Here is a 114,852-nt window from a genome sequence, read left to right on the forward strand (position 1 = left end):
CGAAGAGCCCGCTCAGGAGGTCGAGGAAGAACGGGTAGGCGGGTATCTCGTCGGGGATGTGCGGGGTCATCACCCGCACGGTCATCACTACGGACGCGGCGAAGGCGACCAGCGATCCTGCCAGCATCCAGGGCGTGCGCGTGAGCCTGCGGTATGCCCGGTCGTGGGCCTTGAGGACGGTGTGGGTGGCATCGGTCTGCGTCGGCCGCGGTGTGATGGGCCAGTTGCTGGTCGCGCGTGCCTTTTCGAAGGCACTGAGCTGCTCTGCCGGCCAGGTGACTGTTCCGGCGCCGTCCGGCAGAGTGAACCGCACGTCACCGTCCAGAGTCTTCGTACCGGTCAGCCGTGCCCGCCTGCGGCGGTATCCGAGCGGCTCGGCGGCGAACCACCACCCCCGGACCTCGCCTCCGCTCTCCGCCGCGAGGAGTGCATCCCGGTACACGCTCAACGTTCCCCGCGAGCCGGGCACCAGCACGTGCATGGCCCCGGTGAAGTGGCATTCCACGGACGGCTGTTTGCTCGGCCCCCGGGCGGGCGCGAACAGGGGGCACGTGTCCAGGGAGGCTTCACGCGGAGATTGCCCGGCCGCCTTGACCGTCCGCTCGACCGGCACCGGCCGCCGCGCCAGCGGTACGTCGCCGGTCTCCCCGTCTGTCTTCCAGCACGGCCGCTGCCCGCTGCCGCGCAACTGGTCCTCCACGTAACGCCAGACCTGGCGGGCTGTGACATAACCGTCGCGCCCCACCGCTCCACGCCGCAGCGCCGTGACGAGGTGACCGGTGAACAGACTGGGCTCGCCGTCCCCGACAGCGTCCTTGGCGGTGCCGCGTCGTTCGCAGCTGCTCATGACGAACCGTCCGCGGCCTTCGAAGGGGGCTGCCATGTCGAGCCCCTTCGCGTCGGCCGCCCTGCCGCTGTAGCAGCAGTCCAGGACGACGATGATCGCGCGTGCGGGGCAGCGGTCCATCCGAGCAGTGATGGAGGAGAGGTGCACCGCACGCAGCCCCCTCCTCGTGAGCGTCGTGTCCCGTGTGCACAGGAAGAGCCGATTGTCCATGTCGAGCTGGCCGTGGCCGCTGTAGTAGAGGAGTAACTGTTCCTCTCGCGTCGCCCCTTCGAAGAAGTCGTATATCGCCTCTTCGACCTCCTGGCTGGTGCGGTCTCGTACCTCCGTCACCTGCCAGGGCAGCCCCACCTCGGAATCGGCCAGGGCGGCGCCCAGCTCTGTGAGGTCGTTCGCTGGGCCTCGCAGCGGGTCCAGTTCAGGTTCGTCCGGGAAGTCGGCGTTGCCGATCAGCAGGGCCCGGTACGGCGGTGGTGCCTCATCCAACAGAATCGCCGTCCGCCGACGGGTCGCCCTGCGTCGGCGCAGGTTCTTCCTCCCCTTCGCCACCACGGATTCTGGAGCGCAACCAGTGCTCTACGGATGTCTGCACGGTGGCGTTGTCGCTCTTCTTGGCGGTGACCACTAACTTGCCCGTCTCGCCCCCTTCTTCCCATTGGAGAAGCACGCTGCGGTCGCGGCTGTACTTGAGCCAGTCCCTGATGACCGCCACGACCCCGCCGACGGCCGCCGAGACGATCACTAGGACCACATCCGGCAGTCCGCCGCTCTTCGCGCCCCGCTCACCGGCCGTGTGCCGCGTCTCCAAGGGGACTTCCCTGCCCAGCTCGTCCAGGAGAAGACGCACCTGGGAGAGCCACCTGTCGTCATCGGCATCGAAGCGGTCACTGGTCGCCGTGATAGATACCCGCAGCTTCTGCACTGTGCACCACCCCCGACGGAGAGGGTACTGACGGCAGCGCGACCGCGGGGCCGTTTCCCGGTGTTGGCACCACCGTGCGAGTGTCCCACCGGGCAAGTCTGCGAAGCGGGGTATTCCGAACCCAGCGGGCCCGGTGGACAGCCGAGCGCGGCGCTCACGAGGCCGGCGTGCGGGGCGGTCGGGCAGGTGCCGAGCCCAGCGACAGCCAGGAGGGAACGGGACACACTGGCCCAGCAAACATGTGGGGGACAGCAGCGATGGCCGTGGAATGAGCGCCTTTCCCCTGGTAGCGCTGTGCGAGGCCAGACAACGACCAGGCGGGGTGGTCGGACGGAGGCGTGGGGCCCGGGGCGGGGCCTCCCGCAGGTGAATCAGTGGTGGCGGCTGGTCCGGGCCAGGGCCCGGACGAAGCGGGTCGCGTCGACGGTGCCGACGCCGGTCGCCATGTCGTAGCCGTTGACCGTGGTGTAGCCGGTGACGCCCTTGTAGCTGTGGTTGGTGTGGTCGTCGACGTCGACCAGGCCGCTGACGTTTTGGGGCACCGCCGAGCTGACAGAACGCCACGAACGGGCGTCACGCGACCACGCCGAAGCCCGCGAAGGCCAGGCCGTAGATGGCGGCTTCGGGGCCGTACTCCACTGTTCGGCCGTGCGAGACAGCGCGTGAGACGTCGGTGGGCACGTCGGTGGCCAGGAAGGTGGGCATGGCGAACTCCGCGCTGTCGGTAACCGTGCTGTAGTCGTGCATGCCGCCCGTGGGGACCGGGCCGGTGAAGATGCTGTAGTACGGCGCGCTCACCGAGCCCGGGTCCTGCTCGGAGCGCCAGTCGAACGCCTGGGCGTAGAAGGCCCGCGTCGCTGTGGCGTCGGTGGTGCCGATCTCGAAGCTGGCGAACGCGCCCGGCTGAGGCCGGCTCCCGCCCTGCTCCGTCTCCGGTGCACTGGTGCGCGAGACGAGCGTGAGGACGTTGCCCCGGTGGTCGGCCAGGCGGGCGCGGACGGCCTGGCCGCGGTCCGGGGCGGCCACGGTAGCGTCCAGCCTCTCCAGCCGTGCTGGATCGGCGGCCGCGGCACGGCAGAAGACGCGCAGGATAGGATGGTGGCTTCCTCGCCGCCGGCGGCATGCTGCCGGATGAGGCCCATCGGGGCACCGGCACCGGCACCGGGGACGGTGATCCGCATCCCGGTGGAGCCGTCGACCCCGGAGCCGGGTTCGGTGGCGTAGGTCCAGCCCACAGCGGGCCGTAGAAATCCTTCACGCCCTGGACGTCAGCGGTGTCGATCTCGAACCCGGGGATCATGTCGAGGCAGGACAGTTCCATGGCGTTCTCCTTTCAGGGGACCGGGAGAACAGGGGTTTCTTCCGACCCGACCACCGTAGGAGCCCTTTACTGGCCCTAACAAAGCCTCTGGAGGTGGCGGTGGGTGATCAGGCAGACAGCGAGGCCGAGGAAGGCCTCGTGGATTGCGTCGCGTCGTTCCCACTGGATCCGCAGGCGGCGGAATTCATGCGACCAGGAGATCGTCCGCTCGACGACCCAGCGGAACGTGCCCAGGCCGGTGCCGTGCGGCTGGCCCTGCTCGGCGATCACCGGCCGGATCCCGCGCTGCCGCAGAATCCGGCGGTACGTGTCGTGGCCGTAGCCGAGGTCCGCGAAGAGCATGTCGGGGCGCTTGCGCGGCCTGCCGACGACTCCCGCAACTGATGGGATCCTGTCCAACTGCGGCAGCATCTGGGGGACGTCGTTGCGGTTGCCGCCGGTCAGCGACACCGCGAGCGGGATGCCCCGGCCGTCGGTGAGGATGTGGTGCTTGCTGCCCGGGCGTGCACGGTCGACCGGGCTGGGGCCGCTTTTGGGCCCCTGCGTGCGGCCCCCGGACGTGGGAGGAGTCGATCCAGGTCACTTGGGCGGCAGCTCGGCCGCCGCTTCCAGGGCCATCTGCAGCCACTGCTCCAGCGCGTCGTCGTCCAGGGCCTCCCCGGCCACGTACACCCAGCCCTTGGACACCCTTCCCTTGAACTCATACGGCCGCGCCCCGGGCCGGGCGAGCGCGTCGGCCATGTCCTCCTGCGCCACCCGCAGGAACAGGTCGTCGCCCTCCACACCGCCCAGCGTGTTGCCCCGCAGCAGGAAGGTGACCGCACCGAACACCTTCTTCTCGGACACCGCGCCGCCTGTCTCCAGCCGCTCCCGGACCCGCTCCACCAGCACCTCGTCGTAAGCCATGGCCTCACGCTACCTACCCACCACGGCACCAGCCCGTGACACCCGCCGACCAACCCTGCGGCCTTCCCGGTACGGGTGGGCGACATGGTGTACGTGTTCTGGTCCGCCACGACGTGCAAGACCCCCACGTGGCCCGGGACGAACTCGCATTCCACATGGACATCGCGTTCCGTGACGCCGAGGCGGCGGAGCAGCGGCTCGTGGAAATGGGCGCCACCAGGCCCGCCCACCAGCCGGGCGGGGGCCTCTGGTCCGTCCTGCTCTGCCGCTTCGGTCAGCCCTTTTGCATCAGCGGTGCCCGCTGAGACAGTCGCTCCAGGGGGCTGCTCTCACCGGGACGGTGGCCCCCGGAGTGCAGAACCGCCTGGACTGCAGGAGAAAGGAGCAGCGGGGTGCACACGTGTGCCGGCCCGTGCTCGCCCGCCTGTTGAAAAGCCGGACCTGTCCATGGAGGACCCATGCCTTTCGCACCCTGTCTGAGTGTCAAGGACACCGCTGCCAGCATCGCGTTCTACAAGAAGCTCGGCTTCGATGTCGATTCCAGCACCGCCAGTCCCGGGGACGACATTCACATGCTGACCTACCAGGGCGGATTCTGCGGGATGCTCTACGGCAACGCCGACTTGAAGAAGTGGCTGCCCGTCCTGGCGGACGTCCCCATCGGGTTCGCCGGCATGTTCTACCTTGCCGTGGACAACTTCGACGCTGCCCACGACCACATCGCCGAGCACGCCGAGATCGTCAAGGACACTGGCACCGACCACACCGGTCAGCGCATGTTCTACTTCCGCGACCCGGACGGTTACGTCGTCGGCATCAACGACAACGCTGCCCTCCAGGCCAGCGACCTCGGCAAATACACCTGACCAGGAATAGGCTCCGGCGGACAGGCGAGATGGTGCCGGTGCAAGCCGTGCAGCCGGTCGCCCTGGTGTTGGGCCGCCCCACCTCGGGATCCCAGCCGGGTGCTTGTAGGCGAAAGCCAGCACATATCTCGTGCTCGGTCAGCCAGCCCCGCAGGACGGGGTTGTGGCCGTAGGCCTCGTCACCGGTCACCCACCGGAACGGCCCCCCGGCGGCCACTGCCCGGGCCAACATCGCCCGGGCGAGCGCGGGCTTGGTGGCGAACGCGGTCTCCTCGCCGATCCGGGCGTCGGCCCGACGCGCCGGATCCTCCGTTCTGTTCTCGTTGCCCTGCGGCGACTGGATTGGTTGGCAAACGATCAGGTGAGGTGGGTTGGGTTCGTAAGGTCACATAGGGAGCGAGAACAGCCGTACTGGCCCTGAGGGCCAGCGGGCATCGTCGCGCAGGGGCGTCACCATAGTCCGCAGCGGCATGGTCACCAGGCGGCCTTCGGGTTGTTCGACGAGTACGTCGTTGTCGAGCGGGTGCCATCCGAGGCGCTTGTAGAGCGACACGAGGGGAGTCCGGCAGAACAGTAGTGCGTGCTGAGGACCCATCGTGCGGGCGTGCTCCAGGGCAGCTGTGACGACGAGCCGAGCCAGGCCATGGCCTTGCATGCGGGGTGCGACGGCCACCCCGCCGACGCCCACCACCTCTGTGGCGGCGTCACTGATCGCGACAGGCAGTCGCAGCAGGCCGGCGTGCGCCACGAGCCGGTCTTCGTGTCTGATGCCGAAGTGTTCTTTTTTCGGCAGCCAGGTCAGACCGGTCGAGGCGACACCGAAGGGATCATCGCTGTTGCCAAGGATCTCTTCCTGGTCCGCCTTGGTGTACTGGGGGAGCCGCATCACGGTCGGTGTCACAGAGGATCGGTTCTCAGACATTGCCACATGATGATCTCTCCGCCGAGTGCTGGCCAAGCGATTCTCCGCCGACATCGCAGGGTTCACGTTGGTCCGGTGCGATGCCCTGGCCTGGGGCGACCGGGTCGGATGCCAAACGATCAGTCCTGGTCTGCCGCCTCCGCGAGGTGGTACCAGTCCTGGGTGATCGCTCAGGACTGGTAGTTCCGGAAGTTCCGGCGAGACCGTTCGGCTGCTCTCGTGCGGTGGAGAACTCCCCGATGAGCCGGTAGAGCGTAGTCACCGAGGCAACGTCGGTCTGCGCGGAGAGCGTGTGGTTCCAGCCTCCAGGGGTGAGGTGGCGGAAGAGAATGGGCCAGGTCAGGTCGTGTCCCTTGCCGAGTCGGACGACGAGCCATTCCTGGAATCCGGTGAGCATGCTCCACGAGCACCCGGCGTCGAGGCCGAGGATGAAAGCCGTCGTCGTGGTGTAGGAGCCGTCGAGTCCATGCCGTTTCGGGTCTCGGCGGACTGCGGTCAGTAGCGCCCGATAGTGCTTGATCACGTTGCTCTGGAAGGGAAGTTGGGCCGCTGCAAGGAAGTCACCTGAGGGCGTGTTGGCTTGCCGGACCAGGGTGTCCGAGCTCCGGTGCGGATGCTTGGTCAGGTAGCGGTGGACAGTTGGTGTAAGCGGCCGTGACATGGTGTTCGTTCAGTAGCTTCTCCCAGATCACGCCCGCTCCCGGGCCGCGTCCACGTCGGCAAGGACAGTGCCGCCCACCCGGCTCATCAGGTGCCGCTGATGACCGACGTCGAAGCCGCCGACTGGCTCACCGCCACGGCGGCGGGGGAGATCTACCTGCACCCGGAAACGCCACGGGCCCCAGGGAGTGAAGGCATGCCCCGGGGCCCGGTATGCCGGTCTGCAGGAAGCCGCTGGTCAGCTCGAAGGCCACGAGCGGCCCGACGGCGGCCGCCGCGTAGGCGGGCACGCCCATATGGGGCCCCGTGGCGGGTGTCCGGCGGCGGTGCGGGTCATGTGGCGCTTCCTGTGAGGTGCTCTCGGACGGGCGTGGCGGCCACTGGTCCCGGTTCGGCGTACCGCTCCATCGCCCCGGTGGCCAGCCGGGCGAGCAGGGCGGCCTGAGCGGGCAGGACTGCGTCGTCGAACACGGCTTGGGCCGAGTGGTTGACCGGGGCGGTGGCCGGGTCGCTGCCGGGCGGGCAGGCGCCGACGGCGACGAAGGCGCCTGGCACGTGTTCGAGCACGAACGAGAAGTCCTCAGATCCGGACAGGGGTGTCGGCACTTCGACGACGGCGTGCGGGCCGAACAGCTCACGTGCGGTTTCCAGAGCGAAAGCCGCCTCCTCGACCGGATTCACTGTGGGTGGGTACTGCCGTCGGTAGGTGAGGTCGACCTCCACCCCGAGAGCCAGTGCGATGCCGTTCAGCGTGCGCTCCACCAGAGCCTGCACCGCGATGCGTCCGGCTTCGCTGTAGGTGCGGACCGTTGCCTGGAACTCGGCGTGGCCGGGCACAACGTTGCGGGCTTCGCCGGCGTGCAGCGAGCCGACCGTGACCACGGCCGGGTCGTTGACGTCGATCTCTCGGGCGATCCGTGTCTGGAGCGCCGTGACCATCTCGCAGGCCGCGACGAGCGGGTCGCGTGTCAGGTGCGGCGTGGAGCCGTGACCCCCGCGGCCGGTGACCACGACGTCGAACGCGTCGCTGGCGGCCAGGAACGTGCCGGCCCGTGTCGCCGCCATTCCGCTCGGCAGCTGTGTGGAGAAGACATGCAACGCGTAAGCCGCCGACACGCGCCGGCCCGCGGCGTCGAGCACACCTTCCTCGATCATGATTCCGGCACCGCCGTCGACCTCCTCGCCGGGCTGGAACATCAGCACCACGTCCCCGGCCAGCGCCTCTCGGCGGGCGGCCAGCAGTCGCGCGGCCCCGACGAGGCCGGCTGTGTGCAGGTCGTGACCGCAGGCGTGCATGACACCGGGCACCGCAGAGGCGTATGGCAGGCCGGTGTCCTCGGTGATGGGCAGCGCGTCCATGTCGGCGCGGAGCAGGATGGCGGGGCCAGGCCGGCCGCCGCGCAGGACGGCGGTAACGGAGCTGATCCGCTCGCCGGTGGCGATCTCCAGCGGGAGGCCGGCCAGAGCGTCGAGCACCTTGTGCTGGGTTCGGGGGAGGTGCAGGCCGAGTTCGGGTTCGCGGTGCAGGTCGCGGCGCAGCTCGGTCAGGTCGTCAGCGAGAGGGAGGGCATCGGCGTGCGTGAACATGGCCGGTATGGTGGATCGGAGAACAGTAAACCCCCACTAGTGCGCCGGAATATGGCACATCAGGGTGTCTGGATGCAGGAATCCGCTACCTCGATGCTCGTGATTGCGCGAAACGTGAGGAAGACGCCATGGCCGACCCGGTGCTCGACGAGGTCGATTACCTGCTCATCACCGCGTTGCAGCACGCACCGCGTGCTGCCTGGCAAAAGATCGGTTCCCTCATCGGGCTGGACGCGACCACGGCCGCACGGCGCTGGGACCGGCTGGCCGGTGAAGGTCTCGCGTGGCTGTCCTGCCATCCCTCGACGGCCGTCATGGGCGATGCCGTGGTCGCCTACATCGAGATCGACTGCGTACGGGGTCGGCTGCACGAGGTCTGCGAGCAGCTGGTGGAGGACGCGCCACTGTTCAGCCTTGAGTACGTCACCGGCTCTCGGGACCTGCTGCTGACAGTGGTACTACGTAGCCATGCCGACCTCGCCCGGTACGTCGGATTCCGGCTCGGCGGCCTCGAAGGCGTGGCCGCCACCCGCACACAGCTCGTCACCACGCTGCACGTCGAAGGGAGCCGATGGCGGCTGGACCGGCTGCACGGCGTCGTGCAAGGCCCGGCACACATGCCGGAACGAGCGCCTGCGGCACTCGGCGACGCGGATCAGGCATTGGTTCTGCTGCTCGCCCGCGATGTGCGCCAGAGCGTGGAACGGCTGGCCCGTGACAGCGGGCTGAGCCCGACGACCGTTCGGCGCCGACTGGCCCGGCTCGAGGCGGCTCGGGCCATCTCCTACCGGTGCGAGGCCGCCCGAGCGGTGTCCGGCTGGCCGGTGAGCGCAACCCTGTGGGCCGCTGTCCCCGCGGCAGACCTCAACAAGGCCGTCGCGCAGCTGTCCGGGATGAGGGAAACCCGGCTGTGCGCGTCGCTCTCCGGGCCGTGCAACCTGATGATGACGGTGTGGCTGCGGTCCATCGACGACATCCAGCCCTTCGAAGCCTCGCTTGTACAGCGCATTCCCGGACTGGAGGTGAGGGACCGCTCGGTGACGCTGTGGCAGCTCAAGCACGCGGGCCAGGTGCTGGACCCCCAGGGGCGGCTACTGCGGTCGGTGCCGCTCTCCTACCAGTGGGACGACAGCGACGCGGGAGCTGCCGAGGCGGCATTGCTGGAGCGAATGCGCACAGGAGAAAAGACCCCGCCCGTGCACCCGTAGCCGAAATCATCTCGCAGACGAGAATGAGGCGTCCCCCGGAGTGACTCTGCAGGTCTCTTCACGGTGAGCCTTGCGTGATCTTCGTGAGGATGGGACGGCGAGGACGGGTAGGCGTTCAGGGGGGGCCGGCCTCCGGCACCGGGTGAGACATCCGGCGCCGGAGTCGCCGCGGTGGGCGGCCGCCGCCGTACCGCTCATCGAGCACGGCCCGCTGCCCGGCGGCGAAGTGGTCCAGTGTACGGACCACGCCGAGGCGTTGCTCCTGCCCCCGGCGGAGGAGTTCCTCGGCGACCTCGACCGGCTTCGGCTGGCCTCCTTGCTCACCTGCGGCCCCGCCCAGCGCCGCCACCTCGCCGGGACACTGCTCGCCTGGCTCGCAACCAGGGGCGGCTCTCCCGGAATCGCGGCCCGGCTCGGGGTGCATCCGCAGACCGTTCGCTGCCGGCTGCGCCAGATCAGGCAGTTGTGGGGTGACGAGGTAGCCGACCCCGACCGCCGCTTCGAGCTGGAGCTGGGGTTCAGGGCCCGACGGCTGCGCGGCGAGATGGGGTCGCGTCCGCTCCCGTCCCATGGAGGCTCAGCCTGAGCGCTCGTGGGGAGGGACAGCCCGAGTCAAAGGGGCAGAGCCGGGACGGAGCTTCACCCGTAGTGGATGAGCCGCCTGCGCGCAGAGGGTGGTTCGGTGTCGGGATGACCCGGATCATCGTGTGTCCCCGCCTCCTTGCGGGCCGCCTGGCGCGGTGCGCACGGGGGGCCGGAGCCCAGGTCGCCGACCGGCTGATCCGAGTCATGACGTCCGCCGTCGTCGACCGGCTCGACCTGGACGCCCTCGTGGCCCGGGTCGACGTCAACCGCGTCGCCGACCGCGTGGACGTCGATCGCGTCGTGCTCCGTGTCGACGTCGACGCCGTGATCGCCCGCGTCGACCTGGTCGTGCTCACCCGGGACGTGCTCCAGGCGATCGATCTGGGCCAGATGGTGCGCGACACGAGCGGCGGGGCGGCCGAGGGGACAGTCGCGGCGCTGCGGGTGCGGAGCGTACGCGCCGACCGGGTGGTGAACCACTTCGCCGACCGGCTGCTGCACAGACCAGGCGCCGATCCGCAAGGGACCGACGGCCCCGGGCCGACGCCGTGACGCGACACGACCGGCAGGAGGACCCGCCCGGGCAAACGGCGGGGGTCGTGTCGCGGTGTCTGGCGTCCCTCGTCGACGTGGTCGTGGTGGCCGGGATCGTTCTCGTCCTGCATCTTGGGTTGGGCGGTCTCCTGCTGCTCATGGCCGGGCCGCCGTACCGCTTCCCCCGCTTTCCGTCCTGGTCGGCGGCACTGGCGGGGTGGATCGTCTCCCTCCTCTATCTGGCCGGCAGCTGGACCCTGACGGGTGGCACCGCCGGGGGCCGCCTCCTGGGCCTGCGCGTCACGGGCCTCGCCGGGCGGCTGCTCGGCGTGCCGCGCGCGTTGCTGCGCGCCGCGCTGTGCATGGTCTTCCCGGTAGGCCTGTTCTGGGTCCCCTTCAGCAGGCGCCGGGCGTCGGTCCAGGACCTCGCCGTCGTCAGCGTCGTCCGCTACCACCGCTTCTGACAGGCCGGTTCATTCCTCCGTCCGGCCGGCAGCAGCGTCGCGGCGCCGAGGCCGCCGAGCCCGATGACGGCGAGCACGACCAGGGCAACGGCGTACGCGCCGAAAGCCGGGTCGGCGACGAGGATGGTACCGGCGATCGCCGTACCGAGCGACGAGCCGAGGTTCGACACGCTGCGGGACAGGCCCGAGATCTCTCCTTGCCGCTCCTCGCCGAAGCTCGACTGCACCACGTTCACCGACGGGGTCAGCATCGCGCCGGTCCCCAGACCGATGAGCAGGAGTCCGGGCGTGAAGGCCCAGCCGCTCGACGAGCCACCGGCCATGCCGATGAGCAGCGCGATGCCGCAGACCGTCACCGTGAACCCCGCCATCACCAGGGTGCGTTGTGCCCACCGTTTCGCCAGCCGCTCGGCGGCCAGCGACGAGGCGAGCAGCCCGAGGGTGGCCGCTGTGAAGATCACTCCCGTGTGCACGGCGTCGAAGCCGCGTACGACCTGGAGGTAGGCGGCCACCACGAACGACACGCCCATCAGGATCAGCCACTGGATGTGCTGGGTGACGAGGGCGAGGTTGGAGGCGCGGTTGCGGAACAGGGTCGGCGACAGCAGTGGCTCCCGGCCGGACCGCTCGTTGGCGCGCGCCCGCCGGAAGAACCCTGCCAGGACGAGCGCACCGAGCAGCAGCATGCCGACCGTCAGCCAGCCGTAGTCGTCGGCTGCCAGGATTCCCATGACCACCAGGACGAGACCGGTGGCCGACAGGAGCGCCCCGCCCGTGTCGAAGGAGAGTCTGGGGTCCGGGGGCAGCGGGTCCACGACCTCGCGGCTCAACACGATGATCAGCACGACCACCAGCACCTGGAAGACGAAGGCCGCCCGCCAGCTGAGCGCCGAGGTGATGAGGCCGCCGATCAGCGGCCCGGCCGCCGCCCCTAGGCCGCCGAGCGCCATGACGGCGCCGAACGCACGGGCCCGGGAGGTGACGTCAGTGAACAGCAGCGTGGTGAGGATGTAGACCGGCGGGATGAGCAGAGCCGTGCCGACGCCCTCCAGGAGTGAGTTGCCGAGGATGAAAACGCCGAGTCCCGGGGCGAACGCGCTGAGCAGGGCGCCGGTTCCGTACACGAGGAGACCGGCCACCAGGCAGCGCTTGCGGCCATAGCGGTCGGTCAGCTTGCCGCCGGGGATCATCAGCGCCGCCATGACGAGCAGGAACACCGTGATGGCGATCTGCACGCCCTGCGCGGTGGTGTGCAGGTCCTCACTGATGTCGGTGATCATCACGTTCAGGTTGGAGCCGGCGAAGCTGCAGATGAACTGCGCGAGGGCGAGCGGGGCGAGGATCCGGTGGGTGGCGGCCCGGGGCGGGCCCGGACTGTCCGTCGAGGCGGGGAGGGGCGGCACGGGCATGTCGGCTCCCTGGGCTCCGGTTGCGGCACGGCCGCGGAGCCGTTCGGTTCCGCGGCGTTCGGGGCCTCTTCGGCGCCCGAGTCCGGCCATCGTCCGTGGTCGCTGATCATGCGTCATCACCCTTCCCAGGTGACGCCGGGCGCGGCTGCGGGGGAGTAGGAGTCGTGGGCGAAGGGTCGCGACGAGCGGCCCTCCCGAAGACGGAGGCCCTCCCATGGTGACCACCACAACGAAACACCAGCATTCGGCAGAGGCCCGGGCGGCGGCCGGCGGACTGACGGCCTTCGCCTGCGTGCTGCTCGCCATCTCCGGCATTCTCGACATCACCCGCGGCGTCATGGCGATCGCGGAGGACGAGATCTATCTCCACACCCCCGATTACGTCTTCAAGTTCGACCTGACCAGCTGGGGCTGGATCCACCTGAGCCTGGGCGCGGTCGCCCTCGCGGTGAGTATCGGCCTGGCCACGCTCGCGAAGTGGGCACGGTTGCTCGGCGTGGCCATCGCGTCCCTGCTGATCATCGCCAATTTCCTCTCCATCCCCTACTACCCGTTCTGGTCGATCACCCTGATCGCGATGTACGGCTTCATCATCTGGGGCCTGTGCATGGTGGAGCCGGACTCGCAGGGCTGACCCCTGACGGGGGCGCCGGGTACCGCAGGGGACCTGCCCAAGTCGGTCGAGGAGGGCGGGGACGGCCCCCGTCGCCGCAACCGTGTCCGGGGGTGCGGGGGGGAACATGCTTCCCCCGCACCTTCGGACGCGGTTGGTCGGATGCGGCAGTCGCCGGAGCTGCATCGGCTGGGCCGCGGGCCCCTTGTCACCCCTTGGCGCGGAAGTCGCCGGGGGCGAAGCTCTTGGAGAGGGTCATCAAGGTGGCGACCAGGCCGGTCCAACCTGTCTGATGGGCCGCTCCGAGCCCGGCGCCGTTGTCTGCGTGGAAGTACTCGTGGAAGGAGATCAAGTCTCGCCAGTGCGGGTCCTCCTGGAACTTGCGCTGCCCCCCGTACACGGGCCGGTGCCCGTCCTCGTCGCGCAGGAAGATCCGGGTGAGCCGGTCGCAGATCTCCCCGGCGACCTCGAAGAGGTTCATCCGGTGGCCCGACCCGGTGGGGCACTCGACGGTCAACTCGTCGCCGTAGAACCCGTACAGGTTGAGCAGTGCCCGGACGACCAGGGCGTTGAGGGGGAACCACACAGGTCCCCGCCAGTTGGAATTGCCCCCGAACATCCCGCTGTCGGACTCGGCGGGAACATAGCCGACCCGGTACTCCTCGCCGTGCACCCAGAAGCTGTAAGGGTGTTCGGCATGGCGGCGGGAGAGGGACCTGATGCCGTACGGGCTGAGGAACTCGTCCTCGGACAGAAGGCGCCCGAGCACCCGGAGCAGCTTCTTCTCGTCGACGACCGACAGGAGCCGCGGGCCGCCCTTGGCACCTGCTCGGACCGAGGCCAGCGTGACGGACAGCGAGGGGTGGCGGATCGCGAAGCGGCGCAGCCGCTCGCCCAGTCCGGCGATCTTCGCCAGTTGGCCGGGCGTGAAGACGGTGGCGGCGCACAGCGGCAGCAGCCCGACCATCGAGCGCACCTTCAGCCGCATCGCCTGCCCGTCGGGCAGGCGCAGCACGTCGTAGAAGAACCCGTCCTCCTCGTCCCAGAGTTCGTCGCCGAGTTCGCCGACGCGGTCCAGGGAAGCGGCGATCCACAGGTAGTGCTCGACGAACTTGAGCACCAGTTCCTCGTAGGCCGGGTTGTGCTCGACGAGTTCGACGGCGATCTGCAGCATGGACTGGCAGTACAGAGCCATCCAGGCGGTGCCGTCGGCCTGTTCGAGGGTGCCGCCTGTGGGCAGTGGGGCACTGCGGTCGAAGACGCCGATGTTGTCGAGGCCGAGGAAGCCGCCCTGGAAGATGTTGCGGCCACTGGGGTCCTTGCGGTTGACCCACCAGGTGAAGTTCGTCAGCAGCTTCTGAAAAGCGCGCTCCAGGAACGCGCGGTCGGCCCGGCCCGTGAGGCGTTCCTCCATCGTGTAGACGAAATATGCGGCCCAGGCGTGCACCGGCGGGTTGACGTCCGTGAAGTTCCACTCGTACGCCGGTATCTGCCCGTTGGGATGCAGATAGGAGCCCTGGAGGAGCAGTTCGAGCTGTTCCTTGGCGAAACACACGTCCACGGTCGACAGGGCGGCGGCCTGGAACGCCAGGTCCCAGGCGGCGAACCAGGGGTATTCCCACTTGTCCGGCATGGAGATGATGTCGTCACCGACCATGTGGAACCATTCGCGGTTGCGTACCCCCACGCGGGACGTGGTCCAGGGGTCCAGACCGTGTTCGCCCAGCCAGGCCTCCAGGTCGAAGAAGTAGTACTGCTTGCTCCAGAGCATCCCGGCGTGCGCCTGCCGCAGCACCCGGGCCTCGTCCTCGCTCGCGCCTTCGGGAGTCAGCCGCGCACAGTGCGCGTCGGCTTCGGCGATGCGGTCCTGGAACACGCTGTCGAAGTCGTGCAGCAGGGACAGCTGGGCGCCGACCGGGGCGATCCGCAGACGCACGGTCCGTGAGGCACCGGCCGGGATGGTGAGGACATGGTGCACGGCGGCCTTGGTGCCCTCCCGTGCCGGGTTGACGGCGCCGCTCTCCTGGTCCACGATGTGGCGGCCGATGCCGTCCTTGACGTAGCGGGAGGCGTTGGGAACGCCGAAGAGCCGCTCACTGTTCGTCTCGTTCTCCGTGAACAGCAGCGGCGCCTGGGTGTCGAACCGGCAGTCGTAGACACCGAGTCCGGGGCATTCGGCGCGGATCGTCTGCGTGCCGAGCGGGCCGTCGACCGCGCTCAGGCGCGGCTTGTCGCCGTCCTCGCCCCAGGACCAGGTGTTGCGGAACCAGAGCGTGGGCAGCACATGCACGGTCGCCTCGTCGGGGCCGCGGTTGACGACGGTGAAGCGGGCCAGTATGTCGTCGAACGATGCCTTGGCGTACTCCACCGTCACGTCGAAGTAGCGGTCGTCGTCGAAGACGCCGGTGTCGAGCAGCTCGTACTCGAACTCGCCCCTGGTGCGCGACCGGTTGACGGCCACGAGGTCGTGGTAGGGGAACTCGGCCTGCGGGTACTTGTACAGGTATTTGAGATAGGAGTGGCTGGGGGTGCTGTCGAGGTAGAAGTAGTACTCCTTGGCGTCCTCACCGTGGTTGCCCTCGCTGTTGGTCAGGCCGAAGGCGCGCTCCTTGAGGATCGGGTCCCGCCCGTTCCACAGGGCCATGGCCAGGCACAGACGTTGCTTCTCGTCGCAGATGCCGCCGAGGCCGTCCTCGCCCCAGCGGTAGGCGCGCGATCGCGCGTGGTCGTGCGGGAAGTACGACCAGGCGTCGCCGCTGTCGCTGTAGTCCTCTCGGACCGTGCCCCACTGACGCTCGCTCAGATATGGCCCCCACAACCGCCATCGCCCGTCCGCGTCGCCGGTCGGGCCGATCGACCTGCCGCTCATCCTCGCGTTCATCACCCCTCGCTCCCTGCCGAAGGCCTACCGGGCCGCGCCAGTGTGTCCACCGCCCTTGGCGCTCGCCTCACCTGCCGGGGGTGAGGTCCGACGCGGTCCGCCAGGGGGGAGCGGGCCTCGTACGCTGCCAGCATCAGCGCGAGCACGAGCATGCCTGTCCACAAGGACGGCAGAAGGACCAGAACGCGGCGGTCACCGCTGCGGCGACCCGCAGGACATCGGCGTGCCGCCTGATCCACGCCCGTGCCCCTCCTCGGTCAGGCGCTGCCCGGCGCTGGCGACGATTCGGCCGCAAGCACGGGCGCCGCGCACGACGGGGCGGCGCGGGGCCATGGGCAGCCCGTCCCGAGCCGATGAGGTATGGCCCCCAAGGCCAGGGCCGTGCCGCACCACAGGAGTCCCCCGCCCCGGCCGCGCGGGATGGCGGGCCACCCCCGCCCCGGCCGCGCCTGCGGCCTTCACCTGTGACGGGTGAGGCGAAGCGGAGCACGGCGCGGCTGGATGGAGTGCCACCACGTCGAAGGGAGTGGCCATGGCCGGGATCGGGCCGGTTCAACTGCTGACGGTCGCGTTCGGGCCGGAGGCGAAGTTCGAGGGATGGATCGTCGACGAGCTCGCGGAGCTGGAGCGCACCGGGCAGATCCGTGTGCTGGACCTGCTGTTCGTGCAGAAGGAGAGTGACAACACCCTGGTCATCGCGGAGCACCAGGCGCAGGACATGGGCCAGACCGTGGCCGCGCTGCTCGGTATCTCGCGGGACACGCTGCGTGCGGCCGAGGAGACGTTCCCCTCCCTGTCCGAAGGCAATGCCTTCGGCCTGACCCTGCACGAGATCCGGGACCTGGCCCGCGCACTCGACCCGGGCACCGCGGCCGGCTTCGTGTTGCTCGAACACACCTGGGCCAAGGAGTTGCGGCGGGCGGTCCGCGAAGCCGGTGGCGTCCCCGTCGCGGAGGGCTTCCTCACCCAGGAGGTTCTGGAGTCGGTGGTCGCGGAGATCGCCGCCAGCGTGCGGCGCCTTGAGGAGGGCGCCGTGCGAGACAGCCGGGAGGAACGGAAACCCGGCCGGAAATCCGGGAGGTTCTGATGACCGATCTCGTCGTGCTCGGCTTCACCGACAAGGACAAAGCCGAGGCCGTGCTGCGCCTGTCCCGGGAGCTGTCCAAGCAAGAGCTGTTGGACTTGGAGGACGCTGCACTCGCCTGGCGCACCCAGGACGGGAAGATCCATGTACGGCAGTCCTTCAGCCTCACCGCCAGTGGTGCGGCCGGAGGCGCCCTGTGGGGCACGTTGTTCGGTCTGTTGTTCCTGATGCCCGCGTTCGGCGCCGCCGTCGGCGCGGCCACCGGAGCGGTGGCGGGAAAGCTCACGGACGTCGGGATCAACGACGCGTTCATCAAGGAGATCGCGGGAACGCTGGAGCCGGGCCGCGCAGCGGTCTTCGCGCTCGTCCGGCGCTCCACCCCGGACCGGGTTCGCGAGGCACTGCGTCCGTTCGCGCCCACCGTCCTGCGCACGTCCCTGACCAAGCAGCGCGAGGAGGAGCTCGTCACGGCCCTTCAGGGATGAACCGCTGAATACCGGAGCAAGTTCACCCGGGTGATACCGGCCCGTACCCGGTGCTCCGGCCTCGGGCGTGGGCCAGACTCGTCTGACATGCACCAGGCACCTCTCAGAGCGAGGTGACAGCGATGGATGAGCGGACGAGGCAACGGCAGCCGCCGGAGACACGCGCCACCACCCGGGCGGCTGCCCTGCCGCCCCGGGTGGGGGTGCCGGTTGTGCCGACATGGCTTGTGCCGCGGCCCCGGCTGACGGCGCGTCTCTCGCGGGGCGTGCTCGGACCGCTGACCGTGGTTGTCGCCCCCGTCGGCGCCGGGAAGTCCGCCCTGGCCATGGAGTGGGCCGCCACGCGCCGTGCCCCGGGTCCGGTCGCCTGGGTTGCCTGCGACGGCTCGGAGGAACAGGCCGATGTCTTCTGGTCCCGGGTTCTGACAGCCCTGGGCGAAGCGGGTGTCGACCTGCCGGCGCCCGCGAATGTGCTGCGACCCGAGCCGCCCGCGCCGACGGGTTCCGCGGGCTCGGGTCCTCTCGCCACGGCGGCCGAGCGGCCCCTCCTGGTCGCTGCACTCGCCGCCGGCCTGGCCGCACGCAAGGACCCCGTCGTCCTCGTACTGGACGACTTCCAGCCGGACACGGGGTCACCGGTCGCGCGAGGCATGGCGAGTCTGCTGCGGCACGCAGCTCCCGCCCTGCGACTGGTCGTCGTCTCGCGCCGTGATCCACCGCTGCACCTGCACCGCTACCGGCTGGCGGGCGAACTCGCCGAACTGCGCACCGCCGACCTCGCCTTCGATGACCGGGAGACGGCCTCCCTGCTCGCACAGCACGGCGTCGCGGTCGCGAGGCCCGTGGTCAGCGCGCTGCGCACGCGGGCCGACGGATGGGCGGCTGGGCTGCGGCTGGCGGCCATGTCCATGCAAGGCCACCCCCATCCGGAAAAGTTCGTCGCGCAGTTCACCGGCCACGATGAAGCGGTCGTCAGCTATCTCGTCGAGGAGGTCCTGGACGGCCGGCCCCCGGCCCTGCGCCGGCTGCTCCTGACGACCAGCGTCCTGGAGCACCTGAACGCCGAACTGGCCACCGCGCTCGCGGGCAAGGAGGCCGCAGCGCACTTCGCGGCGCTGGTCGGGCAGAACTCCTTCCTCCAGTCCGCCGGGCACGGCTGGTACCGGTGCCATCAGATGTTCGCCGACGTCCTGCGGGTGCGGCTGCGGCACGAGACGCCCGGCCTGGTGGCGGAACTGCACGCTCGCGCGGCCGCTTGGCTGGGCGAGCACGGACTCCTCGCGGAGGCGGTGCGGCACGCGTTGGCGGCGGGCGACTGCGGCTACGCCAACCGGCTCGTCGTGCAGCAGCTGGCGATCGGGCAGGTGCTCGCCCTCACTGACGCGCGACTGCCGGGTGACCTGGTCCGGCGCACGCCCGCCGGCGAGCTGGGGATGCCCCGGCAGTTTCTCGATCCCGAGTCCGCCCTCGTCGCCGCGGCGGCCGCTCTGCACCGCGGCGAGCGGCCGGTGTGCGCGCAAGCGCTGCGGCTGGCGGACGAGCTGACCGGGGAGCTGCCCCGGGACGAGGCCGACCGGATGATCCGGTGCCGACTGATGCATGCCGTGGTCCGCATGGCGAAGGAGCGTTGCTGGGACCCGCAGGCGGCGCGGATCGCGGCGGCCGATGCCGAGGCTTTGTTCGCCCAGGTGCCGAGCGGTCTGCTGGCGGACCGTCCCGAGCTGAAGGCACTGGCACTGCTCATCCGCGGCCACGCCGAGCTGCGGGAGGGCAGCCTCAAAGCGGCGCAGGCCCTGCTGGGCGCAGGGCTGAAGGCGTCCGGGGCCGTCCGCAACGGTGCCCTGCGCCGCGACTGCCTCATCGAGCTCGCACTGCTGGAAGTGCTGCGCGGGAAGTTCCAGACCGCGGACGAACTCGCGGGGCACGCCGGGCGTCCACCGCTGCCGCCCTGCACGCCCGAGGATCCGACGCCGGCCGCCCTGCACCTGGTCCGAGCCTGGGTCGCCATGACGCGATGCGCATCGGTGCGGGCCCGTGGTGAACTGGCCCGGACCCAGGCCGCGTTACGGAACGCGCCCGACCCCTTCCTCGCCGGGGTCGGCTCGCTCGTGGCCCGGCTCGTTACGATGGCGGAGAGCGGGACACCTGTGTCCGCGGCGCCGCCGGACTGGCTCGGGGACTGCCCTGACTGGCTCGCCGAGGGACTGCGCCAGCCGGTGCGCCAAGCCTGCGCCCTCTCGCTCGCCGCGGCGCGGGCCCATACGCTCCGAGGGCAGTGCGCGCCCGGTCAACCGGGCGGGCCGGACCAGGGGCCGGGCAGCCGCCGCCCGCCGGCCGAGTCGCTCAGCGCGCGGGAACACGACGTACTGCGCCGGCTGGCCCAGACGATGACGACGCAGGAGATCGCCGCCGAGCTATATCTGTCGGTCAACACCGTCAAGACGCACCTCAAGAGTGTCTACCGCAAACTCGCCGTGACCCGGCGGTCGGCCGCGGTACGGCGAGCCCGCGAACTCGAACTGCTGTGAGGGTTCTCCTGCGTTCCTCGGGGCCGTCACAGGAGCCGTAGCTGCCTGGCCCGATCGACGGCCGCGGTGCGCGAGGACACCCCGAGCTTTCGGTAGACGGCACGTGTATGACTCTTCACCGTGTTGTGCGAGATGAACAGGTCCGCCCCCACCTGTCGCAGGGGCACGTCGTCTTGGAGTCTCAGGAGCACCATGTGCTCACGCTCCGTCAAGGGCTCGGTCCACGCCAAGGCGTCCGGGCAGCCCCGACCGTCCTGAGGCACAGTGGCCAGCACTGTCGATGCCTGGTCCACCAGAGCACCCGCGCTGCGAGGATCGCCCAACGCGACCGCGATCTCCACGAGCGTGTCGGCGACCCACCCCAGACAGGCCGCCACCACCAGGTCCGCCTCGGACGCGTCACGCCCCAGTGCGGCACGCAGCCGCCCGTGCAGCACGGACACCCGTCGGGCGCCCGGACCACGACAGATGGCCTTGCCACGTTTGTGCTCGGCGCGCACCACCATGGGCACACCACTCACCTCCTCGGTGACAGGCGGCTCACACCGACAGTGCGGGCTGAATCCCGGTACCGGAAGGCATCCATCGGCCTTTTGCCCCCCGGCCCGAAGAACACCTTTCTCCGTCTTTCCCGGTTGGGAGCGGTCGCTGTCACTGGGCCTCCCGGCCCCCCGGCTGGCGTACATCACATGCGTGTGACAACACCGGCGAAGGCGCCGACAGACCCCACTTCTGACTCAGGACGCCGAGATAGCAGCGGGCACGCAGTGAGCTCTTTTCATCCTGATGTTGAGGCGTGGTGAAGGACGATGACGGCCTTGACGATGTCGGTGATCCTGCTCGTGCTGCAGCGGAGTTTCCGTAGCAGGCGCCAGCCCTTGAGGACGGCTATGGCCTGCTCGCCGAGGCAGCGGATCTTGGCGTGGGTGCTGTTGTGCCGGCGTTGCCCTCGCTTGAGTCGACGGCCGCGACAGGGCACCCTGACCTGGCGGCCGGCACCCTGGTAGGCCTTGTCGGCCCAGCACTTGATGTCGGCGTCGGCGAGTGCGTCGGTGATCCCGTGGTGTCGGGCGGCGGTCAGGTCGTGAGTCGAGCCGGGCAGCGCGGGCGAGGCCCACAGCAGCCGCCCGAACGGGTCGGTGATGACCTGGACGTTCATCCCGTGACGCTTATGCTTCCCGGAGTAGTACGGGGTGTCGGCGGCTATCCGGTCGATCGGCAGCAGCGTGCCATCGAGGATCACGAACGCCTTCGTCCGTGGTCTTCATCGCCTCGCTCAGGGGCAGCGCGAGAGCGGCCAGGACGTCGACGGCCTCTCGTATGCAGCGGTAGACCGTCGCGACGCCGATGCGGAACCCGGCGGCGAGCCGTGCGTAGGTGTCGCCGCATCTCAAGTGAGCCAGGGAGAGGAGGGATTGACGCGCGGCGGGCAGGCGCCGCCATCGCGTCCCGATCTCGCGTTGCCGGGTGCGGAGCCGCTCTGTCAGGAACCTCAGGGTGCGGCTGGACAGATCGATCGACGACGGGTGGACAAGCACGCGAAGCTCCTGGCAGACACGGGTGATCTTGGTCGAGAACCCGTCTACCAGGAGCTTCATCACGTCGTACAGCAGGTCAACTCGTTGGTCTCACCAACAGGTTGGAAAGAGCTCAAGGTCAAGACGGCCAAGCAGCAGGCGCGAACCAAGCACTGATGCCGTGTGAGGCTCCTACCGGCCGAGCGGGTGGCGGGGCGCTCCGCTCCGGTGAGGATGCGGGCGGTCCTGCGGCCGGGCGGTAGCCGGGGCAGTCGATGTAAGTGGTTTCTGAGGCATATCGAGACTTCGTGGGAATCCGGCCACGGGGCGGTACGCGAGGCATTACGGTGAGTGCTCGCCCCTGCCTCTTGGGGATGGCGGGGGGAGTCGACGGGCGGGGGACGCTGATGTCAGCGAGGCCGGTTGTGCGTATGCCTCTGGATTGCGGTGGATCGATCCTCGTGCAGGCGGATCCCGTCGAGGTGTCGGCCGGGCCGGTCATGGCCGGACGGGTCTCGGAGGCGATACGTGATCTGCCGCAGAGTCTGGAGAGCGTCATCGGCCCCGTCGCGGGTATGGCGCGGGCGGTGCTGGATGAGTTCCGGCGGGTGCGGCCCGACGGCGTCGAGGTGGAGTTCGGCGTCGACCTGGCAGCGCAGGCGGGGGCCGTGATCGCGAAGAGCGAGGCGGCCTGTCATCTGAAGGTGACCGTGACCTGGAACGCTGCCGCTAGCGCCGTCGCTGACAGTGGTGAGAGCGCGAACTGACATGGAGTCCCTGGTCACGTCATCGGCGGATGGGGATCCCGTCGCGGCGAAGCCCTCGGAGCTCGGCGGTCCGGCCGCCGCGGTGGCACAGATCCTCACCGGCGCGGGCGTGGCGGCCGGGGCGGGTTTCCTCGTGCCGGGCGGGGTGGTGGTCACCTGTGCCCATGTCGTGCGTGACGCGGGCCGTGGCCCTGGTGACGAGGTGGAGGTGCGTTTTCCTCAGGCGACGGGGGCTCCGAAGGCCCGGGGAAGAGTGCTCACCGGGCCGTGGCGCCGGCCGGAGGCTGAGGACACGGCTGTCATCCAGCTCGACCAGGCCCCGCCCTTCGTGCCCGAACTACTGGTAGGGCTCGCTCATGGAGCGAAGGGTCGGCCCGCGTGGTCGTTCGGGTTTCCCAGCTCGACGTTCGACGGCGGTCACGAGGGCACGGCGACGGCGGGCGGACCGCTGCGTGTCCTGGACCACTGGGTGCTGCAACTGCACGACGCGAACACCGTGGCGCGCGGATTCAGCGGTGCACCGGTCGTGGACACCCAGACCGGCCTGGTGATCGGGATGGTGACGTCCCTGCCGGGTGCCGATCCGCACCAACGGGGCCTGAACACCGCCTACGCGACGCCCGGCGAGATCCTGCGCGAGGTCTGGCCCGGGCTGAAGCCACTGGATGTCTGCCCGTACCAGGACTTCCGAGCTTTCACGTACGAGAGAGCGAGATGGTTTCACGGGCGTGACCGGGCGAAGGAACAACTGCTGCGTCACCTGGTGGGCAGGCGGCACGGGGTGTTGCTGCAGGGCCCTTCCGGGTCCGGCAAGTCCTCCCTGGTCCAGGCAGGTGTGCTGCCCGAACTGCCCTCTGGCTGGCGGTCGGTGGTCGCGCGTCCCGCACGCGGCCTCGGGGCCGATCTGGAGCGCGCGGGCCTGCCGGGAGCCGCCGGTGGAGGGATCCTGGCGTCGGCCCAGAGGTTTCTCGCGGAGTCCAGCGGCACCGAACATCTGCTGCTCGTGATCGACCAGTTCGAGGAGTTGCTCACCTCCCCGGGCCCAGGTCACGGCTCAGCAGTGCCGGACGAAGACCTCCTCGTGCTGCGCCAGCTCACCGAGGTCGTCGAGTCCTGTGCCGCCGTCACCGTACTGCTCGTCATGCGGAACGACTTCTACCCGAGTCTGGCCGATCGGGCACCGAAACTGCTGCAGGCCGTGCACCCCGTCGTCGATCTGCCGCCGACGCTGACGTCCGGAGAGTTGCACGACATCATCACCAAGCCCGCAGCGGACGCCGCTCTGCGCTTCGAGGAGGGGCTGCCGCAGACGATTCTCACGGAGGTCCTGGCCAGCGGCCGGTACGACACGGACCCCGACGAGGTCCGCGCCACCGTACTTCCGTTGCTGGAGAAGACCTTGACCCTGGTGTGGGAGAACCGCGCCGACAACCTTCTGACGTGTGACGCCTATGCGAAGGTCGGCAGGTTCGGCGGCAGCCTGGCCCAGTGGCAGGACGCCGTCCTGGGCCAGTTGGACGAGCGGCACAGATCGGTGGCCCGGCGCGTCCTCGCTCTCTTGGTGCGCCATGACCAGAGCGGAAAGAGTCTGGATACGCGCAGACAGCGCAGTGTGGCAGCGCTTCGCACGCTGGCCTGCGGCCCCGCTGTCGACAGGGCGGCGGTGGACCGGGTGCTGACGGTCCTGGCCGACGAGCGGATCATCACCGTCCGCTCGTCGGACGAATCCGGTGGGACGGGTCCTCCCACGGCCGAGCTCGTTCATGACCTCCTCATCGACAAATGGCCCGAGCTGCGTCAGTGGGCAGCCGCCTACGCCGAGTTCGACACGTGGCTGGATCACGCGCTGGAGCGGGCCGGGCGGTGGGAGGGCTCCGGGAAAGGGGGTGACCTCTTGCAGGGAACCGATCTGGAGCTCGGACGGCGTTGGCGCGCTGAGTTCGGACTGCCCGCGCCGGCGGAGGATTTCCTGAGCCGCAGCGAACGCCGTCGGCGCTGGCGCCGCATTGAGGTCGCGGCTGTGGGGATGTCTGCCGTGTGCGTTGCCGCTCTCGCGGCCACGGGAGTGATCAACGTGGGTGCCGGAGGTGGCACGGGGCGGTCGGGGAGCCCCGCAGCGTCGGCGAGCGCCTATCCCGGGACCGACGGTGGTGCCAGGACTCTGCTGACAAAGGCCGGTACGGGGGCCGACGCGGGTCTGGTGGAGGCACTGCGACCCAGGCACGAGGACTACGGGGCCGTCTTCCGGCCGGGCTTGGCCGAACGGGCCGAGCGGTACTACCAGGCCTCTACGCCCTGGCCGACCGGGCCCTGGGCCAAACCCCAGCAAACGGTTCTGCAGATGTGGAAGGCCACCAGCGAGGAAATTCAGGCCGGGACGGCGCCGGCCCTGAAGTACTTTCCGGGCGGCTATGCGAGGCTCAAGGACGGCTTCAGGCCAGGGCTGGTCATCTACCGCTGGAAGTACACGGAGCCCGGTGAGCCCTACGGTATGGCCTTCGACGGTCTGGTCTTCGTCAACGGCCACTGGGCGCTGTTCCCCAAGCCGTGGCTTGCGCTGGGTCCGTGAGAGGCGGGGCCCGGTTGCGGTGGTCCTGTCGTTCGATCAGTTTGCACCTTGATGGGCGTCACCGTGCTCGGCTACAAGGACCAGCTCGTCGAGATCGAGGCCGTAGCCGCGGTGCTCGACTCTTGAGGTCCAGACGCAGCACGGCGCCTGAGCAGTGGACATGTCTTGTTGTCACCTTCGCCGGATTTTGTGCGGTGGACGGGCCTCAGCCCGTGACGGCTTTCGCGATCTGCAGGGCGGCCTCTATGGGCGTGAGATGTGTGGTGTCGACGCCCTCGGCCTCGGAGTGCAGCCACGTGCGGGCCGCCTCGGCGCAGGGCTCCAGGTAGGGGAGACGAAACGGGGAGGGGCCGAGATGAGTGTCGCCCTCGATGCGCCTGCGAAGGGTGTCCTGGTCAGCGTGGAGGACGAAGTGCCTCACAGTGATGGCGCGTTGGGCAAAGCCGTTACTGATCTCGCGCCAGTACTCCTCGACCAGGACCGTCATGGGTATCACCAGGACGCCACCGGCGTAGTCGAGTACGCGGCGGGCGGTCTCGACCACGAGCGGCCGCCACGGCGGCCAGTGCTGGAAGTTGCCCGTCCAGGGCAGACCCGGCTTGACGTCATCGCCGTCTCACAGACCTTCTCGGGTCGAACAGCCGCGAATCCGGGAGGAGGGGCTGGACGAGGGCGCGTGCCGACACGTCCCGGACGGTGAAGCGGTCGGGCGGGGCAGCGACCTGTTTCTCGCCCGCCGCGTCGCGCAGCTCGAACTGGATGGAACGGCCGCTCGCGGAAGGACGCGCGCTGATCAGGTTCGCTTCGTCGGGGCTGAAGACCGCCGCGAGAACATCGTCGCCCCGGGTGACATCAACGGCGACCGGCCGCACCGACCTCCTCGCCTCCAACTCCCTTGGTGAGCGGTTCAGTTACGCTACATTTCGGCGAAGTCAACATCGTGAACGAGGTGGGCTGGTATCGGCCTGACGCATCGGATGGAACCTTCGGCGTGGGCGGCGGGCGAGCGGCGCGGGTTCACGCTGACGTTGCTGCACGTCTGGCGGCCCTGGCAGTCGGCCTTCGGGTATGCGCCGCTGGGCACCCCAGCCGTGCTGCCGGACGGGCGGGGCGGCGACGAACACCGGGGCCCAGCGCATGCTGGACGAGGCGTATGACCAGCTGCCCGACCGCGACCTCGGCGCGGACATCACCGCGGAGTGGATTCCCGGCTCGCCGGTCGAGGTCCTGCTGACGGCCGCCGACGACGCTGCGGTGCTGGTCCTGGGGTCACGGGCGCCGAACGAGCTGATGGGTTTTCCGACGGGCTCCGTGCCGATGGCCGTCCTCGTCTGGGCACGGTGCCCGGTCGTCCTCGTCCGGCCGCAGCGGTCGGCCGATGCGGGGGAACGGGCCGGATCGGGGGACGGGGGGCGACGTGGTGCTCGGGCTCGACTTCTCCCGTCCCCGCGACGCGTTGATCGACTACGCCGTCGAAGCCGCCCGGGCGCACGGTGGGGCGCTGCGGGTGGTCCACACCTGGAGTCCGCCGCCTCGCCGCACTGGCGCGGAGGCGGCCGAAGAAGCTCCGTTACCGCCCCCGCCTGCTCCACGGATCTATCGCCGAAACCGGGCCTGTTCCGACCGCGACCTTGAGCGTCACCCCGAAGCGAAAGGTCAGTAGCGCAGGGTGCGGCCGCATCGACGCGACGCGTGTGCGCCCGGAGTCGCGATGGAGTAGGCGAGACAGCGGATGCTCAAGAGCGCGCACACGAGGCATCGATGCGGTGCCAATACGGGCAGTTGTGGACTTCCCGGGATCGAGCCACACACGATCCGTAGGGTCCTGGTCACCGCTTGGGCGGTCAGCGCCCCGGCACTCGACGACAAGGAGCGGAAACCGGTATGGCAAACGTGGAGGTCTCCCTGAAGGAGACGATGACATCGATCGAGGGCGCTCTGGGGGCTGCCATTGTGGACTACACCAGCGGGATGGCCCTGGGCACGCTGGGCGGCGGCAAGGGCCTGGATCTCGCGGTCGCCGCAGCGGGCAACACCGACGTGATCCGCGCAAAGGTCCGCACCATGGAGCTTCTGGGCCTCAAGGACGGGATCGAGGACGTACTGATCACGCTCGGCGCCCAGTATCACCTCATCCGGCTGCTGAAGGGCCGCCAGAGCAGCGGGCTCTTCCTCTACGTCGTCCTGGACAAGGCCAAATCGAACCTGGCCATGGCTCGCCACCAGATGAAGCGCATCGAAGCCGAGTTGGAAATCTAGACATCGTCCGTTCTCCCGGGCTTGGCATGTCCAGGAGTTGAAGACATCTTCAATTCACTACATCCCGATCTGGTGATTTTCCTGGGCGGGCGGGGCCGGGAGGCGGAAGATCGGTGTTGTACGACACCGTGTGCAGCGGCTGGAGCAGAGTCGCCCATGCGGCTCTGCTCGGTCGTCAAGCGCGCAGGAGCGATTCACCATGCAGGTACCCCTCTACCAGGCCAAGGCCGAGTTCTTCCGCATGCTCGGACACCCGGTACGCATCCGCGTGCTGGAACTCCTGCAGAACGGCCCCCTCCCCGTACGCGACCTCCTGACCGAGATCGACATCGAACCCTCCAATCTCTCCCAGCAGCTCGCCGTCCTGCGCCGGTCCGGCATCGTGGTGTCGGTCCGGGACGGAGCCACCGTCAACTACTCCCTCGCCGGAGGCGACGTCGCCGACCTCCTGCGTGCCGCACGCCGCATCCTCACCGAACTCCTAGTCGGCCAGAGCCAGCTCCTGGCCGAACTCCGCGAGACCGAAACGAGTTCGGCCTTGCCTGAGCACGGTGCACGCCAGCCGTCCTGAGCCAGCGATTCAGGAGTGCGGGCCGTCCGCAACGGTGACCTGCGCCCGCGACTGCCTCATTGAGCTCGCACTGCTGGAAGTGGTGCGCGGGCGGTTCCGGACCGCGGACGAACTCGCCAGGCTTGCCGTGCGTCGGGCGCTGCCGCCCTGCACACCCGAGGATCCGTCGCCTGCCGCCCGCCGTAGCCCGGAACAGTCGAAGAACTCCACGGGGCTCTTGCGGTAGTGGGGGTGCCGGAGCGTGGAGGGGGGGCTCGGGCGGGGGACGGGGCTGCTGGTTGCCTCTGGCTGGTCACTCCTGGGTCGGCTGCTCTATACAGCCGGGCCGAAGGCGAGTCATCAAGTGCAGGGGAACGGGCAGGCAGCAGGTGCCGTGCGCCGTTCATGGCATTTCCGTGAGGTGTGCAGCTCATGGGCTCGGGCTGGTGTGGTGGCTTGGTCCGCTTCGTGAGGGTGCGCGGGTCGTGGTGTGGCGGGAGCGGCGCGGGGAGTGACAGACGGGCTTCGCCGGAGCACGCTGGCCGCCTGGCATCGGGGGGCGGATACGTCGATGGGATGCGGTCCTGCCGTGCGCAACCTCCCTCGCGCAGTGGAGGGGGGAGTCGTGCAGTTGTCGACTGGCGCGAGGCAGGAGCAGCGCGCCCCGAAGTGCAGCAGCGTGGCTTCCTGGCGCTGTGACCCGCTGGCGTACCTGGGTGCGGAGTTCGACGGAACGCGGGATGTCTGGCGGTCCGCGACGGGGCGTGTGTGTCGTCGGCCGGCACTCGGCGCTCGCAGTGTGCGCAGGAGCCTTCGTACTTGTTCGTGGCCATCACGGTCATGGTGCCGGGGTCCGGGCTCGCCCGGCGGTCCGGCCTCGAAGGCGGCCGGTGCCCATCGGTTGTCGCGGAATCTGTTCCTTGGTGCTGACGCCGCCCTGGAAGGTGTTGGTCAGGCCCCGCAGGACCAGGTAGTGCTTGAACTGGAGCCAGGTAGTGCTTGAACTGGAGCAAGGTGAGATCGCGGGGGTTGTCCGGGCCGCTCGTCATCAACGCCTGAGCGGCCTCGGTGTGCAGCCGGGGGAGATGCTGAGCCGCCGACCGGGCTGGGCCGGTCGGCGGCGGGGGCGAAGCGGGGCAGGGGTCAGGGTGTGGTGGTGAGTGCGGGCCACAGGGTGGTGGCGGTGAGAGGGCGAGCCAGGCGGTGTGCCCAGTAGGTTTCGTCGCCGTCTTCGTCGCGCCAGGACCACAGCCGGGTGGTGGCGAGGTGGAGGGGGTGGAGCCGGGTGATGCCGAGGGCGCCGTGGAGTTGGTGGGCGATACGAGCGATCTCGGCGGCCGAGGCGGATGCCTGGGTCTTGGCGGCGGCGACGGCGAAGTGGGCGGCCGCGCCGCCGGTGTCCAGCGGCGTGGCGGCGGCCTGGACGGCGGCGCGGACCAGGGCGGCCTCCTCGATCAGCCGTGCCTCTTCCTGCTTGACGGCCTGGAAGCGGCTGAGCGGACGGCCGAACTGGGTGCGGGCGGTGGTGTGGGCGACCGTCAGGTCGACGCAGCGTTCGGCGGCTCCGGCGATCAGGGCGGAGCGGGCCAGGGCCGCGCGGAGCCGGGCCTCGTCGAGCAGTTCGGGGGAGATCCGGCGGATCTGTGCGGCGGGGATCTCCAGGGCGGCGAGGTGGAGGTCGTCGCGGGGTTCCTCGGCGAGGTTGGTGGCGGGGGTGAGGACGGCCTGGTCGGGGGTGAGGGTGAACAGGACTGGGCCGGAGGGGGCGGCGGCCAGGACGACGACGGCGAGGGCGGTGCGCGCCCAGGGGACGCGGCGCAGGGTGCCGGTGACCAGCAGGGTGTCGTCGTCGCCCAGGCAGCCGGCCGAGCCGACGGGGGAGGCGGCTGGGTGGGCGTAACGGACGGTGAGCTCGGGGGCGATGGCGTAGCTGAGCGGGCCGTCGGGAACGGGGAGCCCGGCGCGGCGCAGCAGCGGACGGGCGACCAGGGCGGTCTCGGAGAGGGGGGCGGGGACGGCGCGGTGCCCCGCCTCCTGGACGGCGGCCAGGAGTTCGGCGGTGGAGGCGTCCGGGGACGGGAGGGCCACGGCGTCGGGGGTGGTGGTGTTGGTGACGGTGGCGATGGCGTCGGTATCGGCGTAGAAGGCGGTGGTGTCGTAGGCGTCGGCGGGGATGACCGGGGTGCTGGTGTCGATCGTGTGGGTGTTCATCAGTGCTGCTCCAGACCGCGAGTGATGATGCCGCGAAGGATTTCGTTGGTGCCGCCGCGCAGTGTGTAGCCGGGGCTGTGCAGCAGAGCGAAGGCGAGCAGTTCGGGGTGGGTGCCGGGGGTGGCGTGCGGGTCGGCCGGGGTCGGCAGGATGCTGCGGACGGTGTCGGTCAGCGTGCCCTCCAGGCGGGTGCCGAGGTCCTTGACCAGGGCGGCCTGGATGTCGGGCGAGGCTCCGGCGTCCAGGGCGGCGGTCACGCCGAGGGACAGGCGGCGGATGCTGTGCAGACGAGCCGTCAGGATGCCGACCTGGGTGAGTTGTTCGGCCGTGCCCGGGCGCTGTTCCAGTTCGCGGAGCAGGGAGACGAGCAGAGGGAAGGTGGAGAGGTAACGTTCCGGGCCGCTGCGTTCGAAGGCGAGCTCGCCGGTGACCTGCTTCCAGCCGTCGCCTCGCTGTCCGAGCAGCATGCCGTCGGGGACGTCGACGCCTTCGAGGTGGACGGCGTTGAAGCGGTGCTCGCCGCTCATCAGATGGATCGGCTCGACTCGTACGCCCGGAGCGCGCAGGTCGACGATGAACTGGCTGAGGCCCGCGTGCCTGTCCTCGGCCTCGTTGGTGCGGGCCAGCACGATGGCGTAGTCGTTGACGTGGGCGCCGCCGGTCCACATCTTGGTTCCGGTCAACCGCCAGCCGTCGGCGGTGCGTTCGGCGCGGGTGGCGACCGAGGCGAGATCTGAGCCGCTGCTCTTCTCACTCATCCCGATGGAGAAGAAGCACTGCCCGGCGGCGATCCTGGGCAGGAAGAAGCGGCGCTGCTCCTCGGTGCCGTGCTGGAGGATGGACGGGCCGGCCTGCCGGTCGGAGACCCAGTGGGCGCTGACGGGGGCACCAGCGGCGAGGAGTTCCTCGATCACCACGTAGCGTTCCAGGAAGCCGCGGCCGGCACCGCCGTACTCGGTGGGCAGGGCCATGCCGACCCAGCCGTGCTCGGCGAGGCGGCGGCTGAAGCCGTCGTCCCAGCCGGCCAGCCAGGAGTCGGGACGGCCCAGCACGGTGCCGTGGGTGCGCTCTTCGTCGAGAAAGGCGCGGACCTCGGTGCGGAGCCGGCGGGCCGATTCGGGCAGGACGACGTCGGGGAAGGCGATCGGGGAAAGCGTCGAAGGAGACATGGTTGATCTGCTCCTGGGGTCGGTGAATGGGTGGTGTACTTCTTTGCGCTACGGGAACCCAGTGCGGGAATTCGGTCAGTTCGCGGGGTGCAGCAGGGAGGGGTCGAAGCCGGCTTCGCGGAGTACCTCGTCGGTGTGCTGGCCGACGCGCGGGCAGGGCCGTAGCTCCGGCTCCGGGTCGGCCGAGTAGCGCACCGGGCGGCCGATGACCCGGTAGCGGCCCTCGGTGGGGTGTTCGGCCTCGTAGAGCAGGCCGCCCTCCTGGGCGTAGGCGGTGGTGGCGGCGGCTTCCAGGTCGAGCACCGGGGCGGCGGCGATGCCTGCCCAGTCGCAGAAGTCCTGCCATTCGGCGCTGGTGTGATGCCGTGTCAGCTCCGCGAGCAGCGGGTAGAACGCGTTGGCATTGCGGGCCCGGTCGGGGCCGGTGGCGAAGCGCGGGTCGGCGGCCAGTTCGGGGCGGTGGACGAAGTCGGTGAAGTCCCGCCAGTTGCGGTCGCTGTGCGGCAGGATGCACATCCAGCCGTCGGCGGTGCGCAGGGCGCGGCGCTCGGGGCTGAGTGAGCGGGGCGAGCCGAATTCCCCGTCGGTGTCCAGGGCGGCCGCGCCCAGGTGCTCGACCAGGTTGAAGGCGAGCATGGTGTCGGCCATGGGGACCTCGATGTGCTGGCCGGTGCCGCCGTGTTCCCGGTAGTGCAGCGCGGCCAGGACCGACTGGACGATCTGCATGCCGCAGATCTTGTCGGCCAGGACGGTGGGTACGTAGTGGGGTTGGCCGGAGACCTGGTGGTTGAGCCAGACCAGGCCGCTGGCCGCCTGGATGATGTCGTCGTAGGCGGCGTGCGTTCCGTAACGGCTGTCGCTGCGGAAACCCTGGGCATTGGCGTAGATCAGGCCGGGGTTGACGGCCTTGACGTCGTCGTAGCCGAGACGGAGCTTCTCCAGGGCCTGCGGGCGCAGGTTGGTGATGAGGACGTCGGCGGTGCGCAGCAGGGCGAGCAGGGCGTCGCGGCCGTTGGGGGCCTTGAGGTCGATGGCGGCGCTGCGCTTGTTGCGGTTCAGGTTGAGGGCCGGGCCGCCCATGCCGGGGTGGCGCCGCGGCGGGTAGTGGCGCGTCATGTCACCGGTGGGCGGCTCGACCTTGATCACGTCCGCGCCCAGGTCGCCGAGCTGCTGGGCTGCGTACGGACCCATGATCACGCTGGCCAGTTCGACGACGCGGACTCCGGCCAGGAGTCCTCGGCCGGACGGGCCGCTCGGGTTCTCAGACATCTTCCGGTGCCTCCTGGGAGATCGGGTGGGGTGGGTGAACGGGGTGGTGCGGTGCGGGATCGCGCTCCGAAGGGACGCGGGGCTGTGTCGATATGCGGCGCCGCCGGGGGCGCGATCAGCCCCCACCGGCCCGCAGATGACGTACGGCACTTCTCGCGGAGCGCTCAGCGCCACTGGAGCGCGGCAGACCCGAGCGGGGAACGCCGGCCGGGCTGTGGGACCGCGCGCCCGCTGTAGGCGAACGGGGTCGCCGGTTCGGTGAGCGGGCCGAAGTCGGTATCGGTGGTCGACAGCGCGGCGTGCGGCGTGCGCCCGGGCCGGGGCAGGTCGAGTACGTCCTCCCGCGCCAGCAGCCCCAGTTCCTGCACCCAGTGGCATACCCCGGCCAAGGTCACGCGGATCCGCCACGAGCCGCCCTCCGTCGCACGCCGGCGCAGGGCCGTTGCCACGGCGGCGGCCCCGAGGTAGGCGGCGAGGTAGTCGTTGAGCAGGTACGTCGGCGGCAGCGACGGCCGGTCGGTCCACTCCTCGACGGCGAATCCGGTTGCCGAACAGGCGAGTTGGTCGAACCCGCCGCGTTCGCCCCAGGGGCCGTCGGCGCCCCAGGCGTGGTATTCGAGGGTGATGAGTCCGGGGCGGCGCCGGATGAGCTCCTCGGTCGACGCCCCGTGCCGGGCGAGTCCCCGGTAGGCGTGCACGAAGACGTCCGTGTCCTGGAGCACCTCGTGGAAGGCCGCACGGTCGTGGGCGTCGCGCAGGTCGCAGTAGGCGTTGCGCTTGCCGCCGCCGGTCATCGCGATCATCGGGATCGGGTCGGGGCGGTCGGGACGCGACAGGTGCAGCACGTCGGCGCCGAACTGGGCGAGGAGCCGCGCCCCGACGGGACCTGCGATGACATGGGTGAGATCGAGCACCCGTACGCCTGTGAGCGCCTCGTCGGCCTCGCCGATCGGCTCCAGAGGCCGCACCGGTCCGTCACCGACGCGTTCGATCTCGACGACCGGGCGCCGCGCGACGTACCGCCCCACGGGATGCGCGAGCCACTCGTCCCGGGCGCGCACCACGCAGGCGACGCCGCCCCGCGCGCAGATGGCCTCTTCCAGCGTGAAGGCGTCCCAGTCGGCCACGGCCCGCGCGAGCCCCACCTTGTCGAGCCCGCACTTCAGCACGGAGCACACCGCGTCGCGTAGGTGCGGATAGGTGGTGATGAGGAAGATCCACCGGCCGTCGCGCGCCCGGTAGAAGTCGTTGTTGCCGAGCAGCGCCGGATCGTCGAGCAGAGCGCCGAGCGGGCGCCCCGACAGCGTCGTGTGATACGTCGCCATGAGCTGGTCGATCGCGGCCCCGGCCTGCACCTCCACCCTCTGGCGTCGGTGACCGCGCATTTCACCTACCGCCGCCGCCTGCCGCCCGAAAAGCCCGATCGCGGCCGACATGGCGTCGGCGAGGCGGTGCACCGAGGGCACCAGGGGATCCGTCCCGACAACGGTGATGTCCTCGGCCCCCCGGGCCGGATCAGGGTCGCCGAGGGTGTGCAGCAGCCGGGAGACGATTTCTCCCGTGGACGACGGAGGCGTCGGCTCGGCCGTGGTCAGCGTGTTCGAAGTCATGCCGGGATGCTCGTTCCCGGCACTGCACGAGCGCCCGCATTCACGGATATCCGTGAATCGATGCGAACGTCACGTCCGCCCCTCCTGGATGTGCGCGAGGAGCCGGGCCGCCGCCCGGTCCAGACTCAGCCGCTCCGAGCGGCCGCGGCGCCGGTGCATCAGCACAAGAGCACCTGTGACGGCGGGGCCGTCGGTGACGGGGATCGCCAGCGCGCTGACCTCTGGATCGGCCAGACCCTCGCTGCGGCTGATCCGCGACGCGCGGATCGCCGGAAGAGCGCGGCGGAACTCGGCGACCGCCTCGGGGTCATGGCGGGCGAGCTCGTCGAGCAGCCCACGGCGCTCCGCCTCGTCGGTGAAGGCCAGCAGCAGACGGCCCGCGGCGGTACGCAGCAGCGGCCGGGCCACGTGCTCGTCGGCGAGTGGCACGAGGCGCGGAATCTCGTCCTCGCCGCCGCGCGCAAGGTGCACGGCGTCGAGCCCGACCCGCACCGTGAGCAACACCGGGGTGCCCGCGACGTGGCTCAGCTCGTCGAGCTCGGCCTGCCCGATCCGCGGGACGACCCGGCCGGCGATGAGGTTGAGGACGTGCGGGGCGGGCCCGAGCCTGAAGCGCCCGTGCTGCTCCAGCAGAAAGCCCGTCGCGACAAGGCCGTTGACCAGATCCTGCACCGAACTCGCCGGCGCCCCGACCGTCCGCGCCACCTCGGCCACGGTTACCCCGCCCGGCGCCCGCGCGGCGGCCTCCAGGATCCATGCGACCCGGTCCACCGTACGGTGACGCCGCCGACGGCCATGCTCGCTCATCCCGCCCACCTTGTCCTTCTCGTCCGTCGCCAGCCGCTCGCGCCGACCGCCTCGCTGATCTTTTCCCCCACCACCCCGACGGGCAAGTCGGCCCCTGCCCCCCTATAGACGTCACCAGCGCGGCAGCAGAGGAGGGTGCCACACCCGCACCGTGCACGATGAACAGCCGCCCACGAACCGCTTGTTCACGCCGCCCCTTTCGCGGTGGCCAGCGGCCAGGCGGCATCCGGGGGCCCGTGCAGCTGGTGTGATGCGTCCCGGTGAGCCGAACCAAAGCCTGCTGTCTGCCGGTATTCCGGCTCAAGATGCGTGGCCACGGCAGCAGACGGCGCACAGCCCCCAAGGGCACGCGGTGCTCGCCTGCTGCGGGAGCGCCTGCCGCAGCGCTGGTGCCCGTCGCTGGGGTGAGTGCTGCGTCGGCGGTGCCACGGCCCTCGTTGGGCCCGGCCCGGTCAGGGGGGCTTGTCGGTGGGAGCGGCTCAGAGAGACAGGGAGCATGCGCCCCGGCAGCGTGCAGGAGGCGGGCGGCTGCCGCGTTCTGGTGGCGCGGGCGGTCTGCTGCCAGGAGCGCGCAGCAGTTCCGGTGGCATGTGGGTGGCCCACGGCAACAGGGCCGCGGTCGCCTGTCGGACCACCGCTGCCGACGGGCCCTCCAGGAGCGGTCGTACATCGTCGGCGCGAATCGCGTCGAGCGTCCGCAGCCACGACGTCGCCGGGCCGGGCGGCGATCTGCGCGAGCCGCGCCGCGGGCAGCAGCCGTCGCTCAATGGCGATGCGGGCCGGGGCCCGGCCGCCATTGTCCCGCAGTGCCTCGATGTGCGCGGGCGGGACGATACGCAGCGCCGCGGTGAGCAGTTCCTGGCCGAAGCTGCCGGGAGAGCGGCGGCCTAGAGGCTCGTTACCGAACCCCGGTCCTCGCGTATCCGGCTCCAGGAACAACGGGACGGCTGTCGGGCCACCGGGAGGGGCTCTACCGCCGGACCGCCGAGACCAGTTGGCCGGGCTGTTCCTGGGGCTGCGGTGGGGTGGTGATCGGGCGGCCGTAGGCGCCAGCGCGTTCGCGCAGGGTGTGGCAGGTGGCCTGCCAGCCGTGTCCGGCCAGCCAGTCCACTGGGTCGTCGGGCATTTCCGAGAGCCACATGGATGCCGCCGATCCCGGCGCGGCGTCCGCGCGGAAGCGTTCGATCACGCCGCGCGGGCTCAATGTCAGCCCGATCCGGCTGCCCGGCGCCGAGTGCGCGCTGATCCGGTTCAGCAGCAGTTCCACCGCTTCCTCGGTCAGGTAGATCAGGAGCCCTTCGGCGATCCATGCGGTCGGCAGGGTCGGGTCGTGTCCTGCGGCGGCCAGCGCGGCGGGCCAGTCCTCGCGCAGATCCGCCGCGACGGTGATCCGCTCGCAGCGCGCGACGGCTCGCTCCTGGCACAGTACCGACGCCTTGAAGTCCAAGGGTGCGGCGGTGTCGACCTCGAACAGCCGGGTGCCCTCGGGCCAGTCCATCCGGAAGGCCCGGCTGTCCATGCCGGCGCCGAGCAGCACGACCTGCCGCACCCCGGACTCACAGGCCTGCCGCAACAGGTCGTCGAGGAACTTCGTCCTGATGACGATGGAAAAGGACACGGCCAGTCGGCGGAGTTCTGCGGCTTCACCGGGCAATGGCTGCGAAGAAGGCCCCAGGCCGCCGGCGGTGGCGAAGGCCTGTGCCAGCGGGTCGCGAAACAGTGCGTTCTCCCGCTCGGTCTCCAGCGCCCGCACCCTGGCCACTCCCACCGCCGTGGCCCACACTCCCGACGGCCGCACCCGCTCCTGCTCATCAGTCATCACGCCAGCCTAGACCGGTCGACTTCAGGCCCCCACCTTCCACCGCCCTCTTCGCCGTCCAGCCATGACAGAGCGACGCTCAGCTGTTGTCTGTGCAGATCCCGCGCCTGTCACCCCTGCACACCTCACCGCCGGGTGGACCCCGAGACGGCAGCGAACATGGCCGGATCGTGCGCCCTTCCGTCCGCAACGGACCCGGTAGCACCGCGCGGACCACATCCGCTCTGCGGCCTCCTTGTGTTGGACCTCTCCGCCTGCGCCCCCGTACGGCTGGCGTGAGCATGGGCGGAACGTGGTTGCTGACGTTTCTGGGGAGTCATCATGCTCCAGGGTCTCCCGCGGTCGCGCCGACCGAGCACTTCCTCAACGGTAATTCCCAGTATCACAGGCCTGGTTGTTGCCTTTTGTCCATAGCTGCGGACAGGTGGTGGCCGCTGGCCGCATCAGGCTGCGGCATCGTGCGTTGTGCTGCGGTGACGGATCCCGCAGGCTTGGCCGTGGCCAAGCCTGCGGGTGCAGGCTGTCGCACGGGCGGTTTCGGGAGTGGTGGCCCGGGCCGCGATGCCAGGCTCCCTGCTGGCGGGGGTGTGATCCGGCCCGGTGGTGGGCGTTCGCGGTGGTTCTCGGGGAGAGATAGATCCGTGGTGGGGCGGCACACTGGGGTGAGCAGAACTGCGGCGGGTAGGGCGGGGAATCGAGCTCGAAGCAGGGCCTGCGGCCGCAGGCCGGGCACCCAGCCGGCGGCGCCGCTCCAGCAACTGGACGTGCTCCGCGACGCGCTCCGCCCCGAGCCTGTCACCCGCCCCGCCCTGTGACCGCTCCCGCCCGGTCACCGGATCTCCAGGCGCGGCGTCGCTGCACAGCACTCCTCGGCGCGCCGGGGTCGGGAGACCGGTCGGCACCTGGCCTGGATGGTGGAACCCGGCGGCCTGATCCGGCAGAACGATCCGTCACGACTTCCCGCCCCTCTCAGCAGGCACGGCGACCAGCGTGCACGCCAGGTCTCGCTTCATCCACCGCCTCTGCCGGGCAGACGCCTCTGCGGCTGCTATCACCGCCCCCAGCGCCGCTGATCGGGCCGCCGTGCTGGACAGCGGACAACCGCCTCGACAGGGCCTCGGCTACCGCGCGGCACGCGCCTCCGCCCCCTGGCCATCGACCTACGCCACCCCTGGGAGGAACCGGCCGAGCCCGGTCGGCTCACCCCCGCCCGGGTTCGCTGGGGGTTCAGGAACCTCCGCCCGAACTTGCCCTGCCCGGTCCGTGCGCCCAAACCCAACCAGCCCGGCCCCGGTCGGCCGCCCGGCTCGAACAACCGGCATCCCGCCACACGCTTCGACGTGCGCAAATGCTCGCTCCGGACCCGGACGGCCACCTGCCCGGAGGAGACTCCTTGCGGCGCCAGTCCCGGGGCTTCGTGGCTGGCAGCGAACTCCACGCATGGGGACGGTTCAGCCGCGACTACTGGCTCGATGGCGAGATGGGAGAGCTCGTCACCATCCTTGATCTGCCGGCACCCCACATCGAAGAACCCGGTTTCGGCGGATACTTCCGCGAAGAGTGCGACGCCGAGCCGACGATCTTCACCTTCCAGGACGGCACCTACGGGCCACGGAAGCTCTGATCAGGTCTCCAGGAGGTTTGAGAACAAGCTCAGGGTTTGTGAGGCCGGGCGCCTGCCGATCGGGACAGTCCCCATGTTCGGTCGGTGTTCAGAGGATGGCCTGAATCGCCGTACCAGGCGTGTTGTCCTGAGGAGTCCACGGTCAGGCCGAATTCCGTGATGGCGGGACGGCCGTGTGCCGCGTACCAGGTGAATGCCGTCACGACTTCCTCCCACAGGTCTCTGGGGCCCCAGGATTTGACGGCGTCGGCCTGCCACCAGTCGCGGTAGCGCACGATGGTCGCGGACGTGCCGGCCTGGTCGACGAACTGGACGCGGCGGTCGGCGCCGTCGCCCCGGTGGGAGAACGCGACATCCGCAGTGTGCAGTCCGATCACGAAGTCCTGCTCCCAGCCGGCTTCCAGGACCTCGGCCGGGTCGAGCGGGGAGGAGCGGGCGGTGGACTCCTCGGGCACGTTCAACGCCCGGCTGGGCCGCTCGCTGCGGATCCACATGTACGCCGCGCCCCCGGCGAAGCGGCCGTATGCCTTCTCGCCGCGCACCGTCAGCCGTAGCAGCCCGGAGTTCGCGTACGCGGTGCCGAACGGCGTGACAATCACCCCGCCGGGCGCCAACTGGCGCACCCACGCCGACGGGACGGTGCGGACCGCGGCGGTGCTGATGATCCGGTCGTACGGAGCATGCTGCGGGACACCGGCCATGCCGTCCCCGCACACCAGCACCGGCGCATACCCGGCACTCTTCAGGTTCGATGCACCCCACGCCGCGAGCTGAGGGTCGACCTCGATCCCGACGGTCCGCTCGCTGCCGGTTCGCTCGCACAGGAGCGCGGTGTGGTAGCCGGAGGCGTAGCCGATGTCCAGGACCCGATGCCCCGCATCCAGGCTGAGCTGCTCCAGCTTGGTGCACACGATGTCGAGGGCAGAGACCGAGGATGTGAAGTCGCCGTCGGCGGGCCCGTCCGGCCCGGTACGGCCGTCGTCCAACTGCGTGATCACCGACTGATGGGAGTCCCACACGGCCCGGCGCCACGCATCCTCGTCCACATCACGATCGAGGAACCGCCAGCGCCCGTCCTCGTCCCGCTCGGGCGCCCAGGCCCGCGCGGGGACGAACAGCTCCCGGTCCACTGCGTCGAACGCCTCCCGCAGCCAGGGGGCGTGGAAGCACGCCTTGGCCTCCAGGGCGCGCCGGCATACGGCGCGATAGTCCACCGGGCCTACTTCTGTGGCCGGGAGCCGTCAGGACTCGGCGGCTCCGGCGGCGGTGTCCACGGCTTGTCGTCCGTCTCCCCACCGTGCTTTCCTGCCATTGCTCCACCTCTCGGCCCGCCCCTCGAAGGGGCTCCGACAGAATCCGTGCGCACCCATTCAACCCTGCCCGCCAGTAATCGGGGAGCAACTTGGCAGCCATGCCATGGACTTGAGGACGAGAACCGGGCCGGTGGGGTTCTTGCTGTCGCGCGTCCTTGCGCGAGGGTGCCCGGCGTTGCCGTGCGATGCTGTTTGCCCTGGTCAGAGGCGCGGGGCGAGCTACTTGGTCCGGCGCCCTGTACCGGGCCGTACGCTCACGCATCGCTCACGCGCTGCTGGCCACTGAGCAGCGCCTGCTCAGGCCTGCCTGAGGTCGTTCGCCACCGGGAACGGGGTCATTACCTTGAGGACGCCGGTGAACACGTCTCCGTTCCGGTAGGTCTTCGCCGCAGGGGCGAGTACATAGGTGTACATGAGAAGAACGCCTGTCGCCGCCTGCTCGATCCTGCAGTAGAAGCCGATGCCTGCCTTGGTGTACTGGTCGGCCTGCACGATCCGGTCGGTGGTCTCCGAACCTGGCGACTCCACCTCCGAGCCCAGCAGCGCGTGCTGAGGGCGGGGCGGGGTGATGTCGATCCCGCCCCACACCGACGGCAGGCCAGGACCGGCTCGACGAACTCACCGACGCCAGCGCCGAACCTCGCGCCTGTGAATTCCTTCCCCACCGGCACGGCACACTGGGATGGTTTCGTTCCGCTTCCTTCCGAGCGGGGACGCGGTTCATCGCGGCGGTCGGCCCCTTGGCCAGAGGGCGGAAACCGAGAGGAGTCGCGCACCCTGACTAGGCAGGCGCGTGCGTCGTAGGCGTCGCCGGCCGGCTCGCGGTCGAAGTCTTCCTGGTACACCACCGGTTCCCGTCGGCGCTCCACGAGCCTGCTGCGGAGCGCCCCGTGCCAACGGTCGCCTACGGCTCCCTGCATGCCGCGGGGTTCGAGGGCCGGGCAGCGGGCGAGGGGACGACCATGCTGGTCGGCTGGCACAGGGCGAGCGCGATGTCGTCGGCCGGCGCGTGGCCCGTGTGCGCGGCCACCATGGCGTACAGCGTGTCGAGCGCGTCGGAGGGGGAGAGCACGGCCAGCGCGTCACCGACCCGTTCGAGGAGCGGGAAGTCGGTGCCGTTCGCGTCGCGTGCCTCGCTCAGGCCGTCGGTGTAGAACAGGAGCCGGTCTCCACTCTGCAGATAGCAGCGATACGGCAGCGGCCTCGGATGCAGGCCCAACGGGGGCGTGGGCTCCAGTGGTTCCAACAACATGACCTGCTTGCCCGCCCGTAAGGGCGCGGGGTGCCCGCAGTTGACGAGGCGGACCTCGCCCGGGGCGAACTCGGCGAAGACAGCGGTGACGAAGTCCTCCGGCCCCAGTTCCGGGGCGAGCCTGGCGTCCAGGGCCGTGGCCAGGTCGGCGAGGCCGGGAGTGAGGTAGGCCAGGTCACGGAAAGCGCTGATGGTCGCCGCGGTGGTCCGCAGGGCGTCCAGGTCGTGGCCGCGTACGTCCCCGATGAGCAGGCGGACTCCGTATGGGGTGTGGACGACGTCGTACAGATCCCCGCACACCGACGCCCCCTGCACGGCGCACCGGTGCCGGGCGCATACCTCGATGCCGCCGAACTCCACCGACATCGGCCGCAGGATCGCGTTCTGGGACGCTTGCGCCACATCGGTGGCTCGGGCCAGTGCGGCCGCGTCGGCTGTGTGCCGGGCGGCATCGCGGACGGCCAGCGTGCTGCCGACCAGCAGGACGAGGAACTCGATTCCCAGACCCGGAGTCACCTTGAGGCCGCTCGCGGCGCCCGCTCCGAGAGCGAGCGAGAGCGCCGAGGCCGCCACCGCAGCGGTGCGCCGTGCGTCCAGGCGGGCGCAGGCCAGCACCGGACCGATGACCAGTACGGCGACTCCGGGTCGCCAACTGCCGAGACCGCTGAGGACGGCGAGCAGGCCACTTACCGCCAGCGCGAGCACCAGTCGGCCCCGGCGGCGCCGACCGCACGTTCCCGTCTTCCGCCACCACCGCCCGACTGCCCTGACGACCATGTGCGGCCCCAGCCTCCCCCTGTGCCTCGTGAGTCCGCGGCAGAGGACGGCCACTCTGGTCCAACGCGCTGCCGGGCAGGTCTCGTCGACCGGAGCCGACCGAGAGGTGGCCGGGTGTGTTCGCCGTGGTGCGGTCATATGAGCGCCTTGCTCGCAGATGAGGGCCCCTTGTGACATGCGCGGTCCAGGGCCGGGGCCGGGGAGCGGACTCGGGAGGGAGGGCTGTGGCGCAGCGCGCCCGCGCCCCCGCTTCGCGAGGCCGTCTCCCACGGCGACCGAATTCGGGCAAGGAACGGCGGTGATCCGGGACTGCCGCCCCGGATCACCGCTGCCGTCCTCTGCGGCCGCCTATCCGTGGAGCTTCGCCAGGGCGAAGTCGAGCCCGGTGCTGCTCGATGTCGCGCCGCCGGCGATGACGATGTCGTCGCTACCGGTCAGTGCGATGCCGCGAGCAACATCGGCCCCGCCGGAGTAGTCGAGGGTGGCGATGCCGTCCCCGCTGAAGCCGGTGTCCAGGGTGCCGTCGGAGTTGTAGCGGATGACGAGGGCGTCCCCGTCGACGGGGTCGACGGGGAACACGACGGACTCGCCGGTCAGCCCGGCGATGACGATCTTGCCGTTGCTGTCCACGGCGACATCGCGCGCCTCGTCGGCTCGCAAGACGTTCACGTCCGTGGTGACCTTGCCGTCGCCGCTGAAGCCGGTGTCCAGGCTGCCGTCGGAGTTGTAGCGGACCACGCCGACCTTGATGGGGCCCGTGATGCCGAACGGCTCGGGAGCATCGACCGCGCCCGCGAGCACGTAGTCGCCGCCGGGCGCCTGGGTGAAGCCGAACGCGATGTCGGAGAGGCCGTTGAAGTCGGTGGTCACGATGCCGTCGCCGCTGAAGCCGGTGTCGAGGGTGCCGTCGGAGTTGTACCGGACCAGCAGGAAGTCGCTGTTGGCGCTGCCGGCCGCGATCAGCTTCCCGCTGGACAGCTCCTCCAGCGCGAAGAGGTGGTCGCCGGTGCCGAAGTCCGTGATGACGACGCCGTCGCCGCCGCCGAAGCCGGTGTCCAGGGTGCCGTCGGAGTTGTAGCGGGCGATGAAGGAGTCCGCCCCGGCCGCCCCGGCCGCGAGGATCTTCCCGCCGCTCGTCAGGCTCAGGCCACGGATGCCGTCGCCGAGCCCGCCGGTCAGGTCGGTGGTGACCTTGCCGTCGCCGCCGCCGAACGAGGTGTCGAGGCTGCCGTCCGCGTTGTACCTGGCCAGCGCCAGGTCGGCGATCTGCTCCCCTCTGGTGAACCCGCCCACCAGGATCTTCCCGTCGCCGGCCGCGATGACCGACCGGGCCACCGCCAGGGTGTCGCCGAAGCCGGTGGTGACCTTGCCGCCGGTGCCGAAGCCGGTGTCCAGCGCTCCGCTGGAGGTGTACTTGGCCACCCCGAAGGAGCTCGGGCCGACGCCGGGGGTGCCGAAGCCCTGTCGCCCGGCGACGAACAGGGAGCCGTTGGACGTACGCAGCAGGTCGTTGCCGATCTCGGGCTCCGACGGGGTGGCACCGAAGTCGGTGGTGACCTTGCCGCCGGTGCCGAAACCGGTGTCCAGGTCGCCGGGCGCGGCCGCCGCGCCGGGCGCGAGGGCCACCACCAGGCCCACGGCCAGTGCGGTCACGGCTGACACTTGGGCTCGCCACATCGGGCGGTGTTCGAAGAGCGGGAAACGTCTGGTCACGAGTGGGACTCCTCACGCTTGCCGAGGCAATATGCCCCCGGTATGGCGGGCACCATTCCGCTCCCCTCGCCCACGTACAACCGGCGCGTCGGCGGCGCCTGGATGGACGTCAGGGCGCGCTGACCATTCGACGGCGTGTGTCGATGGCGGCGCTCCATGATGCGCGCCGTGCGCGCGACAGCCCCGCCGATCGTGGACAGAGGCGAACTGGTCGCCATGGACCCCGAAGTGAACGGAGACGGCCAGGCGATGCCGTGTTTCTGTCCGCATGGCCGGTCCCCCGCCATACGGGGGACCGTCGGAGCAGACTCAGCCGGGTTGATTCAGGGAGGAACCCCAGGGAGGAGGCCCGTGTCACACGGTGTGCCGGGAGAGGCGGAGTTGAGCGAGTGGTCGGGCAATCTGCCCTCGGATACTCGCAGTTTCATCGGACGGCAGGACGAACTCGTTCGGCTCGACGTCATGCTGCGTCCGGATGACGAGCCGACCGAGGGCGGCGGGGGACGGAGAGACGGCGACGGCGGGCGCCGTCTTGTGACTCTCCTGGGACCTGGTGGGATCGGCAAGACACGTCTCGCGGTGGAGGCAGCGCGCCGGATGAGGTCCGCCTACCCGGACGGTGTATGGCTGGTGGAGCTCTCCTGCCTGCACAACAGCGGTCTGACCGGACCCGGCACGCTGGGTCTTGCGACGATGGAGGCGCTGCGGGTAGCCGACCAGACGACGCGCCCGGCGGCGGAGGCGCTGGCCGCGTGGATCGCGGACAAGCGACTGCTGCTGATCCTGGACTCGTGCGAACACCTGCTGGAGGACTGCGCGGCCTTCATCGACGAGTTGCGGCTCGCTCCGCACGTGCACATCCTGGCCACCAGTCGCCGACGGCTCGGGCTGCCGGGGGAGCGGTGTCTGGAGGTCGAGCCGCTGCCGGTGGACGCGTCGGGTATCGCGGCTCGGGAGGACGCGGTGACCCTGTTCGCGGAGCGGGCGAGGGCCGTGCGCCCCGGCTTCGTACTCGACGAGGCCACCCGGCCGGTCGCGGTCTCCGTCTGCCGGTATCTGGACGGTATCCCGCTGGCCGTCGAACTGGCCGCGGCCCGGCTGTCCACCCTGTCGCTCATCGAGCTGGACGACCACCTCGGGGCGCGGACGGACCACCGACTGGCCCTGCTGGCCTCGGACGACGGCGCCGAGGTTCCGGCGCGTCACCAGGCACTGCGCACCACCATCGGCTGGAGCCATGAGCTGTGCGCTCCGCTGGAGCGGCTGCTGTGGGCCCGACTCGCGGTGTTCACCGGCGGATTCGACGCCGAGGCCGCCCAGGAAGTGTGTGCCGGGGGACCGCTGGCGGCCGGACAGGTGCCCGTCCTGCTCGACGAGCTCGCCGCCCAGTCCATCGTGCAGCGCGACCAGCGCACCGGCGCCGCCCGCTTCCGGATGCTAGACACGGTGCGCGAGTACGGCGCGGACTGGCTGAGGGAGTTGGGCGAGGAGGAGGCCGTACGGCTGCGTCACCGCGAGTACTACCGACGCCTGGCCCGCGACGGCTGCGCCGAGTGGAACACCGGCCGGCAGGTGCACTGGAGTGCACGTGTGCTGACCGACCATGCCAACCTGCGCGCCGCGGTGGAATGGTCGCTCGACGGGGCCGACCGACGCGCCGCCCTGGAGATCGTGGGTACCGTGGGCTTCCTGTGGCGCCACTGCGGCCATGTGCGCGACGCGAACCGGTTTCTCGACCGGGCGCTCGTGGCCGATCCGGCTCCGGGGCCCGATCTCCTGCGGGCCGTCTGGACGCGGGGCGCCGGAGCGATCATGCAGGGCGATGTGGACACCGCGGCCGAGTGGGGCCGGCTGTTCACCGACGCGGCCCGCCGGCAGGACGACCCGGTCGTCCTCTCCGTCTCCGTGTATCTCACGGGCGCCCACCTCGCCATGCGCGGCCGGTCGGCCGAGGCGGTCGGCCCGATGTCCGCCGCCGCCCGCCACCCCGTCCGGGACGACTGGCTCGGTTCGGCCCAGCTTCAGTCGATCGGCGCCCTGGCGTACGCGCACTTGATGAGCGGCGAGCACGAAGCGGCCCGCGCGCTGGCTGAAGAGGTCCGCGCCGAATGTGCCCGGCGCGGCGAGCACTGGACGCGCTCGGCCGTCGACGTGGTCGTGGCGATGCTGGACCTTGCCCACGGCGACATCGCCTCGGGGGTCCGCAACGCCGCCCGGGCCGTTGCCGCGCACCGGCTGCTGCGCAGCTCCGGCAGCCTCGCGGCCTTGGCCCTCGACAACCTGGCATCCGCCACCGTCGCCGCGGGCCAGGCTCACCGGGCGGCCGAACTCCTCGGCATCGCCCAGCGCCTGTGGGACCGCACCGGCGGCCGTGCCCAACTGAACTCCCCGGAGTTGATCGCCGCCCGCCAGGCCTGCGAACGCGCCCTCCGCGACAAGATCGGCGACCCGGCCTACGAGCAGGGCTACGAGGCGGGTCGCGCCATGTCGTACGAACAGGGAATGAGCCACGCGACAGACACCACCCCCCACGCAGCCGACTGAACCGCCCCGCCCCGCCCCGCCCCGCTCCGCCCACGCACGCAAACGGCCCCGGACGAGAGATCCGAGGCCGCGCCCGCGCTGCGGGCCTATCCGGGCTTGAGGCGGCTTTGTCAGGACTGGCGGGGGCGTGGACGTCCTCGGGCTGGTCATCGCGGTCGTCATCCTCTCGGCGAACACGCACGACAACGCCGCGGGCATCATCCTGCCTGGACCAGGTTGCGAGGGTGGCGACGGGCTGGTTCTGGTTCAGCGGCATCCACTGCAGCCCGTCGCTGCTGACCGCGAGGTGCAGGCCGTAGTGCGTACCGAGGCTTCACCGCGATTCGGTGAAGTAGCCCATGACGAACGGGGATTGCGACGCGGCCCTCGCCGACTGGCTCGTGACGGTCAGAGCGCCGGTCAGGGACAGGGGCACGGCCGCGGCCATGCCGAGGAACAACCGGCGCGACGGAAGGGGGGTTGCGCTCATCTGATCCTCCAAGGCGTGGGGAGATCCCGGCGAGAGGCCGCATCGGGAGATCGCTCGTCAGGGGCGGGACGTCAGGTCAGCTCGTCAGCTCAGAGGGGCCGCGGTGAGCCAGCTGGTGTCCTGGGCCCACGAGGTCGTGGAGTCCGAGGCGTTGGAGCCGCCGTTGGAGGCGATGTAGGCCGCGTACCGGTAGTGGCGGATGTACTTCGTCGGGAAGTTGACGGACTTGAAGGAGTTACCGGTCCCGCTGTTGCCCGCGGTGGCGCAGAAGGTCGCGTCCTGTGCGAACGAGGCCCCGCCGGTGTCGGCGCCCACGGAGAGCTGGTAGTTGCGGTGGTTCAGGAACTGGCCGGGTTTGCCGGCGGTTTCGAAGGTCAGACAGGAGCTGTTGGCCAGGCCGGCTCGCACGATCCAGGTGGCGTTCGCCTTGTCCGCGGCCGGGCTCGAGGAGTTGACGACGGAGATGCCGGCCGTGCTGTCGACGGCATTGCGCCGCAGGTAGTGCGAGGTGCAGCAGGGCGAGGTGGTGGCCTTCAGGGAGACCCGCGAGCCAGGGGTGAGGGTTCCGTTGCCGGTCGTGACGTTGCTGTACCCGACGGCGGTGATGTTCGCCTGTACGGCGTTCTCAGTGGCGTCCGAGGGATAGCCCGAGGTCATGACGCCTTCGTAGAAGGTGCCTTGGCCTGAGACGCTGTTGTCGCCGCCGATGCCGAGGATGATCGCGCCCTGCTTCTTCATCGGGTTGTAGCCGGGGGCATGGGGGCGTACGCCGCTGTAGTACGTGGACAGACCGCCTGCCTGGGCGTTGCCCCCACGGATGGCCCACTGGTTCGGACCGCCCTTGAGTGTGGCGGTCAGGAACCGGTGGCTGACGGAGGGGATGTCGTTGTAGCGGGTGTTTACGCCGGAGAACAGGCCGTTCTCCATGTCCGCCATGACCCAGGGGCCGCTGCCGCTGCCGTATCCCCACCCCGTGCTGTTGCCGAAGTAGAGGGCCTCCATGGTGCCGTTGCCGTCGTCGTTGCCGGTGGTCTCCGCGTTGCCGTAGTCGAAGCAGCAGCCGCCGTTGAAGTGCGTACCGTCGAAGATCGCGTACATGCCCTCGGGCTGGTCGCCGGTGGCGATGCCGTTGGTGTGGTTGTTCCGGTAGCCGGTGCCCGGGGCCACGTAGACGCCGTACGCCTTGTGCCCGGCGACGGTGACCGGCGCTTCGAAGGCGTTGGCCAGGTTGTCGTTCCCGCCCTCGGCCGGGCCGGGCCAGTGGCCCTTGAGCGCCCGGGTGAGTGTGTTGCCCTTGCCGGACTGGTCGTAGATGACGCTGATGACGCAGCTGGTGCCCGCGCAGAAGGAGTCCTGTGCGGCGGCGTCGGCGTATCCGCCGGTGCTCAGCAGTCCGATGTCCTTGGTCGCTTTGTCGGAGGCCCGACTGACCTGGTACAGCGGGCCGTTGTACGTCCCATACAGGGCGCGGGTGGTGCTGTGTGCGGCGACGCAGGGCGTGTTGCCCGCGGCGTAGATGTCGCACGGCCCCTGGGTGGCGGCCTGCGAGGTGGTGGCCGTCGCGGTGAGCAGGCCGCCGGTGAGCGCGGCGGCGGCCGCCGCGAAGAGCGCGCGGGTAACGCGTCGGATCAGTGGTGGTGTGGTCATGAGATTCCTTCATCAGTGGTGGGGGGTGAACCGGACACTCAGGTCACGGGCTTCAGGTGGAGCTCGGATGCGCATCGGCTTCCGGCCTCGCGTCAGCTCGTCACACGGAAGGTGGCGTCGCTGCGGCCCGTCGCGGTGGTGATCGGTTCGAGGCGCAGTTGGTAGGCGTAGTGCCGGAGGTATCGGTCAGGGTGGTTGTACGACTGGAACGACGCCCAGCTCGCGTCGGCGAGGCCTGCGACCTTCCGAAACGTGGCGTCCGCGGCGAACGGGGCAGAACCGTCGTTGCGTACGAGCTGGAAGTCGTCGTTGGCGTGCCGCAGGAAGCACCCGGGGCGGTTCACCGACTCGAAGGAGACGGTGCCGGTGCCCGCCAGGCCGATCCTGAGCCGGAATCGGGCGTCGTCCGCGGGGCTGACGTCCGGGTCGATGCGCACGTCCAGGTCGGTGGTGTGCCGCACGTACCGGTCCTGGTAGTTGTACGACTGCAGCCGCTGGGCCGGGGCGCTGGACCAGCGTGCGAGCACGCGGCTCTCCTCAGCGGCCGTCAGAGTCAGGATGGCGCCGTGGCGCTTCGGGGTGGCGCCCATGTCGTAGCCGGACGACGGCTGAAGCCGGTAGCTGCCGACGTCGAAGGGGTTCTTCGTCAGGATCGGCCGGTACTCGCGTACGCCTTGGGGGCTGTTGTAGTCGATGTAGAGGGCCCACTCCTCGCGGCCCCTGAACTTCATCCAGACCGGGCCCTCGACCACATTGCCGCTGAGGCCGATGCTGGAGAGGTTGCCGAGGTCGGTCCACGTGCCCAGGATCGAGTTGCTGCCCTCGACCGTGTTCCTGCCGTCGCCGGAGACCCGTACGTAGCGATAGGTGCCGATACCGGCGGGCACCTCGGCCATCTGAGTGTCGACGACCGGCGTGGTACCGGGCGGGTCGATCCAGATCTGCGGGGTGGTGAGGGTGCGGAAGTCCTTGGTGCGGGCGTAGTAGATCCGGTACTTGAACACGCCGTTCACGGTGGCGTTCGTCGCCCAGTACACGACGTAGTTGTTGGTCTCGGGGTTCCAGATCGCCTCCGGCGCCCAGGCGTTCCTTCCCCCGGGGATCAGTCCGGCAGCGCTGAGCAGCCACGGTTTCGACCAGGTCACGAGGTCGGTCGACTCCCACACCACGAAGTTGGGGCTGCCGTTCTCGTACGTCGAGCCGCAGCGGATACACAGGTCGGTCGCGATGATCCGGTACTTGCTTCCGTCGGGAGAGCGCACCAGTGCGGGGTCACGCACCCCCTTCGTGCCGATCAAGGAGTTCAGGATCGGCGCCCCGCCGTTGAGGTCGTTCCAGTGCATCCCGTCCGCGCTGTGCGCGAGGTACAGCATCTGACCGGTCGCGGAGTCGCCGGTGAAGTGCACCATCAGGTAGCCCGGATCCGCGGCGGCAGCGCGCTCGGGCGTCACGAGGGTGTGGGACGTGAAGAGCAGGCCGACGGCGATGACGACCGCCGCCATCCGGGAGAGAAGTCTGGACATGCGCAACTCCTTTGTTCTGCATGGGGGTGGCATGCGGGTGCGCGGGAGGAGCTGTGCGGTCCCTAGTTCCGCACGATGCGCCACCGGTTGTCGGCCGTGCCGTCGTCCGGGGCCTGCACGGCGAACGCACCCACAGCGGTGGAGTTGTTCGCGAGCGCGAGCAACTTGCCGCTGTGCACATTGCGGATCTTGTAGGTCCCGTCCCCCTGGTCGAGCAGCGTCCACCGGTGGTCGGCGGTGCCGTTGTCCGACCACTGCAGGACGGCCGCGTCGTCTTCCGTGGACATGTTCAGGACGCCGAGCACCTTGCCGCTGTGGGCATTGCGGAAGCGGACCGCGCTTGCGTCGGCGACCATCTCCCAGTTGTGGTCGGCCGTGCCCGAGTCGTGCCACTGCAGCGCCCGGCCGCCGTCGGCCGTGGACATGTTCTCGACGCCGAGGACCAGACCGCTGCCCGCGTTGGCGAGCCGTACGGTGGCGCCGGTGTTCCAGTAGACGGCGTAGTTGTGCCCGTGCGCGTCGTGGAACGGGCCCAGGTTGACGGTGGATCCGTCAGCGGTGGCGGTGAAGGCGAGCGAACTGCTGCTGGTCCGTTTGATGGAGGAAGTGGTCAGGGAGGGCAGAGCGCTCAGCGCCGAATCGCCGTAGTTGCCGGACAGGACGACCGGACCGTACGTGATCGCCGCGACGTTGGGGTTGTCGTTGGCCGCCCGCATGATGATCCGCATGGGCAGGCGGACGGTGACAGTGTCGCCGGAGGTCCACGAGCGGCTCAGGGTGGCGTAGCTGCCGGGGGTGGTGGCGAGGGTTTGCGCGACACCGTTGACGCTGACCGTGGCGCCGCTCGTCCAGCTCGGGATGCGGATGCGCATCGCCCAGGTCCCGCCGACGTTGCCAGTGACCTTCAGGGTCGTGGTGTCACTGGTCGGGTACGACGTGGTCTGGGTGAGTGTGATTCCACGCTCTGTCCAGGTGAGTACCGAGGGCACGAACAGGTTCACGATCAGCGTGTTGTCACGGTGGAAGTAGAGGGAGTCCATCAGCCTGGTGTGCATCTCCAGGCCCGTGCCCTGGCAGCACCAGAACGTCCCGTAGTCGGTGCTCCACGTGCCCCCGCCCCAGGCCGGCCCGACGCCGCGTCGGCCTCCGGGGCTGAGCGGGGTGAAGTACGTGACGTGGCCGTGGTCGTCGGCCGGGTTCTGCTGGCCGATCATCTGGTTGAGCCATGCCCGCTCGTAGTAGTCGAACAGCGCGGCCCGGTCCGGGTCCAGTTCGAAGAGTTCCCGGGTGAGGGTGAGCATGTTGACGGTGTTGCAGCTCTCGCACGTGTCCTTGTTCAGGTATCCGGCGATCGCGTTCGGCGCGCGGAAATGCTCCGCCTGACTGTTGCCGCCGATGGCGTAGGTGTGCGAGCCGACACAGATGTCCCAGGCGTTGGTGGCGATGTCCCGGTAGCGGGTCGTGCCGGTGGCCTTGAACTCCCGCGCGGCCCCGATCCACTTGGGCACCTGGGTGTTGGCATGCAGCCCGTTGAGCTTGTCCTGGTTGGCCGCGAGGGGGTCGAACACCGCGGCGTGGTCGAACCGCTGGGCGACGGCGAGCCACCGCGCGTCACCGGTCTGCAGGGAGAGATCCGTCAGTACGGCGTTCATGCCGCCGAACTCGGTCCCCAGCATGGCCTGCATCTGCTGACTGCTCAGCCTGCTGCTGCGCCGGTCCACCCATCCCGCCAGGGCGAGCAGCACGTCCCTGGCCTGCGTACTGCCGATGTGGCGCCATACGTCCAGGAGTCCGACGAGGGACTTGTGGACGGTGTAGTACGGCACGTTGCCGTTGGTCAGGGTCCGCTGCTCGAGAGCGGTGAAGTCGGACTCGGGGTAGCCGGAGAGGTATCCGGGGTTGAAGCCGGCGGCGCTGTTGTTGGCCTGGCACTTGGCCAACTCCGCGACCATGTACGTCGCCTTGTCCCGGCACACTTTGTCCCCGGTCACGGCGTACAGCTGCGCCCACGCGGTGAGGAAGTGCCCTTGGACGTGGGTGCGGAACGGGAACGTCGGCGCGTCCCAACCGCCCGTGGCGGCCGCTCCGTCGGTGGACAGCTTGTGGTTGGCGCGGAAGTTGTACAACAGCCGGTCGACATCGACGAACCGGAGATAATTCCCCGTACGGTTCTGGTTGTCCAGCCACCGGCTTGCGGTGAGCCGGACTTGGCCGAGTGCGAAGGGCTGCGCCAAGACTCCGGTGGCGGCCCGCGCGGAGGGGATCGCGGCGCGTGCGGGAGAACCGCCGATGATGAACCCCTCGGCAGAGGCCGCAGCGGCGGCCCCGGCTATTTGCAGAAGTCTCCGTCTACTGACTATGGACGACATCTTGCACCTTTCGATGACGAGAGAGTGCTTGCTCGGTCGTTGCGGCGCCGGGGCGCGGCGGTCGGGGTGGCCCCCGAGCCGTAGGGCTTACCCCCTAGCCACAGGGGCTGGCCGGTGACGCGCTGGAACGTCCCTGGCGGGTTGGAGCTGCCGACGTCGAGGTACTGGATCAGCGCGTCGCCGTCGGCCGTACTGCCTCCCCTGACGTCGAGGACCTTGGTCGCCCCACATGCCGGCCTGAGGTCTGGCCGCCGTGGCTCTGCCCGATGACGGCAGGCCCGGCAGCACGAGGGCCCCGGCGCCGACCGCGGTGAGCCGGCCGCACTGTCGTCTTGTGATGTCCACGATCCGTCCTCGGTCAGACGTTTCCGCGCGGGCATGGTGCATCTGGAGAGGTTCGATATCTCGAACGGCTTTCGAATTGTCGGACACAATGGCGCCGAACGTAAGGGGCGCCCAGCGCGGAAGTCAACGCCCCTGACAATACTTTCGACCTAAGTCTCGTACGCTGTCCGGGATTTCGAATAAACCAGTACTGCCCGAACATGCGCCGCTGGATCTCGCGCCGGTAGTCCTCCACAGGTGCTGCCTTCCCCGAGCCCGGTCGCGGAAGCTCGGGGTATGGCGTAGCAACACGCGGAGCCGTCCTACAGGGCTGCCGGAGAATCAGTACTACGAGGAGGCCGCCGCAGTCGGGCTGTTCGCCTGAACTGTTCTGAGGGCCGCATGGAGGAGAGGTCGGTTTGCCCTGAGTGCAACTTCGTGAGGCAGCCGTCGTCGAGGTGGGCCGTGTGATGTGCCCCCCGTCGCATCAACGACCGTCTCGCCGGGAATGCGTCGCCCTTGCGGTGAGGTTGACCGGGGCAGACACCCACTGACGGCGACAGCAAGGTGACACAGGTGAGGGAGCTTTACCTGAGTGTGGCGGACACGGCGGCGGAGCTGTTGGCCGCACCGGAGGTCGCAGAAGGCTGGCACCAGCCTTCCGCACTGGCGAAGCTCAGCGTCCAGGGGCTGGCGGGTCACCTGGCCGGGCAGGTCTTCTTCATCCCTACGGTGCTGGCAGAGCCGCTGCCTACCGAGCCGGCCATCTCGATCCACGAGTACTACGCGCGAGTCAGCTGGATCGGCTCGGACCTTGACACTCCGTTCAGGAGGAAGGCCCCAGCGCGGGTGGCGTGCTCCGCGTGTCTGCGGACCGAGTTGTTCGCGCAACCATCAGCAGCGTCTCCAGGGGTGGCGAGCGAACGGAGGGGGCGATCGTGGACCACTCGTCGAGCAAGATGCTGTGCTACATCGACGTCGACGGGCCGTTGAATCCGTACGCGGCCAAGGCGCATCGGCGTCCGGCCGGGTACACCACCCACCGGATGATGCCGCAGAGCTGGGAGTTGAGACAGACGCACAAGCCTCCCGGGCGCCGCAAGCCCCTCCGGGTATGGCTCAACCCCGACCACGGACCCGCACTCCTGACACTCACCGACCGCTACACCCTTATCTGGGCGACGACCTGGAGGGACGAGGCGAACGACTTCATCGGCCCGGTGCTGGGCCTGCCCACCCTGCCCTTCGTCGACTTCAGCGACGCGGCGGAGGCACGGTCGCGGCCTGACGGGCTGCACTGGAAGACGGAACCTTTGGTGGCACACGCCAACGGGAAGGCGTTCGCATGGCTGGACGACGAAATCACCGGTCAGGACCAGGCCTATGTCGCCTCCCACCACGCCGGACCTGCCTTGCTGCGCCGGATCGACCCGAGGCTCGGGCTGCTGGACGACGACTTCGCCGCACTGGGGGCCTTCGCGGCAGTGGCCGACGCAGACGCAGTGGTAGTGGCGGGAGGTGAGGAGATGCCGTCCAAGCCGACGGCTTGGCGGATCTCCTGAGGGGTGCCGCCTGTCGTCCACGGGGCGACGACCCACTGGCTCCCGGAAGTGAAAGAAGGTGGTCTTCGTGGACAGTTGCCGGTATCAGCGAGTTGGGCGCCGCGTCTACCGGCAGGCGCCGTTTGTGGGGGGGGCAGGGAACGGCCCGGAACGTGGTGTGCGTGGTGCTCGGGAGAGGCAGGCTTCGGGTGCAGCGGGGCGACGGGGCGTGGGACGGGCCGTGAGTCAGGCGGAGCTGCCGGCCTTCAGGTGAAGTGATCACTGTGTGGTGAAGCCTCATGATCGGGGATCCCGTCCCGGTGGCTGTGCCTGCACGCCGAGGTCCGTGACCTTCCCGCCCGCCGCGCCGTAGGGCCGAGCTCCTGGCCGGATGTCCGGCTGGCATCGGCCACAATCGGCCGGGAAGAGGTGCATGCTGGGCACCAGCAGGGATCGGGTTCCTGTCGGGAGGTCGAAAGAGTGAATGGCGGCAAAGGGAGGCGGCGCCTGCCCAGCCGCGCCTCGGCCGGGAAGAGGGCTGCGGCGCACCGGTCGGCTGTTGCCCGCAGGCGGCTCGGCCGGAGCGCCGGCGCGGTGCCCCTCGACCGGATCACCACGCGCGATCGGCTTGCCTGGCTGAACTCCGCGGGATCCAGGATCGGCACTACTCTGGACCTGGAGCGCACCGCCCAGGAGCTGGCCGAGTTCATCGTGCCCGGCTTCGCCGACGGGGCCGCTGTCGACATCCTGGAGAGCGTTCTGCGGGGCGATGAGGGCTCACGGTGGACGGGTACGGGCGTCCCGCTCATGCGGGCCACGGCGCTGTGCGCCATCGAGGAGCTGTCCGCCCTGGAGCCCACTCCGGTGGGCGAGACCTTCCTCCGCACGGAGCAGGCGCACGAGACGCTGCTCCACCGGTACTGCCTGCGGCAGGGCAAGCCTGTGATGGTGAGCCGGATGCGGGACGACGACTTCATCAAGGTCGCGCCGACGGAGAGTGCCGCGGCGAAGATGCGGGCCGCCGGAGTGCACAGCTATCTCGCGGTGCCGCTGATCGCCCGTGGGCTGCTGCTCGGCAGCGCGGACTTCGTACGCGGCCCCGGAACACCACCGTTCTCCTCCACCGACCTCGCGGTGGCGGAACACCTGGCCTCCCAGGCCGCTGTCTACATCGACAACGCCCGGCTGTACGGGCGCGAGCGCGAGCACGTCGTCTCGTTGCAACGCACGCTGCTGCCGCGCGCGACCCCGGCGACGCCGGGGCTGCGTGTGCAGGCCGAGTATGCGCCCTCGACGGCCCCCGAGGGTGTGGGCGGGGACTGGTACGACGTCATGCCCCTGCCCGGCGGACGTACGGCCCTCATGGTGGGCGACGTCATGGGGCACGGGCTGCCCGCAGCCGCGACCATGGGGCGTCTGCGGGCGGTGGCCCGCACTCTGATGACCCTGGACATGGCTCCGGAGCGCGTCCTGGCCCGGCTCGACCTCGCCACGCGTGACCTGGAGGACGAGCAGGTCGCCACATTCCTCTGCGCTGTCTTCGACCCGGCCGACTCCACCTACACGCTGGCCAGCGCCGGGCACCTGCCACCGCTGCTCCTCGATGGGCGGGGTTCCGCCGAGTTCGTGGACCTGCCCATCGGCGCGCCGCTCGGCGCCGGGGTGATTCCGTACGACCCGATCCGCCTGACAGCCCAGGCAGGCGGCCATCTGGTCATGTACACGGACGGTCTGGTGAAGTCCCGGCATGCGGACCTGGACCACCAGTTGGAACGCCTGCGCTCGGCGGCGTGCGGTCTGGCACCCGAGGTTCTGGAAGGCGGCGGCTTGATCGACTGCGCCCCCGCCGGCGCTGCCCGTTTCGACGAGGCCGTGCTCCTCGTCGCGGCGATCGCCCCTGCCGCCCCCGCCGGCCTGCGCGAGTGGCAGCTGCCCCAGGAAGGGCGTGCGGCGTCCGTCGCCCGGGGCCTGGTCACGGACCAGCTCGCCGCGTGGGATCTGACGGAGCTCGCCGACGTCTGCGAACTCGTCGTCTCCGAACTCGTCGGCAACGCCCTGCGCTACGGCAACGGGCCCGGCCGGCTCCGGCTGCTGCGCGGTGAGCGACTCGTCGTGGAGGTCTCGGACACGGGCCCGGACCTGCCCCAGATCCAGCACGCGGATCTCAGCGACGAGGGCGGCCGGGGCCTCCAGCTCATCAACATGCTGTGCCGCCGATGGGGCTCCTGCCGCACCGTGACCGGCAAGGTGGTCTGGGCGGAGCAGAACCTGCCCTCCTGAGGACCGCCGGAACCGCTGGACGGCAGGGAAGCAGGGCCTTGGCGTTCGCACGTAGATTTTACCGTCCCGCGGTTGCCGCCCCGACAGGTCCGTCAGACTCTTGGGCACCATGTCCCCGGGCAGCTGGTACTGCTGGTCACGGGGGGTGCAAGGGCTCTCCGCGCTGAGCGGGGAATGTTCATGCACCGAGTTCCGTCACCTCCGTGTCCTGCTCACCGTCGCCGAGGCCGGCAGCATCCGCGAGCCGCCGCACGGCTGCAGCTCTCCCAGCCGGCTCGCGCAGACTTCGGTCCGCCGGGGCGAAGTGCTGGGCACCGAACTCCGCACTGGCGGGATCGGCGCCGAAGTAGATCTGCTCTCCTCCATGACGGCGTCGCTGACTTGGTAACCGCTGACGGCTCGGACGAGGCCCGAGGCCCGAGGTCCGAGGCCCGAGGTCCGAGGCCCGAGGCTGGGCCTGGGACGAACCCCTGAGCAGGCCCGGTTCGAAAGGCAACACCGGCCCTCGTACGTGGCACGGGGCTCGAGCGCTCACTGGACGCCCCGTCGAACGAGGCCCTACGGCGCGGCTCCGGGGCGGGGGCCGGTGCACCCCCGATCGGCACGTGGGCGAAGATGGAGGGAGAGTAGCGGGGAAACACCGCAAGGCGCGGGAAACGAGGGTGCGGACGTGAACCAGCAGCAGCCGGGCGGATGGTACGGGCCTCCGCAGGCCCCGGGACCCGGCTTCGGTCCTGCCTACGATCCGGTCCTGGCACCGCCGCAACCCCGCGCGAGAGGCCGGATGGTGCTGCTCGCCGTGGGCGTGACGTGCGCGGTCGTGGCGGCCGCGGCGGGCGGATACCTGTACGGCCATCGCACCAGCGCCACCGCCACCCACGCGGCCGGTGCCACGGGTGCGGCTCGCAGTGCGCCGGCCGCTGCGCGCCCGTACCAACTCACCGCTCCGAAAAGCGTGCTGAGCGGCGCCTACGTCGTCGACCCGGAAATGACGCCCCCTGCCTCGGAGACGGACGTACGCGACTATGCCGCTCTCGGTATCGCCAACCCCGTGCCGGTCTCCGTCGCGTACAAGTCGGCCAGCACCGCTTCGAAGCAGACAGCCCAGCTCACGGGGGCATGGGGCACGATCAGTGACCCCGAGAAGGCCGTTGACAGGCACTTCGCGAAGAGCGCGCGGGACAATGCCGCAACTCCGAACGGGGGCGCCGCTCTGGTCGGCTCACCCCAGACGATGCATCCCAGCGGGTTGGGCGACGCCGTGATGAAGTGCCAGAACCTTCGTGTGAAGTTGGGTAGCGGGCATACCGTCACGTCCCCTGTGTGCGCCTGGGCCGATCACTCGACTTTCGGTGTGGTCATGGTCTTCGACCCCGCTTCCCTGCGCAACGGCGGCACCGGGGTCAGCCTCGGGGAGAACGCGGACACCGCCGCCCGGATACGTAACGATGCCCGGGTGCCCCGCTGACGCCTGGGGACGACAGGTTCGCCAGGTCGATGGGGGACACGAAGAGGCGGCGGGTGACACGAACGACGGAGGTGAAGGGCCATGAGTGACGGCATCCAGTGGCTGGCCGACCTCGATGACTGGGACGTGCCCGTCGTCTTGCCACGGGGTGTTGGGATCGGTGAGCACGGCCTGCGCTGCGGCGAGCAGCTCGCTCTGCGAGTCGGCGGCAAGCCAACGCACGAACGCGTGCTGTTCGGGCAGGTAGCGGCTGGTGGCCGGCTGGTCCGCGAGGACCAGGGCCTGGAGGCCGCTGGATCCGACAGTGAGGAGTCCGGCCCACTCCTCGACCGCGCAGGCTCGGTCGTAGTCCTCCACAGCACCGGATTCCTCGCCCCAGTTCTCCGAACAGCCGCCCCATTGCGCCAGCACGGACACGGGTACGGCGAGCAACGGGCCGCCCAGGGACTGCACCCAGTGCGAGGAGCGTCTCTTTGGGTGCGACGACACGGCATGTGAAGAGGAATCCATGCTGGCAGTGTGCCTGCGACCACTGACAACGCGCCGTCAACCCCAGACCGCCCGCTTCCCGCAAAGAACCGACGAGCCAGCTGTTCTGCGTTCGGACTCCGGGACCACGCCACGCTCCGGATGGGCCGGGCCTGGTGGATGCGTTCGGGGTGCGGCGCCCCAGTCATCCGTTCAAGGACGCGTTCGGCGAAGGCGAGTTCGTCCTGCTCGGCCCGCACTTCCGCCACCTGGTTGGCCAGCTGTTCTTCGAGTTCGTCCAGTTCCGCATGCCGCGCGGTGATCCGTTCCAGCAGCTCGGGATCCAGCATGCACAGGATCGTAGAAGACGGCCAAGCCGCTGCGAGGAGGAATGCTCGCCCTGGAAGTGCCGGGTGGCAGGCGCGAACGAGGCGGATCTTGCAAAACGCACGTCAGGGTGTCGCCCATGAACGGTGATCAGCGGGGCGGGAAGAAAGCCAGAGCGAGGTCCCACTGATCAGCCGCGTGAAGCAGCGACGCAGCATCCATCCTGACCTCTACGACGTACTGGTAGATGTCAGCCCCGTCGTCACCCTTCTGCCACGGGGGCGCTGCCTCCAACGACAGATGAATGCGAATCACCGCAGTCCCGCCCTCGCTCCGATCGGCGAGGCTGAAGGCGACGAGCGGCTCAATGAACCAAGTGTCCGGCGACAGCTCACCTTCGGCATCGGGTTCGGTCACGGCCACCGTCCCCGCGGCCACCGCGCGCAGCCACGTGGCCACCTGACGAGCCTCATCGATGAGCAAGCACGGATCGGCGAAGGACCAACTGCCCTCCGGAGTCGTCACCCTGCCATCAATGACCAGCCAGTTGTCGTCGTACGAGTCGCCCCGGACCGCGGCGAACTGATAGCGCACTGGCCGGAGGTCGACACTGCTTGCGGGATCGTTCAGGAGCACTGAGTCAGGATGCCATGTGCTGGCCAGCAGGACGGACTGCCTTCCAGGCCAGGTGCACAGGTCAGTGCACCTGCCCGGACTGACTTCCGTCTCAGAGACAAGCCCGGCCTCCGTCAGATGATCTCGTGCGGTCCCCCGAGGGCGTGCTCGATGGTCCACTCCGGAGCCGGCCGCCGCCGCTGCCCTTCATCGCGTTCGGTTTCCCGGCGGTTGAGGTCGGCGATGGCCTGATTGATGAGGGTGAGCCACATCGCGTGCCAGGCCCGCAACGCCTCCAGGCGGGGAAGGTCGGGCGGGAGCAGACCCGGGGGGAGGCGGCCGGGTTATCGGGGGACGTCCCGTCGGGTCATGGTGGCGGCGTTCCACCAGTACCAGCCGGTCCTGGTTCCGTCGGGCAGGGCGGGCCACAGGGCGAGGTGGTAGGCGCGGTGGTCGTCGGGGATGTCGTAGTGGGCCATGGCCACAGTCCGGTACCGGCGGCCGCCAATCCAGTGTTTCCTGTCCCAGGGGGCCTGGGAGGCCGTATGCCCCGCCCTGTCTGGTCCGGCGCCATCAGCTTCGGCCCGGTCACTCCTCTGAACTAGCCCGTCCCCTGAAGTGGCGCGGGCCGGCCATGCGGCAAGTTCGCCATCGCCTGCCAGGCTGCCCTCCTCACCGCCCTTTTCGTCTGCATCCGCGGATGACCGCGGCTCCAGACCTTGAGTCCAGTCCACCGCCTGTACTTGGGCCGCCTGGGCACGACCTTGTGGCCCGGTTGTCAGAGCCACTTGGCAAGATCGCGGGTATGACGAGTACCCCGACCACTCCGCCGCGGCCGTTCGACGTGACCGCTGTCTTCCCTCAACTGGCTCCGCTGGCACGTACGGCGACCCGGCTGCACCCCCGCCCCGGGTCGCCGTCACCGCAGGACAGTTCGATTGGCGGACCATTGCTATGGCCCACCGACGAGCCGTGGCCGCACTGCGACGGACCTCATGTAGTGGACGGGATAAACCTGGCCCTGTCCCCAGCGGATGTGAGGCTGGAACGGCTGATGCGTGCCGCCTCGCGCGGTAGAGTCTTGACCTCGCAGGAACGAGAGACCCTTGAGCGAATCCGCCCCCCGCAGGGGCTTCCGCTCCACCTGGCTGTCGCCCCGTATGAGGGCTCCATAGCGATGCTTCCGGTCGCGCAACTGTACGCGCGGGACGTCCCCGACCTGCAGACGCCCGAAGGAGCCGACCTGCTCCAAGTGCTGTGGTGCCCCTTCGACCACCCGATCATGCCCAGGACCGCGCTGTTCTGGCGGGCGGCCGCCACAGTCACCGACATCCTCGCCACGCCCCCGGAACCACCCGCTATGCAGTTCGACGGCTATCTGCCTGAGCCGTGCCTGCTCAACCCGGAGCAGGTCACCGAATACCCCGACCACCTGGAGCTGAGCGGGGAACTTCAGGAGCAGCTCGGAAACTGGAGCGTGTGGCAGGCAGCCGACACGGGAGTGGACAGCGCCTACGCGTCGTGCCCGCAGGAGTTCTACGACAACGAGCTGGCCGGCGCGCCCGGTTGGAAAGTCGGCGGGTGGCCTCGCTGGGGCGCCACCGACCCCACCCCACGGCTCTGCCCCACCTGCGACAGTGACATGGATGCCCTATTGACCATCGCCACGTTCGAAGCCGCCAACAACAGCAGCTGGCTCCCACACGAGGAACCCGCCGACGAATCACCCATCGGCTTCAACCACACCGCGGTTCAGATAGGCAGCGGCTACGACCAGCAGCTCTACGTCTGCCCGAAGGCACCGGAGCACCCCCACGCCGAGCTGATGCACTAGCCAGCCAGGCGATACCTAGTGGCACGGTCCGTCCGTTGCCAGTGGGTGATGACGAGGGAGATCCCCTCCTGGGTAGGACGTGCTGTTGGCGCGCCCCAACAGCACGTCCGGGGCGCCGGAGAGGCCGACGCGGACCCCTTCGGTCTCGCCGAGCCAGCCTTCACGTTCGGCTTCGGCGACGCGGTCGAGGGATTGTCCAGGCACCAAGCCGACGAGGTCCCGGTCGGGATCGCTCGTCTCCAAGCATGGTCGGGAAGCTAACAGACAGTGCCTCTGACCTGCGAATATTCTCCTAGTAGTTCAGTCGACAGCACTACTCTGAACTCTGATGCGTGCTCGGCTGGGGTCGGTCCAGGGCAGGGGGTGGTGTCGCTTTGCACCGTGCGCGAGCAGAGAGGGCGTCGCGCGTATGGAGGACGCGGCCGGTCCTGCTGGGTTGTCAGTGGGTGTTGGCATGATCATCATCATGAATCGCACACGTACTACCCCGCCACGGCTGGTTGATATCGGCGCGGTCTTTCCGGCGCTGGCCCCGCTGGCCCGTCCGGCGGTCCGGTTGCACCCGCGTGTCGGCTCTCCCACGGTGCACGACAGCTCGATCGGCGGGCCCTTGCTGTGGCCCGCACAGCAACCGTGGATGTACTGCCGCATCGGGCATGAATGGAGTAACCCCATGGTGCCCGTGGCCCAGCTGTACGCGCGGGACATACCCCTGCTGCGGCCGCCCGGGCGGAGCGACCTGCTGGAGGTCCTGTGGTGCCCCTCGGAGCACGATCCCGACTCAAGTATTCCGGTCGAGTTGTCCTGGCGGACCGCCGCGGATGTCACCGACGCGCTGGCCGCGCCGCCCGAGCCGTTCGAAGCGGACGAGTACCTTTACATACCCAAGCCTTGCGTGCTCGCGCCGGAACAGATCACCGAGTACCCCCATCTCGGGGAACTCCCCGAGGAGCTGAGAGAGCAGATCAAGGACCCAGCGCTCTGGCAGGCAGCGGGCATCGTGGTCGACGAGGCCGACCCGCAGCAGCTTTATGACGACGCGCTGTCCCACGCCCCCGGCTGGAAGATCGGTGGCTGGTCCCGCTGGGGACTGACCGACCCCGTGCCGCGGTTCTGTGTGGCCTGCGGGACCGCGATGGTGCCTCTGCTGACCATCGCCTCGTCCGAATGGGAGCGCAACACCACGAGTTGGATCCCGTACGAGGACCAGCCCGCAGGCGCGCCCGACGACATCTGGTTCAATCCGCCTGGGATCACGGTGCTGGACGCCAACCGCCTGCAGTTGTACGCCTGCCCGGCGAACGGAGGCCACCCGCACACCAGCCTGGTCCAGTGAGGGGCCGCCACTTCTTCCTCCGCGCTGAATGATCACCCTTGCCGGGCCGCTCGCGGCGTCGGCAGGCCGAGCAGTACAGGCCCCCCGATGCCGCCGAGTCGATCTGGCCAGTCTTGGCCTCGGCGCCGGCGAGGCTGACGCGGAGCCCTTCGATCTCGCCGAGCCAGCCTTCCCGCTCGACCTCGGCGATCGGGTCGAGGAGTTGTCGCGGATCTCCACCAGCCGGCCGCGCTGGGCGGGGTCGGGGCGCAGGAGGGGGCATCGGCACAGGCGTGCTCGTGGATGCAGGCAGTGCCATAAAAGCGAACAGCGAAGACCAAAGCCGCCGCCAAGAAGACGGCGGTGGCGAAGGATGTCAGCAAGAAGGCACCTTCGAAGAAGACTGCGGGGTGTACGCCCAGAAGCGCGTAATCCTCGGACCGGTCACTCCGAGGACTGGCCGGAGCTCACCCTATTCGGCGAGGAGGTTCCGGGATATTCGGTGCGGTATTTCGCGTGTGCCACCACTCGATCACATTGGCCTGCACCATAAGGGCCAGCCAGTTGTAGGTCTCTGCGGGCGCATGGGGGAGGGCTGCTTCAGCGTCTCCCCCGGAGAGCTCCAAACGCAAAAGCCATTTCTCCCTGCGCTCGCTCCCCAATGCCACTGTGACATGCATCGAGAGTGTGAGATTCTCGGTGTCTCCGGCAAGGGAGATTTCCGAGAGGAGGAATTCCGGGTCTCCGACCCCGCCGAACTTCTCCGACAATGCGGACTTAAGGCCGGCGGGGACAGTGACTTTTTCCATGGATTTACCCTAGCAGGCGGAGGGATTCTTGGTGTGGGCGATCGAGGTGATGTGCCCCGGCTGGTAGTACGCCGTGATGATGCCCTGCGGACGGACGCCGGTTCCACCCAGCGCACCGTCGTTGAAAACGACCTTGAACGTCATGGGCGGGCACTGGTTCAGGTTGGTGTAGTAGAACCCGAAGCTCTGACGTCCCCGGGCCACAGTATTGGCGGTCTGGCTATCATTGAATCCATGCTTTGCGACGATGTGGCGATACCCCCAGGTCGATGTCCCGCAGCGCAGCGGAACGGCCTGGAAATTCCTCGTGTAGGTCTTGATTGCATACGTCTCGGACTTCCCTGCGCACGGGTCGGCCGTGGCCGCAGCGTTCGACGGCGCCGCCGACGAGAAAACTAGAGCGGACGCGGAAATGCCGAGCGCAACTCCGGCCGAAGAAGCGCGACGAGCAAAGTCCATCAGATCCCCCTGAAGCTCGAACACCTGTTCTGTCCTGATGAACATTCAGTGGGCGCCACCGCTTTTTCAGCCTGCCCTAATCCCGCCGAATGGATCAGATCAAGCCGTTTTTCAACTGGCCGGATAAGTCGGGCGCGCCACTTGCCGATAAAAGAACTTGCTTTTAGAGCTGCAATGGATTACCTCTGGAATGGAACGGCCTGCCGTGCAGTATCCAGCCGCAGTACGTTCCGCTGGGCAGCCCGACCGGGGCGTGGAGCAGAGGTGTCTCGTTCGGGGTCTCCGGGCGAGCCGTTGATCAGTCGGTGGTTCAAGTGTTCGTCTCGGGCCTGCATCAGGCCGCACCAATGCGGCACGGACATCGCCCACGTTTATGGTCCAGCGGTGATCGAGGGCAGCTCCGGCAGGGGGGGGCGGCCATGAACTGGGCGGTGTCGCCGTGGGGCCAGTGGATGTCCCCCGAGAAGGCGCGGTTGGTGGCAGGCGGTCCAGCCCAGGGAGGGGATGGCGGCCGGGGCGGGGAAGTCCGCCTGGGCGAGCGGCTCCGTCGAGAGGCAGGTTTCTGCAAGGCGGCCTTGCCCGGGCATGGTCCATGGTGCCCGTGTCCGCCCCGCCATGACGGGCGCTCAGGCCGATCCGGGTCTGGGCGCCCGCCCTTTCAGTGGCCCGCTCAGGGACCGCTGCTGACGAGGTGGCGGACACGGGGGATTGGTGTGCTGATCGTCGGCGGGAGATGCAGCCCGAGTGCTGGCAGCACAAGATCATCCTGTTCGTCGTCCGGCGGCTCCATGAGCCCGAGAAAGACGGATCCGGCACTGCGTGGCTCTGGCCTCTGCGCTGCGGCTGCGGCATACGGAGGTACTAAGACCGTGTCCTACATGGTGAGTTTGAGTAAACGTTTGTAGCAGCAGATGGCTGCGGCGAGGCCAAGAAAGGCCAGGTAGTTGATGGGTTGGCGTTCGTATCGGTGGTTGAGTCGGCGGTAGCCGGTCAGCCACGACATCGTCCGCTCGATCACCCACCTGCGGCGGCCGAGGCGTTCGCTGGACTCGATGCCCTTGCGGGCGATGCGGACACCGATGTGCTTGCCCCAGAGCCATCGTCGCAGGTGGGGGATGTCGTACGCCTTGTCTGCGTGCAGCCGTGTGGGTTTGGAATCGGCTGCGTGGGTTTCGTGTCCCATGTGGAAATGGGACAGCATCGGCTTCAGGGCGAGGCTGTCGTGGGTGTTGGCCGCGGAGAGTCCGACCCGGAGGGGCAGGCCGTCCGCATCGGACAGGATGTGCATCTTGGAACCGGGCTTACCCCGGTCCACGGGACTCGGACCTGCAAGTTCGCCCCCTTTTTCGCGCGGACGTGAGCCGAGTCGAGGACCGCACGGGACAGATCCACCAGGCCCTGCTCGTCCAGGAGCTGGAGAACCCGCTGGTGCAACCGGCCCCAGACCCCGGCACGCGACCAGATGAGGAAGCGACGATGCACCGTCGACTTCGACGCACCGAAGCAGGGCGGCAGAGCGCGCCATGCGCACCCACTGACCAGTACGTAGACGATCGCGGCGAAGACCGCCTCGTCATCAATGTTCGCGACTCCGCCGCCCTGCGGACGCACACGCGCCGGCGGCAGCAACGGCCTGGCCAACTCCCACAGACCAGCCGGAACGATCCAACCCCACCGCCCACTCCCCATAACCCACTCAACGACCAACTGGCCATGTAGGACACGGTCTAAGGCCGGGTTGGGTGTGGGGAGCAGGCGGCCATGGGCGGGTTCGCTGCCCCGGGTGCTGCCGGCCAGGAACAGGGTGAGGAGAAGCCCGGCGGAGCGGTTGCTGAGGACACGCGCTGCATCGATGAGCCGGTGCTGCTGGGAGGCGGGCAGAGACAGGGCCACGCACCCGGCCTGGCCACCCACTGCCAAGGGCACGGCCACGCACACTTCGTGGGTGGAGTACTCGAGCAGGTCGAACTGGGCCGCTGGGTGACCGTGTCCGTCCAGGGCACGGAACACGCCTGATGATCGGTGATGGTGCGTGAGGTGAGCCGTACGGGGCGGCGGCGGGAGAGGTGGTCCATGCGGCTGTCGAAGTCGAGCTGGGCGAGCAGGCTCTTGCCGACGGCGCTGGCGTGGGCCGCGGCGCGGAAGTCGACCCATTCGTGGACTTTGGGGGTGGTGGGTCCATCCGCGTACTGGGAGATGGTGACTTCGCCATCGGTGTAGCTGCTGATGTAGACGGCCGCGCCGGCGGCGTCCCGCAGTCCGGACAGGGTCTGTTGCAGGAGTGCTTCGGGGCGAGGAGCTGGTGGTGGGCCGCGGGCACAAGCTAGCCCAGCGACCGGCTCTGCGCGCCTTGTGGAGGCCAAGCTGGCGCGCGCGGCGACGTACAGCGAGCGCAGCACCCAGGCTTCCAGCAGCACTGCGAGCACCAGCGCCTCGGTCCCCGCCAACGCCCACCCGGGCGGCCGGACACCGGTCACGAGGCAGGCCGCCAGGGCCAGTTTCCCCGGCAGTACGGCGGCTACTGCGACCCGCGCAGCCCGTACGCCCCTTGGCCGGCCGCTCATCCTCGGCCCCTTTCCATGAAAGCCTCCATGTGCCGACTCACGACCTCCGCTTGCGCTGGGGTGCACTCAGCGAGCAGCGCCTCGTTGAACCCGGTCACGACCACCCCGTCTTTGGGGATCGAGGCGAACAGTTCCTTGGGGACGGCTGCTATCAGGTCAGCTGTCAGGGGTGCGATCCGCGGATCGTAGGTGGGGGCTTCGGCGAGTGCGTCGAGGCGCGCGTGCAGTTCGACAACCGCGGGATCGGCGACCATCGTCCCGAGCAGCCCGAGCATCTCTTGGTTACCGGTGCCGGTGGCGTCCAGCAGCGTGAGGTACTCGCGGTCCTTGGCCGTCGGCGAGTCTGTTCGGGGGCTTGTGCCGGCAGTGCGGCGAGGGCGGGTGAGACGGGCCCGGTTGCGCCGGGCGGCTCGGCGAGCAGGGCGCTGAGCTGGCGGCGGCGCTCCTTGATGTGGCTTCCTGGCGGGCCAGGTCGGCGTCGAGTTCTTCCAATATCTCGGTCAGTTCGCGCCCGCCATCGTCGGCGAGGGCGTCGCGCACTTCATCGAGGCTGAGGCCGAGTTCGGTGAGCCGGCGCAGCCGGGCGAGCAGGACGGCGTCGCGGACGCTGTAGGCCCGGTAGCCGTTGGGGCGCCGCTCCGGTTCCGGAAGCAGCCCGACATGGTGGTAGTGCCGGATCGCCCGGGTGGTGAGGCCTACGAGCGCGGCGATCTCTCCGATTCGCATGCCGCCAGTAGAAAACCTGCCGTTGCGTCAAGGTCAAGCGGTGAAAGCATCGTCGGGCGCAAAACGGCTCAAGCGCGTCTACACACTGGAGTGGTGCGGCCTCGCCAGCGCCACGTACCTGGTCAGGGTCCGCTCCCGCTACCCCTCGTCGGCCTCGTTGAGTTCCACTGTCCGGGTCGCGAAGCGGGCGTAGGGCGCCGCACGAACAGGAGGCAGCGTCGGGCTCGATCGCCTGATCGACTGCCAAGATCCGCGGACAGGGCCGCGTAGATGTACTCGCTGCCCCAGCGATCTCCGTCGAGGTCGTTCTCGACCAAGTGCGCCTCCCGGCGCATCCCGAGGCGCTCACAGACCCGCACGGACCCGGTGTTCTCCACATCCAGCCGTGCGTAGAGCCGGTGGACGCCCAGCGTGTCGAAGGCAAACCCGGCCAGCGCGGCGGCCGCCTCGGTCGCGTAGCCGTGTCCCTGGTGACCTGGGTCGAGAGTCCAGCCGATCTCGGCCTGGGCGGCGCGGGCATCGGCGAGGGTGAGGCTCACCTCTCCAAGGACGCCGGGCTCATCGCGTCGGCAGACAGCGAGCGCCAGCTTGTCCCCGTCGGCGCGCCAGGCCGTCTGCGCCGCACGCTCGGCGGCAACCTGCTCGCTGCGCTCACGCGTGTGTGCCGGCCGGTACAAGTAGCGCGCCACGCTCGGCAGGCTCTGGTAGGCGTACAGGTCGTCGGCGTCGCCGGGAGTGAACAGACGCAGCGACAACCGGGCCGTGGTCAACGGCAGCAGCGAGGCGATGTCCATGCGGACCTCCGGGACGCAGATGTGGATCAAGTTTGCGGACTGATTTTCGCATCACGACTGCCCGCCAGCCACGCCTTTTCAGGAGCAGCGCTCGGCAGCCGCACTGCACGACGAGGCGCGGCATTCCCGGAGTTGTTCACTGACCCACGCTCCTAGGGGGCGCAGCTGAGTTCGTCTTGGAGGGGCGAAGCGCCAGACGATCCCGGGCCGGCGCTACTCGGTCGTGGTCGCGCCGGAAACCGGCCCGACCTCGTGCACGGCGGGACTGGACGCGGTCCGCCTGGACCCCGGCGCCGACGTCGCCGTGGTGACCGCGGTCCAGCTCCGCGAGGTCGTCGAACGGCTCGTAGCTCGCCGGCCAGTGGAATCCGGGCGACCCCCACGTCCTGGTCGTGCTGGACGCTGGATTCTACGCGCCCCGCATCGCCCACCTGCTGGGCGACCTACCCGTCGAGGTCCTGGGCCGTCTGCGGTCGGACCGGGTGATGCGCCGGCCGAGGCCCTCGCTCAAGGAGTACGCCCTGTCCTATCCCCGAGGGCGGGCGATGGCCGAAGCACGGCGGTGAGTTCGCCTTGGGCGATCCGGCTACCTGGGCGCTGAGCAGGCCGTGACGGTCACCGACACCCGCCGCTAACGGAAGGCGACTGCACAGGTGTCGGCGTTCGGACTCATCTCCCCGAGCGGGTACGAGGGAACGTCCCCAGCTGCTTGGTCGCCGCATGGCCGGGGCCGGCCGATAGCCAGCCAGCCTCGGGACAGGGTGGTCGGTCCAGGGTGGGGCGGAGCCCCATCGCGCAGCGACGCCCGTAAGGCGCCCTTGAGGGACCGCTCTGTCCCGCACCCTGAGAGGTCGGGTGGCCCCGGCTCCCCAACCTGCACATGGACAGCACAGGTTGGGGACGTATCGCTGTACCTCCCTGGCCTCATAACGGTGTACGCCGACAACGTGGGACCGGGTCCACCCGAGGCTGACCCGGCGGGCGGCCTGGCTCGATCATGAAGGGCCACTGCCCCTCATCGAGGGCACCGTCATCCGACTGGTCGTGGAGAAGCTGCCAAGCGGCGGGGTGAACAAGCCGCTCTGGCTGTGGTGGTCGGGAGCACCAAGCCCACCAAGGCGGACCTCGACCGCTGCTGGCAATCGTTCCTGCGATGCTTGGACATCGAGCACATGTTTCGCCTGTTCAAGCAGACGCTCGGATGGACCCGGCCACGGCTGCGCAGCCTGCAGGCGGCAGACCGGTGGACATGGCTTGTGATCGCCGCCTACACGCTTCTCCGGCTCGCTCGCCCGCTGGCCGCCGATCTACGGCGTCCCTGAGAGAAGCCGGCCGAGCCGAACGGACTGACACCCGCCCGCGTCCGGCGGGGGTTCAGGAACCTGCGAGCAAAGACCGGCTCTCCAGCTGGTGCACCGAAACCGTCCCGCCCCGGGCCTGGTCGCCCGCCCGGCTCGAAGAACCTCCATCTGGCCACCCGTCATGACGTGGGCAGAGTCCTCGTGACCGGCGAGGCATACAGCTGACCTGCTCACCACAAGGCCGGCACGAAACCCCGCCGCACTGGATAAACGTCAAGCTCAAGCTATGAGAAGGCGGAGGCCGAGGTCTGCCGCGTCGAGGTCGGCGAGGTCGCTGTTGCGCTCGGCCCACCGGCCGGAGTCGAGGTCGTCGCTGAGGCTTCGTACCGCCCGCTGCTCGGCCTCCGGCCCGACCCTCGTCCACACCGACATCGCACGGCGCACGTGATCCTCCAGATACGCCCCCGGTCGGCGCCAGTACGCCTCGAACAGGCCGTCGGCGCAGTCCCACGGGATGGGCACCGGCTCAGTGCGGGCGCCGACCGCGTCGGCCATCCCAGCAAGCGAGGGAAATTCTGCGAGGACGGCGGCGAACTCGGGCAGGTAGTCGCGGGTAAGCCAGAACCGGTCCTGCCATCCGGGCTCGTCGGTGTCGAACGTGAGCACCACCACGCGGCGGGCCACGCGCCTCATCTCGCGCAGCCCCGCTATCGGGTCCCCCCAGTGGTGAACGGTGGAGACGGCCATCGCGACGTCGAAGGAGTGGTCCTCGAACGGCAGGCTCTCCGCGGCGGCGGCCACGCACGGCGCCGAGCCGGCAGGGCGCTGCCCCCGCATGACCGCCGATGGCTCCACCGCGGTCACGTCGCGATCAGCAGGCTCGTAGGAGCCAGTGCCGGCCCCGACGTTCAGCACTGTCTGCGCGTCCCCGAGCGCGTTCCAGATCTGTGCGGCGATCCGCGGCTCGGTATGCCGTGTCGTGGTGTAGGCGCCGCCGATCGCGTCGTACAGCCGTGCACCGAGCATTTCCAGTTGCTCCTCCGGTGTCACCTTCAGTCCCTTCGCCCGTGCCTCAAGTTCCCTGTCGATGGCCGCCGCCATGGCGTCAGCGTGATCACGCCGCTCCAGCAGCAGGCCGCGCAGTCGGCGCAGGTGCGCGACCGCGTCGGTGGACGGGTCGTCGACCAGTTCCGCAACCTCCCGCAGCCCGAAGCCCAGCCGCCGGTAGGCCAGCACCTCCCGCAGCCGCTCCACGTCGCCCGCCGAATAGGCCCGGTACCCGGCCACGGTCCGTGCCGACGGCCGAACGAGCTTGATCTCGTCATAGTGATGTAGCGTGCGGACGCTCACGCCTGCCAGCTCGGCCACGCGTCCCACGGTCCAGTGATCTTCCACGGCACCGACTATGGAGCCTGACGCCACGTGAGGGTCAAGGGCCTCACTCATGGCAGCAAGAGCTGAACGCGAAGCAGCGGTCCGGGCTGATCACGGAATCGAGCTGCCCAGCGCCTTCCGAGCGTTCCTGACCCGACTGGGCGCCACCGGCGCGGCCCCTTTCTACGGCCTGCTACCGCCGGAGCAGTACGAACTGTTCATGATGGACCCGGAATCGGCACCGAACACTGCACGCGGCTTCACCCCGCTGGAACACCAGCACCACGACGGCCTCTTCCTCCACATCATCGAGGCGGGCTGCAGTGACCTGGTCCTCCTCGGCATCACGGGCCCGCTCACCGGGCGGATCCTCACCGGCAACTCCGACGGATTCTGAGGCCCAGCCCTGCGGGCATGGGGCGGGGTGATCTGAGCGATGCCGAGTGGGAACGGCTGCGGCCGTTCCTGCCGGTCAGCAACCGGCGTTGTGGCCGGTGGCGTGATCACCGGCAGGTGATCGACGGCATTCTGCACCGGGTGCGAACCGGGGCTCAGTGGCGTGACCTGTCCGAACGGTTCGGCCCGTGGAAGACCGTCTACGAACGCCACCGGCTCTGGTTGGCCGACGGCACGTGGGAGCGACTGTTCCAGCAGGTCCAGGCCGCAGCTGACGCTGCCGGAGAAGTCGACTGGACATCTCGGTGGACTCCACCATCGTCCGTGCGCATCAGTATGCGGCTGGCGCCCGCACCGACCCGCCGCCGGCCCCGGGGTCAAAGTGGCTGGGGCGGCTTTCAGCGGCTCCACCAAGGCGACTCCAACTGGCCCCATTTCGCGGACGGTCAGTGAAGATCAGGCGATGTGAGGCGGCTCCGGAGAGCGAGTTCATTTGCGGCCACTGGATTGACACCGTCGGCGCCTATGCGGGCCGGGTGCGGTCGTTCCAGGGGGAATGGCAACGCCGATTAGGCTGCGCTGACAGTTGAGGCGGACCGGTGGGGGACCACGTGGATGTCATTGAGCGCGAGTTGACCGATCCCTGGGAGGGCGTTCTGGTCGCTCCCGTCTGCGGCAGTGGCATCGGTGTCCTGGTCCTGGCGGGTTCCAGCGGGCGTGTCGAACGGGAGAGAGCACGCATCCTTGCCCAGCAGGGCATGACGGCCGTGTCGATCCGCTGGTTCGGCGGTCCGGGGCAGTCCCCGGGGATCTGCGAGATCCCCCTGGAGACGTTCACCGCCGCCGTTGACTTCCTCCGGTTGAACGGGGCGGAGCGCATCGGCATCGTGGGCACTTCCAAGGGGGCTGAGGCAGCTCTGCTCACGGCAGTGCACGATCCGCGTGTGGACGTCGTCATCGCGATGTCGCCCACGTCCCGGGTCTGGTGCAACGTCGGACCAGGCCGCGACGGAGCACGACACCCCTATCGATCGTCCTGGACCTGGCGAGAGCAGGCACTGCCCTTCGTCCCCATGGACGATTCCTGGACTCCCGCAGAGGCGGACGGAGGGCCAGTCGCCATCCGGGGGTGGTATGAACTCAGCGAGCGGACGTTTGCTGGTCTGCTCTCTCCGGCGGAGATCCCGGTGGACAAAGCGCGGGCCGATCTGGTGTTGGTCGCAGGCGGAGACGATGCGATGTGGCCGTCTCTTCCCTTCGCCGAACAACTGGCACAACGCCGGCGCTCAGTTGGGGCCACGGTGCGTCTGATCGCCCGCCGCGATGCCGGCCACCGACCCCGTTTTCCTGGCGAGAGCCCGGCGTCGGCATCCCCACGCTTCCAGTACGGAGGCACGCCCAAAGCTGACGCGCTTTTGGGGACGGCTGCCTGGCCCCACGTCCTCGACGTGCTCCGCGGCGGGAGCTGACCCTCCCTCCGGTTGATCACGCACGAAGCCCGGAGAGGGTCGTTACTGCGTCCCGTTGGTCTTGTTTGCCCTGGTGCGGGCCAGGCGTAGGACTCGGTGCCGGTCTCGATGAGGGTGTCGTTGAAGGTGAGCCGGTCCACGATCGCCGCGCAGAGCTGCGGGTCGGCGAAGGTCTTGCTCCCCCCGGTGAACGCCTCGTTGGAGGCGATCGCGATGCTGTTCTCCTCCTCACGCTCCGTTAGAACCTGGAAGAGCATCTCGGCGCCGCAGCGGTCCAGTTCGAGGTAGCCGAGCTCGTCGATTTCGAGCAGGTCAACGCGTCCGTAGCGGGCGATGGTCTTGCCCAGCTGCTTGTCATAGGCCGCTTCGACCAGCTCGTTCACCAGGGCCGCCGCGGTGGTGGAGCGGACGCGGTAGCCGGCCATGGCGGCACGGTGGGGCCCGGCCGGCCGTCTGGGCGGACTTGCGGGCCTCGCAGGCTTGCGGCGGACGGATCGCCCTCACTTGAGTAACCCGGAGGGTGGAGCGTGCGTTGGGGCGCGCCAAGCCGTGATATTGCCTGTGTGCGCCCCCTTGATCACTCCTTGGCGCCCTGGAGCCGGAGCGGGCAGAAGATGCTTGGCGGTCATGCTCATATCGGATGGCAGACCGCCGTTCAGCCGCCACTGAGCAGAAGGAAGTGCAATGCGACTTCGCCATACTGTCGGCACCGCTCTCGGCGCCCTCGCGCTCGTCGTGACTGTGCCGACCTCGGCCAACGCCGCCACCGGCGAGTTCAGCTACACGTACGTCGACCTCAACGGCGCGAACCAATTCGGCTACTTGGAGAACCCGCTCAGCGGGGTGTGCCTCGAAATTCCCGAGGCCACCCTCCCGACCCAGCAACCTGCCTTCTCCGCGCAAAACAGGACCGACAAGACCGCGTCTACCTTCAGCGAGCCCCTCTGTCAGGGCACCAGGTATACGGTGAAGGCGCGAACCGGGGTGGGCAACGCCCGGCAGAAGTTCCGCTCCGTCCGCTTCTCCGTCTGACCCCGCCATCCATCCGCTCCGGCCGCCAAGCCCTCCGGGAATGGCCTCCACCGCTCTCGCGGGTAGCGGACGCTGCTTTGGCGAGCGCCAAGCGCCACCCTCGGGGGCACCCGGCGGTCCGGGGCGGGCCCCAAGACTCCCGATCTGGCACATCGCCCTGCCCCACACCGATCGGACGATGACAACACAGCACGGTCACACGACTCGTCGGACACGCCTTAGGGCGCGAATCTAGTCGTGATCGATCCGGGGGATGTGTCCTCACCCCGAGGGCCCGATCCGGTAGATCATCTTGCGTGACGCGAGTGCAGCTGATGGGCCAGGCGTGGGGGGGCATCGAGCCGTCCCTGCCGATGGGCGAGCCCGTCCGTCGGCGCTTCGGCTGATCCGCCGCTGGAATTTCGCTTGGGCCGGGCGGCCGGTCCTCGTACGCTGCCGACCATGACCGAAACCGCTGCGCCACGCCGGCTGTTCAATGCCCTGGAATCGTATGAGCGGCACGATGCCTTCGCCGAGGTGCTCGAGCCGTGGCTGCGGAGCAGCGGGGCCGGGCTGCGCGAGCGCCTCGCGCCACTGGCCGTATACGGGGCGTGGCGGCGCGAGAGTTACGAGTTCGGCGATCTGCTGGAGTTGGCCTACGCGCTTCTGAGGGTCAACGACGTGCTGTTGCTCGGGTTTCAGCCGGACCTGCCGCCGGGGGCCGAGCAAGTGCTCAAGCACTATCTGCACATGAAGCGGGAGTGGCCGCGGATCACTCTCGACCAGTATCTGACGCTGTTCACGGCGCTGGGCATGACACCGGTCGGGCAGGGTGCCTTCGACCCGTTCTGGCACGAGATTGTAAGTGTCGAGCAGGCGAAAGACCCGGACACGCCGATCACCGTGACCGCCACCGTGTGGCCGGGCCTGATGTTCGGTGAGCTGCTGTTCAGCCGGGCGGGAGTCAGGGTCAGGGCCGGAACCTCGCACGCGGTGGCCGGCGTCGCGGACCGGTACCCGGTGCACGGCGTCTTCATCCGGCGGCACCGGGAGGCCATCTGCGGCTCGGAATTCTGCGGTTCGAACTCGCAGTGGAAAACCGACTTCCGCCGCGACTACCGCACCGCCACCGCCGACCACTTCAACGTCGACGGGGAGAAGGACATCGACGGACCGGGCGAGGAGCCCCACATGACTCCGGAGGAGCGTCGCGATCTGCTGCGCCACCGCGGCCTGGTCCGCTGGCCCGCCGACCCCGCCGTACACCCGTACCCAAGCCCCATCGGCTGGCGGCTGACGATCCCGCGAAAGACCCGCCCGGGACAGGCCTCCTAGGAAGCGCATGTGGTTGTGATCAGTGGCTGTTCCGGGTGAGGTCCTTGATCCAGATAATCGAGGCGCGCAGATGGAGGGCGGCGAGGTAGCTCTCGGGTGTCTTGTCGTACCGGGTGTGATGCCTCGCCATGCCTTGAGCTTGTTGATCAGGCGTTCGACGGTGTTCCGCTCCTGGTAGAGGCCGGAGCCGTGACTGACGGGCCGGCCGCCCCTGGAGCCCTTCTTCTTCCGGTTAGCGGCTTGGTCCTTCTTCTCCGGGATCACGCCCTTGATGCCTCGTTCACGCAGGTGAGCGCGGTTACCACGAGAACTGTGGGCTGTCGGCGGCCTGTCCCGCGGTCAATACGATCGCCAGCGGCCGGCATCTGCGGTCAACGGCCAAGTGGACCTTGCTGGTCTGTCCGCCTCGGGAGCGTCCCAGGAGGGTGGCCTTCAACCGGAGCTTGCGCCGACGCCTCACCCGCCGCCGTGCCTGACGTTCGGGATCGTCTTCAGCGTCCCGCCCGTTTCGTTCTTCATCGGCCCCCCTTTGACCTGGGCTTCTCCTCGGCGGCTGCCTTCTCCATGGCGTCGAGCACGTCGGGAGCAAGGTACATCCCGGCGGCATCGTGGTGGGCCGGGTGGTGGGGGGAATCGACACTGACCAGCGACAGGTCGACCTCGCCCCGCTTCGCGGCCTCGGCTATCAGCCCTTCCAGCAGGGCCTCGAAGGCGCCGACATCCCGCCACTGCCGGAAGCGGTTGTGGACGGTCTACCAGGCTCCGAACAATATCTCCCGCCACTGGGCTCCCGAGCGACACTTCCAGATCACCCCCTCGAACTGCTGCCACAGCCGCGCCGGGTACGGGCCGAACTCGCCGATACGGCACCGGGCCGGAGACTGCATTGCCCTGCGCATTAGGTCATTTGGGATTTGATTGTCAGTGGCGGTCTTTACGGTCATCTCGCGTATCCCGGACGCTGGGTCCGGGATTAGTGATCCAAAGGAGCTGCTCCGTCATGACCGCGACGATTGAGGCACCAACGCTGCCTTCCCTGCTGAGAGCAGGAGGCACGGTCGAGGACCTGGATGCGCTGTGCCAGTGGCTGCCCTCCTGGACGGAAGGCCAGGGGATGCAGCCACTCGAGAATCCGCCCCAGGGCAGCGCTCCGATCTGGAACGGCCCCGACGATCGCAGAAGGGCCAGCAAGATTCAGTCAACGAAGATGATCACAGTGGGTCGCACGCTCTCTTCCTGCCCGCCGCTTCTGGGTAATGACATCGATCGAGTGATCGATTTCTGGTCGGGGGTGCCTGAGGGGTGCCTCGGGGGTGCCCAGCTCCACTGGCGCGAACTCTGGTCGTGATCTAACTTCAATGACCGTTCAACTACTGAGGCCGACGTAGTTCTCAGACAGTGGGAGACCAGCAGATGCCAGCACACCCATTGGCTTCGCTCAGGGCGTCGATCGGGGCACCCCACCGCTCTTACGCGCTCCTCGTGGCCGATGCCCATGCCAAGCTGGGCTACGGCTCCATGGCCGCGAGGCGTGAGAAGGTCTCACGCTGGGAGTCCGGCAGGACGGTCCCCGAGCTCACCGCACAGTTGGCGATGGCTCACATCCACGGTGTTCCACAGAGCGAGGTACGCCGTCTGGGCTGGCCGCACTGGCTCAGTCTGGCCTCCGGAGACGGCGACATGCTGACACGGTCGTGGACACTGACCGGCGCCCTGGAGACGCTCCGCGATGTCAGCCATTTCGTGCAGCGATTCGACCGTTTCTATCTCGCAGTTACGGGTCCCCTCTTGCAAGCATTCACCGAGCAGTGGCATGCGGCGATCACTCAGCCCTCACGATCGGCCCCACCGCAGGTCAAAGACCCGGATGCGCTGCGTGGGGCCCAAGCGCGCGTGCAAGCTCTGGAAACCATGTACGGAACGGTGAGCCCGGCTCACCTCCTGCCGGTCGCGCAGAGCGACCTATCATTCCTCGCTGCGCTGGCATCAGAGCCCGCACGACACGAAGAGCCCTCTCCCTCGCTACTCCTGCTTGCTGCTCGCACAGCGGGGCTCTGCGCAGGTCTTAGCATCGGGCTCGGGGAAAACGCCTTGGCCGAGCGCTACTACCTGCTGGCAGTCCGGGCCGCCACAGCAGGAGGTGATGCGCGTGGATCAGTCGGGTACCTGGCGTTGGTCTCCTACACCCACCTCCTCGCAGGGGCAGCCGAGGACGCGATTCTGCTGGTTGAGACCGTATTGGCCACGATCCGGCAAACAGAACATCCCCTGGCGGGCTTCCTGCATCTTTTGGCCGCCCGGGCCCATGCGCTGCTCGGAGACTCCGCTCAGTGCAAACGCGCTCTGAACGAAGCCGCAAAAGGTCTCGCCAGACTCGCAGACACGAAGAAGTCGCTGAGATGTGCGGTCACGAGGAACATCTCCGAAGAATGGGTCGCATTGTGTACGGGCGTCATCGCCACTCACCTCGGCCGGCCCCAGCAAGCCCTCGACCGCTTTTCTCCGTTGCTCGCCCCTTCCCGTCTTTCCAAGCTGCTGCCCCTTGGCCATGAGCTGCTCCATATAGTAGACACCCAACTCGCGCTCGGACATGTCGGGGACGCCCTCCTGACTGCCCAGCGGATGGTCACCTTCGGTGGCAAACCGTCTGACAAGGTCGCCCATGTGTACCGGAAGCGATTTTCCGCGCACATGACTTTGCCCGCTGTTCGTGAATTTCACGAACATCTCGCACACTGATCAGCTGTCTGCACACGCGCGTCCTTGGCCTCCCGCGCCGCCACTGTCACTTCGACGAGCCGAAGTCAGTAGCAAGTCTTCCAAGGCGTCATGAGCCGATCTGCTGATATCTGGTGAGTGCTTCGCGGTAGGCGTCGGGGCCGATACTGATCCCGCCGCCGTAGGGGTGGTTGAGAGCCAGGATCAGGAAAATCATGTAGGCGAACCCCGCAGCGCCGACGGCGAGCAGGCCGTAGTGGACCCGGCTGGACGGGCGGCCGAAGAGTGCGATGACCAAGAGGGTGGCGACTCCGGCGCCGATCATCAGCGAGAGGATCGGCAGGGGGACCTGGGCGTCCTTTTCGGCCAGGCGTTCCCGCCTGGCCATGTATACATCCCTCATCCGCTGGGTGACTTCTGCGCGGGCCGCTTTCGCCGCATCGTCGGATGCCGGCATCTTGTAGACGCGCAACCGCAGCGTGTCGAGCCCCCGGGCGGTCGACTCGTCGGGGCGGCCGTCGCGCATGGCGGGCCATTCGGCCGTGACGACGGAGCGGGTGTAGTCGACGATGCCCTGTCGGACCTGCACACGGGCGGTGTCGTCGAGGCCCTGCGCGGCGAAGTAGACCTCTTTGAGCGCGCTCGCCTCCGACAGCGCCGCTTTGCGCGCCGCGTTCAACTCGGTCTGCGCGTTGAGGGCGAGGAAGGCGAAGGAGAACACGAAAAGGCCGCTCACTGCTCCGACGGCCATCTCGACGCCCTTGGGCAGATCGGGAGCCTCTGGGCCCTGACGCCGTGTCACGAGGAAGGCCGTGGTGGTCACGGCGACCGCCGCGGTGAGCATCACAAGAAGGGAAGAAAAGAACATGCTGACATCGTCCGCGGGCGGCCGGTCGCCGGCGGCGCGCCGCACTAGGGTATCGGCGATGTTGCCCAAGATGTTGAACACACGGACGGATGTACGAGGTCGCTAGCGGTGGTTTGTTGACTGTGGGTCAGGCCTGAGATACGCCGGTAGCAGGGATTGTTGCTTCGACGCCGGGGGTTGTGATGACTCGTCGTGTGCCGTGTCCGCCTGCTCCGGGCCCGCTGGAAGCCTATGCCGCCCGCTTCGATGGTCTCTTCTCCGATCTGGCACAGCGGCGCGGGTTCCGCGAGTACCTGGCCGGGTTGCTGCTGCCGCGGGACCGTAACACGACCCTGACCTGCCTGGCCGGCACCGAACCAGTCGTCGGCGCCCAGCACGCCGCGGTGCAGCGGCTGCAGTTCTTCCTCTTCGAGTCCCGGTGGGACCCGGAGAAGATCAACGCCCACCGCGTTGAGCTGTTGCTGAACGACTCAGCCACCGCGTCGCACCGGGGAGGGGTGCTGGTGGTTGACGACTCCGGTGACCGCAAGGACGGCAGCGCCACCGCCCGTGGCGGCAAGCAGTACCTGGGCTCGGTCGGCAAGGTCGACCGCGGCGTGGTCACGGTGACGACCTGCTGGGCCGACAAGCGGCTCTACCATCCCCTCCGCGCGCTGCCGTACACCCCCGCCCACCATTTCCCGACCGGCACGGCCGCCCCCGGGTTCCGCAGCAAACTGCAGATCGCTGGCCAACTGGCCCGCAGGGCCACAGCGGCCGGGGCCCGGTTCAGGGCGGTGGCAGCCGATGCCGCCTACGGCGACCACCACAGTTTCCTGCACGACTTAGGAGAGGCCCTACTGCCGTTCGTGGTCGCGGTCAAGCCCAGCCACGGCAGCTGGGCATACGGGAACATACGTACACCCCTTGCCTCGCCGCCCTGGCTCTGACCTGGACAGAACCGAGCACCCCGGCCACTGGACCCCCATCACGCCTGTTTGCGAGGCTCCGCTGAGCGTGCAACCAGCTCAGCGCCGCCGCCGAATTCCCGGAGCCGACACCACCCCCTGAGAGGGGGCTCCCACACGTCCCATCAGCCCCGCACGGCCTGCTGGCCCCAGGCGATCCGAGCCGTCCGTGGCTGGCCGGCGCCCTGGCGCACGCTGCAACGCTACTGGGCCGCCTGGGCGACCAAGCCCCCCACCCGATGAGCTAAAAGACCTGCTCAGCGCCCTCGCCCGCGGACATCCGCTTGATCTCTACCACAGGGTTCAACAAACCACCGCTAGGAACCGTCTGTTCTCCCCCAGGAGGCGGCGCCGTGAGGTCCCGTCGCCGCTCCTGCGGTGGGGAACGGGGAGTCGGAGAAGGCCGGTTCCAGTTCGTCGAACCAGGTGGCGGTCGGCGACCAGGCGGCGAAGAAGGGCTGCCCCACGGCTTCGGGCAGGCGCGCCTGGAGGAAGGAGCAGACGAAGACCTTGCGCCCGGCGATGTGGGATTCGCCGTGGATGACGACCTTGCCGGGTGTGGCGGACATGAGCGGGCCGCGTGACGTACGGGCCAGGCCGGACACCTGGCGCAGTGCCCCCTGGTAGACGGCGAGGGCACGGGTGAGAGGAATGGCGAAGTAGTTGCGCGCTCCCGTATCGCGTTCGACGAACGCGTAGTAGGGGTGGATACCGAGCTCGACCATGCGCTGCCACATCCGCGCCCAGACAGCGGAGTCGTCGTTGACGTAACGGACCATGGGCGCCTGCGCGCGCAGCACCGCTCCCGTCGCCCGGATACGCACCAGGGCCCGCTCGACCACGGCGGTGGCCAGTTCGGCGCCGTGGGAGAAATGGGTCATCAGCGCCAGTGTTCTGCCCGCCCGTACACACTGCTCGAACAGCCGCAGCAGATCGTCGGCGTCGGGGTCGGTGAGAAACCGGTAGGGCCAGTAGCCCAGCGCCTTCGTACCGATCCGAAGGGAGCGGATGTGGTGGAACTCCGGGGCGAGAAGTGGCTCGATGTACTCCCGCAGGCGCGCTGTCGACATGATCAAGGGATCACCGCCCGTGATCAGGACGTCGGTCACCTCCGTGTGCTCACGCAGATATTCCAGGGCATTCGCCGGCCCCGCCAGGCTCTGTTTCAGCTCGGGCATGCCCACGAACTGCGCCCAGCGGAAGCAGTATCCGCAGTACGCGTGACACGTCTGGCCCGCGCCGGGGAACAGCAGCACCGTCTCACGGTACTTGTGCTGCAGGCCCTCCACCACGCGTCCGTCGAGCCGGGGCACGTTCTGTTCGAGCTGACCGCCCGGATGGGGCTTGAGGAGCAGGCGCTGCCGGTTCGCCTCCCGGCGCACCTCGCTGCGGGACGCGCCCTTGGCGATGAGCTTACTCATCGTGCGGAACATGTCCGGGGGCAGCATGTCCCGGTGCGGGAAGACCAGCCGGAAAACGGGATCGTCGTAGGGCGGGCGGCTCCAGTCGATCAGCTCGTCCATGATGTAACTGTTCACCTTGAACGGGAGCACCGCCGATACCACCCGCATGGCATGCCGCGTGTCCTCGTCCACACGCGTGCGCACCTGTTCCGCGTCGGCCAGATGATCGCCCGGTATGCTCCGCAGCACGGCTCGGTCCATGGCCTCATCATGGTGTGGAACCGCCACCCGTTCCTGCGAGGTACACCCATTGGAGTGACGGCGAGAGCGCTCCCCGGGGCGGCCAGCGGGAATGCGGTGCACCGGTGTGTCTGATGAACCACGGCTGGTGTGCTTGACGAACCGCGCCGCGCGGCGGAGGCCGCGGGGTTCAAAGACAGCTCTGAGTGCGCGGGATGGCCCCGGGGAACGTGGTGGGTGTCGTCGGTGGGGCTGAAAGGCGGCGTGTCGGCAATGCCCCGCCCCGTCCTACGCTGGTTCCAGGGCAGGTGTGCGTTGGGCCGGGACGATCCGGTCGCCGGACGCTGAGCCCGTCGTGCCTGACCCCCTTTGATCTGGGGTGAGTGACGGCCGGAGCCGCATCGCCGAGAACAGGGCTCCGGCCCCTGTCCTCCCAGCTGTTCGAGCCGGGGTGAACTCCCGCGCACTCCGGATGCCGGTGAGGACATCGGTTGCGAGGACGCCGCGGAAGGGGAACCGTCCGTCCCCGCACCACGGCCGCCGCCGGGGATACCACCCGGCGGCGGCCCCACGGCCTTGCTGGCCGAACTGCCCGGCCGCGAGCGCGACCTCGTACCCCGACAGTACGCGCCTGCAGCCCGCAAGGAGCCCTTCACGCCCGGCCAACTGCCGCTCAGACAAGCCATGTTCAGGAGGGGCAGCTCGTCCCGAGGGAAGGTCTGTGGCTCAGTATCGGCTTCCACTGGCATGATCGTCATTCGTGAGTGATGTTTTTGGGCAGGCTGGTCACGGTGTGCGGGTCGAGTGGGGCCCGGTTGGGGCGGAGCGACTCGCGGGTGGTGTCGCCTGCCTGGTGGTTGTCGATGTGCTGTCGTTCACCACGTCAGTGACCGCCGCGGTCGAGGCGGGAACGCAGGTATTCCCTTTATCGCTGGCGGGATGAGTCGGCTGTGGGCTTCGCCGAGCAGGTGGACGCCGCTTTGGCGGTGGGGCGTCGTGCGGTGTCCGAGGGTTCGCCGTGGTCGCTGTCTCCGGCTGCGTTGCGACGTGCTCCGTTTACTCCGCGGCTGGTGCTGCCGTCCCCCAACGGGTCGGCGATCGCTGCCGCAGCCGCCGATAGCTCCGCCGTGGTTGCCGCCTCTCTGAGGAATGCGGCCGCCGTCGGGCAGTGGCTCGGCGCTCAGGGGCACGGGACCATCGAGCATCCTGTGGGAGTGATCGCCGCCGGTGAGCGCTGGCCCGATGGCAGTCTTCGCCCGGCGCTCGAAGACCTGCTCGGTGCCGGAGCAGTGATCGCCGCGCTACTGGAATGCGGTGGTGAGGCGCCCTCACCGGAAGCCGCAATGGCGGCGGCGGCCTTCACCGGCACCCCGGATCCCAGAGCTGCTGTCGCGGCCGGCTCGTCCGGGCGCGAGCTCGGTGAGGCTGGGTTTGCCGATGACGTTGCTATCGCCACGGAGTTGGACGTCAGCCGTGTGGTGCCGGTGCTGACTAGCGGCGCCTTCGCCGGCGCCAGCTGATCACACGATCCGGTTGGGAAGATTCAGGCTGCGAGGGCGTACTGCTGCTGGTCGTGCACGGGATGAGGCGCTGGTGCTCGCGCCCCAGATGGTGCCGCCAGTAGGTGTCGAGGTCGCCGTTGTCGATCAGGACACGGAGTTAGGCCGTGTCCTACACGGTGAGTTTGAGCAAACCGAGCCGTTCCTCCCCGCGGTGGTGCGCGTGGGGGTCGGTGGAGTAACCGGCGTGGCGTGTGATCGACGGGGTGTTGTATTGGGTGCGGGCGGGTGTCACTGCACGTCGGACAGGGCTGTCTGCATGGCCTGCGTCACTGCGTTGCGATGGTTCGTGAACGCGAGTTCAGCCTCCTGGTGTGGCTCCCCGCTGGTCACCGTGTCTCGGTAGCCGATCAGCAGGTGCACGAGCTCTCGGGACATTTCCGCTAGGTCCGGCGGGGCCACCAGGTGCAGTTGTATGCGTGCGGGGAATACATCGTGATCGGTCAACGCGTCCTGAGCTCGACGTAACTTCTCCTCGCTGTTGCCGTCCCGGCCCGCGCGGTGTATCTGTTCCCTGGCCTGTGTCACCGCCGCCAGAAACTGGACACACGCAGTCCGTAGATCTTCCCGGCGCTGCTTCTTGACCTCCTTCGCCCACTGCGCACGATGGGCCACCAACACCGAGATCACACTGATGAATCCACCCAGGGCCGTACTGACCGGCGCAGTCCAATCCATGACTGCCATCGTGGCATGGACCTGAGGAAAGACTTAGACGGTGTCATAAATGGTCAGTTTGAGGAAGGTTTGTTTGCCGTCGGGCTTGAGCTCGGAGCAGACCACGATGCGCCGGCGGTGGAGCTCGGTCAGCCCGGTGGAGACAGGCTGAGCTGAGATGGATGGGCGACACCCTGCCCGTCAGACGGGCAGGGCAGCACGGGGTGGTCCGGGGCAACGGTCGCCGCCTCGTGCGGGGCGGCCCGTCAATAATCGATCAAGCCAGTTGCACGGGCCAGACCCTGGAACTACGAGTAGAACTGGGCGCCGTCGCGCGCGTCGGTGGCGGCGGTCCGCCAGCTGCGTTGGGCCTTGGTCCGCCAGGCGTTGCAGCTGCCGGTCGCCCTGAAGCAGGTCCGCACGGCGCGGGTGTGGTCAAGTTTCAGATTGATGCCGTTGCAGCGGGTGGTGGCCGTGGCGTGGGTGCCGCGGGCGGGCCAGAACGCGGAGTCGCTGGGGCCGGTCCCTGGTGAACTGGTGAAGCGGGGCGCGTCCACCGTGCAGGCCCGCGCGGGGGCAGATCGCTGTGATGCCGCAGCCGGCCCTGCTGTCGCGGCCATCGTGCCGGTTCCGAGCAGTAGGGCGGCCGCCGCTAACGGGACGAGCTGGATTTGCTTTCGCATGGTCCGGCCCTCTCATTGGTCTTTCCGGTACATGGCGCGGTGTCCGGGAGGTGCGGGCGAAAAGCTGCGGGCTGAATGCCACCCGCCTCCCGCACCCGTACGCCTACCCCCCTGGTTGTACACCCCGCCCGCCTGCAACAAACGGTTGACTCAGAAGGTCAACCGGGTGAGGGATGAAAGGCGGCGGCCGCATCCGTAGCGTCTTGTGGACCGACGAACCACGCGGTGTGGTGGAAGGAGACCTGATATGTGGGGGAAGCAAGCACCCGGCGTGTGCGCCGCGGTCGCTGTCGCCGCGCTGGGAGCGCTCGTTCCCGGTACGGCGAGTGCCTCCAGCGGCCACGCGCCGCCGAGTGCGCCCGCCTCGGTGACGGCGGCCGGGATGGACCTGGCCGGGCTCGACGTCGTACGCGTTCCCGGCCAGCGCGACATGGTCGTCTACCTCAAGGCGAAGCACAGCGGGAAGTGCATGACCGTCTACCGGGGCAGCAAGGCCAAAGGCGCCAAGGTCAACCAGTACAGGTGTGTGGGCGCCAAGAACCAGTGGTGGGTGCTGTACGGCGTCGCCCCGCCGTACTGGCGCATCGCCGGGTACGACAGCGGCAAGTGCCTCTCGGTGGCGGGAGCCAGCAAGAAGAACGGCGCCGCGCTCATTCAGTGGGACTGCAACGGCGCGGCGGACCAGCGGTTCAAGTGGAACGGCCACTCACCGCTGAAGGCCGTGCACAGCGGCAAGTGCCTGGACGTGCAGGGCGGCAGCCAGGCCGACAACGCGCCGATCATCCAGTGGTCCTGCAACGGGCGCAGCAATCAGACGTGGAACAGGGTGGACTAGCCATGAACCTCAGCCTCAGCCGGACGCTCACGCTCGCGGCGACGACGGCCGCGGCCGTCACCATGACCCTCCTCATGCCGGCCACCGCCTCCACGGCGACGGCCGCCGGCACCGCCTCCGGCGGCCTGACGTTCGAGCAGGTGCCCGGAGCGGCCTCCACCATGAAGTACGTCAAGAACAAGAAGAGCGGCAAGTGCCTGACGGTGTACCGGGCGAGCAAGGCCAACAACGCCACGGTCAACCAGTACAGGTGCCAGGGCGCCGCCAACCAGCGCTGGAACATGGAGTGGACCGGCGGACTCAGCTATGCGCTGCGCAACGCCAACAGCAACAAGTGCCTCACCGTGCACGGGGCGAGCAAGGCCAACGGTGCGGCCATTGACCAGTACACCTGTGTCGGCGAGGCCAACCAGGCCTTCTACATCAACATTTCCAAGCCCCACAAGACGGAGATGCGCCCCTCCCACACGCGTAAGTGCCTGGATGTCCAGGGCGGCAGCACCGCGGACAACGGCCGCGTCATCCAGTGGTCGTGCAACGGTCGCAGTAACCAGTCCTGGAGCTACTGAACACCCCGCCCCTTCCCGTTCCCCGGCCCCGGTCGGCGCTTCCCCCGAGCGCCCGGCCGGGGCTCTGCGCCTAGGCACTGTCCGGTGGGTGGAAGGCCATCACGAGCTACCGGACACGCCAGCGGCTGCAGCGTCTCGCCCTGACCGGCCAGGGCATCATTGCGCTCGGTAAGGTAGCTGATCAGGCCGTCCACGCCATCGTGAGTGACCTTCTCGTTGAACACCTGCTGGTACGTCTGGACCAACCACGCACCCTCAGTGTTCAGGTCGTAAACCAGCCAGCCCTGCGCCGTCTTGTACAAGCGGTAGGCGATCTGCATCGGCTGGCTGTTAGCCATCACCACTGTGCCCACCACGACGTCTGTGTCTCCCGGCCCCATACGGAACGGCCGGTATTGACTCGGCGACGGATCCGGCAGCTGTTGCGCGACCGCGCGCGCATATGTATGGACTAGCAACCGCGAAACCTGGTCGATCAATTGCTCTTGCTGCGAACGTGTCGCCGCATTCCAGTGACGGCCCGCCATGATGCCCGGCGTGGCCCTGGTCCGGTCCTTGCGGAGAGGTATCAGGAAACGCGGTGGGGTGTGCCGGGGCCCGGAGTTCCGTCACGACCATGGCCCGTGCGGGTGCGCGGGTCATGTCCACCGGGTCCCGGCACCGGATCAGGGTCGCACGACCGCAGTAGGCGGGTGCGTCCCAGGGGTCGTGGTTGGTGAGGGCCGCCTGCGCTGGGGGCCTTGGGGGTTATCCGAGGTTGATGGTGCCTTCGGCTTCGGAAGGCTCGTAGGCGTCCTTGCCGGGGTAGGTGACGGTGTAGGGGCCGGTGAGGTGGCTGGTGTCGATGACTGCGGTGTCAGGGTTGAGCGGCAGCCACAGGTCGGCGGTGTGGTTGACGCGGTCGTCGGTTCCGGTGGTGGCGGTACCCAGGTCGAGGCCGCTGGCGGAGGTGAAGCGCAGGGGTGGTGACGGGGGCGCCGTCGGCGGTGGTCAGACGGCGGTCAGGCCCGGGACGAGGAGCGGGGCCAGGGCGTGGGGGTGGCTGGTCTCTTCGAGGCGCTGGGGTGTGTGCCGATGGGGGCGGCGACCGTGATGGCGACGGCGGTGCCCGGCAGGTCGGAGCCGCGGGAGGTGTCGGGCTGGTCGATCTTGTCTGCGCGGGCGACGCATACCTCGCTGTAGGCGGTGCACACTGTGGTGCCGTCGGGGGACACGGACAGCGGTACGCGAGGCGGCGCGTCCGTGTCGTCGGCTCCCCTCAAGGAGGCCTGGCGGAATCCCGCCTCCAGATTCAGGGATGCGGAGTCCCGCACGTCTCCGGCGAAGTCGTTCGGGCTCCGGGTCGCGAGGAGCTTCCCGTCGGGGCGGACCGCGATCCCGCGCCGGCCGGGGGGGTGTGATCCCGCTACGCCAGCCGCCCTGGCCGCAGAAGAGCTCATGAGGGTGACCTCGAGAGTGCAGGGCGGGCCGGCGGCGGAGTAGGCCATCTGCTCACGAAGAATCGATTCGGCCAGCCACGATCGAGGGAACCCTCGTGCCGCGTCGAAGGGCCGAGGGCATCGTGGCAGCGATCGACAACGACATGGAAGGACCATCCAGTATGTCCCTGCGCACTTTCACCCTCGCCGCCGGTGCCGCCGTGCTCCTGATCGCCCTGCCCGGTTCGGCCTCCGCCGCAAGCGGGCAGTTCCGCTACTCCTACACCACGGCCGACGGTTACGAGGCTGTCGGCTTCCTCAACAATCCCGCCAGCGGCCAGTGCATCAACCTCGCACCAGCCGCATCCGAGCCCGGCTCCGCCTCACGCGCCCCCAAGAACCACACCGACGCAACCGCCACCGTCTTCCTCGGCACCGACTGCGAGGGGGAGAACTACTACTCCCTCAAGCCCGGCAGGGGGGCTTCCGACCGCCTCCAGGTACGCTCCGTCGTCTTCTCCTGATCAGTACGGCGAGGACGTGCTCCAGGTCGGCCTTGGCGGCTGACGGCAGCGTCGGATATCAGGGCACTCGGCGTGCCCGATGTCACGGCCTGCTTCTCTCATGCTCCCCTTTTCAGCAGAGTCCGAAGGGTGGTGTGAGGTAGCTCGGACGGCCGTCGGCGGGCGGGGTGTGCTGGGCGATGGGCGCAAAAATGTCGCGTGGGAGGGGAAAGTCCCAGGGCTTGTCCAAAACCACGGATGAGATGAGCTGTCCGATCTCGTCGCAGCCGCGGGCTCCGTGGCCGTTGCCGCCGGTCACCACGGTCAGGGTGGTGTCCTCGCTCACGTGGCCGATGTACGGGTAGCGGGTGGGGGTCTTGTCGACGACGCAGCATGCCTCGCGTACGGAGACCGGTTCCAGGTTCGGCACCAGCAGACGGAGCATCCGCTGAAGGAAGCCCGACTGCTGTTGTGTGATCCGCTGCTGTGCGTACCAGGTCTGCATCTGGTCGGGTCCGTGCAGCTCGTGGAAGATGGGCTGCATGGCCGGGCCGATGCGCAGGTACCAGCGGCCGTCTGGGTAGCGGATGGGGGGCAGCAGGTAGAGCGAGGTGTTGTCGTTGCCCGTGTCCTCGGGGTCGATGGTGACGATGGTAGGCAGGTCGCGCAGGTGGTCGAGTTGGTCTGCGGGGACCTCGGCGAGCAGGTTCGGCTCGGTGAAGGCGTGCAGGGCGAGCTGTTGCCCGGCCGGCAGGGCGCCGGTGTGGTTGATCAGGGAGCCCGTGGCGAGCAGGACCTTCTCGGCGCACAGCTCGAAGGTGCCGTCGGCGCCGCGTCCCTGAAGGTGCCATAGGCCGGTGGTGTTGTCCTTGCGGATGCTGTGCACGGCCCCGCGCAGCAGCCGGCCACCGTGGGTGATGGCGAGGGACTGCTGGGCGTGCACCAGGCGCCGCGGGTTGAGGTATCCGGCGCGTTCGCGTTCCATGATGCCTTCGGCGATTCACTTCTCCAAGCTGGTGGCTCCTGCTCAGCTGCTCAGGAGCGACCGGTTTCGGTGAGAAAGGACAGCTGTCGGGTGCCTGCGAACGCAGGCACCCGACAGCACCAGATCCTTCGTCCCTCCTACAGCGCTACGGCTCAGTCACCGGAGAGGCGTTTGATCTTTTCGAAGGGGTAGGCCACAACGGCCACAACGGCCAGACCGTAGACCGCGAAGGCCATCAGCCCCCAAGGGGAGACCGATCTCCCGCCGCCGCTCAGCAGAACGCTGCCGATGGGCACGAGAGCTGCCAGGCTGAGCAGCGCTGCGCCCGTGCACCAGAACGCGAGCAGTTGGTTAGCTTGCCTTTCGAGTGCGGGATCCCTCTTCACTGCCGCAGGAACGTCGTATCCGATGGCCCTGTTGCAGGCCTGGCCGCGGTAGCCGACGCGGGCGGCCAGGAGGCTTGCCACCGCCAGTACGGCAAAGCAGGTGAAGATGAGCACGTAGGCCATGACGGTCTCTGTGTCTTCTCGTGGTGGGCGGTGCTAGCGGATGTACTTGATGATGAAGGCGATGACCATATTGACGGCCTTGTTCTTCACCCAGTTCGGCAGGACCTTCCAGGCCCAGCTGCCTATCTCGCCGCCGAGGCATCCGAGGATGGCGTTGCGTACGTAGGTCTTCTTGCCCGAGGCCTTGCCAGCTGCGATGTCGCTGAGAACGGATGTGGGGATACTGGCCACGGCGCCCTTCGCGCACCACGCCGCCGCACCGATAACGGCAGCAGCGATAGGAAAGGCCCTGGTTTGCGGGATGCCCGTGCCTGCTGGCTGCTCGCTCATGGCCTTGGTTATCTCGGCAAGAGCTTCCGAGCCCATGCCGTCCTCGATGAACTGCCGCTGTTCCGTGGTGAGAGGAGGTGTTGCTTCGCTTGCCGCGGCTCGGCGGGGCTCAGGGGGGCCTGCGGCACCGACAGCGTGGGCTGAGGTAGCCAAGAGCGCCCCACTGGTCATACCGGCAAGACAGGCCAGAAGTAAACGGCTCTTAGTCGCAGAAAACATATTTTCTCCTGGTCGGAACTTCTGTGACAGGGACAACGGCCGCTGGTGCGCTGAGGCGAAGTGCGGCCAGCTGACCGGCCCCTTCTGCGCAGTCTCTGACGAGAAGTCAGCAGCGGGGCCGGCTCGAGCCCCTGATCTGTGATCAAGACCCTAGGCAGGTCGGCGTTCGTGAAGTAAGGCCGAAGGTCCTGATCTGTCAGGACCTTTGACCCCAGAGGAACCGGCCAGTCGGCATTCGTGACCTGTCTGGACGAAGATGATTTAGGCGGTGATCATCGGCCTTTCTGGCATAACAGGCAAAGGGCTCTCGGTGTCCATCATCAAGTGCTGCCCGTCCACCCAGCCGACGCCCTCCCTCAGAGCCATACCCGAGGAATTGCGTTCCCCGAACTGGCCAACTAGGCTGACAGTGGCCGGGTACCGCCGACAGTCACACGCGCGGCCGTACGTACCCGGGGCCGTGGCTGGGGTGCCGTGTTTGCGGGCGTGCCGGACTTCCCTCACGCACCAACTTGCATCGCGCGGGCAGGGCTATGTGCTTGGCGTCAGCCCTGCGGTTGCGGCTCGCGGCGTAGTGAAAGCCGCGGGCGGTGCGCGAGACGGGCAAGGCCGGGATCGCGCCAATCGTTTGGGGAGCTCTGTCCTCTGCCCCGCCCTTCCAGGAGGCTCTGTTGTGCTGCCCGGCTGTCCCGGGCGGCACCACAGGATCGGGAGGGCTCATGGACAGACAGGCGTGGTCCCGGCGGGCGGTGCTCAGGAGTGCGGGCGCGGTAGCGCTGGCGGCCGGAGTGGCAGGGGTGGGCTCTCCGGCCGTTGCCGCGTCCGGCCGGGGACGGTCGCTGGCCGCCGGGAACAGCTATCGCGTGGGGGCGGCGTTCGTGGTCGCAGTGGGCAACGACGGCGGGCTGTTTATGAATTACGCGCTGGACAGCCCTCCCCGCCCCTTCCCTTACACAACACCCATGCTGCCGATCGGTGAACCGGGCGTTGCCCCGTCCGGGGCAGGGGTGGCAGGCACTGTCCAGTCCGAGCGTCAGATCGACGCATTCGTGGTCGACAACGACGGCAGACTGTGGGTCACCTGGTGGAACTACACGACACCCAGTTCCGCGCAGCGCGCGCCGCTGACACCGGCGGGCTTCGCCCCCGCAGGAGCCGATCTGGCCACGGGAGCGCAGGCCAACGACCAGCGCGACGTGTTCGTCGTGGGTAACGACGGGGTGTTGTACGTGCTGTGGGAGGCCAACAACAGTGCCTGGTCCCAGCCCATCCCCCTCACCCCCGCACGCTTCGCCCCGCCCGGTGCTGCTCTGGCGACCGGGCGTCAGGCGAACGACCAGCTTGACGTGTTCGTCGTGGGCAATGACGGGGTGTTGTACGTGCTGTGGGAGGCCAACAACAGTGCCTGGTCCCAGCCCATCCCCCTCACCCCCGCACGCTTCGCCCCTCCCGGTGCTGCTCTGGCGACCGGGCGTCAGGCGAACGACCAGCTTGACGTGTTCGTCGTGGGCAATGACGGGGTGTTGTACGTGCTGTGGGAGGCCAACAACAGTGCCTGGTCCCAGCCCATCCCCCTCACCCCCGCACGCTTCGCCCCTCCCGGCGGCGGTGTCACCAGCGTCACCCAGCCGGCAGAGGACGGCTTCCAGCAGCTGGACGCGTTCGTCGTGGGCAACGACGGCGCGCTCTATGTCACCTGGGAGCAGAACAACAGCCGCTGGGCCGACCCGGTAAGGATCGCTGGTCCCGGGTTCGCCGCCCCGGGCGTCCCGGTCTCGGCGGTGTCGTACGACAACGGCTATGCGTCGGTGATCGTGCCGCGTATAGACAAGAGCCTGTGCGAGTTCCGCGTGACGGAGAAGTTCGGTGCCTGGACCGGCCCGCATGTGCTCTCCGCTCCCGGGACCGTGGCACCCACGGCCCGCAGCACCATCATCCACTACTCGATGGAAGTGAAGGAAAACAAACTCTCCGAAGGGTTCATGGCGCTGCTGAATATCGCTGGAACGTTTGCCGCAAAAAAGAAACCGTATGCAGCCGCCCAGGTGACTATGGACGGAACTCAGGCACTTCGCTTCCTTGCAGCCGACCTTCCGGGCTATCGGCGCCAGCTGGCGGACTGGGAGGTATGGCCGACGACGGGCTACCTGGCCGACGCCGGCCGCTGGGATGACGTGACTCAAGTCGGTGAGGAGGCCATCGGGCTGTACCGCAAGCTCGCTGCTGAGAACCCCGGCGACGACGAGCTCAGCTACCGCATCTCCTGGGCGCAGGTATCCCTCGGAATAGCTCTGTGGGCCAAGCCTGAGCTCCAGGCTAAAGCTGCGGATCTCGCCCTCTCCGCCACGGACAACCTCCGCGCTCTCAGTGCCAAAAGCCCCACCTACCGTCGGCAGTTCGCTGAATGGGCTATCTGGCCCACCGCCGATTTCCTCGCCCGGACAGGGCAGTTCGACAAAGCGCAGGTCCTCGGAGAGGAAGCGGTCGGCCTGTACCGAAAACTCGCCTCCGAGAACCCCGGTGACGACGAACTCACCTACCGCATCTCCTGGGCACAGATCGTCCTTGGCATCGACCTGTGGGCCAAGCCTGAACTCCAGGCCAAAGCGACGGACCTCGCTGTCGCCGCCATCGACAACCTCCGCGCTCTCAGTGCCAAAAGCCCCACCTACCGTCGGCAGTTCGCTGAATGGGCTATCTGGCCCACCGCCGATTTCCTCGCCCGGACAGGGCAGTTCGACAAAGCGCAGGTCCTCGGAGAGGAAGCAGTCGGCCTGTACCGAAAACTCGCCTCCGAGAACCCCGGTGACGACGAACTCACCTACCGCATCTCCTGGGCACAGATCGTCCTTGGCATCGACCTGTGGGCCAAGCCTGAACTCCAGGCCAAAGCGACGGACCTCGCTGTCGCCGCCATCGACAACCTCCGCGCCCTCAGTGCCAAGAACCCGACCTACCGGCCCCAACGGGCCGAATGGACCATGTGGCCAACGATCCGGTTCCTGGTCGACACCGGTCAGAAGGCACGCGCGATCCCCCTGGCTCAGGAGGCCGTCGACCTCTACACCCAGCTCAACGCCCAAGACCCCGCCACCTACGGGTCCAAACTCGCCAATGCCAAGAAGACGCTTGCAGAACTGCAAAGCCTGACCGTCTGAGGGCTCACGCCCAAGTTGACGGTGCCTGCGTCCGCTCCGAAGCGGTAGCCGCCCCGTTGCCGACGCGGCCTATTGGCTCTTGACGCACCTGAAGACGTGGGCTGGCAGTGATCAGACTACCGCCAAGCAACTCAACGTTTCCGCAGAGTACTTGGCAGAGGTCAGACAGCTCGGCGCCAGAAGCGACGAGCGGAAGGTCTCCCCGGACTCGCTGACTCTGACCACGCAGGACAAAGAGTCACTCAGGTGCGCGCTGGAAGAGCTCATCCGGAGGCTGCACCTCGTTGAGAGCGGGCTGCATCGCGGGGAGCACTTGGACCTGGCCAATTGGCCGACTACGTAGCCGTCCCCGGCTAACCTCCGCGAACACCTGAGCAGGCGGTCCCGTTCGGCCTCCCGCCGAGTGAAACTTGCGCCAGGCTCCGTGCACTGCATGCGGGACTTCATCGCCCGCACCGCCTGTTGGGACCACGTTGAGCATCTGGTGCTCACCGTCACCCAGGCCCGCGCCCGGGATCTGCTGCCAGCGGTGGGCAAGGCCAGCGATCCGCGCTGGCCCGCGTTCGCCCGCCGTCACGTTCTCGATCTCCGGGCCGCCGGCCTTGCCCCGGGGCAGACGGTCAGTGGCGCCCGGTTCGCGGCGCAGGTCGATGGTCGATCGTGTCCCTTGTCGTGGTGTAAGCGATCTACGAGTGGGAGTGCGCGGGCGTGTGCCCGGGGCGCACACCTGATGTGGGTTGCTGCTCCCTGATGACAAGGCGGGCCACCGTGTAACTCTCCCTGCTAAAAGGCCAGTTCAAGCGGTGGGAGTACACGATGGCCCTGTCTCAGTCTGACCTGATACGCCTGCTTGAGTCACTACGTTCGACCGACGGAATCGAGCTGATCCGCGCCATCGCCGAGCGGATGGTGCAGGAGCTGATCGAGGCCGAGGCCACCGTGCACATCGGTGCGGAGTGGAACGAGCACACGCTCGCGCGGACCGCCTTGCGCAATGGGCACCGGGACAAGGTGCTGACCACGCTGGCCGGCGATCTGGACCTGGAGATCCCCAAGGTTCGCACCGGTGCCTTCTTCCCGTCACTGCTGGAGCGTCGGCGCCGCATCGACCAGGCCCTTTACGCCGTCATCATGGAGGCGTACGTGCACGGCGTCTCCACTCGCAGTGTCGATGACCTGGTCAAAGCCCTCGGCGGAGACAGCGGGATCTCCAAGTCGGAGGTCTCGCGGATCTGCGAGGCACTGGACGAACCGCTGACCGCGTTCCGCACCCGCCCCCCTCGATCATGTCCGCTTCCCCTACGTCTACTTGGACGCCACCTACTGCAAAGCGCGGGTGAACCACCAGATCGTCTCCCAGGCCGTCGTGGTCGCCACCGGCATCACCGAGGACGGCAACCGTGAGGTCCTTGGACTGATGGTCGGCGACAGCGAGAGCGAGGTGTTCTGGAAGAAATTCCTGCGCTCGCTGCGTGAGCGCGGCCTGTCCGGGGTCCGTCTGGTCATCACCGACCAGCACTCCGGCTTGGTCGCCGCGGTCCGCAAGGTCATGCTCGGCGCCGCCTGGCAGCGATGCAGGGTTCATTTCCTGCGAAATGTCTTCGGCGTGATCGACCGGGACTCCGGCGAGATGGTCGCCGCGACGATCCGCACCATCTTCACCCAGCCCACCGCGGAACTCGTGCGCACCCAGCTCGACACCGTCGCCGACATGCTCGGCACTCAGTTTCCCAAGGTCAAAGCGATGTTGCTGGAGGAAAGGAGGATCTGACCGCGTTCGCGGACTTCCCGCCGAGGCACTGGAAGAAGATCCAGTCCACCAACCCGCTGGAGCGGATCAACCGGGAGATCAAACGCCGCACCGACGTCGTCCAGGTCTTCCCCAACCCACCCGCCCTGGAACGACTGGTGACCGCCGTGCTCTTCGAGATGCACGACGAATGGATCGCCTTCGCCCGCCGCTACCTGCCCGAGGGCAGCATGGACGAGCTCTACCCCGAACACCCCGAAAACGCCGCCGCACTACCCAATGCCTCGAACACGCCCACCAAATGATCGCCTACACCACGAGAGGGGGCACCATCGAGACCGTTGCGGGTTGACGACCCGCCACTGAGACATGAGGGGTGAGAAGAGCGCAGCTGTCGGGGGGCAGGCGATCGCCTGCCCCCCGACAGCTGCGGTTGTCTGGACTCCGGGGCCTGAGGGTGTTGCGGACCTAGGCAGGTGCCCGCTCTCGGCTTTGGGAGAGCGTCGTCGTTCTCCCGCAGGGCCGGGCGGTCACCTCTGGCCGGAGTCGGGAGGGGTCACGGTGTGGGCCCGAGCTTCTGCCAGGAGTCGCTCTTGCCGGGTTCGTCCGTGGCTTTGTTCCACCACTTGGCGCGCCAGTAGAAGCCGTTCCACGACACCGTCGAGGCCCAGGCCCCGTCGGTGTCCCCGGCGATGATCTTCGTGCCGGGGGAGGTGGCGCTGTCGGAGGGTGCGGCGAGGTAGGCCGGTGTCTTCCACCAGTCGGCGCTCCCGTCGGTGAAGCCGCCGAGTGCGTAGGCGCCGCCGTGCTTGGGGCCGCCTGCGACCCACCGGTCCAGCTGGGGCTTGCCCGCGGTGGCCTGGTCGGTACTGAGCGGCACCAGGCGCCACCACTGGTCCGTCTTTCCGTCGCAGTCCCGCACCGTGAGGGTTCCCCTGGCCGGGGGCGCGCCGAGACACTGGTCGTGGCCGCTGCTGTTGGACTTGATGTGGTACCAGCCGCTGTTGCTGCCGCCGTCCTCGGCGACGGTCCACAGTTGGTTCTTGTTGCCGTCCTGCTTTTCCACCAGGTGGGCGTCGGTCCAGGAAGCGGGGTGGTCGAGGACGTTGCCGCTGTTGCGGTCCTCGATGATCCACTGGCTGCCGGTCTGCCAGAACGCGAACGAGGGGTTCGGGTTGTAGGCGTGCTTGCCCCATTCGGTGGCTCGGCACTGATTGCTGGTGTCCGCGGCCGGTGGATCGACCAGGTTCACGTCGCGGCGCTGGTCGCCGGTGCTGCCGAACGTCTTGTCTCCGATCTTGAAGGTGATGTTCGACGGCCCGGTGATGGGCAGGTAGTACTTGATGTCGATGTCTTTCGACTTGCCTGCCGGAATGTCCTCGCAGTAGCCGAGTGTGACGGTCACCCGGTGGAAGTCGCCCTTCAGCCCGCCCGCGTTGGGCCCGGTGTGGCCGGGGACGATGCCGCTGATCTCCTTCCAGGCCCCGTCCTTCACCACCGGCGGGGCGGAGGTGGGGAGGTCGAACGAGATCTCCGTACCCTGGGCGAGGGCGACCTTGGAGTTGTTGGTGATCCGCAGCTTGGGCTGGACCGGGTAGAAGTCGTCCTTACCCGTGGGGAAGTCGACCAGCTCCGCCTTGACGTCGATCACCTCCCTGGGCTGCGCCCGCCCGCCGGCCTTGGTGTTGTCGTATGCGCCCGCGCCCTTGAAGGCGTTGTCCAGGCGGGTGGTGAGGTCGTACCCCATGCCCCACTCGCCACCCGGGCGCTTGGTGTAGTCGCCGGCGAGCTCCCAGACCATCGCACCGCCGATGTCCTTGTCGACGATGTACTTCGCCTTGGCGTCGATGGAGCGCTCGTTCTCGGTGGAGAGGAAGACCTTCGTGGCGGCGTTCCACAGCCAGGGCGCCTTGAGGGCGTCCGAGTACTTCTCGGCGTATGTGCCGGTCAGCTTCGCGTCCTTGACCCCGTACGACTCCAGGTATCCCGGAGTGACGCCGTCCTGGAGGTTCTTGGTGTGCCACAGCGGGTTGGACCCGGCACCGACCTCGCGGCCGTCCTCGGTGTCGTGCCAGACATTGTCGATACCGACCGCGCCCAGGCCGCAGGACTGCGCGTTGGCCGGGCCGCGGCCTCCGGTGCCCTGGGGGCACTGGGACTGGTCCGGCATCGCCGCGGTCCCCCACAGCCCGTCGGTGCCGCCCTGGACATCGCGCCAGCCCCGGGAGTAGTACGGGATACCGAGGTTGATACGGCCCGCCGGGAGCGCGCCGCGGTAGTAGTGGTAGGACCAGTCGACGTTGAAGTAGCCGTGCTTCTGGAAGTCCTTCGTATTCGCTGCCTGGTCGTTGTAGATGCCGGCGTCGGCCAGTTCGTTGTCCCTCCCGTCGTCGTACAGCGGGGCCTGCGGGCCGACGAACTTGTTCCACGAGCCGTGCAGGTCGTAGCTCATGACGTTGACGAAGTCCTGGTACTGCAGCGCCTGGCCGGCGTCCTGGCCGCGTACCAGGTAGCCGGAGGAGGATCCGGCGGAGGTGAGCAGGTAGTAGCGGCCCTTGTCCGCGCCGGCCTTGTCCAGCTTTTCGCGCAGGGTCTTCATCAGGGCGTTGTAGCCCTGCTGGAGGCCCTTGCGACGCGGGTTGGAGACGTCCCAGTCCTTGGGGTTGCCGGTGTTGGGCAGGGCGGTGGGGTACTCGTAGTCGATGTCGACGCCGTTGAACCCGTACCGGTCCAGGAACTCCGTCACCGAATCGGCGAAGGTGTCGATGCCGGCCTGGTTCACCGAGCCGTCGGCGTTGGTGGCCATGGAGTAGAAGTTCCGTGTGTCCGCCCAGCCGCCCACCGAGATCAGTGTCTTCACGGCCGGGTGCTTCTTCTTGTAGGTGTTCAGCAGGTTGAAGTGCCCCTTGTACGGGAGCGACGGGTCCATGGCGTTCTTCGCGCCGTCCCAGGTCATTCCGGTGGCCGGGTTCTTGGCATCGGACGGGTCGCCGATGGAGATCCGGTCATTGTCGACACGGGCGAAGGCGTAGTTGATGTGGCTCACCTTGGACCAGGGGATGTTGGAGACGAGGTACTTGGGGTCCCCATTCGTCCCCGCCCGCCATCCGGTGAAGTACCCGACCATGCGCCGGGTGCGGTCCTTGCCGACCCACTCGCGGCCCGCGCCGTCGTAGACGTCGCAGTAGCGGGCAGAGACGCCTTGGGTCGGGGTCATGCCCTCGGGGCGGCAGTCGCCGGAGGCGGCGGGCTTGGTGCCCCGGTCATCAGCGGAGTCGTCGAAGGGGTCACCGGCGTCGCCGTTCTCGGGCTTGTCCGGGGTGACCCCGAGCGTCTTCCAGCGCTGCCCGGCGTCGCCGGACGCGCAGTCCTTGACGGCCAGCGTCTCATCCGCGCCACCGGCTGTCAGACACAGGCCGCCATTGCGCAGCCGCGACCAGCCGCCGCCCGCGTCCTCAACCTGCCACAGCTGAGCCTCGTCCCCGTCGTTGTCCCTGGCGAGGCGAGCCTCGTGCTTGCCGGTGTCATGCGCCAGTACGGGCGCGCCGTCCAGGGCGCTGATGATCTGCCACCCCTTCGGCGTGGACCGCGTCCGCCACTTCTGGGCGGGGTGGTCCTTGGGCGCGAGCGCCTTCACACGGGTGCCCGGCTCGGCGTTCGCGTTGTCGACGTCGGCGACGAGGTTGTCCTTGGCGGACTGGAGGGGGCCGGTGCGGTCGATGGGCTGAGGACGGGGGGTGATCTTTATGTCCGCGTTCTCGATGCTCCACTCGTCGCGAAGGAAACTCACCTTGTTGCACGGCCGCAGGGATCCCCATTGGGGGGAGCCGGGTTCGGAGGCCAGGCACCACTTCTCGTCATCCGTGGTGATGAAGAAATTACCGTTTGGCGAGATTGGCCTGATCTTCCAGATACGGGGGGCATCGGTGACGGTTGCCCATTGCCATGGACTACTGCCGTCTCCCTGCAGGTACTGTCCCGTCCGGTTCCTGATGGTGGTCTCTAGTACCTCGTCGTCCTCAGGCTCTTTGCCGAGCTTGAGGGCGCTGGGGTCACCGTTGATGTACCACCGTCCTGTGTCGCCGTCGTCCTGTCCCGCGGACACCCACTTGGAATCGGGTGTGGGGCGCCGCAGCACTTCCTGGGGAATGGCGTCATTCGTTTTGTACTGGGAGATGCGCACGGTGTGCTCCGCCCCCACGTCGTCGCTGCCCTTGCCCGGAGTGCCCGCGCACCTCAACGTCCGTGCCTGGCCCGGCACGCCCGACTTGGCGAAGGTCGTCAGGCACATGCCGAGCGCCTTCTGCCCATAGGCGTTGGGGTGAATGGCCTCCTGCTTGTCTCCCTGGGACCCCCACAGCCAGTTCTTGGAGCTGTCGACCTGGTACGGAATCCACCGGACCCATTCGGCTTCCGCGCTCGACAGCGGGTTCGCGCGCGAGTTGGCGCTCGTGGCCTGCTTGGCGCTCCGGTGGCACAGCTCGTGCCCGGTGAACGCGTTCTCCACGTTCAGCAGGGACACCCCGGTCTCGTCCGCCGCGCCGCGCAGCATGGAGGTGATGCCCGGCATGAGTTTGTCGCGGGCCCAGTTCAAGTCGCTGTCGCGGAAGGGGCAGCCACCGGCCGAGTAGCGGGTGTTGTCGTCTTCGTCGTACCGCATCTGTGCGGCCCTGGGCAGCGGATTCGGATACGTGCTCAGCACCAGGTCGTAGTCATCGCTCTCGTACCCGGCGTCCGCCATGACCGAGCGGATCTTCTCCAGGGCTTTGACGACGTCGCCCCGGGTTCGGTCCAGCTTCTCCTTCAGCGACGTGTTCGCGGAGTTCGTGTTGCAGGTGCCGCCGCGCGGCCACCCCCAGAATCTCCAGACGCAGTCGGTGATGATGTCGGAGAAGCCCAGGTCGTTGCCCCCGATGGACACCACGATCATTTTGACGTCGTAGTCATTCGCCAGTTCCGCGAGCTTCTCCGCCTGCGGCTTCTGGTCCTTGAATCCCTCCGAGACAATGTGCTTCGTCTCGGCCCCGGAACAGGCGATGTTGAACCGATACTCTTCGGGGATGCCGTCGATCGCGGCGCTCTCGATGGGTGCGACGTCTGACCGGTCACAGCGGTTGCCGCCGTTGTCGTATGACGTGTCACCGTAGACGCAGTCCTTTCCGTCCGCGCAGTCGTCCCTGCGGTCGGTGCCCCATACGTCGCCGCTGGGAGAGGTGTTGGCGTTGCCCGCCCACCGGCCGCCCTCGCCGGAAATGTAGCTGTCGCCCATCGAGACGGCCGCCGAGGCGACGCAGAGCTCCGCGTCATCGGCCGAACCGGCTGATCTCGGCTTCTTCGACGTGCAGTCTGCGACCGGATTCACCTTGTTCGGATCCACGGGCTGCGTGGAGAAGACCACTGCCTCGTGATCGGAGCCAAGCGACTGAATGCTGTTGAGCATGGTGGCCTTGTAGTCCTTGACGGCTTCTCCCTTGGCCACGAGATAATCGAGTTCCCGCTTGGACTTGGGGCGCGTCTTCTGCCCCGAGACGACGAGTCTCTCATCGTCGGGCAGCACCAGGTCGGCGTACGCTCCCTTCGCCTTGAACTTCCACGATTCCGGCGTGCGGTTGAAGTCACCCATGACCACCCAGTCGGCCCCGCCGGCCCGGCGATCACGGATCTTTTTGATGGCCGCAGGAGCGTTGTTGGTGATGCCAAAGCTTTGTCCGTTGGTCGCGTGGAACGAGTAATACCACGTGTCCTTCACACGAACGCCGATAACCGGGGGAGGGACATCCTCCGTCAGGGGCGTCCGCGTCGGCTCTTCCGGGTCGCCTGATTCCGGGTCGCCGAATTCCGGCCTTTGTTTCACGCTCAGCGGCATAGGTACGACATCGACGTCGTCCCATTTGACCGCCTCCCTTGTCACGATCGCCACGTCGCGGTTTCGGAGTACCTTGCCTTCCGGCGGGTTGCGATATCCGGACACGCGGTAGTAGTAGAAAGCCTGGTCGTCCGCGGCGTCGAGCCGGGAACTCTCCACCGTGTAGCCGCTGATCACCTTGGTCCCGAGGGAGGTTCCAGGAAGATCAAGGTAAACGTCCTCGTTGCCCTTCTTGTTCACGTTGCGCACTTCTTGCAGTGCCAACAGCTTGATGCTCTGATCCAGCATCAGCCTCGGGGCTCCGAGGCCGAGCCTGTTCTCCTTGTTCTGCATGTTCCAGGTCGCCACTCTGAAGTCCGCCTCCGCCTCCGCGGCCGACGCCGAGGCTGCCGGAAGCCACAGCGTCTGCACCAGCCCGGCGAGGAGCGTGAGGGAGAGCACGGCCGCCGACCACACCCTCAGGCGCCTGGGACGTCCTGCGGTGCCCCTGGGGCCCGCAGTAGTTCTTATTCGTTTCATGGGTACTTCCGTCGGGAGTTGTTGATCAAGAAGGGAACGAGCCTATGCGAGTCCCCTCAACACCCGATAAACACTGGAGCAACCGGTAGCACCCCGCGCTTACTCACCCGCCCACGGCCAGCCCCTTCGCGCCGCCTCCGCCCGCTCCCCGACCGCACGTGCCCGGCGGTAGTGGTCGGCGGCCTCCCGCGGGCGGTCCAAGAGATGAGCCAGGGCGGCGAGGTGGTGGGCGACCGGGCCCAGGGTGACGACGCCGCTGCCGGCGCCGGCCAGGCCGTCTGCGGCGGGGAGGAGTTGGCGGTAGACCGAGGACACCATCTCGCGGTCGCCCAGTTCGACGGCGAGGACGGCGGCCAGGCCCAGGCGGGCCTCCAGGAGTTAGTCGCGCGGGAGGGGGCGGGCCGCGGCGGCGACAGCGGTACGGGCACTGACCACGCCCGAAGCAACGCGAAGCGAGATCGGCGCACCCGTTGCCGCACCGCGTCCTTCCGGCGGCGAACTGGCTCTGGCTCATCTGCATGGCCTGGAACAGGCACTGAAAGCACTCGCAGTCCCGTTGCAAGGCCCCGTAGCTCGGTTGTGGGCTCCGGAGGGCGGGGACTCCGTGTGGGAAGTCGGAATCGATCTCTTCCTGCTCAACCGAGGCAACGCCTACGACGGCTTGGCCTGCCTCTTCGGAATCCGCAACTCATTCGGTTTTCGCCCCCTGGCCGAGGGCCGCGGCCTCCCGGATGACGCCTCGGATGGGCTGCGCAATGAGATTGCGGCCTACGGCGGGCCGGACGACGTGTACGGGACTACCTGGCTGACCTGGGCGGAGCTTGCGGCAACCGACTGGCAGGAGACCGACGCTTCCGGCACGCGAAGCCGCGCGGCGGCCGCGGGGACAGACACCGACTGGGGCCGGGTCTGGAGCGTCATGAGCATCCTCAGCGACGTGCACGGCGCGGAGAACGTACGTCTCGTCGTCTGGTTCTCTTGACGTTTGGTCTGAGCACGCTACTTGGCATCCCGGGCCAGGTACCTGGCCCGGATGGCCAACTCCGATTCTCAACATTACGGCAGGTGCATGGCGGGCAACGGCTGGCGCGACCCCGTGCCGCGTGGGTGAAGCTTCTGCACCACCCCGCGAACGGCCCCGCCGAGCGGGAGCAAGAGCTGATCTCGGGGACGTGCTTCGCCCCAGCGCCTGTCTGGCCAGCGCGCTGAGACTGTTCCACTCCGGGCATCCGTGAGGTTGTGCCGTGCGCTGTGGATGGCACGGTCGTCTGCGTTACGCCGGTCCCGTTGAGGCCAAGGGGACCCGTGGCTGACCTGACCCGGCGCGAGGGAGGGGTGTTCGGGTGCCGCAGGCCTGCGTGGGGGCGTCCTGGTGCGTGCCGCCGGGCGCGGGGCCGGGATGGGGATCAGGGCAGGGCGATGGCACGGGATGCTTGCGCGGTGTGGGGGAGTCGGGGATCGGAGGTGGGTGTGTTGGGGGTGGTGGCTGTGGGCGTGGTGAGGAGGCGGGTGAGGAGGAGGCCGGTGGAGGCTTCGCTGAGCGCTGCTGCTGCCCGGACCAGGCGGTGGTGCTGGTGGGTGGGCAGGGCCAGGGCGATGCAGGTGGTGTCGTGGCCGGGCAGGGTGAGGGAGTAGGCCGCGCAGACGTTGAGGTCGGAGTATTCGAGGACGTCGAACTGGGCGGCGTGGGGGCCGTGGCGGTCCAGGGTGTCGAAGAGAGTCCGCGGGTTGGTGATCGTGCGGTCGGTCAGGGGCACGGGGGTGTAGCGGGCGAGGTGTTCCATCCGGGCGGTGAAGTCAAGGTCGGCCAGCAGGGCCTTGCCGACGGCGCTGGCGTGGCCGGTTTCGGGAAAGGGCGCTTTGACGGCGACCGGGGGAGCGGTGGGGCTGTGGGAGGACTGCAGGATGTCGATCTCGCCGTCGGTGTAGCGGGCCAGGTAGAGGGCGGCCCCGATCTGGTCGCGCAGCCCGTCCAGGACCTGCTGCATCAGCGGCTCATGCTGATCGGCGCGGGCGGCCATCTCCAGGACGGGGCCGGGGATGTGGGCGCCGCCGACGGTCGTGATGAAGAACTGGGCGCGGAGCCAGTGCAGCAGCCAGGAGGTGTCGGCCATGCTCAGGCCACTGCGTCGGTCGAGGTCGCGGGTGGTGATGCCACCGGTTGCCTGGATGTGCAGGACGAGTTCGAGGGCGCGGAAGGCGGCTGCCTGCTGCGCGGGCAGGGTCTTGGTGCGGGACATGTCGGTCAGGACGGCGGGGCGCAGCGCGTTGGCCGACCACCAGGGCTCGGTGAGCGCTCCCCCTTCACATGGGGAGGCTGCGCGGGCTGCTGCGGCGGCGCTGGCGGCCGCAGCCGCCAGCTACGGCGTCGGGTCGCTCAGGGGCAGGACCAGCGGAGCCGGCTGGTCAGCGGCAAGTGACCTCAAGGGCGCCTGTCGTTGCACCGGCGGGGCCGCAGGGCCGACGCCGTCGTGCCGGTCTGGGGCCGGGAGGGCCGGTGGGGGCACGAGCACGAGCTTGGGCATGGCATCGCCCGGCGCCACGGCATCTACTTCTTCGGGCGTGAGCATCTCCTCACGTACTCCCAATCCTTCGCGGACCTCATCGAAGAACAGGTCGTCTTGGACCTCGGCGATCGGCTCGTCGGGGAAGGGGCGGCGGTGCGCGGTCGCGGCCAGCAGGCGGCGGGCGTCGCCGTGACCGTGCCGGGCCGCCTCGGCGACGAAGAACCGCACGTCCTCACGCCGGTCCCAGTCCGAGCGCATGGCCAGGACGGCCAGACGGAACAGGGCGCCGGGGTGGCCGGCCTCGGCGGCGGGCCCCAGCCATTGCGCGGCGCGTAGCAGCTCGCCTTTCACCAGCGCTTTCGATCCCATTCGGTAGAGCGAGTTGGCGTGCGCCCGGTCCTCGGCGGACAGGTGGTAGGCCTGCGTGAGGCGGCCGCGCCGCTATATCCGTACTGACGAGCGCGCGTCTGGCTTCGTTCACGTCCAGAGATGACGTCGCCTAGGGGCTTTCGTTTGGATCAGCGGGCTGACCAGAGGAAGATGCCCGCGATGTGGAGGCCTGCGAGGTAGATCGTGGCTGTCTTTTCGTAGCGGGTGGCGATGCCGCGCCACTGCTTGAGACGGTTGATGCACCGTTCGACGGTGTTGCGTTGCTTGTATGCCTCACGGTCGAAGGCAGGCGGGCGGCCGCCCCGGCTGCCGCGACGCTGCCGGTGGCCCTGATGGTCGGCCGGGACGGGGATCACCGCGCGGATCCCACGTCTGCGCAGGTGGTCGCGGATAGCACGCGACGAGTAGGCCTTATCGGCCAGGACCACATCCGGTCTGGTGCGGGGCCGCCCTCGGCGACGGGTGACACGCAGGCCGGCCATGACATCGGCGAAAGCCGGTGCGTCGCCCCGCTGTCCGGCGGTGAGCACGAACGCCAGCGGCCTGCAGCAACCGTCGGCGGCGAGGTGGATCTTCGTGGTCAGTCCGCCGCGGGACCGGCCGATGGCATGGTCGACGGGCTCGCAGGCCGGGGCCCCTTTTTGCGGGCCCCGGCCGCATGCTGGTGAGCCCGCACGATCGTGGAGTCCACCGAGACCGCCCAGTTGAGGTCCTCATCCGCATCGGCCTGGGCCACCAGCGCGGTGAACACCCGCTCCCAGGTTCCGTCGACGGCCCACATCCGCAGCCGGTTGTAGACGCCTCGCCAGTTGCCGTATCTCTCGGGCAGGTGCACCCATGGTGTGCCGGTCTGGAACTTGAAAGCGATTGCGTCGATCACTTCCCGGTGATCCCTCCAGCGACCGCCCCGCCTCGGCTTACGGTCCGGAAGTAACGGCTCGATCCGCGCCCACTGCGCATCAGTCAACGACACATCCAGACCAACGATCCGATGATCCCAACGAAACGGCCGCGGCGGTGTGGATCGTTGAGACTGGATCTCACCGCGGTTCCGTGAGAGATGTTGGCGTGCTTTGCCCCTGGGCGCGCGATCACGGACCTGCTGCGCGCAGTGGCCAGTACCCCCAGGGCGACGATCGACGTGCTGCGCGGCAGCGATCACCCCAAGCCCGCGAGCCCCGCAAGGCGGTCCAAGAGGCCCAGGAATCCGTGATCTCCGGCGGCAGCCCCCCGGGTCGCTTCCAGAAGGGCGGTCCGGTGTCGGCCGGCGACGCCGTGCGCAATTTCATGGGAGGCAACCAGGTCCAGTGGCCCAGCTCTGCCCTCGTGTCGAGACGAGGCTGTGCGGTGGGGTGTGGGGCTTACGGCTTTGAGGATCCAGGCCGGCGGCAGGCAGCGGCCCCGACGCCTCGCCGCGAGAGGATCGGGGCGGTGGGCAACTTCTTTGCGGGCGCTGTCGTCTGGTGACTACCCGCAGGGGTTGTCTTTGCCCGTCGCGGAGCCTGGGCGCAGCCGTAGTCCTCGGGCGTGTCGTACGGCGTGGTGTTCGGGCGGACCGCGGCGGAGCCCTACGGGCTGGCGGTGGGGGAGGGCTGCTGAGGGCTCGGGGCGTCCGGGGTGGTGGCGGACCAGAAGTTGTCGTGGATGTCGGCGGGGGCGGGGAAGGGGACGTCGCGCTGGGGGGTGTTGGGGGTGGTGGTGGGGTTGGTGACGCCGTTGGTTTGGGTGAGGCAGGGGGTCGCGATGACGAAACCGAACTGGCCGGTGGCGCCTACCTCCACCGAGATGTGGAACGCGTCCGGGGTGGTGGCGTCCATGGCGGGCATGTCCTTGCTCGGGTTCACATTGGTGATCTTGAAGCCTCGCGCCTTCCAGTTGCGCTCGATGACGCCGAGCAGGCTGCCCCGCCGCTCCGCGGACACCTTGGTCAGGATGATGATGCGGCGTTTGACGGTTCCGGTGCCGGTCCCCTCGTTCTTCCAGTCGGCGCAGATCTTGTCGATCGAGGGGCCGTGGTTCCAGCGCAGCGGTGGGGTGATGTCGCCCAGGGTCTGTTGCAGGAGGGCGTCGGCCCGATGCGCGCCTTGTTCCATGTTCATGGTCGGTTTTTTCCTTTCACCGGCTCTGTCGCTGTGAGGGAGCAGGCCGCAGCCAGCGGTGGCTGCCAGGAGCAGCAGTGCGGTTACGGGACCCAGGACGGTCTTCATCGCGGTTCCTCATGGTCGATCTCGTTGCCCTTACCCGCTACGACCCGGGCGATGTTCCGCGCTGATACGGGGTCTTCGTCGGGGTCGAAGTAGTGGGAATGGGCGCTGACGTCGGGGGAAGGAAGCTCGTCCATGTCCCCGTCCATGATGGACGCGAGGAGTTGTCCCCGGTCGATAAGGGGCGGGCCGTCGCCGGTGGCGAAGCGCTGGGCGCCGAACTCGTGGCTCGCCGGGTCGGTGCCGAAGTAGAGCTGGTCGGGGCCGTCCACGACTTCTCCGATCTTGTGGCCCAGGTACCCGCCCAGGCCGGGCCCTGCGAGCAGGGTGCCGGCCGTGGTGCCGCTCACCTGCGTCTTGCTGGGCAGTTGGGTCACGATGTCGTTCTTGGCGGCCCCCACATACACATGGTTGCGCCCGACTCCCAGCGCGTCGGCCGTCTTCGCCTCGGTGCCGGGGCTGCCCACGAGGATGATGTCGTCGGCGCCGGGGATGCCGCCGTGCTGTTGGGCGGCGAGGCCGACGGTGAGGGAGCCGTAGGAGTGGCCGATGGCGGTGACGTGCGGATCGCCGTTCTCGTGGGTGGCGGAGATTCCCGCCATGAACTGGTTGTACGCGGACGCGCCGGCCTTGGCGTCCTGGTCGCCCATGACCGCGAAGTTCTCGGCGAGCTTGTTGAGTTCGAGGAACTTCTCGGAGGAGAACTGCGGGGCGTCGTAGCCGAGCCAGACGATGGAGGCGGTGGGGTTGCCGGGGTCGGCGAACCGGGCCCCGACCGCGGTGTCCCGCGCCCGCTTCAGATCGTTGTTGGCGAAGTGCTCGTCGAGTTTGGTGCCGAGCCCCGGAACGTACGCCGAGACGTTCTTCGCCGTGTCGGGGTCGCCGTACGAGACGATGGCGCGGCCGTTGCCCTGGTCGCCGATGCCGAGCAGGTACATCGGAGGGTCACTTCCCGCGCGCAGCTGATGGTCGATCGACTTCATCCCGTCCAGCTTCGCTCGCGCGGCCTGCCCGTCCTCCCCGACAGCTTCCCCATCAGCAGCTGGAGGTTGTCCCGGTTGGCCTCGTCGCGGACGGCGGCCGGGATGCCGTCGAGGTTGCCGAGGATGTCGGGGCAGGCCGCGAGGTATTCGTCGCGCTGGGCCGGGGACAGGTGGGTCCACCAGTCGTGGCGCTCGGCGGGGGTGGCGCCGGTGGGGATGGTCTTCTTGAGGTGGTCGCCGGAGACCTTGCGTACCGCCGCCAGGTCGGCTGCCGCGTCTTTCCACGTTGCTTCGGTCACGTCCAGGCTCGGCTCGGCCTTCAGCCTGCTCAGGGCCGTGGCGAATTGCTCGTCGGCCTCGCGGGCGGCTGTGAGCACACGGCGGATGCGGTCGGCGATGTCCTGGGCCTTGGCGCGGTTCGGGTTGGGGTCGGCCAGGCCGGGGCGGGGGTGTTCAGGGTGGGCGGGCGGGACATGAGCGGGGTGTCGGCCGACACGCTGCCGCCGGGGTTGGGCTGGTTCGTGACCACGTTCTGGCCGCCGGCCGGATAGCTGACCGAGCCGTCCGCGGCGACCGTGAGGCCCAGGCTCGCCGCGTCGTCCAGTGCGTTCTTGAGCTGGCTCTGGAAGCCGACCAGTTCGTACACCAGCGAGCTCACCGTCGTACGGACCAGGCCGCATTCGGTGCGGATGTAGTCGTAGTTGCGGTCCAGGCGGCGAAGGCGGCCGAGGGCGGCGGGTGCGGCCATGCCTTTCTGGGTGGCCTCCAGGCTGCGCACCATCTCGTCGCTGATCCGGTCCCGGGCGGCGTCCGCCTGGGTACTGACGGCGGCCCAGCCGTCGGCCGCGTCCAGGAGCTCGTCGCATTTGAGGTCGTGCAGTTGCTGCCAGGTGAGCACGGCCGTCACCGGCCCTTGCCGGACGGCGTGGAGTACTGGGCGAGCGCCGACTTCACTCCCGCGTCCACCTCGCCCTGCGCCCACGCCGTCTCCCGCAGGACCGGCTCCAGCGCGCCGCACTCGGTGTGTACGGCCGTCAGCCGCTTCTCCCACGACGCCAGTACGGACGTGAGCGCGGCCATGCTGGCCAGCCCGGCCGTGCCCGCCTGCGCGCCCGTATGCGCCGAGGTGAGCTTCGTCTTGGCGGTGGCCGTGTCCCTCTGGAGGGCGTGGGCGGCGCCGGCCGCGCCCGACCATGGTTTGGCGCTGTGCTTCAGCTCACCGGAGGCGCCGCCCGCCGGTCCCGCCGACGCGAGCGACATGCCCGACCGCCCTCCGCCCGGCCCTGCCTGGTCCAGCAGCCGCTGCCAGTTTTGCGCGTACACGTACTCCCCCGTGTTCCCCGTTGTCCCGTGCGACGCTCTTTTGCCGCCCCGAGATGACGCTAACGGGGCAGGTGGGGGCATGCGCAAGCGCAAACAGGAGGGTGGCGGGAAAATGACCGTCCGCGCATAACACCCTGGTCAGGGCCCGCGCAAGAGCGATCCCGCTCAGGCGAACACGTCGACCCCGTCAACTTCGTGACGAGGCGTCTGAGTGCCCACGGGCCGCCCGCCATGCGCGGCGGGCCCGGGGCGGTGACGCACGCATCAGGGGAGCAGCGACGCTCACCGGGCCGCGCCGGAGAGCTCCCCGGATGCGCGACCCGCCAGCGCCGCCTCCAGGATCATCCTTCCAGGGGCGCCGCCACGCCTGCCGGGGGCCGGTGCACCGTCGCCCTCCCATGCCCGTCCCTGGCCCGCCTCTGCGTGGGCAGTTCGCATCCACAGGGTATCCGCGGGGGGCCTGCTGGATCCGGGGTGTTCATTATCTTTTCTGATGAGGGTCACGACTTCGCTGGTCGCGGTTCCCTGGCACCCGTCCGGTGAGGCGGCACCGCTGGGGTGGGGTCTGCTGCACGATCGGGTGACATCTTGACCTGCGCCATGTCCTGGGTTCCATTTCTGGTGGCTGACTGACAGTCCTTCACGGAAGGCTGGCAGTCATGCCCCGTCCCTGTCCTCCGGAGTTCCGGGCGCGCGCCATCGCGCTGGTCCGCGCTGGCGAGCAGGCCGCACTGACCCAGATGTTGACCGGTTGCCCCGACGAGCAGATCAGTGTGACCCGGCCCGCTGACGCAGGTACGCCAACTCTGGTGATCGGCCCAGAAGTTGCTGTTACGGAGGGATTCTTCACCGGTCAGTCCATCGGGGTGATGGGTGAACCAGGCGGTGGCTTGGCGGACGGTGGGTGCGCCGGGCCGGCTGTGCAGCGGCGGATTACTCCCGCGCAGGGGTTCCAGCCAGCGGCGCACCCTGCGGACGCTGCCGAGGTAGCCGTGCACGCAGCTCGCGGTGGAGACGCTCGCTGTCGGTGCTGCCGTCGCTCCACCGCCGCTTGAGATAGGGGGCGTAGCCGGCAAGCCCATGGGGTCCGAGGCGACGTGTGGTGATCATGTCGTTGGCGGTGGCCGCCTGGGCGGAGCGGCTGACGGTCTTGCGGTCCAGGCCGAGCTGGGCGGCGATGCGGTCGATGCCGGCGCCCTTGTCGTAGAGGGTGTGTTTCTCGGCGTGCCCGGCGTCGGCCTGTGCCGCCTGCTTGCCTTCCACCCGCGGGAGTTCGGACGGGACGGGGGACCGACGAGGGCTCGCGATTCAGGTGTTCTGAAGCCCGCTAAGGCCATCCCGAGTGCCCCGCGTGCCGCCCCCGTCTTTGACTGGTCATCAAGCTCTGGGGGCAGTGGCGCCGCAGGGTGACGGGCTTGATGTAGTCAGGGGTTGGTTCGGGTGGTTCGCGTGGTTGTACGGGGTTTGGTGCGCGTTTGGGTCACTCTGCCGGTTACGAAGACCGCGACGATGGATACGGCGCCTGAGGTGACGACGGTCGCGGCTTCGGGGCCTTGGTGCTGGTCGCTCATGTGCCAGGACAGCAGGAGGAGGCCGGCGAGGGCGGCGAGGCCGGAGAGGCTTCCGATCCGTCGAACGGCACTCGCGCCTTCTCAGAGACGGCAAGGGCGACGGAGTCTCCCGTCAGCCTGATCAGTGCGGCACGAGTTCTTTCGTGTCGGGCCCGTTCATTTGACAGGCTCACCCGTATCGCGCCGGTGCCTGTCTTTGAACCCCCGTCCGCGTCCCGGCGCCTGGCACGCACGCCGAGCGCACGCACCGACCACCGCTGCGCCTCGCCCTCCGGGCGAACGACGGGGGTTCAAAGACCGGCTCTGATCTTGTTTTTTATGGTCCGGGGCCCGCCCCGCTGACTGTTCGTGCCGATTGTTACGGTTATGGGCTGTGACTGAGCTGCTTCCTGAGTTCCCGTACCACCCCGACCCCGTCGCCACGGGCGTGATCGTGCCTTCTGGCACGGCCTGCACCTGCTGTGGGCGGGAGCGCGGGTATGTCTACAAGGGCCCGGTCTACGCTGCCGACGAGCTCGGGGGCCGGTTGTGCCCGTGGTGCATCGCGGACGGCAGTGCCGCCGAACGGTTCGACGCGCACTTCACGGCGGGAACCTGCCTGGGCGACGACGTACCCCTTGAGGTCTTCGCAGCGGTCGACCGGCACACTCCAGGCTTCACCGCATGGCAGGAACCCCAGTGGTTCTTCCACTGCGGCGACGGCGCGCGTTCCTGGCCCCGGCCGGGTCCGCCGAACTCGCCGCATATCCCGAGGCACTGGAGATGCTGCGGCGGGAGGCGAACGGCTGGGGCTGGCCGTCGGACCAGGTTGAGCACTTCCTCGGCTCGCTGGACAAGGACGGCGAGGCGACGGCGTATCTCTTCCGGTGCCGGGTCTGCGCAGCCCACCTCGCATACACCGACTTCGCATAGGCTCTGCAGACGGGTCGAACGACGTCCCGAACGGTGTCGCTCACCCGGGAGTTCGGTGTATGCGCATGGCGGTCTTGGCGTGATCCAGCGTGCTGTCCAGAGCGCGCTGCCCACCAAGAATGCCCCTGCCGTGGACTGCGGGCGAGGGTCAGAGGTAGTCGAAGAAGCGGGTTCACCACGTCGGGGGATAGTCGGGCGGGTAGGCGGATCACACCTACCTGACGATCACCCACCATCCCTCGTCCTGCTGCCGAAGCTCGCCCACCTCATCGACGACCACCTCAACAACGGATCCCGGCACAGCAACGAAGCCGCCGAGTACCTGCTGCAGGGGCCGAGCCCCCGGGCGCCCCCGCAACCCTGCGGGACTGTCCGCCAAACTCAAGCGCTGCGGCCTGCCCGCCCGCGCAGCCCGGAACACGGCCATGATGCATGCGCTCGCTGATCTGCCACCCGTCGTGCTCTCCGGCTTGATCGGCATCCAGCCGAGAACCGCGGAACGCTTCGCAGCCTTGGCTGGCGAGAACTGGTCCAACTGCCTGGACGGGCGCCAACCTGCTCACCAACGTCTCTATCCCGTCCGAAGGGAACTCCAGGGCAACGGTCGGGACGGCCGTGTGGATCAGCGTGGACGTCGTGCCCAAAACAGGACATGCCCGCTGTCCCCCTCCGGAACGAACTCTTCCCGCTCAACCACCAGACCACTGGCGGTGATCCAGGTCCGATTGGTGTCGGCGTCCGCATGACTCCACCACATGGCCACCCCACTGCCCAGCCAGTCCTCGTCCGTGCCGGTCCACGCGTGCTGCCCCGTGCTGCACAGAAACCATCCGCCCGGGCGAAGCCATGAGGCAACCTTCCCGAGCAGCGAACGCTGTTCCTCCAGCGGGATGTGGATCAGGGCATAGAGGGACACCACGGCATCGAAGGACCCTGCGGGGAAGTCCACCGCGGTCGCGTCGGCCCGGATGAAGTCGGGCCCGGGCACAAGTTCCCGGGCCCGACGGATCTGCATCTCGCTGATGTCGACACCGGTGACACGGTGTCCCGCCTCCGCCAGATCACGCACGACCGGGACTCCGCTGCCGCAGCCCAGGTCCAGCACGCGGCTGCCGTCCTCAAGTCGGGCCTTCAGACTCTCGACCCACGCTCGGTACTTCGAGTCGGAGTCGTACGCCTCGTCATAGCGCACCGAGAGCGCGTCATATCCACGCCGAACCAGGTCTTTCGGATCTTCAATCGTCACGGTCAAGGACGCTAACGCTCCTGGTCCGGGCCAAGCGAGCCATTTCCTCGAGGCTGCACCAGGCCATGGACATGCCCTCACTCAGAACGAGCCGCACCCAAGCTCGTCCGACGGTTTTTTCTGCAGACGGCGCTGATCGAGCACGGAGGTGGGGGACTGTTCACGAGGGAGGGCTGACGTGCTGCGCTGTCGGGATCGGCAAGAGCCACTGTCCGTCGAGGACATGACCGTTGCCCGGGCCGTTCTCGCCGGGTTCAGTCCCACCAGAACTCCCAGCGGTTGAGGCCGATGAGGTCGGCGGCGTAGGAGGCCAGGTCCGGGTAGAGCCCTGCCAGATGTTGTCGGGGCAGAAGGTGAAGTGCTCGGCGGCGACGACCAGGGCGTCTTCGATCCGTGCTGGAGGCGCGGCGACGCTGAGGTGGAGGGTGCTGGATCCGGCGCCGATGACGCGTGCGCCGAAACGGTCTTCCCAGTCGCGGACGACGGCGGCGTAAGTGGCGGTGTCGTTGTCGTAGTTGGCGGGTCCCATCCAGCCGGCTGAGGCGAGGGCGTCGGCGCCGCGGGGTGCTGCGACGAGTCCGAGTCGTGCCTGCGGATTTCGGTCCAGGAAGGCTCGCGCGTACTGTTCAGCGATCTCATCGGGGTTTATCGAGGGCGCGGGGGTGGGCGCGCGCCCTGGCCAGGCTCGCCCGAAGGGGGCGGTGACGGCAAGTCGTTCCTCGGCGGTGCACTGGTCGTCGTCCTCGTGGACCACCCCCGCGGGCGCGGGGACCACCTGATGCAGTCGGCAGTACGGGGCGCGGAACAGGGACCACCCCCGCATGAGCGGGGTGTCGCGGGGCGGTGAGTCTGCGTAGGTAGTGGTCCTTTGAGGTGGGGTTTCGCGGTTTGGCTGGGTGATCTTCTGGTTCGGAGCGGGGGTTCAAGTCCGGTTCGGGGCCTGGATGTTGCTGAGCTGGGTGGGGGTCGCTGTTGTCGTGGCCTGGGCATTGTCGGGTGTTGTGCAGGTTGGTTGGGCGGGTATGGCTTGTCTGTGCAGTTGCACTGGTGGGCCGTAAGGCAGCCGGGGCTTGCGTGCACGTCGCGGGTGCCGTCCCGGTCTGTGTACTCAGTGTCGGCGCGGTAGCGCTGTCACCGGCGTGACCGCCCGGGTGGCGTGGGGGAGTGGCGGGTGTGGGGTCGGTAGTGTTCCTCGGCGAGGTGGTCGAGCTGGATGGCTTCGAGGGATGTTTTGGTGATGCGTTCGCTGCCGTCGCAGATCGCGTCGATCGCGGCGTGGCGGATCAGGCGCGAGAGGCTGCCGATCTTCCCACCGGTGCGCTCGTGAAGATATGAGGCAAGGCGGGGCAGACTGCCCGTCTTGTGGTTCTCAAGGTCGAGGGCTTGTTCCATCAACGTGATCAGTTCTTTGAACGGCTCTTGTTCCCCGAGGCGGGCGGGGAAGGCGCTGAAGTCGATGAGGCTGGCCCGACCGGCGAGTTGGGCACCACGTACCCCGCTGAACAGCTCGCTGCGTGTCACGTCGATGCCCGCGTACACGAACGTCGCGCCGATGCGTTCGGTGAGGTCTTTGAGGAGGTCGGCGGTTTCGGCGCCGGTGGTGGTGTGGGGGTTGAGCCGGTGGATTTCGTCGATCAGGACGAGTTTTACGCTGGCTTTGGCGTAGGTGGTGCACACGGCGGTGGTGATCTGGGCTTGGGTCATGCGGATGGTGGTGGGGATGCCGAGGTAGCGGGCGAATTCGGCGGCGAGGGTTTTCGCGCTGGCGGCGGGCGGGACCAGGACGTAGGCGACCGGCACAGAAGCGGTGTGATTGATGCCGGGGTGGGGACTGCGTGCGGTGTGGGCGAGGTGGCAGACGCGACCGACTTCGAGGAGCGCGGTGGTCTTGCCGGTAGTGGCGGGGCCGGTGACGATCAGGCTGGGGCGTGCGGTGATGTGCTGGTGCTGTCCGAGGATCATCAGGGTGCGGACGTTGCGGGCCAGGGCATCGACGGCTGGGGTGCGGATGGTGACGAACGCCGAGTGGTAGGCGAGGCGTTCGTCCACGCTGCGCTGTGGTGCCCCTGCCGTCGGCGGGGCGGGCGGGGCAGTGGTGGCGAACGCCTCGAATCCCTGCCAGGTAGTGACCGCTGCCGGTTCGGCGGAAACCGGAACGGCTTCTTGCCCACTCACCATCGCTGTGCCTCCTCGTAGGCGTTCCACAACGCGAACCCACGATCGGGCCGGCTGCCGCCCGGCGGCTCTGTGTCGCTGTCGCCTTGGGCGGCCAGGTCGTCGAGGCTGTCTGCTTCTTCCCATTCGATGCCCTTGGCTGCGTCGTGATCGACCGCGGTGCCGCTGTGCTGCTGGGGAAGCGCATGCGTCAGGGAACCAGCGGAGAGGAGGACTCCTTCACTCCTGTCTGGGGCGGATGCCGCGATTTGGACGCCCGCCCTTTCCTCGCCGGTCTGTTCGGCTTTCTGCCCCGCTGCGCCCGGCGGAAGCGGCGCGGCGTCTGCGGTGGTGCGGGCGCGGCGCAGGAGCTGATCGAGGGAGTCGGCGAGGTCGGCCTCGTGCTGCTCCCGCCCGGCCCGCTGTTCCACGGCTGCTTTCACGAGCCTCCAGGCTTGTTCGCCGAAGGGTTCGTGGACGTGGTCGCGGTGGATCCACGGCACTTCGGCCAGGCTGCCGTCGGGCAGCCGTACCCAGACCTGCCGTAGATCGTGGGGGTTGTGGTGGACCTCCCACTTTCCGCCGCGCAGCGGGATGCCGGAGCTTTGGCCGCGGTGTTCGTTGAGCACCGCATCGTCGTAGGTGCGGTGGTCGATGCGGATGCCGCGGCCGGTGATGGCGCACCAGCGCACCGGCAGGAGCGCCAGGTAGTCCCGCCCGGACAACGGCAGTGGCACGTATCCGCACACGCCGAGCAGCGCGGCCCACATCTCGTTCGGTGACAGCACCGTCCGGGACAGCACGGGATGACGCAACGCGTCGTGGGGACGGGACTGCCACCCGCAGATGATCCATTCGTCCAGCAGGTCCTGGAGCTGCGCAACGCTCCAGCAGGCCTCGCTCTCCACGCGCGGTCCGCGGCGGGTGACGTCGGATCCGGTGTAGCCGGCGACATGCTGAGCGACCAGCGTGTTGATCGCACCAAAGGTCCGCTCCACCGAGCCCTTCGCACTCGGCCGGCGGGGTGGGGCGCTCTGCACACTGATCCCCAGGGTTTCGCACGCGGCCGAGAACCCTTGGGAGAGGAACACCTTGCCGCGGTCGACGACGATGGTCTCGGGTACGACCACCGGCCGCGCTGCCGCCCCGTCCAGCCGGTGATCGAGTGGCAGCAGCCGCTCGTAGGGCACCGCCGCGTACGCGAGCCGCAGCGCGGTGTCCCATCCGGGCCGCATCGGGTGGGGCACGGCCATCTCGGCGAGCAGCAGTGCCGCGTCGACCGCTTTCGTCCCCTGCGGGCGCAGCACGGCGGCCAGGATGGAGCGCGTGGCCACGTCGACGGCGATGGTGAGTTCCGGCCGCGCCGGACGCCCGTCGTCGTTGATGGCCATCACATCCAGCCGGGTGGTGTCGACCTGTACCATCTCGCCCGGCCGCAGTGCCCGGGTCGGCGTGAACGGCCCCGTCGGCACCGCCGCGCCACCGGCCGGACGCCCGGGCAGCTCACGGGTATCGACCAGTGCGTTCACCAGCCGGTTGAACGTCGACTCGGAGGCACCTTCACCCGGCCTGCTCCGTGGGCGTCGTCCAGGATCTGTCCGGTCAAGGTCCGCAGCCCTTTCCGCGTCCCCCTGGAACGCCCCCGTTGGCGCCGCACCGCCTCCAGCACCGCAGCCACGACCCGCTCGTCCGCGCGCCCGGTCGCTCTCGTCGGCCGCCGCTTGCGTCCGTCGACCAGCCCCCACAGCCCGCCGTCGCGGTAGCGGGCCCGCATCCGCCGCACCGTGGGCACACTCGCCTTCGCCCACCCCAGTGCGGC

90 protein-coding genes and 21 pseudogenes (2 of these 111 running past the window's edge) are annotated in these 114,852 nt (G+C 68.8%); 45 read left to right on the plus strand and 66 right to left on the minus strand.

What is annotated here, in order from left to right; translation table 11 throughout:
• The 6 genes and pseudogenes from BX283_RS38395 to BX283_RS38420 form a co-directional block, all read right to left on the minus strand.
• Window positions 1-1,330 carry the 5' portion of a caspase family protein gene (locus BX283_RS38395; RefSeq protein WP_180357403.1) on the minus strand. Its footprint begins 419 nt before the window's first position, so the window shows 1,330 of its 1,749 coding nt (coding positions 1-1,330); it begins with the start codon at window positions 1,328-1,330; its stop codon lies off the left edge, out of view.
• On the minus strand, window positions 1,323-1,766 hold the full coding sequence (locus tag BX283_RS38400) for a hypothetical protein (protein WP_101391973.1): 444 nt from the start codon (window positions 1,764-1,766) through the stop codon (window positions 1,323-1,325). Before BX283_RS38400 ends, BX283_RS38395 begins: the two co-directional genes overlap by 8 nt.
• 371 nt (window positions 1,767-2,137) lie before the next feature.
• Window positions 2,138-2,308 carry a hypothetical protein gene (locus BX283_RS38405; RefSeq protein ID WP_306822848.1) on the minus strand — a complete coding sequence of 57 codons (171 nt, stop codon included), beginning with the start codon at window positions 2,306-2,308 and terminating at the stop codon, window positions 2,138-2,140.
• Window positions 2,309-2,339: 31 nt separating this feature from the next.
• Window positions 2,340-2,792 carry a VOC family protein gene (locus tag BX283_RS38410; protein ID WP_101391974.1) on the minus strand — a complete coding sequence of 151 codons (453 nt, stop codon included), beginning with the start codon at window positions 2,790-2,792 and terminating at the stop codon, window positions 2,340-2,342.
• 370 nt (window positions 2,793-3,162) lie between these two features.
• Window positions 3,163-3,621, minus strand: a pseudogene (locus BX283_RS38415) (IS5 family transposase); the annotation flags it as partial.
• 45 nt (window positions 3,622-3,666) lie between these two features.
• On the minus strand, window positions 3,667-3,993 hold the full coding sequence (locus BX283_RS38420; protein WP_101391976.1) for a TfoX/Sxy family protein: 327 nt from the start codon (window positions 3,991-3,993) through the stop codon (window positions 3,667-3,669).
• Window positions 3,994-4,028: 35 nt separating this feature from the next.
• On the opposite strand from BX283_RS38420, the gene BX283_RS40205 reads away from it, so the two are divergent.
• A complete protein-coding gene (locus BX283_RS40205; protein WP_257584194.1) occupies window positions 4,029-4,298 on the plus strand; it encodes a VOC family protein in 270 nt (89 codons plus the stop codon).
• A 153-nt stretch (window positions 4,299-4,451) separates the two neighbouring features.
• Window positions 4,452-4,859: a VOC family protein gene (locus BX283_RS38425; RefSeq protein WP_101391977.1), complete on the plus strand. Its 408-nt coding sequence runs from the start codon at window positions 4,452-4,454 to the stop codon at window positions 4,857-4,859.
• Here BX283_RS38425 and BX283_RS38430 read toward each other — a convergent pair.
• From BX283_RS38430 to BX283_RS38440, 3 genes are all read right to left on the minus strand, one after another.
• On the minus strand, window positions 4,810-5,220 hold the full coding sequence (locus BX283_RS38430) for a transposase (RefSeq protein WP_101391978.1): 411 nt from the start codon (window positions 5,218-5,220) through the stop codon (window positions 4,810-4,812). The genes BX283_RS38425 and BX283_RS38430 overlap by 50 nt on opposite strands.
• A gap of 24 nt (window positions 5,221-5,244) precedes the next feature.
• A complete protein-coding gene (locus tag BX283_RS38435; protein ID WP_101391979.1) occupies window positions 5,245-5,781 on the minus strand; it encodes a GNAT family N-acetyltransferase in 537 nt (178 codons plus the stop codon).
• A gap of 993 nt (window positions 5,782-6,774) precedes the next feature.
• Window positions 6,775-8,028 (minus strand): M20 family metallopeptidase, encoded by a 1,254-nt coding sequence (locus BX283_RS38440; RefSeq protein WP_101391980.1) that lies wholly within the window; start codon window positions 8,026-8,028, stop codon window positions 6,775-6,777.
• Between the two features lie 128 nt (window positions 8,029-8,156).
• Between BX283_RS38440 and BX283_RS38445 the strand changes: the two genes are divergently transcribed.
• The 4 genes and pseudogenes from BX283_RS38445 (at window position 8,157) to BX283_RS38460 (ending at window position 10,819) form a co-directional block, all read left to right on the plus strand.
• Window positions 8,157-9,236 carry an Lrp/AsnC family transcriptional regulator gene (locus BX283_RS38445; RefSeq protein WP_257584195.1) on the plus strand — a complete coding sequence of 360 codons (1,080 nt, stop codon included), beginning with the start codon at window positions 8,157-8,159 and terminating at the stop codon, window positions 9,234-9,236.
• Between the two features lie 154 nt (window positions 9,237-9,390).
• A pseudogene (locus BX283_RS38450) lies at window positions 9,391-9,822 on the plus strand (helix-turn-helix domain-containing protein); the annotation flags it as partial.
• A gap of 203 nt (window positions 9,823-10,025) precedes the next feature.
• Complete coding sequence (locus tag BX283_RS38455; RefSeq protein ID WP_143676613.1) at window positions 10,026-10,373, plus strand: hypothetical protein; 348 nt, start codon at window positions 10,026-10,028, stop codon at window positions 10,371-10,373.
• Between the two features lie 47 nt (window positions 10,374-10,420).
• Window positions 10,421-10,819 carry an RDD family protein gene (locus BX283_RS38460; protein WP_101392846.1) on the plus strand — a complete coding sequence of 133 codons (399 nt, stop codon included), beginning with the start codon at window positions 10,421-10,423 and terminating at the stop codon, window positions 10,817-10,819.
• Here the strand turns inward: BX283_RS38460 and BX283_RS38465 are convergent.
• Complete coding sequence (locus BX283_RS38465; RefSeq protein WP_101391983.1) at window positions 10,804-12,228, minus strand: MFS transporter; 1,425 nt, start codon at window positions 12,226-12,228, stop codon at window positions 10,804-10,806. The two genes, BX283_RS38460 and BX283_RS38465, sit on opposite strands and share 16 nt — an antisense overlap.
• 214 nt (window positions 12,229-12,442) lie before the next feature.
• Between BX283_RS38465 and BX283_RS38470 the strand changes: the two genes are divergently transcribed.
• Window positions 12,443-12,862, plus strand: coding sequence for a hypothetical protein (locus BX283_RS38470; protein ID WP_180357404.1), 420 nt, complete (start codon window positions 12,443-12,445; stop codon window positions 12,860-12,862).
• A gap of 187 nt (window positions 12,863-13,049) precedes the next feature.
• On the opposite strand, the gene BX283_RS38475 is transcribed toward BX283_RS38470, so the two are convergent.
• Window positions 13,050-15,722: a glucosidase gene (locus BX283_RS38475; protein WP_257584196.1), complete on the minus strand. Its 2,673-nt coding sequence runs from the start codon at window positions 15,720-15,722 to the stop codon at window positions 13,050-13,052.
• A gap of 532 nt (window positions 15,723-16,254) precedes the next feature.
• On the opposite strand from BX283_RS38475, the gene BX283_RS38480 reads away from it, so the two are divergent.
• The 3 genes from BX283_RS38480 to BX283_RS38490 all read left to right on the plus strand — a co-directional run bounded on the left by BX283_RS38480 (window position 16,255) and on the right by BX283_RS38490 (window position 19,819).
• Window positions 16,255-16,809 (plus strand): DUF1269 domain-containing family protein, encoded by a 555-nt coding sequence (locus BX283_RS38480; protein WP_101391985.1) that lies wholly within the window; start codon window positions 16,255-16,257, stop codon window positions 16,807-16,809.
• A complete protein-coding gene (locus BX283_RS38485; RefSeq protein ID WP_101391986.1) occupies window positions 16,809-17,291 on the plus strand; it encodes a DUF1269 domain-containing protein in 483 nt (160 codons plus the stop codon). The genes BX283_RS38480 and BX283_RS38485 overlap by 1 nt, the downstream gene beginning before the upstream one ends.
• 122 nt (window positions 17,292-17,413) lie before the next feature.
• Window positions 17,414-19,819, plus strand: coding sequence for a LuxR C-terminal-related transcriptional regulator (locus BX283_RS38490; RefSeq protein WP_101391987.1), 2,406 nt, complete (start codon window positions 17,414-17,416; stop codon window positions 19,817-19,819).
• A gap of 26 nt (window positions 19,820-19,845) precedes the next feature.
• Here the strand turns inward: BX283_RS38490 and BX283_RS38495 are convergent, their stop codons facing one another.
• On the minus strand, window positions 19,846-20,325 hold the full coding sequence (locus BX283_RS38495) for a LuxR C-terminal-related transcriptional regulator (protein WP_180357514.1): 480 nt from the start codon (window positions 20,323-20,325) through the stop codon (window positions 19,846-19,848).
• 272 nt (window positions 20,326-20,597) lie between these two features.
• A pseudogene (locus tag BX283_RS38500) lies at window positions 20,598-21,357 on the minus strand (transposase family protein).
• A gap of 440 nt (window positions 21,358-21,797) precedes the next feature.
• On the opposite strand from BX283_RS38500, the gene BX283_RS38505 reads away from it, so the two are divergent.
• The 3 genes and pseudogenes from BX283_RS38505 to BX283_RS41985 form a co-directional block, all read left to right on the plus strand.
• Complete coding sequence (locus BX283_RS38505) at window positions 21,798-22,103, plus strand: CU044_2847 family protein (protein WP_306822849.1); 306 nt, start codon at window positions 21,798-21,800, stop codon at window positions 22,101-22,103.
• A gap of 1 nt (window position 22,104) precedes the next feature.
• On the plus strand, window positions 22,105-24,672 hold the full coding sequence (locus BX283_RS38510) for a serine protease (RefSeq protein WP_101391989.1): 2,568 nt from the start codon (window positions 22,105-22,107) through the stop codon (window positions 24,670-24,672).
• Between the two features lie 45 nt (window positions 24,673-24,717).
• A pseudogene (locus tag BX283_RS41985) lies at window positions 24,718-24,798 on the plus strand (RidA family protein); the annotation flags it as partial.
• A gap of 79 nt (window positions 24,799-24,877) precedes the next feature.
• Here BX283_RS41985 and BX283_RS38520 read toward each other — a convergent pair.
• Window positions 24,878-25,358 (minus strand): annotated as a pseudogene (locus tag BX283_RS38520) (ATP-binding protein).
• Window positions 25,359-25,809: 451 nt separating this feature from the next.
• Here BX283_RS38520 and BX283_RS42520 point away from each other — a divergent pair.
• From BX283_RS42520 to BX283_RS38540, 4 genes and pseudogenes are all read left to right on the plus strand, one after another.
• A pseudogene (locus BX283_RS42520) lies at window positions 25,810-26,022 on the plus strand (universal stress protein); the annotation flags it as partial.
• Window positions 26,023-26,050: 28 nt separating this feature from the next.
• The gene (locus tag BX283_RS42525; protein WP_101391990.1) at window positions 26,051-26,335 is read left to right on the plus strand and encodes a universal stress protein; all 285 of its coding nucleotides are present in this window, start codon (window positions 26,051-26,053) and stop codon (window positions 26,333-26,335) included.
• A 221-nt stretch (window positions 26,336-26,556) separates the two neighbouring features.
• Window positions 26,557-26,931: a hypothetical protein gene (locus tag BX283_RS38535; RefSeq protein WP_101391991.1), complete on the plus strand. Its 375-nt coding sequence runs from the start codon at window positions 26,557-26,559 to the stop codon at window positions 26,929-26,931.
• A 199-nt stretch (window positions 26,932-27,130) separates the two neighbouring features.
• Window positions 27,131-27,502, plus strand: coding sequence for a helix-turn-helix transcriptional regulator (locus BX283_RS38540; RefSeq protein ID WP_101391992.1), 372 nt, complete (start codon window positions 27,131-27,133; stop codon window positions 27,500-27,502).
• A 1,122-nt stretch (window positions 27,503-28,624) separates the two neighbouring features.
• Here BX283_RS38540 and BX283_RS38545 read toward each other — a convergent pair.
• The 6 genes from BX283_RS38545 to BX283_RS38575 form a co-directional block, all read right to left on the minus strand.
• Entirely contained in the window at window positions 28,625-29,692 is a 1,068-nt protein-coding gene (locus BX283_RS38545; RefSeq protein ID WP_101391993.1) for an acyl-CoA dehydrogenase family protein, read from the minus strand.
• A complete protein-coding gene (locus BX283_RS38550) occupies window positions 29,692-30,861 on the minus strand; it encodes an acyl-CoA dehydrogenase family protein (RefSeq protein WP_101391994.1) in 1,170 nt (389 codons plus the stop codon). Before BX283_RS38550 ends, BX283_RS38545 begins: the two co-directional genes overlap by 1 nt.
• Window positions 30,862-30,936: 75 nt before the next feature.
• Window positions 30,937-32,130: a CaiB/BaiF CoA-transferase family protein gene (locus tag BX283_RS38555; protein ID WP_101391995.1), complete on the minus strand. Its 1,194-nt coding sequence runs from the start codon at window positions 32,128-32,130 to the stop codon at window positions 30,937-30,939.
• Between the two features lie 164 nt (window positions 32,131-32,294).
• On the minus strand, window positions 32,295-33,740 hold the full coding sequence (locus tag BX283_RS38560; protein ID WP_101391996.1) for a CoA transferase: 1,446 nt from the start codon (window positions 33,738-33,740) through the stop codon (window positions 32,295-32,297).
• Window positions 33,741-33,809: 69 nt separating this feature from the next.
• Entirely contained in the window at window positions 33,810-34,547 is a 738-nt protein-coding gene (locus tag BX283_RS38565; RefSeq protein WP_101391997.1) for a helix-turn-helix domain-containing protein, read from the minus strand.
• A 970-nt stretch (window positions 34,548-35,517) separates the two neighbouring features.
• Window positions 35,518-36,366, minus strand: coding sequence for a class I SAM-dependent methyltransferase (locus BX283_RS38575; protein WP_101391999.1), 849 nt, complete (start codon window positions 36,364-36,366; stop codon window positions 35,518-35,520).
• Window positions 36,367-37,505: 1,139 nt separating this feature from the next.
• On the opposite strand from BX283_RS38575, the pseudogene BX283_RS41990 reads away from it, so the two are divergent.
• Window positions 37,506-37,715 (plus strand): annotated as a pseudogene (locus BX283_RS41990) (transposase); the annotation flags it as partial.
• Window positions 37,715-37,990, plus strand: a complete 276-nt coding sequence (locus BX283_RS40210; RefSeq protein ID WP_143676615.1) for a hypothetical protein — start codon at window positions 37,715-37,717, stop codon at window positions 37,988-37,990. The pseudogene BX283_RS41990 and the gene BX283_RS40210, both read left to right, overlap by 1 nt.
• A 29-nt stretch (window positions 37,991-38,019) precedes the next feature.
• On the opposite strand, the gene BX283_RS38585 is transcribed toward BX283_RS40210, so the two are convergent.
• From BX283_RS38585 to BX283_RS38605, 4 genes and pseudogenes are all read right to left on the minus strand, one after another.
• On the minus strand, window positions 38,020-39,204 hold the full coding sequence (locus BX283_RS38585; protein WP_101392000.1) for a methyltransferase: 1,185 nt from the start codon (window positions 39,202-39,204) through the stop codon (window positions 38,020-38,022).
• 396 nt (window positions 39,205-39,600) lie between these two features.
• Window positions 39,601-39,879 (minus strand): annotated as a pseudogene (locus BX283_RS38595) (Uma2 family endonuclease); the annotation flags it as partial.
• Window positions 39,880-40,207: 328 nt separating this feature from the next.
• A complete protein-coding gene (locus tag BX283_RS38600) occupies window positions 40,208-41,332 on the minus strand; it encodes a PP2C family protein-serine/threonine phosphatase (protein ID WP_180357406.1) in 1,125 nt (374 codons plus the stop codon).
• A gap of 348 nt (window positions 41,333-41,680) precedes the next feature.
• Window positions 41,681-43,045 (minus strand): hypothetical protein, encoded by a 1,365-nt coding sequence (locus BX283_RS38605; RefSeq protein WP_101392002.1) that lies wholly within the window; start codon window positions 43,043-43,045, stop codon window positions 41,681-41,683.
• A gap of 597 nt (window positions 43,046-43,642) precedes the next feature.
• Here BX283_RS38605 and BX283_RS38610 point away from each other — a divergent pair.
• Window positions 43,643-45,589 (plus strand): hypothetical protein, encoded by a 1,947-nt coding sequence (locus BX283_RS38610; protein WP_101392003.1) that lies wholly within the window; start codon window positions 43,643-43,645, stop codon window positions 45,587-45,589.
• A gap of 112 nt (window positions 45,590-45,701) precedes the next feature.
• Window positions 45,702-45,819, plus strand: a pseudogene (locus BX283_RS42530) (IS5/IS1182 family transposase); the annotation flags it as partial.
• Here BX283_RS42530 and BX283_RS38615 read toward each other — a convergent pair.
• From BX283_RS38615 to BX283_RS38630, 4 genes and pseudogenes are all read right to left on the minus strand, one after another.
• Window positions 45,813-46,058: pseudogene (locus BX283_RS38615) on the minus strand (alpha-L-arabinofuranosidase); the annotation flags it as partial. The pseudogenes BX283_RS42530 and BX283_RS38615 overlap by 7 nt on opposite strands.
• Window positions 46,059-46,142: 84 nt before the next feature.
• A complete protein-coding gene (locus BX283_RS38620; protein ID WP_101392004.1) occupies window positions 46,143-47,705 on the minus strand; it encodes an alpha-L-arabinofuranosidase B in 1,563 nt (520 codons plus the stop codon).
• Between the two features lie 92 nt (window positions 47,706-47,797).
• Window positions 47,798-49,228 (minus strand): glycoside hydrolase family 43 protein, encoded by a 1,431-nt coding sequence (locus BX283_RS38625; RefSeq protein ID WP_101392005.1) that lies wholly within the window; start codon window positions 49,226-49,228, stop codon window positions 47,798-47,800.
• A gap of 62 nt (window positions 49,229-49,290) precedes the next feature.
• Window positions 49,291-51,597, minus strand: coding sequence for a beta-L-arabinofuranosidase domain-containing protein (locus BX283_RS38630; protein WP_101392006.1), 2,307 nt, complete (start codon window positions 51,595-51,597; stop codon window positions 49,291-49,293).
• Window positions 51,598-52,880: 1,283 nt separating this feature from the next.
• Between BX283_RS38630 and BX283_RS38645 the strand changes: the two genes are divergently transcribed.
• The 3 genes from BX283_RS38645 (at window position 52,881) to BX283_RS40955 (ending at window position 57,210) form a co-directional block, all read left to right on the plus strand.
• Window positions 52,881-53,483, plus strand: coding sequence for a hypothetical protein (locus tag BX283_RS38645; RefSeq protein WP_218976597.1), 603 nt, complete (start codon window positions 52,881-52,883; stop codon window positions 53,481-53,483).
• 459 nt (window positions 53,484-53,942) lie between these two features.
• Complete coding sequence (locus tag BX283_RS38650) at window positions 53,943-55,742, plus strand: SpoIIE family protein phosphatase (protein WP_101392008.1); 1,800 nt, start codon at window positions 53,943-53,945, stop codon at window positions 55,740-55,742.
• Window positions 55,743-56,526: 784 nt separating this feature from the next.
• The gene (locus tag BX283_RS40955; protein ID WP_180356965.1) at window positions 56,527-57,210 is read left to right on the plus strand and encodes a hypothetical protein; all 684 of its coding nucleotides are present in this window, start codon (window positions 56,527-56,529) and stop codon (window positions 57,208-57,210) included.
• Between the two features lie 135 nt (window positions 57,211-57,345).
• Here BX283_RS40955 and BX283_RS38660 read toward each other — a convergent pair.
• Window positions 57,346-57,720 (minus strand): annotated as a pseudogene (locus tag BX283_RS38660) (Imm21 family immunity protein); the annotation flags it as partial.
• A gap of 134 nt (window positions 57,721-57,854) precedes the next feature.
• Here BX283_RS38660 and BX283_RS40215 point away from each other — a divergent pair.
• Window positions 57,855-58,148 carry a hypothetical protein gene (locus tag BX283_RS40215; protein WP_143676619.1) on the plus strand — a complete coding sequence of 98 codons (294 nt, stop codon included), beginning with the start codon at window positions 57,855-57,857 and terminating at the stop codon, window positions 58,146-58,148.
• A 7-nt stretch (window positions 58,149-58,155) separates the two neighbouring features.
• Here BX283_RS40215 and BX283_RS38665 read toward each other — a convergent pair whose 3' ends face one another.
• From BX283_RS38665 to BX283_RS41995, 3 genes are all read right to left on the minus strand, one after another.
• The gene (locus BX283_RS38665) at window positions 58,156-58,641 is read right to left on the minus strand and encodes a hypothetical protein (RefSeq protein WP_101392010.1); all 486 of its coding nucleotides are present in this window, start codon (window positions 58,639-58,641) and stop codon (window positions 58,156-58,158) included.
• Between the two features lie 113 nt (window positions 58,642-58,754).
• Entirely contained in the window at window positions 58,755-58,892 is a 138-nt protein-coding gene (locus tag BX283_RS40960; protein WP_180357407.1) for a hypothetical protein, read from the minus strand.
• A gap of 72 nt (window positions 58,893-58,964) precedes the next feature.
• Entirely contained in the window at window positions 58,965-59,099 is a 135-nt protein-coding gene (locus BX283_RS41995) for a hypothetical protein (RefSeq protein ID WP_257584200.1), read from the minus strand.
• Window positions 59,100-59,797: 698 nt separating this feature from the next.
• Between BX283_RS41995 and BX283_RS42235 the strand changes: the two genes are divergently transcribed.
• Window positions 59,798-60,454 (plus strand): hypothetical protein, encoded by a 657-nt coding sequence (locus BX283_RS42235; RefSeq protein ID WP_306822850.1) that lies wholly within the window; start codon window positions 59,798-59,800, stop codon window positions 60,452-60,454.
• 673 nt (window positions 60,455-61,127) lie between these two features.
• Window positions 61,128-61,790 carry a hypothetical protein gene (locus BX283_RS38675; protein WP_306822851.1) on the plus strand — a complete coding sequence of 221 codons (663 nt, stop codon included), beginning with the start codon at window positions 61,128-61,130 and terminating at the stop codon, window positions 61,788-61,790.
• Window positions 61,791-62,236: 446 nt separating this feature from the next.
• Here BX283_RS38675 and BX283_RS40220 read toward each other — a convergent pair whose 3' ends face one another.
• From BX283_RS40220 to BX283_RS38700, 6 genes and pseudogenes are all read right to left on the minus strand, one after another.
• Window positions 62,237-62,578, minus strand: coding sequence for a hypothetical protein (locus BX283_RS40220; RefSeq protein ID WP_143676620.1), 342 nt, complete (start codon window positions 62,576-62,578; stop codon window positions 62,237-62,239).
• A gap of 9 nt (window positions 62,579-62,587) precedes the next feature.
• Window positions 62,588-63,061 (minus strand): hypothetical protein, encoded by a 474-nt coding sequence (locus tag BX283_RS40225; RefSeq protein WP_143676622.1) that lies wholly within the window; start codon window positions 63,059-63,061, stop codon window positions 62,588-62,590.
• A gap of 850 nt (window positions 63,062-63,911) precedes the next feature.
• A protein-coding gene (locus tag BX283_RS38685; protein ID WP_101390126.1) for an IS5 family transposase occupies window positions 63,912-64,726 on the minus strand; the annotation gives its coding sequence in 2 pieces (ribosomal slippage) (window positions 63,912-64,384 and window positions 64,384-64,726; 816 coding nt in all).
• 38 nt (window positions 64,727-64,764) lie between these two features.
• Window positions 64,765-65,601 carry an IclR family transcriptional regulator C-terminal domain-containing protein gene (locus tag BX283_RS42535; RefSeq protein WP_101392013.1) on the minus strand — a complete coding sequence of 279 codons (837 nt, stop codon included), beginning with the start codon at window positions 65,599-65,601 and terminating at the stop codon, window positions 64,765-64,767.
• Window positions 65,598-66,327, minus strand: a pseudogene (locus BX283_RS38695) (MerR family transcriptional regulator). The gene BX283_RS42535 and the pseudogene BX283_RS38695 overlap by 4 nt, the downstream one beginning before the upstream one ends.
• Window positions 66,328-66,563: 236 nt before the next feature.
• A pseudogene (locus BX283_RS38700) lies at window positions 66,564-67,121 on the minus strand (GNAT family N-acetyltransferase); the annotation flags it as partial.
• 172 nt (window positions 67,122-67,293) lie between these two features.
• Between BX283_RS38700 and BX283_RS42000 the strand changes: the two are divergent.
• Window positions 67,294-67,753 (plus strand): annotated as a pseudogene (locus BX283_RS42000) (transposase); the annotation flags it as partial.
• 213 nt (window positions 67,754-67,966) lie between these two features.
• A pseudogene (locus tag BX283_RS42005) lies at window positions 67,967-68,647 on the plus strand (transposase); the annotation flags it as partial.
• A gap of 54 nt (window positions 68,648-68,701) precedes the next feature.
• Here BX283_RS42005 and BX283_RS38715 read toward each other — a convergent pair.
• Window positions 68,702-69,799, minus strand: a complete 1,098-nt coding sequence (locus tag BX283_RS38715; RefSeq protein ID WP_180357515.1) for a MerR family transcriptional regulator — start codon at window positions 69,797-69,799, stop codon at window positions 68,702-68,704.
• A 67-nt stretch (window positions 69,800-69,866) separates the two neighbouring features.
• Between BX283_RS38715 and BX283_RS38720 the strand changes: the two genes are divergently transcribed.
• The 3 genes and pseudogenes from BX283_RS38720 to BX283_RS38730 all read left to right on the plus strand — a co-directional run bounded on the left by BX283_RS38720 (window position 69,867) and on the right by BX283_RS38730 (window position 71,661).
• Window positions 69,867-70,193, plus strand: a complete 327-nt coding sequence (locus BX283_RS38720; RefSeq protein WP_101392015.1) for a hypothetical protein — start codon at window positions 69,867-69,869, stop codon at window positions 70,191-70,193.
• Window positions 70,194-70,210: 17 nt separating this feature from the next.
• Window positions 70,211-70,566: pseudogene (locus BX283_RS38725) on the plus strand (IS5 family transposase); the annotation flags it as partial.
• A gap of 237 nt (window positions 70,567-70,803) precedes the next feature.
• The gene (locus BX283_RS38730; RefSeq protein WP_101392850.1) at window positions 70,804-71,661 is read left to right on the plus strand and encodes an acyl-CoA thioester hydrolase/BAAT C-terminal domain-containing protein; all 858 of its coding nucleotides are present in this window, start codon (window positions 70,804-70,806) and stop codon (window positions 71,659-71,661) included.
• 86 nt (window positions 71,662-71,747) lie between these two features.
• Here BX283_RS38730 and BX283_RS38735 read toward each other — a convergent pair.
• Window positions 71,748-72,092: pseudogene (locus BX283_RS38735) on the minus strand (ATP-binding protein); the annotation flags it as partial.
• Between the two features lie 253 nt (window positions 72,093-72,345).
• Between BX283_RS38735 and BX283_RS38740 the strand changes: the two are divergent.
• Window positions 72,346-72,693 carry a hypothetical protein gene (locus BX283_RS38740; protein WP_101392017.1) on the plus strand — a complete coding sequence of 116 codons (348 nt, stop codon included), beginning with the start codon at window positions 72,346-72,348 and terminating at the stop codon, window positions 72,691-72,693.
• 441 nt (window positions 72,694-73,134) lie between these two features.
• The gene (locus BX283_RS38745; protein ID WP_143676623.1) at window positions 73,135-74,007 is read left to right on the plus strand and encodes a hypothetical protein; all 873 of its coding nucleotides are present in this window, start codon (window positions 73,135-73,137) and stop codon (window positions 74,005-74,007) included.
• A 19-nt stretch (window positions 74,008-74,026) separates the two neighbouring features.
• Here the strand turns inward: BX283_RS38745 and BX283_RS38750 are convergent.
• Window positions 74,027-74,906: pseudogene (locus BX283_RS38750) on the minus strand (transposase).
• A gap of 101 nt (window positions 74,907-75,007) precedes the next feature.
• Between BX283_RS38750 and BX283_RS38755 the strand changes: the two are divergent.
• Together BX283_RS38755 and BX283_RS40235 are read left to right on the plus strand one after the other, a co-directional pair.
• Window positions 75,008-75,355: a hypothetical protein gene (locus BX283_RS38755; protein ID WP_101392019.1), complete on the plus strand. Its 348-nt coding sequence runs from the start codon at window positions 75,008-75,010 to the stop codon at window positions 75,353-75,355.
• 134 nt (window positions 75,356-75,489) lie between these two features.
• Window positions 75,490-76,746 carry a hypothetical protein gene (locus BX283_RS40235; RefSeq protein WP_143676625.1) on the plus strand — a complete coding sequence of 419 codons (1,257 nt, stop codon included), beginning with the start codon at window positions 75,490-75,492 and terminating at the stop codon, window positions 76,744-76,746.
• A gap of 88 nt (window positions 76,747-76,834) precedes the next feature.
• Here the strand turns inward: BX283_RS40235 and BX283_RS38765 are convergent, their stop codons facing one another.
• Window positions 76,835-77,674, minus strand: a complete 840-nt coding sequence (locus BX283_RS38765; RefSeq protein ID WP_101392021.1) for a DUF4239 domain-containing protein — start codon at window positions 77,672-77,674, stop codon at window positions 76,835-76,837.
• Between the two features lie 101 nt (window positions 77,675-77,775).
• Between BX283_RS38765 and BX283_RS38770 the strand changes: the two genes are divergently transcribed.
• Entirely contained in the window at window positions 77,776-78,522 is a 747-nt protein-coding gene (locus BX283_RS38770) for a transposase (protein ID WP_101392022.1), read from the plus strand.
• 335 nt (window positions 78,523-78,857) lie between these two features.
• Here the strand turns inward: BX283_RS38770 and BX283_RS38775 are convergent, their stop codons facing one another.
• Window positions 78,858-80,204, minus strand: coding sequence for a KamA family radical SAM protein (locus BX283_RS38775; protein WP_218976558.1), 1,347 nt, complete (start codon window positions 80,202-80,204; stop codon window positions 78,858-78,860).
• Window positions 80,205-81,133: 929 nt separating this feature from the next.
• Here BX283_RS38775 and BX283_RS38780 point away from each other — a divergent pair.
• Window positions 81,134-81,703, plus strand: coding sequence for a 2-phosphosulfolactate phosphatase (locus BX283_RS38780; RefSeq protein WP_257584201.1), 570 nt, complete (start codon window positions 81,134-81,136; stop codon window positions 81,701-81,703).
• A 270-nt stretch (window positions 81,704-81,973) separates the two neighbouring features.
• Here the strand turns inward: BX283_RS38780 and BX283_RS38785 are convergent, their stop codons facing one another.
• Window positions 81,974-82,420 (minus strand): hypothetical protein, encoded by a 447-nt coding sequence (locus tag BX283_RS38785; protein WP_101392023.1) that lies wholly within the window; start codon window positions 82,418-82,420, stop codon window positions 81,974-81,976.
• A gap of 287 nt (window positions 82,421-82,707) precedes the next feature.
• Window positions 82,708-83,082 carry a hypothetical protein gene (locus tag BX283_RS38790; RefSeq protein WP_101392024.1) on the minus strand — a complete coding sequence of 125 codons (375 nt, stop codon included), beginning with the start codon at window positions 83,080-83,082 and terminating at the stop codon, window positions 82,708-82,710.
• Window positions 83,083-83,329: 247 nt separating this feature from the next.
• Between BX283_RS38790 and BX283_RS38795 the strand changes: the two genes are divergently transcribed.
• Together BX283_RS38795 and BX283_RS38800 are read left to right on the plus strand one after the other, a co-directional pair.
• The gene (locus tag BX283_RS38795) at window positions 83,330-83,917 is read left to right on the plus strand and encodes an RICIN domain-containing protein (protein ID WP_101392025.1); all 588 of its coding nucleotides are present in this window, start codon (window positions 83,330-83,332) and stop codon (window positions 83,915-83,917) included.
• A 2-nt stretch (window positions 83,918-83,919) separates the two neighbouring features.
• Window positions 83,920-84,486 carry an RICIN domain-containing protein gene (locus tag BX283_RS38800; RefSeq protein ID WP_257584202.1) on the plus strand — a complete coding sequence of 189 codons (567 nt, stop codon included), beginning with the start codon at window positions 83,920-83,922 and terminating at the stop codon, window positions 84,484-84,486.
• Here the strand turns inward: BX283_RS38800 and BX283_RS38805 are convergent.
• Window positions 84,480-85,013, minus strand: a complete 534-nt coding sequence (locus tag BX283_RS38805; protein ID WP_101392026.1) for a phospholipid-binding protein MlaC — start codon at window positions 85,011-85,013, stop codon at window positions 84,480-84,482. The two genes, BX283_RS38800 and BX283_RS38805, sit on opposite strands and share 7 nt — an antisense overlap.
• A gap of 474 nt (window positions 85,014-85,487) precedes the next feature.
• Complete coding sequence (locus BX283_RS40240) at window positions 85,488-85,799, minus strand: hypothetical protein (RefSeq protein WP_143676627.1); 312 nt, start codon at window positions 85,797-85,799, stop codon at window positions 85,488-85,490.
• 287 nt (window positions 85,800-86,086) lie between these two features.
• On the opposite strand from BX283_RS40240, the gene BX283_RS38815 reads away from it, so the two are divergent.
• Window positions 86,087-86,428, plus strand: coding sequence for a hypothetical protein (locus tag BX283_RS38815; RefSeq protein ID WP_180357409.1), 342 nt, complete (start codon window positions 86,087-86,089; stop codon window positions 86,426-86,428).
• Between the two features lie 112 nt (window positions 86,429-86,540).
• Here the strand turns inward: BX283_RS38815 and BX283_RS38820 are convergent, their stop codons facing one another.
• From BX283_RS38820 to BX283_RS38830, 3 genes are all read right to left on the minus strand, one after another.
• A complete protein-coding gene (locus BX283_RS38820; protein WP_101392028.1) occupies window positions 86,541-87,392 on the minus strand; it encodes an FAD-binding oxidoreductase in 852 nt (283 codons plus the stop codon).
• A gap of 152 nt (window positions 87,393-87,544) precedes the next feature.
• Entirely contained in the window at window positions 87,545-87,901 is a 357-nt protein-coding gene (locus BX283_RS38825) for a hypothetical protein (RefSeq protein WP_101392029.1), read from the minus strand.
• Between the two features lie 33 nt (window positions 87,902-87,934).
• A complete protein-coding gene (locus BX283_RS38830) occupies window positions 87,935-88,450 on the minus strand; it encodes a hypothetical protein (protein WP_101392030.1) in 516 nt (171 codons plus the stop codon).
• A gap of 719 nt (window positions 88,451-89,169) precedes the next feature.
• Here BX283_RS38830 and BX283_RS38835 point away from each other — a divergent pair.
• The gene (locus BX283_RS38835; protein ID WP_101392031.1) at window positions 89,170-91,608 is read left to right on the plus strand and encodes a hypothetical protein; all 2,439 of its coding nucleotides are present in this window, start codon (window positions 89,170-89,172) and stop codon (window positions 91,606-91,608) included.
• Window positions 91,609-92,424: 816 nt separating this feature from the next.
• Window positions 92,425-93,663: pseudogene (locus tag BX283_RS38845) on the plus strand (IS256 family transposase).
• Window positions 93,664-93,914: 251 nt separating this feature from the next.
• Here BX283_RS38845 and BX283_RS38850 read toward each other — a convergent pair.
• Both BX283_RS38850 and BX283_RS38855 read right to left on the minus strand, forming a co-directional pair.
• The gene (locus BX283_RS38850) at window positions 93,915-99,665 is read right to left on the minus strand and encodes a glycosyl hydrolase family 18 protein (protein ID WP_257584204.1); all 5,751 of its coding nucleotides are present in this window, start codon (window positions 99,663-99,665) and stop codon (window positions 93,915-93,917) included.
• Between the two features lie 177 nt (window positions 99,666-99,842).
• Window positions 99,843-100,061, minus strand: coding sequence for a hypothetical protein (locus tag BX283_RS38855; RefSeq protein ID WP_101392033.1), 219 nt, complete (start codon window positions 100,059-100,061; stop codon window positions 99,843-99,845).
• A gap of 286 nt (window positions 100,062-100,347) precedes the next feature.
• Between BX283_RS38855 and BX283_RS38860 the strand changes: the two genes are divergently transcribed.
• Window positions 100,348-100,725: a hypothetical protein gene (locus tag BX283_RS38860; RefSeq protein WP_257584205.1), complete on the plus strand. Its 378-nt coding sequence runs from the start codon at window positions 100,348-100,350 to the stop codon at window positions 100,723-100,725.
• Window positions 100,726-101,149: 424 nt separating this feature from the next.
• Here BX283_RS38860 and BX283_RS38865 read toward each other — a convergent pair whose 3' ends face one another.
• The 9 genes and pseudogenes from BX283_RS38865 to BX283_RS38895 all read right to left on the minus strand — a co-directional run bounded on the left by BX283_RS38865 (window position 101,150) and on the right by BX283_RS38895 (window position 108,413).
• Complete coding sequence (locus BX283_RS38865; protein WP_101392035.1) at window positions 101,150-101,983, minus strand: IclR family transcriptional regulator C-terminal domain-containing protein; 834 nt, start codon at window positions 101,981-101,983, stop codon at window positions 101,150-101,152.
• 120 nt (window positions 101,984-102,103) lie between these two features.
• Complete coding sequence (locus BX283_RS38870; RefSeq protein ID WP_101392036.1) at window positions 102,104-102,619, minus strand: sel1 repeat family protein; 516 nt, start codon at window positions 102,617-102,619, stop codon at window positions 102,104-102,106.
• Between the two features lie 149 nt (window positions 102,620-102,768).
• A pseudogene (locus tag BX283_RS38875) lies at window positions 102,769-103,619 on the minus strand (IS5 family transposase).
• 589 nt (window positions 103,620-104,208) lie between these two features.
• Entirely contained in the window at window positions 104,209-104,739 is a 531-nt protein-coding gene (locus BX283_RS38880; protein WP_101392037.1) for a hypothetical protein, read from the minus strand.
• A gap of 104 nt (window positions 104,740-104,843) precedes the next feature.
• Window positions 104,844-105,827, minus strand: coding sequence for an alpha/beta hydrolase (locus tag BX283_RS42240; protein ID WP_306822852.1), 984 nt, complete (start codon window positions 105,825-105,827; stop codon window positions 104,844-104,846).
• Window positions 105,824-106,204 carry a hypothetical protein gene (locus BX283_RS42245; RefSeq protein WP_306822853.1) on the minus strand — a complete coding sequence of 127 codons (381 nt, stop codon included), beginning with the start codon at window positions 106,202-106,204 and terminating at the stop codon, window positions 105,824-105,826. Before BX283_RS42245 ends, BX283_RS42240 begins: the two co-directional genes overlap by 4 nt.
• Window positions 106,156-106,734 carry a hypothetical protein gene (locus tag BX283_RS42250; protein WP_306822854.1) on the minus strand — a complete coding sequence of 193 codons (579 nt, stop codon included), beginning with the start codon at window positions 106,732-106,734 and terminating at the stop codon, window positions 106,156-106,158. Before BX283_RS42250 ends, BX283_RS42245 begins: the two co-directional genes overlap by 49 nt.
• A complete protein-coding gene (locus tag BX283_RS38890) occupies window positions 106,731-107,150 on the minus strand; it encodes a hypothetical protein (protein WP_143676629.1) in 420 nt (139 codons plus the stop codon). The genes BX283_RS42250 and BX283_RS38890 overlap by 4 nt, the downstream gene beginning before the upstream one ends.
• A 933-nt stretch (window positions 107,151-108,083) precedes the next feature.
• Window positions 108,084-108,413 (minus strand): hypothetical protein, encoded by a 330-nt coding sequence (locus tag BX283_RS38895; protein WP_101392039.1) that lies wholly within the window; start codon window positions 108,411-108,413, stop codon window positions 108,084-108,086.
• Window positions 108,414-109,154: 741 nt separating this feature from the next.
• Between BX283_RS38895 and BX283_RS38900 the strand changes: the two are divergent.
• Window positions 109,155-109,633: pseudogene (locus BX283_RS38900) on the plus strand (CbrC family protein).
• Window positions 109,634-110,255: 622 nt separating this feature from the next.
• Here BX283_RS38900 and BX283_RS38910 read toward each other — a convergent pair.
• The 5 genes from BX283_RS38910 to BX283_RS42255 all read right to left on the minus strand — a co-directional run.
• Complete coding sequence (locus tag BX283_RS38910) at window positions 110,256-110,879, minus strand: bifunctional 2-polyprenyl-6-hydroxyphenol methylase/3-demethylubiquinol 3-O-methyltransferase UbiG (protein ID WP_101392855.1); 624 nt, start codon at window positions 110,877-110,879, stop codon at window positions 110,256-110,258.
• A 160-nt stretch (window positions 110,880-111,039) separates the two neighbouring features.
• On the minus strand, window positions 111,040-111,633 hold the full coding sequence (locus BX283_RS38915; RefSeq protein ID WP_257584206.1) for a DUF4253 domain-containing protein: 594 nt from the start codon (window positions 111,631-111,633) through the stop codon (window positions 111,040-111,042).
• A gap of 377 nt (window positions 111,634-112,010) precedes the next feature.
• Window positions 112,011-113,057 carry a TniB family NTP-binding protein gene (locus BX283_RS38920; protein ID WP_101392041.1) on the minus strand — a complete coding sequence of 349 codons (1,047 nt, stop codon included), beginning with the start codon at window positions 113,055-113,057 and terminating at the stop codon, window positions 112,011-112,013.
• A complete protein-coding gene (locus BX283_RS38925) occupies window positions 113,051-114,562 on the minus strand; it encodes a Mu transposase C-terminal domain-containing protein (RefSeq protein WP_306822855.1) in 1,512 nt (503 codons plus the stop codon). Before BX283_RS38925 ends, BX283_RS38920 begins: the two co-directional genes overlap by 7 nt.
• Window positions 114,559-114,852 carry the end of a hypothetical protein gene (locus tag BX283_RS42255; protein WP_306822856.1) on the minus strand. Its footprint extends 390 nt past the window's final position, so the window shows 294 of its 684 coding nt (coding positions 391-684); its start codon lies beyond the right edge, outside the window — the gene reads right to left on this strand; it ends in the stop codon at window positions 114,559-114,561. The genes BX283_RS38925 and BX283_RS42255 overlap by 4 nt, the downstream gene beginning before the upstream one ends.

The sequence above is a fragment of the Streptomyces sp. TLI_146 genome (genome assembly GCF_002846415.1).
Lineage (GTDB): Bacteria > Actinomycetota > Actinomycetes > Streptomycetales > Streptomycetaceae > Streptomyces.

Bases quoted from the DNA above. Each gene is read 5' to 3' on its own strand.
- BX283_RS38420 (WP_101391976.1), bottom strand. From the start codon at position 3,993: ATGGCTTACGACGAGGTGCTGGTGGAGCGGGTCCGGGAGCGGCTGGAG.
- BX283_RS38425 (WP_101391977.1), top strand. From the start codon at position 4,452: ATGCCTTTCGCACCCTGTCTGAGTGTCAAGGACACCGCTGCCAGCATC.
- BX283_RS38435 (WP_101391979.1), bottom strand. From the start codon at position 5,781: ATGTCTGAGAACCGATCCTCTGTGACACCGACCGTGATGCGGCTCCCC.
- BX283_RS38440 (WP_101391980.1), bottom strand. From the start codon at position 8,028: ATGTTCACGCACGCCGATGCCCTCCCTCTCGCTGACGACCTGACCGAG.
- BX283_RS38445 (WP_257584195.1), top strand. From the start codon at position 8,157: ATGGCCGACCCGGTGCTCGACGAGGTCGATTACCTGCTCATCACCGCG.
- BX283_RS38455 (WP_143676613.1), top strand. From the start codon at position 10,026: ATGACGTCCGCCGTCGTCGACCGGCTCGACCTGGACGCCCTCGTGGCC.
- BX283_RS38465 (WP_101391983.1), bottom strand. From the start codon at position 12,228: ATGCCCGTGCCGCCCCTCCCCGCCTCGACGGACAGTCCGGGCCCGCCC.
- BX283_RS38470 (WP_180357404.1), top strand. From the start codon at position 12,443: ATGGTGACCACCACAACGAAACACCAGCATTCGGCAGAGGCCCGGGCG.
- BX283_RS38475 (WP_257584196.1), bottom strand. From the start codon at position 15,722: ATGAACGCGAGGATGAGCGGCAGGTCGATCGGCCCGACCGGCGACGCG.
- BX283_RS38480 (WP_101391985.1), top strand. From the start codon at position 16,255: ATGGCCGGGATCGGGCCGGTTCAACTGCTGACGGTCGCGTTCGGGCCG.
- BX283_RS38485 (WP_101391986.1), top strand. From the start codon at position 16,809: ATGACCGATCTCGTCGTGCTCGGCTTCACCGACAAGGACAAAGCCGAG.
- BX283_RS38490 (WP_101391987.1), top strand. From the start codon at position 17,414: ATGGATGAGCGGACGAGGCAACGGCAGCCGCCGGAGACACGCGCCACC.
- BX283_RS38495 (WP_180357514.1), bottom strand. From the start codon at position 20,325: ATGGTGGTGCGCGCCGAGCACAAACGTGGCAAGGCCATCTGTCGTGGT.
- BX283_RS38510 (WP_101391989.1), top strand. From the start codon at position 22,105: ATGGAGTCCCTGGTCACGTCATCGGCGGATGGGGATCCCGTCGCGGCG.
- BX283_RS42525 (WP_101391990.1), top strand. From the start codon at position 26,051: ATGCGGGGGAACGGGCCGGATCGGGGGACGGGGGGCGACGTGGTGCTC.
- BX283_RS38535 (WP_101391991.1), top strand. From the start codon at position 26,557: ATGGCAAACGTGGAGGTCTCCCTGAAGGAGACGATGACATCGATCGAG.
- BX283_RS38540 (WP_101391992.1), top strand. From the start codon at position 27,131: ATGCAGGTACCCCTCTACCAGGCCAAGGCCGAGTTCTTCCGCATGCTC.
- BX283_RS38545 (WP_101391993.1), bottom strand. From the start codon at position 29,692: ATGAACACCCACACGATCGACACCAGCACCCCGGTCATCCCCGCCGAC.
- BX283_RS38550 (WP_101391994.1), bottom strand. From the start codon at position 30,861: ATGTCTCCTTCGACGCTTTCCCCGATCGCCTTCCCCGACGTCGTCCTG.
- BX283_RS38555 (WP_101391995.1), bottom strand. From the start codon at position 32,130: ATGTCTGAGAACCCGAGCGGCCCGTCCGGCCGAGGACTCCTGGCCGGA.
- BX283_RS38560 (WP_101391996.1), bottom strand. From the start codon at position 33,740: ATGACTTCGAACACGCTGACCACGGCCGAGCCGACGCCTCCGTCGTCC.
- BX283_RS38565 (WP_101391997.1), bottom strand. From the start codon at position 34,547: ATGAGCGAGCATGGCCGTCGGCGGCGTCACCGTACGGTGGACCGGGTC.
- BX283_RS38575 (WP_101391999.1), bottom strand. From the start codon at position 36,366: ATGACTGATGAGCAGGAGCGGGTGCGGCCGTCGGGAGTGTGGGCCACG.
- BX283_RS40210 (WP_143676615.1), top strand. From the start codon at position 37,715: ATGCTCGCTCCGGACCCGGACGGCCACCTGCCCGGAGGAGACTCCTTG.
- BX283_RS38600 (WP_180357406.1), bottom strand. From the start codon at position 41,332: ATGGTCGTCAGGGCAGTCGGGCGGTGGTGGCGGAAGACGGGAACGTGC.
- BX283_RS38610 (WP_101392003.1), top strand. From the start codon at position 43,643: ATGAGGTCCGCCTACCCGGACGGTGTATGGCTGGTGGAGCTCTCCTGC.
- BX283_RS38620 (WP_101392004.1), bottom strand. From the start codon at position 47,705: ATGACCACACCACCACTGATCCGACGCGTTACCCGCGCGCTCTTCGCG.
- BX283_RS38625 (WP_101392005.1), bottom strand. From the start codon at position 49,228: ATGTCCAGACTTCTCTCCCGGATGGCGGCGGTCGTCATCGCCGTCGGC.
- BX283_RS38630 (WP_101392006.1), bottom strand. From the start codon at position 51,597: ATGTCGTCCATAGTCAGTAGACGGAGACTTCTGCAAATAGCCGGGGCC.
- BX283_RS38645 (WP_218976597.1), top strand. From the start codon at position 52,881: ATGCTGTGCTACATCGACGTCGACGGGCCGTTGAATCCGTACGCGGCC.
- BX283_RS40955 (WP_180356965.1), top strand. From the start codon at position 56,527: ATGGTGCTGCTCGCCGTGGGCGTGACGTGCGCGGTCGTGGCGGCCGCG.
- BX283_RS40960 (WP_180357407.1), bottom strand. From the start codon at position 58,892: ATGTGGCTCACCCTCATCAATCAGGCCATCGCCGACCTCAACCGCCGG.
- BX283_RS41995 (WP_257584200.1), bottom strand. From the start codon at position 59,099: ATGGCCCACTACGACATCCCCGACGACCACCGCGCCTACCACCTCGCC.
- BX283_RS42235 (WP_306822850.1), top strand. From the start codon at position 59,798: ATGCTTCCGGTCGCGCAACTGTACGCGCGGGACGTCCCCGACCTGCAG.
- BX283_RS38675 (WP_306822851.1), top strand. From the start codon at position 61,128: ATGGTGCCCGTGGCCCAGCTGTACGCGCGGGACATACCCCTGCTGCGG.
- BX283_RS40220 (WP_143676620.1), bottom strand. From the start codon at position 62,578: ATGGAAAAAGTCACTGTCCCCGCCGGCCTTAAGTCCGCATTGTCGGAG.
- BX283_RS42535 (WP_101392013.1), bottom strand. From the start codon at position 65,601: ATGAGCGGCCGGCCAAGGGGCGTACGGGCTGCGCGGGTCGCAGTAGCC.
- BX283_RS38720 (WP_101392015.1), top strand. From the start codon at position 69,867: ATGGCAGCAAGAGCTGAACGCGAAGCAGCGGTCCGGGCTGATCACGGA.
- BX283_RS38740 (WP_101392017.1), top strand. From the start codon at position 72,346: ATGCGACTTCGCCATACTGTCGGCACCGCTCTCGGCGCCCTCGCGCTC.
- BX283_RS38745 (WP_143676623.1), top strand. From the start codon at position 73,135: ATGACCGAAACCGCTGCGCCACGCCGGCTGTTCAATGCCCTGGAATCG.
- BX283_RS38755 (WP_101392019.1), top strand. From the start codon at position 75,008: ATGACCGCGACGATTGAGGCACCAACGCTGCCTTCCCTGCTGAGAGCA.
- BX283_RS38770 (WP_101392022.1), top strand. From the start codon at position 77,776: ATGACTCGTCGTGTGCCGTGTCCGCCTGCTCCGGGCCCGCTGGAAGCC.
- BX283_RS38775 (WP_218976558.1), bottom strand. From the start codon at position 80,204: ATGGACCGAGCCGTGCTGCGGAGCATACCGGGCGATCATCTGGCCGAC.
- BX283_RS38785 (WP_101392023.1), bottom strand. From the start codon at position 82,420: ATGGATTGGACTGCGCCGGTCAGTACGGCCCTGGGTGGATTCATCAGT.
- BX283_RS38790 (WP_101392024.1), bottom strand. From the start codon at position 83,082: ATGCGAAAGCAAATCCAGCTCGTCCCGTTAGCGGCGGCCGCCCTACTG.
- BX283_RS38795 (WP_101392025.1), top strand. From the start codon at position 83,330: ATGTGGGGGAAGCAAGCACCCGGCGTGTGCGCCGCGGTCGCTGTCGCC.
- BX283_RS38800 (WP_257584202.1), top strand. From the start codon at position 83,920: ATGAACCTCAGCCTCAGCCGGACGCTCACGCTCGCGGCGACGACGGCC.
- BX283_RS38805 (WP_101392026.1), bottom strand. From the start codon at position 85,013: ATGGCGGGCCGTCACTGGAATGCGGCGACACGTTCGCAGCAAGAGCAA.
- BX283_RS38815 (WP_180357409.1), top strand. From the start codon at position 86,087: ATGTCCCTGCGCACTTTCACCCTCGCCGCCGGTGCCGCCGTGCTCCTG.
- BX283_RS38820 (WP_101392028.1), bottom strand. From the start codon at position 87,392: ATGGAACGCGAACGCGCCGGATACCTCAACCCGCGGCGCCTGGTGCAC.
- BX283_RS38825 (WP_101392029.1), bottom strand. From the start codon at position 87,901: ATGGCCTACGTGCTCATCTTCACCTGCTTTGCCGTACTGGCGGTGGCA.
- BX283_RS38830 (WP_101392030.1), bottom strand. From the start codon at position 88,450: ATGTTTTCTGCGACTAAGAGCCGTTTACTTCTGGCCTGTCTTGCCGGT.
- BX283_RS38835 (WP_101392031.1), top strand. From the start codon at position 89,170: ATGGACAGACAGGCGTGGTCCCGGCGGGCGGTGCTCAGGAGTGCGGGC.
- BX283_RS38855 (WP_101392033.1), bottom strand. From the start codon at position 100,061: ATGGTGTCCTCGGTCTACCGCCAACTCCTCCCCGCCGCAGACGGCCTG.
- BX283_RS38865 (WP_101392035.1), bottom strand. From the start codon at position 101,983: ATGTCCCGCACCAAGACCCTGCCCGCGCAGCAGGCAGCCGCCTTCCGC.
- BX283_RS38870 (WP_101392036.1), bottom strand. From the start codon at position 102,619: ATGGGATCGAAAGCGCTGGTGAAAGGCGAGCTGCTACGCGCCGCGCAA.
- BX283_RS38880 (WP_101392037.1), bottom strand. From the start codon at position 104,739: ATGAACATGGAACAAGGCGCGCATCGGGCCGACGCCCTCCTGCAACAG.
- BX283_RS42240 (WP_306822852.1), bottom strand. From the start codon at position 105,827: ATGAAGTCGATCGACCATCAGCTGCGCGCGGGAAGTGACCCTCCGATG.
- BX283_RS38920 (WP_101392041.1), bottom strand. From the start codon at position 113,057: ATGGTGAGTGGGCAAGAAGCCGTTCCGGTTTCCGCCGAACCGGCAGCG.